Origin of the sequence: Dyella halodurans (assembly GCF_026283925.1) — a bacterium.
Taxonomy (GTDB): Bacteria; Pseudomonadota; Gammaproteobacteria; order Xanthomonadales; family Rhodanobacteraceae; genus Dyella; species Dyella halodurans.
The window spans coordinates 628616-743958 of the sequence record NZ_JAPDPF010000001.1 but is presented as its reverse complement, the minus strand read 5'-3'; the positions used below and the strand labels follow the sequence as shown (position 1 = coordinate 743958).

Annotated in this window: 91 protein-coding genes, 1 pseudogene and 1 riboswitch (1 of these 93 cut by a window edge); of the genes and pseudogenes, 60 read left to right on the top strand and 32 right to left on the bottom strand. The window is 64.8% G+C overall.

Going from position 1 to position 115343, the window contains the following annotated elements; genetic code table 11:
* Nucleotides 1-531: 531 nt before the first annotated feature.
* Nucleotides 532-963, top strand: a complete 432-nt coding sequence (locus tag OUZ49_RS03290; RefSeq protein ID WP_266148509.1) for an NlpC/P60 family protein — start codon at nucleotides 532-534, stop codon at nucleotides 961-963.
* Nucleotides 964-1049: 86 nt separating this feature from the next.
* Here OUZ49_RS03290 and OUZ49_RS03285 read toward each other — a convergent pair whose 3' ends face one another.
* From OUZ49_RS03285 to OUZ49_RS03275, 3 genes are all read right to left on the bottom strand, one after another.
* On the bottom strand, nucleotides 1050-1784 hold the full coding sequence (locus OUZ49_RS03285; protein ID WP_266148508.1) for a Crp/Fnr family transcriptional regulator: 735 nt from the start codon (nucleotides 1782-1784) through the stop codon (nucleotides 1050-1052).
* A 303-nt stretch (nucleotides 1785-2087) separates the two neighbouring features.
* On the bottom strand, nucleotides 2088-2471 hold the full coding sequence (locus tag OUZ49_RS03280; RefSeq protein WP_266148507.1) for a DoxX family protein: 384 nt from the start codon (nucleotides 2469-2471) through the stop codon (nucleotides 2088-2090).
* A gap of 90 nt (nucleotides 2472-2561) precedes the next feature.
* Nucleotides 2562-3434 (bottom strand): NmrA family NAD(P)-binding protein, encoded by an 873-nt coding sequence (locus OUZ49_RS03275; RefSeq protein ID WP_266148506.1) that lies wholly within the window; start codon nucleotides 3432-3434, stop codon nucleotides 2562-2564.
* Nucleotides 3435-3521: 87 nt separating this feature from the next.
* On the opposite strand from OUZ49_RS03275, the gene OUZ49_RS03270 reads away from it, so the two are divergent.
* A complete protein-coding gene (locus tag OUZ49_RS03270; RefSeq protein ID WP_266148505.1) occupies nucleotides 3522-4475 on the top strand; it encodes a LysR family transcriptional regulator in 954 nt (317 codons plus the stop codon).
* A gap of 57 nt (nucleotides 4476-4532) precedes the next feature.
* On the opposite strand, the gene OUZ49_RS03265 is transcribed toward OUZ49_RS03270, so the two are convergent.
* Nucleotides 4533-5021, bottom strand: a complete 489-nt coding sequence (locus tag OUZ49_RS03265) for a MarR family winged helix-turn-helix transcriptional regulator (RefSeq protein WP_266148504.1) — start codon at nucleotides 5019-5021, stop codon at nucleotides 4533-4535.
* Between the two features lie 302 nt (nucleotides 5022-5323).
* Between OUZ49_RS03265 and OUZ49_RS03260 the strand changes: the two genes are divergently transcribed.
* The 11 genes from OUZ49_RS03260 (at nucleotide 5324) to OUZ49_RS03210 (ending at nucleotide 16769) form a co-directional block, all read left to right on the top strand.
* Nucleotides 5324-5770, top strand: coding sequence for an Ohr family peroxiredoxin (locus OUZ49_RS03260; RefSeq protein ID WP_266148503.1), 447 nt, complete (start codon nucleotides 5324-5326; stop codon nucleotides 5768-5770).
* A gap of 379 nt (nucleotides 5771-6149) precedes the next feature.
* Nucleotides 6150-6599 (top strand): Ohr family peroxiredoxin, encoded by a 450-nt coding sequence (locus OUZ49_RS03255; protein WP_266148502.1) that lies wholly within the window; start codon nucleotides 6150-6152, stop codon nucleotides 6597-6599.
* 228 nt (nucleotides 6600-6827) lie between these two features.
* Nucleotides 6828-7079 (top strand): hypothetical protein, encoded by a 252-nt coding sequence (locus tag OUZ49_RS03250; RefSeq protein WP_266148501.1) that lies wholly within the window; start codon nucleotides 6828-6830, stop codon nucleotides 7077-7079.
* Between the two features lie 559 nt (nucleotides 7080-7638).
* Entirely contained in the window at nucleotides 7639-7986 is a 348-nt protein-coding gene (locus OUZ49_RS03245) for a hypothetical protein (protein ID WP_266148500.1), read from the top strand.
* 247 nt (nucleotides 7987-8233) lie between these two features.
* Entirely contained in the window at nucleotides 8234-8911 is a 678-nt protein-coding gene (locus tag OUZ49_RS03240) for a VOC family protein (RefSeq protein ID WP_266148499.1), read from the top strand.
* Nucleotides 8912-9056: 145 nt separating this feature from the next.
* A complete protein-coding gene (locus OUZ49_RS03235; protein WP_266148498.1) occupies nucleotides 9057-9899 on the top strand; it encodes an enoyl-CoA hydratase/isomerase family protein in 843 nt (280 codons plus the stop codon).
* 536 nt (nucleotides 9900-10435) lie between these two features.
* Nucleotides 10436-10882 carry an Ohr family peroxiredoxin gene (locus tag OUZ49_RS03230; RefSeq protein ID WP_266148497.1) on the top strand — a complete coding sequence of 149 codons (447 nt, stop codon included), beginning with the start codon at nucleotides 10436-10438 and terminating at the stop codon, nucleotides 10880-10882.
* 577 nt (nucleotides 10883-11459) lie between these two features.
* A complete protein-coding gene (locus tag OUZ49_RS03225) occupies nucleotides 11460-12164 on the top strand; it encodes an SDR family oxidoreductase (RefSeq protein WP_266148496.1) in 705 nt (234 codons plus the stop codon).
* 76 nt (nucleotides 12165-12240) lie between these two features.
* A complete protein-coding gene (locus OUZ49_RS03220) occupies nucleotides 12241-13329 on the top strand; it encodes an alkene reductase (RefSeq protein ID WP_266148495.1) in 1089 nt (362 codons plus the stop codon).
* A gap of 198 nt (nucleotides 13330-13527) precedes the next feature.
* On the top strand, nucleotides 13528-15237 hold the full coding sequence (locus OUZ49_RS03215; protein WP_266148494.1) for a thiamine pyrophosphate-dependent enzyme: 1710 nt from the start codon (nucleotides 13528-13530) through the stop codon (nucleotides 15235-15237).
* Nucleotides 15238-15380: 143 nt separating this feature from the next.
* Nucleotides 15381-16769, top strand: coding sequence for an Hsp70 family protein (locus OUZ49_RS03210; protein WP_266148493.1), 1389 nt, complete (start codon nucleotides 15381-15383; stop codon nucleotides 16767-16769).
* A 16-nt stretch (nucleotides 16770-16785) separates the two neighbouring features.
* Here the strand turns inward: OUZ49_RS03210 and OUZ49_RS03205 are convergent, their stop codons facing one another.
* The 7 genes from OUZ49_RS03205 to OUZ49_RS03175 form a co-directional block, all read right to left on the bottom strand.
* On the bottom strand, nucleotides 16786-17550 hold the full coding sequence (locus tag OUZ49_RS03205) for a YybH family protein (protein WP_266148492.1): 765 nt from the start codon (nucleotides 17548-17550) through the stop codon (nucleotides 16786-16788).
* Between the two features lie 58 nt (nucleotides 17551-17608).
* The gene (locus OUZ49_RS03200; RefSeq protein ID WP_266148491.1) at nucleotides 17609-18247 is read right to left on the bottom strand and encodes a hypothetical protein; all 639 of its coding nucleotides are present in this window, start codon (nucleotides 18245-18247) and stop codon (nucleotides 17609-17611) included.
* 247 nt (nucleotides 18248-18494) lie between these two features.
* Nucleotides 18495-22802 carry a serine/threonine-protein kinase gene (locus tag OUZ49_RS03195; protein ID WP_266148490.1) on the bottom strand — a complete coding sequence of 1436 codons (4308 nt, stop codon included), beginning with the start codon at nucleotides 22800-22802 and terminating at the stop codon, nucleotides 18495-18497.
* A gap of 12 nt (nucleotides 22803-22814) precedes the next feature.
* A complete protein-coding gene (locus OUZ49_RS03190) occupies nucleotides 22815-23549 on the bottom strand; it encodes a hypothetical protein (RefSeq protein ID WP_266148489.1) in 735 nt (244 codons plus the stop codon).
* 156 nt (nucleotides 23550-23705) lie between these two features.
* The gene (locus OUZ49_RS03185; RefSeq protein WP_266148488.1) at nucleotides 23706-24434 is read right to left on the bottom strand and encodes an RNA polymerase sigma factor; all 729 of its coding nucleotides are present in this window, start codon (nucleotides 24432-24434) and stop codon (nucleotides 23706-23708) included.
* Nucleotides 24435-24737: 303 nt separating this feature from the next.
* Entirely contained in the window at nucleotides 24738-25850 is a 1113-nt protein-coding gene (locus OUZ49_RS03180; RefSeq protein ID WP_266148487.1) for a glycosyltransferase family 4 protein, read from the bottom strand.
* Nucleotides 25847-26554: a polysaccharide deacetylase family protein gene (locus OUZ49_RS03175; RefSeq protein WP_266148645.1), complete on the bottom strand. Its 708-nt coding sequence runs from the start codon at nucleotides 26552-26554 to the stop codon at nucleotides 25847-25849. Before OUZ49_RS03175 ends, OUZ49_RS03180 begins: the two co-directional genes overlap by 4 nt.
* 55 nt (nucleotides 26555-26609) lie before the next feature.
* Between OUZ49_RS03175 and OUZ49_RS03170 the strand changes: the two genes are divergently transcribed.
* Nucleotides 26610-26822: a hypothetical protein gene (locus tag OUZ49_RS03170; protein ID WP_266148486.1), complete on the top strand. Its 213-nt coding sequence runs from the start codon at nucleotides 26610-26612 to the stop codon at nucleotides 26820-26822.
* 92 nt (nucleotides 26823-26914) lie between these two features.
* Nucleotides 26915-27502 (top strand): hypothetical protein, encoded by a 588-nt coding sequence (locus OUZ49_RS03165; protein WP_266148485.1) that lies wholly within the window; start codon nucleotides 26915-26917, stop codon nucleotides 27500-27502.
* Nucleotides 27503-27643: 141 nt separating this feature from the next.
* Here the strand turns inward: OUZ49_RS03165 and OUZ49_RS03160 are convergent, their stop codons facing one another.
* Nucleotides 27644-27799 (bottom strand): hypothetical protein, encoded by a 156-nt coding sequence (locus OUZ49_RS03160; protein ID WP_266148484.1) that lies wholly within the window; start codon nucleotides 27797-27799, stop codon nucleotides 27644-27646.
* Nucleotides 27800-28154: 355 nt separating this feature from the next.
* On the opposite strand from OUZ49_RS03160, the gene OUZ49_RS03155 reads away from it, so the two are divergent.
* Nucleotides 28155-28829 carry a methyltransferase family protein gene (locus OUZ49_RS03155; protein ID WP_266148483.1) on the top strand — a complete coding sequence of 225 codons (675 nt, stop codon included), beginning with the start codon at nucleotides 28155-28157 and terminating at the stop codon, nucleotides 28827-28829.
* Between the two features lie 120 nt (nucleotides 28830-28949).
* Here the strand turns inward: OUZ49_RS03155 and OUZ49_RS03150 are convergent, their stop codons facing one another.
* The gene (locus OUZ49_RS03150; protein WP_266148482.1) at nucleotides 28950-29606 is read right to left on the bottom strand and encodes a Vgb family protein; all 657 of its coding nucleotides are present in this window, start codon (nucleotides 29604-29606) and stop codon (nucleotides 28950-28952) included.
* 9 nt (nucleotides 29607-29615) lie between these two features.
* Entirely contained in the window at nucleotides 29616-30836 is a 1221-nt protein-coding gene (locus OUZ49_RS03145) for a helix-turn-helix domain-containing protein (RefSeq protein ID WP_266148481.1), read from the bottom strand.
* 128 nt (nucleotides 30837-30964) lie between these two features.
* Between OUZ49_RS03145 and OUZ49_RS03140 the strand changes: the two genes are divergently transcribed.
* The 8 genes from OUZ49_RS03140 (at nucleotide 30965) to OUZ49_RS03105 (ending at nucleotide 38028) form a co-directional block, all read left to right on the top strand.
* On the top strand, nucleotides 30965-31780 hold the full coding sequence (locus tag OUZ49_RS03140; protein WP_266148480.1) for a DUF899 domain-containing protein: 816 nt from the start codon (nucleotides 30965-30967) through the stop codon (nucleotides 31778-31780).
* A complete protein-coding gene (locus OUZ49_RS03135) occupies nucleotides 31777-32613 on the top strand; it encodes a DUF2182 domain-containing protein (protein WP_266148479.1) in 837 nt (278 codons plus the stop codon). Before OUZ49_RS03140 ends, OUZ49_RS03135 begins: the two co-directional genes overlap by 4 nt.
* Before the next feature lie 206 nt (nucleotides 32614-32819).
* Nucleotides 32820-32893, top strand: a riboswitch (S-adenosyl-L-homocysteine riboswitch).
* 14 nt (nucleotides 32894-32907) lie between these two features.
* Nucleotides 32908-33780 (top strand): ATP-grasp domain-containing protein, encoded by an 873-nt coding sequence (locus OUZ49_RS03130; RefSeq protein WP_266148478.1) that lies wholly within the window; start codon nucleotides 32908-32910, stop codon nucleotides 33778-33780.
* Between the two features lie 225 nt (nucleotides 33781-34005).
* Nucleotides 34006-34848, top strand: coding sequence for a class I SAM-dependent methyltransferase (locus OUZ49_RS03125; protein ID WP_266148477.1), 843 nt, complete (start codon nucleotides 34006-34008; stop codon nucleotides 34846-34848).
* A 278-nt stretch (nucleotides 34849-35126) separates the two neighbouring features.
* Nucleotides 35127-35552: an RcnB family protein gene (locus OUZ49_RS03120; protein ID WP_266148476.1), complete on the top strand. Its 426-nt coding sequence runs from the start codon at nucleotides 35127-35129 to the stop codon at nucleotides 35550-35552.
* Between the two features lie 241 nt (nucleotides 35553-35793).
* On the top strand, nucleotides 35794-36303 hold the full coding sequence (locus tag OUZ49_RS03115; RefSeq protein WP_266148475.1) for a Spy/CpxP family protein refolding chaperone: 510 nt from the start codon (nucleotides 35794-35796) through the stop codon (nucleotides 36301-36303).
* Nucleotides 36304-36356: 53 nt separating this feature from the next.
* Nucleotides 36357-37043 (top strand): response regulator, encoded by a 687-nt coding sequence (locus tag OUZ49_RS03110; RefSeq protein WP_266148474.1) that lies wholly within the window; start codon nucleotides 36357-36359, stop codon nucleotides 37041-37043.
* A 4-nt stretch (nucleotides 37044-37047) separates the two neighbouring features.
* The gene (locus tag OUZ49_RS03105; RefSeq protein WP_266148473.1) at nucleotides 37048-38028 is read left to right on the top strand and encodes a sensor histidine kinase; all 981 of its coding nucleotides are present in this window, start codon (nucleotides 37048-37050) and stop codon (nucleotides 38026-38028) included.
* Nucleotides 38029-38255: 227 nt separating this feature from the next.
* Here OUZ49_RS03105 and OUZ49_RS03100 read toward each other — a convergent pair whose 3' ends face one another.
* From OUZ49_RS03100 to OUZ49_RS03090, 3 genes are all read right to left on the bottom strand, one after another.
* Complete coding sequence (locus tag OUZ49_RS03100) at nucleotides 38256-41726, bottom strand: methylmalonyl-CoA mutase family protein (protein ID WP_266148472.1); 3471 nt, start codon at nucleotides 41724-41726, stop codon at nucleotides 38256-38258.
* Between the two features lie 408 nt (nucleotides 41727-42134).
* On the bottom strand, nucleotides 42135-43067 hold the full coding sequence (locus tag OUZ49_RS03095) for an alpha/beta hydrolase (protein WP_266148471.1): 933 nt from the start codon (nucleotides 43065-43067) through the stop codon (nucleotides 42135-42137).
* The gene (locus OUZ49_RS03090; protein ID WP_266148470.1) at nucleotides 43064-43687 is read right to left on the bottom strand and encodes a TetR/AcrR family transcriptional regulator; all 624 of its coding nucleotides are present in this window, start codon (nucleotides 43685-43687) and stop codon (nucleotides 43064-43066) included. Before OUZ49_RS03090 ends, OUZ49_RS03095 begins: the two co-directional genes overlap by 4 nt.
* Before the next feature lie 175 nt (nucleotides 43688-43862).
* On the opposite strand from OUZ49_RS03090, the gene OUZ49_RS03085 reads away from it, so the two are divergent.
* The 10 genes from OUZ49_RS03085 (at nucleotide 43863) to OUZ49_RS03040 (ending at nucleotide 52849) form a co-directional block, all read left to right on the top strand.
* On the top strand, nucleotides 43863-44186 hold the full coding sequence (locus OUZ49_RS03085) for a hypothetical protein (protein WP_266148469.1): 324 nt from the start codon (nucleotides 43863-43865) through the stop codon (nucleotides 44184-44186).
* 257 nt (nucleotides 44187-44443) lie between these two features.
* Complete coding sequence (locus OUZ49_RS03080) at nucleotides 44444-44797, top strand: hypothetical protein (RefSeq protein WP_266148468.1); 354 nt, start codon at nucleotides 44444-44446, stop codon at nucleotides 44795-44797.
* Nucleotides 44798-45048: 251 nt separating this feature from the next.
* On the top strand, nucleotides 45049-46152 hold the full coding sequence (locus OUZ49_RS03075) for a Glu/Leu/Phe/Val dehydrogenase dimerization domain-containing protein (RefSeq protein WP_266148467.1): 1104 nt from the start codon (nucleotides 45049-45051) through the stop codon (nucleotides 46150-46152).
* Between the two features lie 92 nt (nucleotides 46153-46244).
* Nucleotides 46245-48404 carry a YccS family putative transporter gene (gene yccS, locus OUZ49_RS03070; protein ID WP_266148466.1) on the top strand — a complete coding sequence of 720 codons (2160 nt, stop codon included), beginning with the start codon at nucleotides 46245-46247 and terminating at the stop codon, nucleotides 48402-48404.
* Between the two features lie 566 nt (nucleotides 48405-48970).
* Nucleotides 48971-49234 (top strand): phosphopantetheine-binding protein, encoded by a 264-nt coding sequence (locus OUZ49_RS03065; protein WP_266148465.1) that lies wholly within the window; start codon nucleotides 48971-48973, stop codon nucleotides 49232-49234.
* Complete coding sequence (locus OUZ49_RS03060; RefSeq protein WP_266148464.1) at nucleotides 49222-49767, top strand: COG4648 family protein; 546 nt, start codon at nucleotides 49222-49224, stop codon at nucleotides 49765-49767. The genes OUZ49_RS03065 and OUZ49_RS03060 overlap by 13 nt, the downstream gene beginning before the upstream one ends.
* Entirely contained in the window at nucleotides 49764-50507 is a 744-nt protein-coding gene (locus tag OUZ49_RS03055; protein WP_266148463.1) for a hotdog family protein, read from the top strand. Before OUZ49_RS03060 ends, OUZ49_RS03055 begins: the two co-directional genes overlap by 4 nt.
* Nucleotides 50500-51228, top strand: coding sequence for a 3-oxoacyl-ACP reductase FabG (fabG, locus tag OUZ49_RS03050; RefSeq protein ID WP_266148462.1), 729 nt, complete (start codon nucleotides 50500-50502; stop codon nucleotides 51226-51228). The genes OUZ49_RS03055 and fabG overlap by 8 nt, the downstream gene beginning before the upstream one ends.
* A 97-nt stretch (nucleotides 51229-51325) precedes the next feature.
* On the top strand, nucleotides 51326-51472 hold the full coding sequence (locus OUZ49_RS03045; protein WP_266148461.1) for a hypothetical protein: 147 nt from the start codon (nucleotides 51326-51328) through the stop codon (nucleotides 51470-51472).
* Nucleotides 51473-51691: 219 nt separating this feature from the next.
* The gene (locus OUZ49_RS03040) at nucleotides 51692-52849 is read left to right on the top strand and encodes an isovaleryl-CoA dehydrogenase (RefSeq protein ID WP_266148460.1); all 1158 of its coding nucleotides are present in this window, start codon (nucleotides 51692-51694) and stop codon (nucleotides 52847-52849) included.
* Between the two features lie 155 nt (nucleotides 52850-53004).
* Here the strand turns inward: OUZ49_RS03040 and OUZ49_RS03035 are convergent, their stop codons facing one another.
* A complete protein-coding gene (locus tag OUZ49_RS03035; protein ID WP_266148459.1) occupies nucleotides 53005-55809 on the bottom strand; it encodes a S8 family serine peptidase in 2805 nt (934 codons plus the stop codon).
* 233 nt (nucleotides 55810-56042) lie between these two features.
* Between OUZ49_RS03035 and OUZ49_RS03030 the strand changes: the two genes are divergently transcribed.
* The 3 genes and pseudogenes from OUZ49_RS03030 (at nucleotide 56043) to OUZ49_RS03020 (ending at nucleotide 59414) form a co-directional block, all read left to right on the top strand.
* Nucleotides 56043-57227: an acetyl-CoA C-acyltransferase gene (locus tag OUZ49_RS03030; RefSeq protein WP_266148458.1), complete on the top strand. Its 1185-nt coding sequence runs from the start codon at nucleotides 56043-56045 to the stop codon at nucleotides 57225-57227.
* Between the two features lie 157 nt (nucleotides 57228-57384).
* Nucleotides 57385-57660: pseudogene (locus OUZ49_RS03025) on the top strand (hypothetical protein); the annotation flags it as partial.
* 146 nt (nucleotides 57661-57806) lie between these two features.
* A complete protein-coding gene (locus tag OUZ49_RS03020; protein WP_266148457.1) occupies nucleotides 57807-59414 on the top strand; it encodes a carboxyl transferase domain-containing protein in 1608 nt (535 codons plus the stop codon).
* A 23-nt stretch (nucleotides 59415-59437) separates the two neighbouring features.
* On the opposite strand, the gene OUZ49_RS03015 is transcribed toward OUZ49_RS03020, so the two are convergent.
* The gene (locus tag OUZ49_RS03015) at nucleotides 59438-59623 is read right to left on the bottom strand and encodes a hypothetical protein (RefSeq protein WP_266148456.1); all 186 of its coding nucleotides are present in this window, start codon (nucleotides 59621-59623) and stop codon (nucleotides 59438-59440) included.
* Between the two features lie 242 nt (nucleotides 59624-59865).
* Between OUZ49_RS03015 and OUZ49_RS03010 the strand changes: the two genes are divergently transcribed.
* From OUZ49_RS03010 to OUZ49_RS03000, 3 genes are all read left to right on the top strand, one after another.
* The gene (locus OUZ49_RS03010) at nucleotides 59866-60285 is read left to right on the top strand and encodes an SRPBCC family protein (RefSeq protein ID WP_266148455.1); all 420 of its coding nucleotides are present in this window, start codon (nucleotides 59866-59868) and stop codon (nucleotides 60283-60285) included.
* Nucleotides 60286-60448: 163 nt separating this feature from the next.
* Complete coding sequence (locus OUZ49_RS03005) at nucleotides 60449-63157, top strand: glycosyl hydrolase 115 family protein (protein ID WP_380004809.1); 2709 nt, start codon at nucleotides 60449-60451, stop codon at nucleotides 63155-63157.
* 131 nt (nucleotides 63158-63288) lie between these two features.
* Nucleotides 63289-64212, top strand: coding sequence for a tetratricopeptide repeat protein (locus tag OUZ49_RS03000; RefSeq protein ID WP_266148454.1), 924 nt, complete (start codon nucleotides 63289-63291; stop codon nucleotides 64210-64212).
* A gap of 49 nt (nucleotides 64213-64261) precedes the next feature.
* On the opposite strand, the gene OUZ49_RS02995 is transcribed toward OUZ49_RS03000, so the two are convergent.
* The 3 genes from OUZ49_RS02995 to OUZ49_RS02985 are packed head-to-tail and all read right to left on the bottom strand — an operon-like array spanning nucleotide 64262 to nucleotide 66644.
* Nucleotides 64262-64561 (bottom strand): DUF6587 family protein, encoded by a 300-nt coding sequence (locus tag OUZ49_RS02995; RefSeq protein WP_266148453.1) that lies wholly within the window; start codon nucleotides 64559-64561, stop codon nucleotides 64262-64264.
* Nucleotides 64558-66402 (bottom strand): ferrous iron transporter B, encoded by a 1845-nt coding sequence (gene feoB, locus OUZ49_RS02990; protein WP_266148452.1) that lies wholly within the window; start codon nucleotides 66400-66402, stop codon nucleotides 64558-64560. The genes OUZ49_RS02995 and feoB overlap by 4 nt, the downstream gene beginning before the upstream one ends.
* On the bottom strand, nucleotides 66399-66644 hold the full coding sequence (locus tag OUZ49_RS02985; protein WP_266148451.1) for a FeoA family protein: 246 nt from the start codon (nucleotides 66642-66644) through the stop codon (nucleotides 66399-66401). The genes feoB and OUZ49_RS02985 overlap by 4 nt, the downstream gene beginning before the upstream one ends.
* Before the next feature lie 113 nt (nucleotides 66645-66757).
* Between OUZ49_RS02985 and OUZ49_RS02980 the strand changes: the two genes are divergently transcribed.
* The 13 genes from OUZ49_RS02980 to OUZ49_RS02920 all read left to right on the top strand — a co-directional run bounded on the left by OUZ49_RS02980 (nucleotide 66758) and on the right by OUZ49_RS02920 (nucleotide 78609).
* On the top strand, nucleotides 66758-67552 hold the full coding sequence (locus tag OUZ49_RS02980; protein WP_266148450.1) for an enoyl-CoA hydratase-related protein: 795 nt from the start codon (nucleotides 66758-66760) through the stop codon (nucleotides 67550-67552).
* Nucleotides 67553-67605: 53 nt separating this feature from the next.
* Nucleotides 67606-67998, top strand: a complete 393-nt coding sequence (locus OUZ49_RS02975; RefSeq protein ID WP_266148449.1) for a VOC family protein — start codon at nucleotides 67606-67608, stop codon at nucleotides 67996-67998.
* Between the two features lie 80 nt (nucleotides 67999-68078).
* Nucleotides 68079-68597, top strand: coding sequence for a cupin domain-containing protein (locus tag OUZ49_RS02970; protein WP_266148448.1), 519 nt, complete (start codon nucleotides 68079-68081; stop codon nucleotides 68595-68597).
* Nucleotides 68598-69559: 962 nt separating this feature from the next.
* The gene (locus OUZ49_RS02965; protein WP_266148447.1) at nucleotides 69560-71569 is read left to right on the top strand and encodes an acetyl-CoA carboxylase biotin carboxylase subunit; all 2010 of its coding nucleotides are present in this window, start codon (nucleotides 69560-69562) and stop codon (nucleotides 71567-71569) included.
* A gap of 23 nt (nucleotides 71570-71592) precedes the next feature.
* Nucleotides 71593-72504, top strand: a complete 912-nt coding sequence (locus tag OUZ49_RS02960) for a hydroxymethylglutaryl-CoA lyase (protein WP_266148446.1) — start codon at nucleotides 71593-71595, stop codon at nucleotides 72502-72504.
* A gap of 136 nt (nucleotides 72505-72640) precedes the next feature.
* Nucleotides 72641-73909, top strand: a complete 1269-nt coding sequence (locus tag OUZ49_RS02955; RefSeq protein ID WP_266148445.1) for a sensor histidine kinase — start codon at nucleotides 72641-72643, stop codon at nucleotides 73907-73909.
* A complete protein-coding gene (locus OUZ49_RS02950; protein WP_266148443.1) occupies nucleotides 73906-74670 on the top strand; it encodes a LytR/AlgR family response regulator transcription factor in 765 nt (254 codons plus the stop codon). The genes OUZ49_RS02955 and OUZ49_RS02950 overlap by 4 nt, the downstream gene beginning before the upstream one ends.
* Nucleotides 74671-74713: 43 nt before the next feature.
* Nucleotides 74714-75088, top strand: a complete 375-nt coding sequence (locus OUZ49_RS02945) for a hypothetical protein (protein WP_266148442.1) — start codon at nucleotides 74714-74716, stop codon at nucleotides 75086-75088.
* A 116-nt stretch (nucleotides 75089-75204) separates the two neighbouring features.
* Entirely contained in the window at nucleotides 75205-76473 is a 1269-nt protein-coding gene (locus OUZ49_RS02940) for a metal-dependent hydrolase family protein (protein ID WP_266148643.1), read from the top strand.
* Entirely contained in the window at nucleotides 76470-76955 is a 486-nt protein-coding gene (locus OUZ49_RS02935; protein ID WP_266148441.1) for a GNAT family N-acetyltransferase, read from the top strand. Before OUZ49_RS02940 ends, OUZ49_RS02935 begins: the two co-directional genes overlap by 4 nt.
* A 9-nt stretch (nucleotides 76956-76964) precedes the next feature.
* Complete coding sequence (locus OUZ49_RS02930) at nucleotides 76965-77576, top strand: YdeI/OmpD-associated family protein (protein ID WP_266148440.1); 612 nt, start codon at nucleotides 76965-76967, stop codon at nucleotides 77574-77576.
* Nucleotides 77570-78037: a GNAT family N-acetyltransferase gene (locus OUZ49_RS02925; protein ID WP_266148439.1), complete on the top strand. Its 468-nt coding sequence runs from the start codon at nucleotides 77570-77572 to the stop codon at nucleotides 78035-78037. Before OUZ49_RS02930 ends, OUZ49_RS02925 begins: the two co-directional genes overlap by 7 nt.
* Nucleotides 78034-78609, top strand: a complete 576-nt coding sequence (locus tag OUZ49_RS02920) for a GNAT family N-acetyltransferase (protein ID WP_266148438.1) — start codon at nucleotides 78034-78036, stop codon at nucleotides 78607-78609. Before OUZ49_RS02925 ends, OUZ49_RS02920 begins: the two co-directional genes overlap by 4 nt.
* An 88-nt stretch (nucleotides 78610-78697) precedes the next feature.
* Here the strand turns inward: OUZ49_RS02920 and OUZ49_RS02915 are convergent, their stop codons facing one another.
* The 3 genes from OUZ49_RS02915 to OUZ49_RS02905 form a co-directional block, all read right to left on the bottom strand.
* Nucleotides 78698-80353, bottom strand: coding sequence for a ShlB/FhaC/HecB family hemolysin secretion/activation protein (locus OUZ49_RS02915; protein WP_266148437.1), 1656 nt, complete (start codon nucleotides 80351-80353; stop codon nucleotides 78698-78700).
* Nucleotides 80354-80361: 8 nt separating this feature from the next.
* Nucleotides 80362-99687 (bottom strand): hypothetical protein, encoded by a 19326-nt coding sequence (locus OUZ49_RS02910; protein WP_266148436.1) that lies wholly within the window; start codon nucleotides 99685-99687, stop codon nucleotides 80362-80364.
* Between the two features lie 153 nt (nucleotides 99688-99840).
* Nucleotides 99841-100596 carry a SapC family protein gene (locus OUZ49_RS02905; RefSeq protein WP_266148435.1) on the bottom strand — a complete coding sequence of 252 codons (756 nt, stop codon included), beginning with the start codon at nucleotides 100594-100596 and terminating at the stop codon, nucleotides 99841-99843.
* Nucleotides 100597-101273: 677 nt separating this feature from the next.
* Here OUZ49_RS02905 and OUZ49_RS02900 point away from each other — a divergent pair.
* The 4 genes from OUZ49_RS02900 to OUZ49_RS02885 all read left to right on the top strand — a co-directional run bounded on the left by OUZ49_RS02900 (nucleotide 101274) and on the right by OUZ49_RS02885 (nucleotide 105796).
* Nucleotides 101274-102035 carry an SDR family oxidoreductase gene (locus tag OUZ49_RS02900; protein ID WP_266148433.1) on the top strand — a complete coding sequence of 254 codons (762 nt, stop codon included), beginning with the start codon at nucleotides 101274-101276 and terminating at the stop codon, nucleotides 102033-102035.
* Nucleotides 102036-102165: 130 nt separating this feature from the next.
* Nucleotides 102166-102729 carry an elongation factor P-like protein EfpL gene (gene efpL, locus OUZ49_RS02895; protein WP_266148432.1) on the top strand — a complete coding sequence of 188 codons (564 nt, stop codon included), beginning with the start codon at nucleotides 102166-102168 and terminating at the stop codon, nucleotides 102727-102729.
* Nucleotides 102730-102846: 117 nt separating this feature from the next.
* Nucleotides 102847-103629: an N-acetylmuramoyl-L-alanine amidase gene (locus OUZ49_RS02890; protein WP_266148431.1), complete on the top strand. Its 783-nt coding sequence runs from the start codon at nucleotides 102847-102849 to the stop codon at nucleotides 103627-103629.
* An 82-nt stretch (nucleotides 103630-103711) separates the two neighbouring features.
* Complete coding sequence (locus tag OUZ49_RS02885) at nucleotides 103712-105796, top strand: FUSC family protein (protein ID WP_266148430.1); 2085 nt, start codon at nucleotides 103712-103714, stop codon at nucleotides 105794-105796.
* 196 nt (nucleotides 105797-105992) lie between these two features.
* Here the strand turns inward: OUZ49_RS02885 and OUZ49_RS02880 are convergent, their stop codons facing one another.
* Nucleotides 105993-106367 (bottom strand): YciI family protein, encoded by a 375-nt coding sequence (locus OUZ49_RS02880; RefSeq protein WP_266148429.1) that lies wholly within the window; start codon nucleotides 106365-106367, stop codon nucleotides 105993-105995.
* 181 nt (nucleotides 106368-106548) lie between these two features.
* Between OUZ49_RS02880 and OUZ49_RS02875 the strand changes: the two genes are divergently transcribed.
* Genes OUZ49_RS02875 through kynU form a run of 3 tightly spaced genes read left to right on the top strand, consistent with a single transcriptional unit; the run spans nucleotide 106549 to nucleotide 109425 of the window.
* Nucleotides 106549-107580 (top strand): amidohydrolase family protein, encoded by a 1032-nt coding sequence (locus OUZ49_RS02875; protein ID WP_266148428.1) that lies wholly within the window; start codon nucleotides 106549-106551, stop codon nucleotides 107578-107580.
* Nucleotides 107577-108083, top strand: a complete 507-nt coding sequence (locus tag OUZ49_RS02870; RefSeq protein ID WP_266148427.1) for a hypothetical protein — start codon at nucleotides 107577-107579, stop codon at nucleotides 108081-108083. Before OUZ49_RS02875 ends, OUZ49_RS02870 begins: the two co-directional genes overlap by 4 nt.
* Before the next feature lie 58 nt (nucleotides 108084-108141).
* Complete coding sequence (gene kynU, locus OUZ49_RS02865) at nucleotides 108142-109425, top strand: kynureninase (RefSeq protein WP_266148426.1); 1284 nt, start codon at nucleotides 108142-108144, stop codon at nucleotides 109423-109425.
* 135 nt (nucleotides 109426-109560) lie between these two features.
* Here the strand turns inward: kynU and OUZ49_RS02860 are convergent, their stop codons facing one another.
* The 6 genes from OUZ49_RS02860 to argC all read right to left on the bottom strand — a co-directional run.
* Nucleotides 109561-110844, bottom strand: coding sequence for a glutamate-5-semialdehyde dehydrogenase (locus tag OUZ49_RS02860; RefSeq protein WP_266148424.1), 1284 nt, complete (start codon nucleotides 110842-110844; stop codon nucleotides 109561-109563).
* Entirely contained in the window at nucleotides 110841-112016 is a 1176-nt protein-coding gene (proB, locus tag OUZ49_RS02855) for a glutamate 5-kinase (RefSeq protein ID WP_266148423.1), read from the bottom strand. The genes OUZ49_RS02860 and proB overlap by 4 nt, the downstream gene beginning before the upstream one ends.
* Complete coding sequence (locus tag OUZ49_RS02850) at nucleotides 112013-112372, bottom strand: cupin domain-containing protein (protein WP_266148422.1); 360 nt, start codon at nucleotides 112370-112372, stop codon at nucleotides 112013-112015. The genes proB and OUZ49_RS02850 overlap by 4 nt, the downstream gene beginning before the upstream one ends.
* Before the next feature lie 12 nt (nucleotides 112373-112384).
* Nucleotides 112385-113680 (bottom strand): argininosuccinate lyase, encoded by a 1296-nt coding sequence (gene argH / locus OUZ49_RS02845; protein ID WP_266148421.1) that lies wholly within the window; start codon nucleotides 113678-113680, stop codon nucleotides 112385-112387.
* 62 nt (nucleotides 113681-113742) lie between these two features.
* Nucleotides 113743-115080 carry a proline--tRNA ligase gene (gene proS, locus OUZ49_RS02840; RefSeq protein ID WP_266148420.1) on the bottom strand — a complete coding sequence of 446 codons (1338 nt, stop codon included), beginning with the start codon at nucleotides 115078-115080 and terminating at the stop codon, nucleotides 113743-113745.
* A gap of 58 nt (nucleotides 115081-115138) precedes the next feature.
* Nucleotides 115139-115343: the end of an N-acetyl-gamma-glutamyl-phosphate reductase gene (gene argC, locus OUZ49_RS02835; protein ID WP_266148419.1), read on the bottom strand. It continues 752 nt past the right edge of the window; 205 of the gene's 957 nt are visible here — the last part of the coding sequence; its start codon lies beyond the right edge, outside the window; it ends in the stop codon at nucleotides 115139-115141.

Below are 115343 nucleotides of genomic sequence, written 5' to 3'. Positions count from 1 at the left end.
GGCGTTCTGCATGCCCCAACCACGGCGATCTGAAACGGGATAACCACCTGATTTCCTGACCTACGCACAGCCTGTGCTCTCCGATCACGCGGATAGTCCGAGTCGACGGCTCGGCAAACGCAGGAATGATGTGGTCCTAAAAGGTACGGACCTTCAAGTTCTGCCTACTGATGGGCAGATAGGGGGATGGGGATGGGCGGCCCTGGGGCCGTCGACCCGCGCGTTAAGCGCCGTAAGCAGCACAAAAGAGCCCGGTGATCGCCGTGCGCGCCTCAGGTTGAGCGATGGCCGTGCGGCGTGAGCCGCTCTGTTCAGTGCGGGACAGACGTCCTTGGCTCCCTTCCGAATAATGGCGTAGCGCCGTGGACATCCGTGAAACGGAACGTCGCGCCCCAGCACGCCCCTCCGTGTCTTTCTCGTGCTTGGTACTCGGGCCCTTGGCCGTGGTCACGCTCGGTGGCCAGGGACCCCTGTGCGGATGTCCATCACCTACGCCCACGACGCAGCCATCCCCACTTGTCTGTATCGATCATGAAACCATCCAAGACGAAGTTCTGTAAGACACGCGGTTCTCTTGTGCTGGGCCGGCTGCTTGCGTTGCCGCTGGCCATCGGCTGGTCAGCGTCGGGTCATGCCCATGGGCATGCGGCATCGCAGGGCCACGGTAAATGCGCGCTACTTGTCCGACGTGCGGTGGAGGCCGCGGGGATAGCACTTAAGCGCACCCCGATGGCCAAGGACATGGGCGCGGCCTTGCGCGCGGCCGGGTTCCATGTGGTCCAGGACGAGCCCCAACGCGGCGATGTCGTCGTGATCCAGCCTGCGCCCGGCCATCCGCAAGGTCACGCGGCGAGGTACGACGGTCACTACTGGGTATCCGACTTCCGGCAGTTGCACGGCATTTATCCCGGGCCCGACTACCGCGACGCCCTGCCGAGCTACGAGATCTACCGGCACGATTGAGTGCCCACAAGCTTGCCCAATGCGCCCAGAATGGGAGCGCCGGCCGACCTCTATCCATGAGTGGCGCCGAGACCACGGCGCCGTTCCTATCGATCGATCGCAATGGCCATGAGGCGCGCTTCGTCCCGAATGACGATCTTGGAATAGGCGACCTTGATGATCTCTTCCTGTTCCAGTTGCTTCAATTCCTGATTGATTTTCGTGCGCGAGCCGCCCACGTACTCGGCGAGCTGGGTCTGGGACATCTTCGGCAGCAGGTGTATCCCGTCCGCTCGTGGCCGGCCTACCTGGCTACCCAGATGAAGCAGCATCCGCACCAGGCGCTGCCGAAGCGAGAGCAAGGCCGTGTCGGTCAGGGCGTCGTAGGTGTGGCGCGAGCGTTGGCATAACAACAAGGTGATGCCCGCGCTCAGCGCGGGATCCTCGGCCATCAGCGTCGTGACCAGTGGCCGACTGAGCTGCAGGATCAACGTATCGGTCAGGGCCACCGTGTCACGGCCGGCGCCCTGGCCATCCATGAAGGGCACGAGATTGAACAGCTCCCCTTGGACGGCATAACCGGTAATGTGCCGTCGACCGGAGCGCGCGGTGAAACTGACCTCCAGCACGCCATCGATGATCAGCGTGAGTTGCTGGATGCGTTCACCACTGCGGGACAAGCTGTCGCCCCGGCGCAACTGACGGGCGGTCGCGTGATCGAGCAAGGCCGCCAAGGTCTCGGGACGCCCCCCCTCAAACCACGGCGCCTGCTCGATGACCGTGCGAATCTGAAGTTCGCGCGTCGCGCGAATCTCGCCCAGCATGCTCGATGTCGGCTCCATCGTTGCAGCCCCTTGACGGTAGGCGTCAGCGTCGCGGCCCCGGTTTTGCCGGCTCCGACCGACGCGTATTTCCAGCATACACCGGGCTTTGTCGGCCGTCTCCCGGCATGCGTACCAGCGCCGGCGATCCCGGCTCAGTCGCGACGGACGGCGCGGACAACGTGGCGGCTCCCCTTACGCCTCGTCATACCCAGTAAAAAAACTCGCTCACGATCTTCCATTGGCCGTTGAGCCTGATCAGCTGCATGACTTTCCAGCCCGGTTCTTCGTACTGATCTCCGTGAAGCGCAGCCTGAGATGCCATCAAAATGCACTCGGGGCCTTTGCTTTCGCCGCAATCTGTCGAATGCCATCCGCGCTTATCCAGCCGACCACCAGTGACAACGTCGCCGCGACGAGTGGCGCCACAGCGTGGCCGTATTCACCGTGGATGATGACGGTCGCGAGAGCGGCAAGCATGACCGCGCAGCCGAGCAACGCGCCTAACAGGCGCGTCGGCGCCCGAAAAAGCAGGATTGCCGCGGTGAGCTCCAGCGATCCGGTGACGAAATGGAACCAGCGGGGATACCCCCACTGCAGGTATTCCTCGTAGATAGATCCTGAGGCGAAAATGTTGCTGAGTGAACCCACGACGAAGAAAGCCGCGAGAGCGATGGGTACGACGTGGCGCCAGGAGATTTTGGACATGTGACTAACCTTGGATGATGAGTTTGCTGCCAGTGGAATGCGACTTTCGGACTAGATTCCGAAAGTCGCATCGATGGCGGATCCGCAGACCTACGCCGCCATGGCCTTCCGTGCCGCTGCAAAAACATCGCGAGCGGACGTCGCGCCCGAAACGTGCTCGGTACCCTCGACCCCGAGGTCCATGCCGCCGGCGTTGACGGCCTCATACATGACTTCGGCCGGGCCAGACTGGCCCTTCGGAATGCCGAACTGTTCGAATGTATCCGGCCAACCAGCCCGGGGGACGGCAACAGCCTTAACGTCGAGCTTCATCACGTCACCCAACTGCGCCGCGACTTCATCTGCGCTCACCATGGAACCGAGTTCGATGGCCCGATGCCCCAACCAGGCCGGTCCGCTCAGAAGCTTGGCGATCTCGGCGCCGATGTCGCTGGTCGCGACCATGGTCGATTTCCGATGGGTCGGGTTGTAGAAGACCGGCAACGTGCCGCCCTGGGCGACGTGCAAACCGTAAAGGAAGTTTTCGTAAAATCCGCCGGCTCGCACATAGGCGATCGGCAGTTTCAGGTCGCGAAAGCCCTGCTCCAGGAGCGACAGCGCCGTGATCAGCCCCATCCCGCTGGTTTTGTCCGCGCCCATCGACGAAAGCGCGACGACCCGCGGCACCGGCGCCTTGGTAAGCGCCTCGACATAGTTTGCGATGACACCCTTCGCTTCCTTGAAATCCGGCGAGGGGGCCAAGATGGGGGGCAGCATGACAAACGCGCCGTCGACGCCCTTGAGCGCCCGTTCGATGGATGCCGCGTCGTTCCAGTCGCCGTCAACCAAATCGACGCCCCGGTCAGCCCAGCTTGCCGCCTTCGCGCGGTCGCGAACCAGGGCGCGTACCTTCTTGCCTTGTTTCAGCAAATGCGCCGCCGTCGCGCCGCCAACTTTTCCCGTCATTCCCATAACCAAAAACATGAGTGTTCGCCTTCGTTAGTTCGACGGCCCACGGTAGCCCCTGCGCTATTATTTGAATACGAGGCACATTCGGAACGGGCTGTGTAGATGAACTTAACAATCGATCGAACGCATCTGGATGGGCTCGTCATATTTCTGACCGTGGCGGAATGCCGAGGCTTCCGTGCGGCGGCCCGGCAGCTCGGAGTCACGCCGTCCGCGGTCAGCCAGGCGATACGCAGCCTGGAAGAACGGGTTGGCGCGCCCCTCTTCTCCCGTACGACACGAAGCGTGCGGCTGACCGAGGCGGGCGAACGCCTGCTCGCCCATGCGCGCCCGGCAGTCGACATGCTCACGGCAGGCTTGGACGCCGCCAGTGGTTTGGGTGGCGAGATTACTGGCCGACTGCGCATCAATATGCCCAGACCCGTCTTGCCCCTGCTCGTGAATCGCTTGCTGCCCGACTTTCTCGACGCCCACCCAAACCTTGAACTCGAACTGGTGGGCGAGGATCGACCGATCGACATCGTCGAAGAAGGTTTCGATGCGGGGATACGTCTCGGAAACTTCGTCCAGATCGACATGGTCGCGATGTGGCTGACGCCACCGGAACGCTTCGTTGTCGTTGGCGCCCCGGCCTTGTTTCGCAAGCATGGTCGGCCGGCGTCTCCACATGATCTGCAGAACTTCCGTTGCATCCTGCTCCGTCAGTCCGTGCGAGCACTTGATCATTGGCAATTCGTCGTCGATGGTGAGCGCATCACGGTGGGGGTCGATGGACCTCTCGTGATCAACGACATCGAGGCCTGCATTCGCTCCGCACTGCGAGGCGTCGGGCTCTTCCAATTGCCGCATTCGCTCGTGATGTCGCATCTTGAAAGTGGTGATCTGCAGGCCGTGCTCGAACCTTATTGTGACGAGGTTCCGGGTCTTTCCCTTTACTATCCAAGCCGAAGTCAGTCACTGCCAAAACTTCGTGCCTTTGTCGATTTCGCTACCCAGCGCATGCGCAGGGAGTTCAAGCCGGGCGATTACCTGCCGGACCCGGTGCCTCGCAAATAGCCAAGGATTCCGACAGAGCCGGATGTGCGGATCGCGCGGAGATATTCCGAACCACCCTCATGTCTCACGGCCGAGCGATTTGAGGAGGTTGCTCCGCAGCCCCACGATCTCCTTCTGAAGCGTGGCGAACTCCTTGGGGGTAAGGCCGACTGCATCATCCAGGTTGATGCTCAGCGCCTTCTCGCGAAGACGGCGCCCGCTCTTGGTCAGGTGTACGTGGACGACGCGCTCATCTTCCTCATTGCGCAAGCGTTCGACATAACCCATGGCCTCCAGCTTCTTGAGTATGGGAGTCAGCGTGTTCGACTCGAGAAACAACTTCTCGCCAAGCCCGCTTACGGTCAAGCCATCCTCTTCCCAGAGGGCAACGATGGTCACATATTGCGTGTACGTAAGGCCAAGCTCATCGAGGATGGGCCGGTACGCCTTGCCGAACGCCAGGTTTGCCGAGTAGACGGCAAAGCAGAGAAAGTCGGCCAATTTAAGATTCGGTTTCATGATCTTTATCTCGTCCGCACCCCACGGGGCTTCCGGTGGAGTATACATCGCATACGATGCAATCGGTAACGAGTCCTTGCTCCAGGCACCTCCCGTGCCAAAGGGCCGGAATGTGGGGCAAAAAAATATTTGCCAACTTCTATTGACTTACTACGCCTCCTGATAGATCATTTTTACATCGCATGCGATTCAAGCGCCTGCGATGCATGTGTGCGGGGCCTCCAGTCAGCGATCTTGAACTACCTTGAAAGTATTTCCTGGCGCCCCTATCCCCATATACATCGCATACGCTTTATTCGTGTGCGATTCGTTATCAAGCCAACCCAAAGACTTCCTGTGAGGAATTTGTTATGACCAAGATTCAAAAAATCCAGTACACCGGCCTGACCCACACCAAGATTAACCGTGACCCTGCCCTCCAGCGAGGCGAGCACGGCGTCGTCGACATGAAGCTGTCGACCCCAGGTGGAAAGAGCTATGAGTTCATCGCTGCCGAACTACACCCCACCGCCGAGCAGCTGTTCGCAGGCGCCTGGTCAGCTTGCTGGATCGCCGCCCTGGGTATTGCAGCCTCGCTGAAGAAAGTGACCCTGCCGGAAGACACCACGGTGAACATCCGGGTCAACATTGGCGAGACCGGTCCGGCGTGGTTCCTTGGCGCCAAGTTCAATGTCCGCATTCCCGGCGTGGACCAGGCCGTTGCGGAGGCTCTTGCCCATTCGGCTCACCAGATTTGCCCTTACTCCAAGGCGGTGGACGGCAATATCGAAGTCGACATGGAAGTGACCACGGTGTGAAGCATGGCCGAGCCGACTCGTCGAGCCATCAGCGGCGAATCGGCTCGCGGCCAACTTCGGTCGACGACGGATCTGCCTCGATAAAGCGACCTCCAAGAGTCGCCGTATGCAACATAGTGCCCGGGGCTTGTCCGCAGCATGGGCAGCAAACTCCCAGAGAGGACTGACGACATGAGTCGGATGGTCGTTGCCCCAAGTCGCTCCATGTCCTCTCACCAATGGACGGTTCTCTCATGAACATGCGGCCTGGCGTCAAGTTCTTGAGCGTTCTTGCCTCCGCATCCATCCGCCCACCCCATCAATGAGCAACTCTCCTCGATTGGGACCGGACGAACCGATTTATGTAATCCCCCCAAAAATCCCCTGTGAGAAATGAGTCATGATCAAGATTGAAAAAGTCCACTACACCGGCCAGACCTATACCAAGGTCAACCGTGACCCCGCTCTTCAGCGCGGCGAGCACGGTGTTCTCGACATTCAGCTGTCCGCTACCAAGGGTGGGGAGAGCTACGAGTTCATCGCCGCCGAAACTCACCCCACTGCAGAGCAGTTGTTCGCCGGCGCCTGGTCGGCCTGCTGGATTACGGTCCTGGGCATCGTGGCCCAGATGAAGAAGGTCGCACTGCCGGAAGACACGTCGGTGGATCTCCAGATCGACATTGGCGAGACCGGCCCGGCCTGGTTCCTTGGCGCCAAGTTCACTCTCAACATTCCGGGTATGGACCAGGCCATTGCGGAGGATCTCGCCCATTCGGCCCATCAGTTCTGCCCTTACTCCCAGGCAACGAAGGGCAATATTGAGGTCGTGACGGAAGTGATCACGGCGTGAGGCGCGGCCAGACCGGCTCGTCGCGCCATTAGCGACGAGCCGGTTCACGTCCGATCTGGAAGGCACTAATGCTCCTTCCTCTCCAGTCACCCAATGAAATCGAGGCCGTGGTCAACGAAGTCCCATGGCCCGTGCCGGAGCGACAACGTTCAAGCGCAGTGAAAGCATCAACGTCGAAGCCAAGGTCAAGGCCAACGCTAAGACAATCCTTCTTCTACAGGCCATGTCATGGACATCCATCCTTCCACCTACGCCCCCATCTCGTGCGAATTTCATGATCGCCTGGAGGGCATAGCAACTGCGCGCAAGCTTGCGCGGATCAGCTTTCTTGATGCCCAGGGTGTCGTGACCCATCGCATGACAACGATTGCGGATGTGTATGCACGCGGCGGAGCTGAGTATCTCGCGACGGGGTCAGGCGAAACCTTCCGTCTTGACCGCATTCTTGAAGTCGACGGCGTACGCCTACCCCGTGCTTGAGAAGATTCAGATGAAAACCCTCCCCTACGTGAATGCCGCCGTGCTCGCCATCGCCAGCGTCCTACTTCCCCAGCTGGACGCTCTGCCAGATGCCTATCGGTGGACACAAGCGAACCTCAGTTCCTGGTTGTGTTCGAAGAGGCTGGTTACAAAGGCCTGTCGGAACGTCTGATCCGAGTCCCCGTTGGGACGGCGTGGCGATGGTCCATATCAATCCAGCGAAAAGCTTTTGACCGTGCCGGAGGAACCGCCGGCCAGCCAAGTTAGCCCGACCGTTTTCGCAGTGAGCGCGCATGACGGCGCATACGTACAACGCCCTCCTCTCAGGCTCACTGATTTTTCGGTCTGACGCCGGCTCAATAAGCCACCCACCCCCAGGTCACTTCCCACTATTTACCTGACGGACAGGGCCAGCGTCGTGTGCGATGGTCGGCCGGTCGCTGTGGCTTTGGTTCGATGCCTCGTCACTAGCGACAGCACGGGAATGAAATAGCGCGGGCCGCATGAGCCACTAACTCACACGACCCGCTAACCACAACCAACTTCTAAGGAGTTGATCATGGCTACGCCAGATCATACGGAAAACGCGCAGGCTTCCCAGCCCTCGGACGCACGTCCCAGCAACCCACTTGGTCGTCCCTATTGGACGTTGACCCTCGCCGAGAACGCCAAGCAACGCCGGGCGGCGCGCCTTGGCGGCATCTGCCTTGGCATCCACGCCGTCTCGCGGATACTCGCCAACAGTGATGCGTTTCGTGAGTTGCAGACCACCTGCCAATCCACCGAGCCGGGGCATTGGCCGCTGCAGGGGGACATCACCGAGGGTCTGTTTGCCGCGTTGTATTTCCTGGGCGAAGAGGCCGAAGCGCTGACTCAGCCTTTGCCTGACCATCCCGCCTTTGAGTAGTAACACGCCGGAGAGAGGGGCGGCGGGAGCGCCGCCCCTTGCGTCGTCGCCGAAGTTCGCGTGCACCTTTCGTCTGAAGTCACTCGGATGCCATTAGCGAACACCGATTTCGCTGTGTGACGACGACCGCGTCATCTCGCTCACGCTACCCTCCGCCCGTTTAGGTTCACCACCAGGCGCCATGCACCCAGCCTGTTTGTGGTCAATCTCAATGGCCGCGATGCGGCCCAAGCCGTCGGAGGTTCACATGAGCAGCGCTGCCGTCGAGACCCCGCATGCGCGGGGCTTGGACATGAAACTCGAGATCGTGGTCATTCCTGTTTCGGACGTCGATCGCGCCAAGCGCTTTTACGGCGGCCTGGGATGGCGGCTGGATGCTGACTTCGCCTCGGACGATGGCTACTTTCGCGTTATCCAGTTCACGCCGCCCGCTTCCGGCTGCTCGGTCATCTTCGGCAAGAACGTCACCCCGGCCACGCCTGGTTCCGCGCAGGGCCTGTACCTGGTCGTCTCCGACGTCGAGGCTGCCCGCAAGGAACTGGTCGATCGCGGCGTGGCGATCAGCGACGTGTTCCACGACGGCGGTGGTGCGTATGCGGGCCCGGACCAGCCCTATCTGTTCGGGCGCGCCCGGGTTGGCGGGCTGGACCCCGAGCGTCGAAGCTATCGCTCGTTCGCCTCGTTCAACGATCCGGACGGCAATGGCTGGCTGTTTCAGGAGATCACCCATCGCCTGCCCGGACGCGTTGATACCGACGTCACCACGTTCACCTCGTCGAAGGAGCTCGCGGCGGCGCTGCGTCGGGCGGAGGCAGCGCACGGCGAGCACGAGAAGCGCACCGGCGGCCAACGCGATGAGAACTGGCCGGACTGGTATGCCGAGTTCCTCATACGCGAGCAGGCGGGACTAGACCTGCCCTTGTGATCCTCGTGTTGGATGCCTACGCCGACGCCATCCTGGGCACGGGTGGCGACGCAGCCCTCCTTGGCGTGCCCGACACCATGGCGGCCGGCTCCCGCGATCGTCTTGAACGCGAACCTGGCCCCAGCATCGTCATAGGTAATACGCCATGTCTGACCTTTCGCAATTCACTATTGACCGCACCTATTCAGGTCGCTGGACGATCACCTTCAGCAACCCGCCAATCAACATGTTTGTTCCCGCAACGATCGACGAATTGGGGACGCTGATGAGCGAGCTGGAGGCGGACTCCGCCGTGAAGGCCGTGGTGTTCCAGTCAGCAAATCCCGATTTTTTCATTGCCCATCTCGACGTGGCCAAGGCCGCGGAACGGCCGGCGGTGCTGGGCCAATGGCGCGACTTTGTGCTACGCCTTGCGTCGGCACCCGTGGTGAGTATCGCCAAGATTCGCGGACGCACGCGCGGCATCGGCAACGAGTTCGTGCTGGCCTGCGACATGCGCTTCGCCAGCCGGCAAAACGCCCTGTTCGGCAATCCCGAAGTGGGCGTCGGCCTGGTCCCTGGCGGCGGCGCGATGGAGTGGCTCCCGCGCGTGGTCGGCCGCTCGCGTGCACTCGAGATCGTGCTCAGCGGCGACGATTTCCACGCGGATATTGCCGAACGCTATGGCTGGGTGAACCGCGCGCTCGACGATGACGACCTCGACGCGTTTGTCGATGCGCTCGTCCAGCGCGTGGCCTCGTTCGACCGTGAAACGCTGGCCGCGGCAAAGGCGCAGATCAATCGTTTCGGAACGCCGACCGCTGCCGAACTACAGTCGAGCACCGACTTGTTCTTCACCACCCTCGCCTCACCGAGCGCACAGGCGCGACGCGTCAAAGTCCGCGGCATGGCTTACGGTGTCCTGAGCGACTTCGAATTGAATTTCGGCCGGTATCTCCCGGTGTTCGGACGGGCAGACGACGAAGGCCCGGATACGCCGTCCCACTGACTTGCGGCGTGGATTTGCGCACGCGGCGCTGATGTCGTTGAAGGTGACCTGACGGCCATCAGGTGGCCTCGCGCGTCGAATTGTTCTGACCTTCACTGCGGCGCGCGGTATTCACGGACAGCCGTTCGCTCGATTTCCTCGATGTCTTCCATGATCTGCCGGCATGAGGCGATGCAAGCGCGCCCTGCATCGGTTCGGACCAGTTTTCGCCCTCCCCGCCACACCACGCGGACCTTGAGTTGCTTTCCATTCCGACACGCGTCCATCGACGGTCGCCGGGAGCTAACGCAACGGCCGGCTGGCGGCGGAATGGCCGTCCGCGTCTCCCGCCGTCAGCAGCACCGCCATGGCTTCGAGTCGGCCCATGCCTCTCACCAGTGAGAGGCTCCCTCCCGAATTTGCCGTCTAGTGCCTTGAATTGAAAGGCTCTAGCCTCTCCATCCATCCGGTTACCCGATGACAGAGCAACTCCCCTCCGTTGCGACCGGCCACCACTTCACGCATCCCCCCAAGAAATCCCCTGTGAGGAATGAGTCATGAACAAGATCGAAAAGATTCGCTACTCCGGCCTGACCCACACCAAGGTCAATCGTGACCCCGCCCTTCAGCGTGGCGAGCACGGCGTGGTCGACATCAAGTTGTCGGCCGCGGGTGGCAAGAGCTATGAGTTCATCGCCGCCGAGCTGCATCCCACCGCCGAACAGCTGTTCGCCGGCGCCTGGTCGGCCTGCTGGATCACCGTCCTGGGTCACGCCGCTTCGATGAAGAAGGTCACGCTGCCGGAAGACACGACGGTCGACGTGCAGGTCAACATCGGTGAGAACGGCCCGGCCTGGTTCCTTGGCGCCAAGTTCACCGTGCGCATGCCGGGCCTGGACCAGGCGGTTGCGGAAGCTCTCGCCCGTTCGGCTCACCAGATGTGCCCGTACTCCCAGGCGGTGAAGGGCAATATCGAAGTTGCCATGGACATCATTACCGCCTGAAGCAAGGCTGCGCCGGTTCGTCGTGCTCTCAGCGACGAACCGGCGCACGGCCGACCTCGGCTAATCGAACCTGGTTGTCGTCTATCTCAAAACCGACGCCATCTTGAGGGTCTGCGATCCTGAGCGCGAGCGGCGACTAGGACATCCACCGCGCACTCGACATCATGGCGATCGGCGGTAATGGCGCCCTGCTGCGGCGAGCGATGAACATGCAGTCGACCGTGTCCAAGCCGGTGTTGACCATGGTCTACGAGCTTCAGTTCGTTGCTCTGGACAGCTGATTTGCGCGGCGGATGTCGCCACGGTGCATGCCGCCGCCGACAGAAATGCCGTGGCTTCAAGTCCAGCCGCACCCTTTCATCGGTGGAAGGGTGCCTCCCGAAATTGCTGTCTAGTGGATGGGCCTGGAAGGGTCTACTTTTCCCATCCATCCCGAATGCCCATGCAAGCACCGTTTCATTCGGCAACACACAACGCATCGAGGCGGGGCCCCGGCTCATCTGGCAGCCGGCAGCGCGAAAGGCCAAGCCGTCGTCAAGATCAAGTGAAGCAGTCTTTCCCACTCCTGGAGTCTCTTATGAAAATCAAGAACGCCACCGTCCTTGTCACTGGAGCCAATCGCGGGCTCGGCCTGGCATTCACCCGCGAGCTGCTCGCCCGCGGCGCCCGCAAGGTCTACGCCGGCGCACGCGACCCCGCAACCATCACGCTCCCGGGCGTCCAGCCCCTGCAACTCGACGTTACCAACCCGGCCGACGTGGCGGCCGCCGCGGCACTGGCCTCGGATGTCACCCTGGTGATCAACAACGCCGGCATCACCCAGCTCGGTGGCTTTCTTGCCGCGGACAGCGAAGACGTCACGCGACGCATCTTCGAAACCAACTTTTTCTCGATGTTGCGCATGAGCAAGGATTTTGCGCCGGTGCTCAAGGCCAACGGCGGCGGCGCCCTGCTCAATGTGTTGTCGGTCGTCTCATGGATCAACAGCGGCTCGATGGCCGCCTATGCGGCGAGCAAGTCGGCCGCGTGGTCGCTCACCAATGCCTTGCGCATCGAACTGGCGGCGCAGAAGACGCAAGTGACGGCGCTGCACATGGGCTTTGTCGATACCGATCTTGCGAGTGCGTTCGATGCGCCCAAGTCCAGCGCCGAGGAGATCGTCAAGCGTGCGCTCGATGGACTCGAAGCAGGCCTGGATGAAGTGCTGGCCGATGAACGCACGGTGCAAGTAAAGCAAGGCATGGCGGCAGCCAGAGCCAGCTATCTGCCGCAAACCTCCTGAAGCCGGCACCCGATGGCCGGGGCCGCCCCGGCCAACCACAGGTTTTAGAACATTCAGCACTGGCTGAGGAGCCGTCATGCTTTTCGAATCTCTCACGACCACCTCATTTGAGCTCGCCAATCGCGTGGTCATGGCGCCGATGACGCGCAGTCGCGCCGACGTTGCCAACACGCCTGGCGCGTTGATGGCCGAATACTATGGTCAGCGTGCCTCGGCGGGCCTGATCGTCACCGAGGGCACGTCACCATCGCCGAACGGCCTGGGCTACGCACGCATTCCCGGCCTCTTCAATGAGGCGCAGGTGCGTGGGTGGAAAGCCGTCACGGAGGCGGTCCACGCCAAAGGCGGCAAGATCTTCGTGCAGCTGATGCACACCGGCCGCGTGTCCCATGTGGCGAACCTGCCTACCGGTGCGGAAGTGCTCGGCCCGATGGCCGCGGCCAGCCCCGGACAGATGCACACGGACTCGCTGGGCATGCAACCGCGCAGCGCGCCGCGCGCCATGAGCGCGAGCGACATCGCCCATGCCGTCGATGAATACGCGCAGTCCGCTCGACTCGCCATCGAGGCGGGATTCGATGGTGTCGAGCTGCATGCCGCCAACGGCTATCTGGTCGAGCAGTTCCTGAACGCCAATGTGAATCAGCGCAGCGACGCCTACGGTGGCAGCATCGACGCTCGCAATCGCTTCGCCCTCGAGGTCGCCCGCGCCACCGTCGCCGCGATTGGTGCCCATCGCGTCGGCATCCGGCTATCGCCTTACGGCGTGTTCAACAGCACGGGCGCGTTCCCGGAAGTCGAGGCCCAATACCTGACGCTCACCCGGGAACTGTCGACACTGGGCTTGCTCTACCTCCATGTGTTGGACCATTCGGCCATGGATAACTACATGGGCGCGCCGCCCGTGCCTGCCGCGTTCAAGTTGCAGTTGCGCGCTGCGTTCCAGGGCTTGTTCATTCTTGCAGGCGGCTTCGACCGTGCCAGCGCTGAAGAGGCGCTCGCGGCTGGCCACGCCGATCTCATTGCTTTCGCACGTCCGTTCCTCGCCAATCCGGATCTGGTCGAGCGCATGCGGACGAATGCGACGCTGAATATCGCCGACATGGCAACGCTCTACACCCCCGGGCCGAAGGGTTACACCGACTATCCGGCACGCGCGGCCTGATGGGCTGCCTCGGCGCAGGCGTTCCGCTCAGCGCCATCTCGGGACAGAGCTCACTGTCCACCTAATGACGACGCCGGCACGAGTAGCGTCTCCGCGGCAGCGCAACGGGGCCTGGCCATGAGGCCAGGCCCCGTCTCGCCTTGAGCCCGCCGGCACCTCCTCGGGACTACTCCAACACGTCATTGCGCGGAGCAAACCATGAGCAAGAAAGTCGCCGAAATCATCGTTGAAGTCCTCGAGCAAGCCGGTGTCAAACGTTGCTACGGCATCGTCGGCGACACCTTGAATCTGATCGCCGAATATCTCAACAAGAGCTCGATCGAATGGGTGCATGTCCGTCATGAGGAAGCCGGCGCCATCGCCGCCGGCACCGAGGCACTTTTCACCGGTGAATTGACTGCCTGCGCGGGAAGCTGCGGTCCCGGGAGCTTGCACTTCATCAATGGGCTGTATGAGTCCAATCGCAATCGCTCACCCATGGTCTTGATCGCCAGCCAGGTCTTGATGGGCGAGATGGGTTTCGAGTTCATCCAGGAGGTGGATTTCCAGTCCGTATTCAAGGAGTGCTCGGTCTTCTGCGAGATGATTCTTACCCCGGAGCAGGCCCGCAAGAAGGCCGTCATGGCGTGCCAGGCCGCCATCACCAGGCGCGGTGTCGCCGTGCTGATCGTTCCCGTCGACATTTCGCACGGTGAAGTTCATGAAGACTTTCCGTATCGCGTCCACTCCCCGCGTCCGACCATTCGCCCCAACGACAATGAACTCGCGGGTATCGCCAAGATCCTCAATGCCGGCGAAAAGATCGCCATCTATGGCGGGTCCGGTTGCGAAGACGCCTTGAGCGAGATCCTCGCCGTCGCGGAACGGCTCAAGGCACCCATCGCCCATACCTCGCGAGCGAAGAGCTTTCTTGAGCACGACAACCCCTACAACATCGGCATGACCGGCATTCTCGGCAATGAGGCTGGCTACAAGGCCGTCCTGGAATGTGACACCCTGCTCCTGCTGGGAGCCGACTTCGCCTGGCGCCAGTTCTACCCCGACAAGGCCGACATTGTTCAAATCGACATCGATCCCACCCATCTCGGTCGGCGTCATCCTGTGGCATTAGGTGCCGTCGGCGATATCAAACCCACCCTGCTCTCCCTGCTGCCTCTTTTGCATCAAAAGACCGATGACACCTTCCAGAAAACCTATGTGCATCGCTACCACGAACTCATGGCGGCCTGGAAAAAACAGGTGGGGCCGGGTCGTAACGACACCATCGCCGGGTCGTACCTCACCACCCTGGTCAGCGAGCGCGCGGCGGACGACGCGCTGTTTACCGGCGACGATGGCACGCCGATTTTCTGGGCGACGCGCTGCATCGACACCAGGGGCAAGCGCCGCGTATTTGGCAGCCTCCTGCACGGCACCATGGCAACTGCACTGGCCGGCTCGCTTGGACTGAAGAAGGCGGCGCCGCAGCGCCAGGTCATCGCGCTCTGCGGCGACGGTGGTTTGTCGATGCTGTTTGGTGAATTGCTGACGACGATCCAGGAAGAGATCCCGGTCAAGATTTGCGTCTACGACAACAGCAAGCTGGGCTTTGTCGAAATCGAACAGATGTCGGAAGGCATGCTCGACACGTTTACGCGCATGAAGAATCCCGACTTCGGCAAAGTCGCCCAGGCCATCGGCCTTTGGGGCAAGACGGTCAGCAAGGCTTCGGAACTGGAAGCGGCCATCGACGAGTGGCTCGCCCAGCCCGGGCCGGCCCTGCTCAACGTCGTGGTCAATCCGCTCGAGTTGTTCAAGCCGCCGTTCATCGAGCCCAAGGCAGTCATGGGCATGGCCTTGTATTCCACGCGCGCCATTCTTCAAGGACGCGGCGCGGACGTCGTGGAAATGATTCGCGAGAACCTCTGAGATCGTCGCAAGCACGTGCCGCGGGGCCCTGGGTGCACACCCGGGCCCCATGGCGGCGAAGACGGGCCGAATCCGCTCGGTTTGGGCAAATACCCGCGCAGCCGTCATAATGTCAGGTTGCCACCCCGCAACCTCGTGACCTCATGTATATCGGTATCGACTTCGGCACCAGCTATTCGGCCGCCGCGGCCATCATCAACGGCAAGTTGTGCATGGTCCGCTTTGGCGAGGCCGAGCAGTTCCGCACGGCCGTGTTCTTTCCCGAATTGGTGCCGGATCCCAATGACTTCGCGCTGACGCCAGAGCTGGAAGCCCAGCTTGAGGCCCAGCTGCGCCTGGCCCGTACCCAGCAGCGCCAGCAGGCCGCTGCGGCAGCGGCACGAGGACAGGCGCCGGTGTCGCGCAGCGAGGACGAGCTGCGCCACGAGGCCCTGCGCGTGGTGCGCCGGCAGTGGATGGAGGACCAGACGCGCGAGGCCACGGCCTCGGTCGCCAGCTTCCAGCATGCGCTGTTTGGCGAGGATGCGGTGGAAGGTTATCTCGACAGCGGTGGCGGCAACCTGATCGAGTCACCCAAGTCGATGTTCGGCTATCGCCTGGACCCGCAAGTACGCAAGGTGATCGTGCATATCGCCACGCATATCCTGGAACACATCCGCCTGACCGCCAGCAAGCAGTTTGGCGTGCCGGTGCGCGGCGCCGTGATCGGGCGACCAGTGGAGTTTCGCAGCTCGATGGGGGCGCAAGGCTCGGAGCAGGCAATCGAGATCCTGCGCGAGGCGGCCGCGGTGGCCGGCTTCGACCATGTGATCTTCCTGGAAGAGCCCGCCGCCGCAGCCATGCATTACCACAAGAGCCTCGAGGCGCGGCAGCATGCGCTGATCGTGGATATCGGCGGTGGCACCACCGACGTGGCGCATGCGGAGCTCGGCGGCGGCGTGGCACCGAATATCGCGCGCAGCTGGGGCCTGCCCAAGGGCGGTACCGACCTGGACGTGAGCGTCAGCCTGCACAGTTTCATGCCGCTGCTGGGCAAGGACACCATACGCGTGCCGCAGCACCAGTTCGTGGAAGCGGCCAGCGTGCACAACCTGCCCAAGCAGCGCGAGTTCCGCAAACAGAACTATCGCCTGGTGCCCGCGCCCTATGGCGCACGCCTGCGCGCCTTGCAGGAACTTGGCGCCACCACCCGCCTCAACCAGGTGGCCGAGCGCACCAAGATCACCCTGAGCGGCTCGCCGCATTACCGCGCCGAGCTGGACTTCATCGAGCCGGGCCTGGCGGTGGAAGCGAGCAGCGAGGATTTCAACACCGCCATCGAGTCCTTCCTCAACCAGCTCGAGCGCACACTGGCGACCGTACGCGGCGATCTGGACGCCCTGCCTGCCAGCGTCTTCCTCACCGGCGGCACCTCCCGCTCACCGCAGATCAAGGCGCGCGTGGAAGCATCCTTTCCCGAGATACCGCTGGTCCAGGGCGACCCCTCGCTGGGCGTGGTGTCGGGCCTGGCGGTGGCGGCGAGCGAAATCTAGTCCGCCCTGCCACCCATCATGGCCGCGCGACGGGCGGCAACGGCATCGGCGGTCCATCGATCCAGCGACTGATCTTCCAGCTCTGATCGGGTTGACGACGCCAGACTTCATAACTGCGAAAGGTGTCGACCTTGTCCGGACCACGCGCTGACGTTGTCGTCTCGGTCCAGGTGTCGCGAACGACGGCGAGCGAACCGTCGACGATGACTTCGTTGATGGTCAGCCCAAACGTCGTCTTCGGCGGTTGCGGCGGCCGCTTGGCGAACTCGGCTTCGCGCTGATAGGTGTCGTCGGGACCGCTTGCTGGCCAACCGATCACATCGGGCGCCCAAACCACCAGCGCCGCTTTCCAGTCGCCGCGATTGGCGGCCTCGGTCCAGTGTGCCAGGGCGGTGCGAATGTCTTGTTCGGCAGCCGCGTTGACGGCCGCTGCGTCGTCCGCTGCCTCAACGCTGCCAGATGCAACGAAGGTCAGACCCACCGCTAACAACATCGCCGCTCGCATGGCACACCTTCCAAGCATCGCTAGGCCATTAGCGTAGGACTTGCATGGCCGAACGGCGACACTGCCAGAAGGTGTATGACATGCCATGGCGCCGTCGAAGAGCCGCTCGGTCCTGTCCCTGCGGCAGACATTCGATGGCGCAATCGGAACACGAACCATCGCCAGGCAAACAATGCATGCGGCGGCTTGCTCGTACGCGTCCCTCAGCCACTCCCGCGTACCCGTGGACGGTACGCGGAAGTGCAAAACATCAGGGATGAAAGTCACCTCGGGCATGCACGGGGATAACCAGCGCGGTTCATGGGCTTGCGCGAGACGTCCCAAGCCGGCCGTGTCAGTTCACATTGATGCGGGTAGCGCTTACCGTGCCGCCGAGATGCATTTGTATCGTGGTACCGGTGGCATCGTACTGATCAATCGTCACCGTGCCGCTCAGCTTGTTGCCGGTGTAGTCGACCTGCACCTGCTCACGGATGTTGGCGGGTCCCACGAAGGTCTGGCCGGTGGGGTCCCACGACAATGCGTAGTGATTGAGTTTGTAGCCGGTCTTGTAGCTGTAGTTCCATGTGCCCATGCAGAAACTGCTGGTGATCGGCGGTTTCCCCGAATTCATGATTTCGGTGCCGTCGCTGTGCCAGGACTGGAAGCCGGCATCGAGCTGCGCGCCATCAGGAATCTTGTAGGCGCTATTGCCCAGGGACAGGAAGGTGAATTTCCACAGTCCCACGACCGCCTGCCCCGGCAGGACACTGGCCTGGCTGGTCTGGGCCAGGCTTTGCAGCCGATCGGTCAGCTGCAGTGCCGCGGCCACATCGGCCATGCCGCTGGCCTTGGATGAAACCACCGCAAGCGCGGATCCATTGCTGAAATCCATCTCGGGGACACCGCAGCTCGCGCTCGCAGGCGCTGCGATCAGACATCCGAACATGCCCATGGCCACCGTCGCCAGCATCACCGTCTTTTGAGTGTTCATCGATCTTCTCCATTGCGTCATTTCTTTGGAAAGGTCCCGATGGTCCGCAGGGCCAGGACGCCCTGGGGAGAAGGCTTGCTGCACTGTCTCGGGATGGCAGTCGCATCGACGGCTACCAGGGAAAACCAAAAGGGTGTCGTACTGCCTTCACCTCTTGAATAACGGCTTTCGAGCGCGCGATTACAGGGCAAGGCAGGAAGAGGCAAGGAGAGTGGTGACCTGCCACGGAACGACCCGCTCGCCAGACTCAGCGCTGCATGGCTTGGTGAGCGGCGGGACGCTCAATGGTGATGGCGTAGAACAGCGGCACGCTCCAGGCGACCTCAGTGCTTTCCACGCTGATACTGGCCAGATCCTTGTCGGGTCGCGGGTTGACCAGGCGCACCTCGTCAACCGGGTGGACGTCTTCCAGCAAGTACTCCCCTGGAAAGACCGCAGGAAACCATGCCAGCAAGGGCGATTTCCACGGCGCGTCGGGAAATAGATGAAAGCCCACGGCCTGGTTGACGTCGCGAAACTCGAGGATATCGAGCGCGATGCTGCTGTGGTCCTTGAAATGGAGTCGAAGCCGAGCCAGCGGCTCCGGCTTGCGCGAAGACGCTCGCGAGAGCATGGTCATGAGCAGATGAAACGTGGTGACGCGCCCATTGAGCGGAATGTCCACGGCGCAAGCCGTCGCATTGGCGACAAACGCACCGTGCGAGCACGGCCGGTTGGGCGCAATGATGCCGCGAACGTCGTAGTCGACGCCCAGGTAGCGCTGCGCGCCCAGCGGCATCTCGGTGAAGTCCACGCTCTCGTAGTGGCGGCCCATGCCGAACAGATTGATGAAGTTGGCGTTGTAGGTCGCCGACAGATCCAGTAGCTCCGGGCCCAGCGTGGGATCGCGGGCCACGCCCCCGATCTGCTCATATTCCTTGGCCATCAGCGGCAGCGGCGCGGCGATAGGCGCCGACGTGGGCTTGTCGTTCAGACGCAGTGCGGCGCGCATGCTGGTCACATCCGCAGCGGCCGCCTGCGCATTGCCGAGCATGAAAGCAGCTTCGCGCCGGATATCCGGCACCGGCCTGCCATCGCTGGGCAGATCAAAGACCAGCCAGTGACCATAACGCGTGGCCGCCAGAACGCGCGCGCCATCCGGGCTGAACGCGATATCGCCGATGCCATCGTTAGTGACCAGCGGCACCCGCATGGGTGGTGTCATGGCCTGACCGGTACGCCCATCGACCACGATCACCCCATCACGCAAGGCGATGGCCAGACGCGCACCACCGGCATCGAAGACCGCATTCATGGATCGCAGTCCTGGCAAGCCTGGCAAGGGCTTGCGCGAACCATCCGGCAGGATCAGCTCGGGCGCGCTGCCGACGACGGCGACGGTGCCATCGGGTGCCACTGCGATGGGCACGTTCCTGCCGCTGGTCGACTGCCGCCGGATAAAGCCGCCGGTGGCCACCTCCCAGGTAAACACGGTGCGGACGCCAGCGCCGCCGTTGCCGGGATCGTCGAAGCAGACCAGGTGAAGAAATCGGCCATCGCCTGACGGGAACAGGCGCTCGATATCGCCATCGCCCGCGCTCTGCTCGCGGCACGGCGATTTGACGATCGTGCTCAGTGGCCGCCACGAGACCGCATCCAGGGTGAGGACACCAGAACGCTGCCAGGCCATCAGCTTCGATCCATCCAGCGACAGATGCCAACCGAACGACACGTTTGGCAATGCCCTGGCCGGAGCGATCGGCGTGCCGCTGTGCAGATTCCACAAGCGCACCACTTCGCGAGATGCGCCTGCTCCGTCTTCCAGGTAACTCACGGCGACGCGGGCATCGTCGCCACTGATGGCCAAGCGCAATGGCGTCGCCGCAAGCTCAAGCGCCCGGTAACGCTGACGCCCGGCAGCGAGGTCCCATACAAACAGTCGATGACCGGACACCGTCACCAGCGTCCGACCGTCGTGGGTGAGCGTGGTAAAGCTCACCGGCCCCGGATGGAGCAGTGCTGGCGATGTGGGCTGTCCGGTGTCCACGTCGACCACGCGCGCCGTCGCCCCCTCGATGCTGACCAGGTGGCGACCATCAAAGCGCAGCGCATCGACTCGGTTCGGCGGGCCGCGGGCCGCGCGCAGGGCGCCCGCGGGCAAGCGCCACAACATCAAGCGCCCGTCTTCACCGCCGACCGCCAACAGGCGGGCAGCCACCGCCACCTGCGCGTCATAAGGCCCACCACCACCATGCAACACCATCCAGGGGCTTAGCGCGACGGGTGATAGCTGGTCATCCGCAGGCACCTGCCAAAGTCGTTCCCGATGCCCCCAGTCCGTACCCACGGAAGTCAGCAGGACGCGCGACCGTGGATCGGCGGCCAGCCGCATGATGGATTCGCTTTCATGCAGGCCCGCGCTCTGCGCCTCCAGCGTGTCCATCCGCCAGAGTCGAGCGTCGCCCCGGGTGCTTCCCGCCACCAGCCACTGATCATCTTCAGTGAAGGCAAGCCAGCCGATTTCACCTTCGCTGTTCGGCTTGAGCGTATGCAGGAGAACGCCACTGCCGGCATCGATCAGATAGACGTCGCCCTGGGTGTCGCCCAGCGCGAGCAGGCGCCCATCCGCACTGAACTGCCAGGCGAGAAAACCGCGGTCTTCGGGGAGGCGATAGGTATGCAGTACCGCCAGGCTCGCCGGGTCCCGCAACTCAACCCGCTTCATATCGCCTGTGCTCGCCAGCCGCGTGCCATCCGCGGCAGCGAGCCACGCGGGATTGACATGGGCGAACGGTACCAGCGGCCCCAGCGGCGTCCAGTCGCTGACGCGCCAGGCTTGCGCCTGGAAGCTCGTGTTGCGCAGCACGGCATAGGAGCCGTCACGGCTGAAGGTGGCATCGCGAAAATCAGCGAACGCCGCCGGCGGTGTCACCGCCCGGCCATGCTCCACGTCGATCAGGAAGCTGTTCATGCCGGCAGGATGCGCCACGGGATCTGGCCACCCTGGCCACGGCGGCATGCCGGTCAGATAGCGGCCATCGGCACTGAATTGCAGCAGGAAAACCTTGCGCAAGACCTGTCCGGGCGTATTCAACCAATGGTGCAAGGGGCTGGTGTCCAGGCTCCACAACTGGCGACCCGTACTGGTATCGAACAGGGCGACGTGCCCATCCGCCGTACCCGCGGCGACGCGCGAGCCGTCCCGGCTGAGGGCCACGGACTCGACCGGCGCGCCCAGCGGTATCGCATCGATCAGGCGCGGCGAAGACGCCAGCAAGGCACCCAGGCGCTGCCGCGTCACGCCCGCCTGGACCTTCGCGCCGCTGGCCTCCTGTTCCTGAAGGTTCGCCAGCAGCAAGGGCATGGCCTCGAACCCGTCGCCGGACTCGTAGTGCCGCCATACGCCCTCGACACGTTCGTGCCAAAGGTTGTTGCGCGCCACCGACGCGTTGCGTTCAGCGCGCCGCCATTCGAGCGCGCTCACCAACAAGCCCGCCAGCAGGACGAGTACGGCGGCCGCAATGGCCATGGCCAGGGGAAGTTCGCGCCTGGCCAGCCGCCACCAGCGGACCGGCGCAGGCAAGGGTCGCGCCCGCACCGGCCGATGCGCCAGGAACCGGCCCAGATCGTCGGCGAGGTCCCTGGCCGAGGCATAGCGATGCTCAGGCCGTTTGGCGAGGCACTTTAGACAGATCGCCTCAAGATCACGCGGGACCTCGGCGCGAAGACTGCGCGGAGGCACGGGTGACTCGGCCTTGACCCTGCGCAACGAATCGTTGGCATCGCAACCGACGAACGGCGGCTGTCCTGTGAGGCCTTCGTACAGGACGGCGCCCAGCGCATGGATATCCGTGGCGACACCAAGCTCCTGCTGCGCTCCCTGGGCCTGCTCGGGTGCCATGTAGCTCGGCGTGCCGCGCACTTCATCCGTGTTCTCGGCGACGCTTTGGTCGAGACGCCGCGCCAGGCCGAAGTCCGCGATCTTCGGCGAGCCAAGATCGTCCAGCAGGATATTGTCCGGCTTGAGGTCCAGGTGCAGTACGCCCAGCTGATGGGCGTAGTGGACGGCGTCCGCCACCGTGCGCAGCAGCGCCGCGACCTCGGCCATCGGCATGGGATGCGGACTCGCCAGGCGCTGGGCCAGGCTTGGACCGTTGACCAGCTCCATCGAGTAGTAGGCGATTTCCTCGTGCACGCCAATGTCGTGAATGGTGACGATGTCGGGATGCTGCATGCGGGCGGCGCTTTGTGCCTCGATGCGAAAGCGCGCGACGAAATCCGGATGCGCCCAGACGCCCGCCGCCAGCAATTTCAAGGCGACCTCGCGTTCGAGGCTGCGCTGGCGGGCGCGATAGACGATACCCATGCCGCCCTCGCCGATCTTTTCCAGCAATTCGAAGTCGCCGAAGACGCGCTGCTCCGGATCAGTGAGATCGAACTCCAGCGATGAGGCTGGCGCCCAGGCGAGATGCCGCGTGATCCCCGCCTCGCGGGTGCCAAACGCCAGCTCGGCCAGCGCGATGTACTCGAGCGCGCTTGACGCTTCGCTACGGGATCGATCGACCGGCGTTGGCATGCGTGATCGTCCTCAAGGCCGCCGCGACAACAGCATCAGCAGGGTGCGTCGCTCGACCGCCAGTTCATCCGCATCCGCCACCGTCTCGGCGATCTCGGTGTCTACCAGCTCCCTGAAGCGCTGGCGTAGACGTTCGAGCGCGAGCGAAATAAGCAGTGGCCTCATGCCATGGGCGAAGGCCAGCATTTCGAGCCTGGCATGGGGCGGTTCCTTCGCCAGGTAGGGCTCAAGCGCCGAGAACAGGCGCTCGCGCCGGGTCTGGGCGGCTTCATCGGCCAGACGGTGATGGGCGCGGAGTATCAGCTCCCCGGCATAGGCGCGGCCAAAAGCATCGAGCGTACCGAGCTCCGCCTGCACCTCAGCGACAAAGCGCGCCTCGATGGCGACCACCTCTTCTTCCGCGTGATGCCCGTCGGGCAAGCCGGCGATGCCTGGGCCATGGGCGAGCGCATCGGCCAGAAAGGGGCGGAAGTTTCTTGGCGCCTGGTGAGTCGCTTCCTTCGCGGCAGCTCGCGCCAGGTCGCGTAGCAGGCTGTGCGCGGCCTGATAGGCTCGAGCCGGCTCCAAGCCCTCGCAACGCATCCATACGTAGGCAGGAAACATGCTGCGACCGCACAGCATGGGTACATCGATGCTGGACGTCGCCGCATCGGGCAGCTCTCCGCCGAGGATGAGCGACCATCGCGTGGTTGCCGTGTTTCTGGCGGCGACGTCTTGCTTGGTCGGTCCATCCGTCGGCTTGATCATTGGTCCAACACCCCACCCGCCGCGGCTGAAGCACCACTGCGCGCCACCGTGCGGAGGCATCGCATGGCGCCTGGACAAGAACGCATCGCACCACACCCCTGGCTCTCTCGGCGATGTGGCGCCTTACCTAGATGTAGGAGATTCCAGGGCAAGGGATTACACCCCGATGCTGGCGTGAGCTGGCGCACCCAGCGCCGCCTTCAGGTGCGCCATTTCAGCATCGGCGCAGGCGGGATCATCCACCGTTTCGTTCAGCACCATGCCGACCTGGGCGCGCAGCCGTCGTCGCAGGCGATGCACGGCGACAGCAATGGTGTTGGGGCGCATGCCCAGGCGTTCGGCAAGGTGCGCATAGTCGTCGCCTTGCGGATCCTCCACCAGAAACACTTTCAGTTCGCGGAACAGGCCGACCTTCCCCGCCCGTTGCGTCTCGCGCTCCAGGCGATCGATGGCCTGGTCGAGCACGGTGACCGCCCATACCCGATCAAATACCTCGTCCGGCGATTCACCATCGTCCGTGACATCGATGTGGCCATCGGCATCATCAAGCCCCAGTGACAAGTGGCTAGCCTGCCCTCCCCGCTTGAGTGCGTCGTCATGGGCGCGGGAGCTCGCCACGAAATGACGCAAGGCGGTCAGCAGATAGGCGCGGAAGCGACCGCGCGCGGGATCGGCCCGCGCATGAAAGTCCCGACCAAGGATGTCCGCATAGAACGACTGCGCCAGGTCTTCCGCATCGGCCGGTGCATAGCCGTGCCGACGGACATAGGCGACGACCGCCGGGCGATAGATGCGGCACAAGGACTCCAGCGCGTCGCGCGCCTCGGGACCACCGAAGCGCGTCTGCAGGATAAGGCTCCATCGCGTGGTGCGAAATGCGCTCATATGGCGAACACCTGGGTGCCCTGACACGACGCCCCGACTCGATGGCTATGCGCCCCTCGTCGGTGATTGCGAAGCTCGGAAACTCCCCTGGCGGGCCGCACCACCCGTCCGCTCCCTGGCGGCAGGGCTGCGACCCTTGCGCACACATACATCTGAAACGGTGAATGCGACGTCTATATCGGCCGCAAACCAAGGCGCGTCCAGCAAGCAAGGCCGCCCATCCTCACCCGGCTCGCAAGTGACCAAGGATGGGGCATTCGCCAAGGCCTCGTTGGCGTCGCGGCAGGCCGGCGCTGGATGGGCTCAGGCGTGGGCGTGATGACCGTGCGGTCGCGAGTGGTGCGGACGATTCAGCAAGGCCTCAAAGTCCCTCGCCACCGCAGCGTTGCCGAAATGCTCAATCGCAAACGCGCGCGCTGCCTGACCCATCGCATCGCGACGCGCCGGATCGCACAGACTGATGATCGCGTCGCGCCACGCGGCGACGTTGCCGGGCTCGATAAGAAAGCCGGTTACCTTGTCCTGCAAGGTTTCGGGAATGCCACCGATATTGCTGCCAAGCACCGGCGCCGCGCATGCCTGGGCCTCGATGGCAACGCGTCCGAAGGTCTCCGGCTCGACCGACGGAAACGCCAGGAACGACATCGTGTTGCAGTACCTCTCGGTATCCGCTACCCAACCGGTGAAGTGGTGACGTTGCGCATACCCGCTGCTCGCCGCCATCTCGTGCAGCATGTTCTCTTCGATGCCATTGCCAACCCACAGCACATGCAGCTTGTCGTTGACGGCCATGGCCTCGTTCGCCGCGCGCATCAGCGTGGTCACGCCCTTGCCGCCATGCATGCGGCCGACATAACCCAGCACGATGGCGTCATCGGCGATGCCCAGTTCACGACGCACGAGAGCGCGCAACTCGGGATCAGGCCGAAACTGCGCGGTGTCGACCGGGTTGTACGAGATGGACACCAGCTCGGGTGGCACGCCCCACGCGAGATAGGCATTGCGCGCATAGTTGGACACCGCGATGAAGCGCTGCGCCATGCGCGGAATCCCGTACTCGGAAAGCTTGCTCATGCGCGGCGTGCGGTGCCGGAACAAGGCGACCGGCGTGTGCGTAAGGCGCCCGCAGGCGATCAGCGGCCAATACTCCTTGCCGAAGTTGCCGACCAGCCAATCCGGCTTGAAGGCACGCACTCGCCTGAGCACGGTGGTATAGCCGCGCACGTCGTAGACGTTGCGAAACGCGCTGTAGTGAATGGGAATATGCGCGGCCTCAAAACCCTCGCCGATCAGGCCGCGCCGCGACACGACTCCCTCAACCGCGTGCCCTGCCTCCGACATGGCCTTGGCCAGCGTGACGAAATGGGTGGCGGCGCCGGTGTTCTCGGGGTTGGTGCCTACAAAAAGAAGTTTCATGCGCGTCGGTCTTCGTAACGAGTCAACATCCTGGCGGCCACCTGCGGAAGCAGATGGTGCCGGGCCACCTGAATGCGTGGCAGGCGCCAGAGATCGACGTCACTCCCGGAACTGGCGCGACCGCGATCGGTGGTGGTGGCAGCAACGAATCCGGACTGCCGGGCCACGGCGACGGCACGCTCGTCGTAGTCGCCGTAGGGATAGCAAAACTGCGTCACGGGCGCGCCAAGCTGCTGTTCGAGCTCCGTCCTGCAACCCTCGATTTCGTCGCGCTGCTGCTGGTCGTTGCACTGGCTGAGTCGCACGTGAGTGCGCGTGTGTGCACCCACCTCCATGCCCGCGGCATGCCATGCGCGCAGTTGTTGCGCCGTCATGATCGGCTTGCGTATGCCCAGCTTCTCGTCATCCCAGGAGTTGTAGTGGCCTAGCGCTCCGCTGACGACGTAGCAGGTGGCCGTGAAGTCATAGCGCTGCAGGATCGACGCAGCCGATTCGAGATTGTCCACATAGCCGTCGTCCAGCGTGATGACGAAGACGCGGCCTTCGCGTTCGCCTTGCAGGTAGGGCATCGCATCGGCCATCGACAGTCCGCGATAGCCCAGGCCTTTCAACATGCCCATTTGCCGCGCAAACGATGCCGGCGACACGTAAAGGCTGCGGTACACCCGCAAGCCTTCCGGCACCTGGGCGATGTTGTGATACATCAAAATGGGTATTTTCACGATCGGTCTTGATGACGACAGGTAACTGGGAGATCGGATGCCGCACTTGGCGCGCTGGGCACCGATGATCCGCTCATCTGCGATTAGCTTGCGCGAAGCTTGCGCGAAGCTGTCGGCAGTGAACGTATCGCGTGGAAAACGCGTCATTCACGCGGCAGTAACCATTGCAGCCAGTGACAAACAAAGCTCACCCAAGCTGTCCTTGGATAGCTGGGAAGTGAGTGATGATGACAAGTCCGTCTTTCATTGAGCTGACGAATTGGGCTTCCTGCCCAAAGGCCCTGGTGCCGGGAGCTGGGGCGGCGCGACCATAGGCGGACTCCTCCGCAGAAGGACCGTCCCATGAAAGGCTTTCGCGTTGTGTTTATGGCCGCGCTGGCGGCAAGCGTCATCGCATCGGCAAGCCTGCTCCACGCCTCGCAGGACACGCCCAAGACCGTGGTCGGCAAGCCCAACCTCGCCGGCCTGCACGACTTCGACTTCCTGGTCGGCAACTGGCGCGGCCACCATCGCAAGCTGAAGGAAAAGCTGGCCAACAGCCACGACTGGGAAGAGTTCGACGGCAGCCTCAGCATGCGCAAGCTGATGGATGGCTACGCCAATGTCGACGACAACGTGTTCAACACGCCCGAGGGCACCTACCGAGGCGTGGGCCTGCGCTCGTACGACACGAAGACCGGACAGTGGGCGATCTGGTGGCTGGATGGACGCGACCCGTTCGGCGAACTCGATCCGCCGGTGAAGGGGCACTTCGAGCACGGCATCGGCACGTTCTATTCCACCGACACGCTGCGCGGAAAACCCATCCGTGTCCGCTTTGTGTGGTCGAACATAACGCCCACGACCGCGCACTGGGAACAGGCCTACTCGGCTGACGACGGCAAGACCTGGGAGGTCAACTGGACCATGGACTTCACGCGGGAGCAGTAACCCGCTAGTACCGGCACTGTTTTTCCAGCAGCGGAGCTGGCCTTCCGAGCTGGCCATCCAAACCGGGCCGCCATCTGAAGGTGGACCGGTTTGGATGGCCAAACAGCAACTTCAACATACGTCCTTGCGGGAGGGGGCAGCTCAACCTTGCGCATTCGCTGCGACGGCAACAGCAACCTGGGTGGCCACGGCGCCCGGCGCATTCGCCTGCGACGTGATCATCGAACCAATCGTCAGCACGCAAACCAGCAGGCTGGCGGCAAACAGGCTTTTCAGCATCAGGGTCTCGAATTTCATGGCCGTTCTCCGTGATCGGGTTGGGAAGCTCTCACCAGGTATATGGCAAGGCCCGTGCCAAGCACCGGCAGCCTCGGAAAGCCGCATAACCAAGCCATTTCGCGCGTATCAGCCAACATCAGCGGATTGTCCGCGGACAAAGCAGGGGTTGTCCGGACAGCGCCCGGACAGCGGTTCAGGTGTCCGCCATGGATTGCCTGCAGACCTCGCCTTCAAGGCGACGACGGACTCGTGCGATGCGCTGTTGCACTCCACGGCTGCAAGTGGACGACGGACGCCGTATAGGCCCTGCGCACGGCGCTCGCCACGCACGTTTGGCACTAGACTCCGCCTGAGCTAGCCGGGAGTCCGCTTCATGGCCCAGAAGCTTTTCGGTCAGACCTTTCGCCTGCTCCTGCTGTGGAGCTTGCTGTTCCTTCCAGCCGGAACATGGGCGTGGCCCCAGGCGTGGATTTTTCTCGGAATTTTCGGCGGCTGCGGTTTCGCCATCGGCGTGTGGCTGCTGAAGACGAATCCCGATCTGCTGGCCGAAAGAATGAAATCGCCGCTCAGCCACGATCAGGCCCCGCGGGATCGGGCCGTGATCATCGCCATGGTGCTGTGTTTTTTCGCCTGGTTCGTGTTCATGGGGCTGGATGCACGGCGATTCGGCTGGTCGCATACGCCCATGTGGGCGCAGGTGCTCGGCGCGTTGCTCATCATCGGCGCCTTCTGCGGCTGGGCCCAGGTCCTGCGGACGAATCATTTCGCCTCGGTCATGATTCGCCTGCAAAAGGAACGCGCGCAGACTGTGATCTCCAACGGCCCGTACGCCGTAGTGCGCCATCCGATGTACAGCTACGCGCTGCTGTTGATGGTGGGCGCACCGCTGCTGCTGGGTTCGCTGTGGGGCCTGTTGTGGCTGGCCGTGTTCGTGCCGCTGCTGGCGCTGCGCATCTTCGGCGAAGAGGCGATGCTGATGGACGGCCTGGCCGGCTATCGCGACTACGCCGCCCAGGTCCGCTTTCGCCTGGTGCCTGGCGTGTGGTGACGAGCCGCACCGGTAACGCGTCCGCCTCCGTCGACGAGACTTCGTCCTGCTGCCGTCATCCTCACGGCTCTCAATAGCCGAAGGATGACTTGCAGTCACTCGTTCAAATCTTCCGCGGGGTTACTTGCGCCCTGCCGCGGACATCCGTTTGGGTCGGCGCACAGCCCTCAACTTCCCGCTCGCGCCCCCGCCGCAGAAGAACTGATCGCCGCCGTCGGACTCGAGCCCCGACACGCCGACGCCAGGTGGCATGGCGACTTTTTCCAGCACTTCTCCCGTATCAGGATCGATGCGCCTCAATTCACTCTCGTCACCTTCCCAAGTGCCGTGCCAAAGCTCGCCATCGACCCAGGTGACGCCGGTGACGAAACGGTTGGACTCGATCGTGCGCAGCGTCGCTCCGGTCTGGGGATCGATCTGATGGATCTTGCGCGCCCGGTACTGACCTACCCATAGCGATCCTTCGGCCCAGGCAAGCCCCGAGTCCGCGCCGCCACCGGGCGCCGGGATGGTGGCGAGGACACGGCCGGTGTTCGGGTCGATCTTCTGGATGCGATCCTCGGCGAGCTGGAACAGGTGCTCGCCATCGAAGGCCGTTCCGGCATGTGCCGCGACATCGATGGTACGCACCGTGCTCCCGCTGGCGGGGTCGATGGCGTTCAATTTGCCGCCCGACGCAAACCAGACGTGCTGGCCGTCAAACGACACACCATGGACGAAGTCGACACCCGGAAAGGGACCGTATTCACGAATGATGTCAGCGGCTGATTTGTTCATGCGTCCATCCTAGTCGCCCGGTAGCGGTGCGGGGAGTAACAAGATCGTCGTGAATCCCGGCACGGGCGGGGTCATCCAGCGACGCGCACGGCCCCGACCAAACGACTGCACCTTGCCAGCCACTGCCAGCGCATCGAGGATGCGCTGCACCGTACGCTGACTGATGCCCAGTGCAAGCGCCAGCGCCGAGCTCGACCACGACTCACCGTCGGCAAGAGACGCGAGCACCGCCGCATGCTGCTCTTCGACGAGCCAGGTCAGCACCACCACCTCGCGCGCGTGGCGTGGAGCGAGCGCATAGCCTCGCTGCGTGGCGCTGACATCGGCCTGCGCGTGCAGCAGCGTGCGCAGCCGGCCGATCTCAACGCGCAAGCGCGCACGGTGCGATTCATCGGGTCGCCTGGCCCTGAACGCCAGCGCGATGAGCGTGTCGCGCGGCACGTCGGCAGGCCACGCCTCGCCCAGCGCGCGCGCCAGCGCGAACAACACCGGGCGCCGCGCCAGCGAGACCACGGTGCCGGCGTCGCGCACAAGATAACGGCAGGCATCCACGACCAGCGCCTTCGACGCCCGCAACGCCTCTACCTCGTCGAGCAGGAGCTGGCGTTGCTCGCCGCCCGCCAGCAGGCGTGCCGCTGGCGTACTCAATAGCAGGGACGCGCTTTCGACTTCCGCCACGAGCGCGGGAATACCTGCATTGCGTGCCGCATGCGCAGCCTGGACCAGGGCGGCATGCGCGGTCTTCGTGTGCAGCCGCCGCATGGCGATCCCGGCGACAACCAATTCGTGGGCGGCTCTCAAGGCGGGCGGGAGCAAGCTCGGGTCGAACTCGGCGAGCGTGCGTTCGGCCTCGTCGAGACGCCCGATCAACAACAGGCGCCTGACGCCGAGATAGCGCGCATGCGCCGCGTTCACCCGATCGCCATGCGCTTCGAGCGTCGCCCGCGCCGCATCGAGCGCCTTGGCAGGCCAGCCGAGATCGCGCGAGACGAGTGCGATCTCGGCCTCGGCGACCACACATCGCGCGCGGGCCACGGCTTCCCTGGCACCGAAGGCGCGCGCTGCTCGTCGCACCAGCGCCTTGGCCCGCACGAAGTCGCCGAGCTGTGCCATCGCGATACCGCGCAGCGCAAGCGCAGCCGCATCGTCGCGCAAGGCGACCAGGTTCAGCGCGCCCAGCGGGTCACCCGCCGCGAGTGAACGCGCTGCCGCCGTGATCAGAGAGTCCATCGGAATCCCGCCACACTTGTCACTCCCACCCTCCGATACCCGCGCCTAATCTACCTCACGAGCACCCATCAGCACGTCGTAACGACGCGCTTGCGTGCGACCAGGCACACCTGACGGAGGACACGACGATGACCATGCACAAGACGGGAACACGTGAAGAATGGCTGGCGGCGCGACTCGACTTGCTCGAGGCGGAGAAAGCGCTGACGCGGCACAGCGACGAGCTGGCGCAGCGACGCCAGGAGCTGCCCTGGGTCCGGGTCGACAAGGCGTATCGCTTCGATACCGATAAAGGCATCGCCTCCCTGACCGACCTGTTCCAGGGACGCTCGCAGCTGCTCGTCTATCACTTCATGTTCGGACCGGACTACACCGCGGGATGCCCGTCCTGCTCGTCGATCGCGGACGGCTTCGACGGCTTCGCCGTGCACCTGGCGAACCACGACGTCACCCTGGCGGCCGTGTCGCGGGCATCGCTGGCCAAGCTCCAGGCCTACAAGCGCCGGATGGGTTGGACCTTCCCGTGGGCGTCCACGCGCGGTGGCGACTTCAACTTCGATTTCAACGTCGGCTTCACCGAGGAGCAACAGCAGAAGACCGGCATCGAATACAACTACCGTCGCGAAGCGGTGGCGCCGACTCAGGAGCCGCTCGCAGGGAAGACCGTACAAGAGTGGCAATTGCGCGGCGAGGAAGGACCCGTCGCCCAGATGGCGGCCATGACCGGCACCGACGTGGCCACCTATACGCGCGACCGGCCAGGCGTGAGCGCCTTCGTGCTCGACGATGGCGTCGTCTACCACACCTATTCCACCTATGCGCGCGGACTGGATGGCCTGTGGGGCATGTACCAGTGGCTTGACCGCGCACCGCTGGGGCGCAACGAGCAAGGTGTGTGGTGGCGCCGGCATGACGAATACGGCGAGCATCGAGCCGCGTCATGAACGCCGTCGACGTCAGCAGGGAACGACAAGCCTCGCGCGGCATCGCCTGCGCGCGAGCCTCCCAGCGCAATTTCATCGGCGGCTCAGCCCTGCTCTTTGCCGCCAGCGCCGTGCTGACCATCGGCCGCTGCCGATCCATGTCAGCGATGGGCGAGATGCCCATGCCTGGCGGCTGGAACCTGTCGATGACGTGGATGCGCATGCCTGGGCAGACCTGGCCAGGCGTCGCGGCGTCGTTCCTCGGCATGTGGATCATGATGATGGTGGCGATGATGCTGCCGTCCCTGGTGCCAGTGATTTGGTATTACCGCCAGGCGCTGGCCAGGCTGGGCCACGCGCGGTTGGGACGGCTAAGCGTCCTGCTGGGCACGGGATACTTTGTCGCATGGAGCGTGGTCGGCCTGGTCGCCTTTGCGCTGGGCGTCGCCTTGGCCGCCATCGCGATGCAGTGGCCAGTACTGGCGCGCGGCGCACCGATGGCGGCCAGCGTCGTGGTCCTGATCGCCGGCGCGCTGCAGTTCACGGCGTGGAAGGCGCATCACCTTGCTCACTGCCGGACGACGAAGGCATGCGGCGATTCGCTGGCGGCCGATGCGGCGACGGCCTGGCGGCATGGCCTGCATCTCGGCCTCCACTGCATCATCTGTTGTGCGGGCCTGACAGTGATCCTGCTGGTGGTCGGCGTGATGGACTGGCGTGCGATGGCGCTGGTGACGGCAATGATTACCGCCGAACGGCTGACACCCGACGGTAGGCGCGTGGCGCGAGTCATCGGAGCGGTTGTCGTCGCCGCCGGCCTGTTCCTGTTGACGCGCGCGGTCGGGCTCGCATGACGACTCGGCATGCGAGCCTGAGTGGTTCTGCGCAGCGTAGGCAACGGCCATGCCGGGCGTCACCCAAGGCGATATCTCGCTGGCTATCGTGCGCCTGCTGGAGACACGAGTCGTTCAAGATTGACGGGTAGCAACCGCTCGGACAGACTATCCATGCATTGATATCTGATGCTTCCGACTGCGCGCACGCTGGTCGTCGCGCGGCCCATGCCGAGGGGTGCTGCGACGGAGTCAATCCGCCACGCTCGGCTGGGATCTCTGACAAGGGCGCCCTCCACGACAGGAGGTTTCGCCATGTCCGCTTCCCCCATCCATCGACTCGCCATTGCCACGTCCGTGATCATTCCGGACATACATCCCGACGACGCTCATCTCGCGGCAACGCTCCAAAGCCTGGGCATCGAACCGACCGCCTGCGTCTGGAACGACCCCGAGGTGGACTGGTCGCCATTCGACGCGGTGCTGATCCGTACGACCTGGGACTACTTCAAGCACTACCCAGCCTTCAGGCGATGGCTGGATCAGCTGCCGGTGCCGACCATCAACAACAAGGCACTGCTGCGCTGGAACAGCGACAAGCGCTATCTGCTGGAACTGGCGACGCAGGGCGTCGAGATCATTCCCACCCAGATGGTGCCGGCCAGCCAGTTGCTGCCAACGCTGGCAGCCATGCCGGCGCGGCAAGTCGTGGTCAAGCCGACCGTCAGTGGCACGGCCCGCCACACCGCTCGCGGCAACAGCGATGACGCAATGGTCAGGCAGATTGTCGCCCAGCTCCCGGCGGAGTTCGATTACCTGGTGCAGCCGTTCGTGCCCGAGGTCGTAAGCGATGGGGAGTGGTCGCTGCTGTTCTTCGATGGCGAATTCAGCCACGCGGTGATCAAGCGGCCGGCCACGGGCGACTACCGCGTGCAGAGCGAATTCGGCGGCACCACGCAGGCGATCGAGCCCGATGCAGCGCTGGTCGCCAGCGCCAAGCGAGTCCTGGCAGCAGCGGCAGCGCTAGGCCATGCCGATGCCGCCTATGCACGCGTGGACGGCGTGATCGTGCAGGGCCGTTTCCTGCTGATGGAGCTGGAAATGATCGAACCTTGCCTACATTTCGAGGGTCGCCAGGAAGCGGCCGAGCGCTTTGCGCAAAACCTGCGCAAGCGCCTGGCGGCCTGACCTCGTCGCACGGCGCCGGCACTACCCGCCACCTCGGTGGCGGGGACGCTGCCCGTCGAAGCTGGTCTTTGCGCCCTTGCGGGCGCACCGATATCCTTCGACGGTGCGCGTTCGCCCAATACGTGCCACTCGCGCCAGCCCATTCGCGGGGCAATGCCCGCCGAGCCCGTTTCGATCCCGCTGACACGGATAGCGGCGCACGCTCACTCCAGGAGATTACCCGTCTTGTCGCATTATTCCGGCCCCCTGCTCACGCGCCCCATCGGCGAGACCCTGCTCGCTGCGCGCGACGCCAGCGCGGGCGTATGGACCGGCTCGCTGGACCTGGGCCGCTCACAAGGCAGCGCGGTCTTGCAGACGGATGCGTGGGAATGGAAAGGCCAGCGCTACACCTATCCGCACAAGCTGAAAGACCGCACGATTTATTACTGGGACGGCGACGAGTTTGCGCCGGTATCGCGATTTTCCGGCTCGCTTATCAAGCTGGTGCCCACCGAATGGGGCGCACCCACCTTCGAGATCGACGGCATCAAGATGCTGCCCACGTCGAAGGAATCGCCGTTCGAGGACGCGCGCCGCAAGGTGGCCTTGGTCGAGCCGCGCGGCAAGGTGCTGCTGGATACCTGTGGCGGCCTGGGCTACTTCGCGGCCTGCTGTCTGGAAGCCGGCGTGGCGAGTATCCAGTCGTTCGAGAAGAACCCTGACGTGTTGTGGCTGCGCACGCTCAACCCGTGGTCACCGGATCCGGACGAGCCTGCCCATGGTGGCCGCCTGCGGCTCGCCCACGCCGACGTATCGCAGGCGATCACGCAAGTAGCCAACGGCTCGGTGGACGCCCTGCTACACGATCCACCGCGCTTCGGCATTGCCGGCGAGCTCTACTCACAGGTGTTCTACGACCAGCTCGCGCGCGTGCTCCGCCGCGGCGGACGCCTGTTCCACTACACCGGCAGCCCCAACAAGCTCACCAGCGACCGCGATGTCCCGCGCGAAGTGGCGAAGCGCCTGGAGAAAGCGGGCTTCAAGGCGCAGCTGGCACTGGATGGGGTGCTGGCGCAACGGCGCTGAGGTCTGCGCTTTTGTGCGCTCCATCGCAAAATCGACCCGGCTTGCTCGAACCCGGCTTCCGGCGGGAAATCGCTGGCTGAACGGGTCCATTACTATTTACGAGCCAGGCGCGAGTTTGTGCTGTTGCGGGCTGCCAGTTGTGCCATCGTTGCCACATTCGCAGCACCCGACCGGACCTTGCCCTCGAGCTTGGCGCGTCGTCTTTGTAGGGTGGCAGTGTTTTTCTTGAGATGGCGGATGCGTTCATCCGCCTTGGTCACTTTGACTCTGGAGGATTGATGAAGCGCTTGTTTATCTACGTCGTGACGGCCGCCCTGCTTGCTGGCAGTGCAGCTACGTATGCGTCCCCGCAGGACGATGGTCGCTACCATGACCAACACCACGATGATGATCGCGATCATCACGACCGCGACGATCGCGACGATCATGGCCATGATCGCGACGATCACGGCCACGACCGCGACTACCGGGACGAGGGGCACCACGACAACGGTGAACACAAGGGTTGGGAAAAGCAGGCCTATCGACGTGGCGAGCGCATGCCCGATCGTTATTACTCGCACGAGTATTACGTCACCGATTACGAGCGTTATCACGTCCGCCGCCCCGATCCGGGCTATCGCTGGGTGCGTAGCGACGATGGCCAGCTCGTGCTGACGGCGATCGCCACCGGCCTCATTGTCGATATTGCCCTGACGCATTAATTCCAGCGCGTCCTGAAGCTGAGGCCGGATCATACGGCCGGGATCGCGGCTCTCGACAGACGAAGCCCGCCTCTCACCGAGGCGGGCTTTGTCGTTTGGACGACTGCTGTGACTCCATGGGAAGCGCGGCGCCTCCGTCGCCCAGCCTTCTTCATAAAACTTTACAAAGCCGAAAAACGCCATTTACCAGCGCGCAGCACATTGCATCCGGAGCATGTGCTTCGTCGACAGAAGATTCACCATGAACACTCTTATTCCGGAAAGTGCACGCCGTTCGAATGGCGCTGCCGCTAAATCGTGGGCACTCGCGTTGCTGGCAGCGGCCGCCCTCAGCCTGGGCATCAGCGCCCTTGGCCAGACATCGCCGGCAGGCACCACGCCACCCGACCACCCGCACGCCGGCATGGCGCCAGGCCACTCCGCCGAGGCCATGAGCCAGCACCTGTACAGCACGCTCAACGTCACGGATGCGCAAAAAGCCAAGCTCGACCCGCTGATGAAGCAGACCGCCACCGATTTCGGTGACTTCCACGCGCAACTGGGCGCCGGGCACGACGAAATCATGACCCTGCTCACCGCGAACACCGTCGATCGCTCGGCACTCGAGCGCATGCGCGCCGCCAAAATCCGCGAGATGGACGTGGTCTCCAAGCGGCTCGTCGACCACCTGGCCGATGTAGCCGAGGCCCTGACGCCGGCGCAGCGCAAGCAGGCGCGCGATGCCATGGCCCAGCATCACGCCGAGCATTGAGCCGGTGAGCGGCCTCGCGTTTGCGCCCGGGAGCTCCTACAGTGCCAGGCCATATGGCTGAGCACTTGCTGCTGGTGGAAGACGACGCCCGTCTGGCGGAGATGCTCCAGGACTACCTGGGCCAGGCGGGCTTTCGCGTGACGGCAGCGGCCTCGGGCGCCGATGCGTTGCAGCGCCTGGCCACGGCACACTATCAGGCCATGGTGCTGGACCTGATGCTGCCCGACATGGACGGGCTCGATGTGTGTCGCCGCGTGCGCAGCCGCTCCGACCTGCCCGTGCTGATGCTGACCGCACGCGGCGAACCGATGGATCGCATCGTGGGTCTGGAGCTAGGGGCCGACGACTACCTGCCCAAGCCGTTCGAGCCCAGGGAACTGCTGGCCCGGCTCCGCTCGATCATGCGGCGGCGCGGCGGCGCGGCGCCGGAGCAGCTGCTGCGCTTCGGGCGCCTGGAAATCGATCGCGATGCGCGTGCCCTCTATGTCGACGGTGAGCTGCGCAGCCTCACCTCGTATCAGTTCGCCCTGCTGGTGGCGCTGGCCACGCACAGTGGGCGCGTGCTGTCGCGCGACAGCTTGATGGACCTGCTGAAGGGCGAGCACATCGAAGCGTTCGACCGTTCCATCGACGTGCATATCTCGCGTATTCGCGCGCTGATCGAGGATGACCCCAAGCGGCCTCGACGCATCATCACCGTGCGCGGCGCGGGTTATGTCTTTGCCCGGGCGCAGGACTGACGGCGTGCGCCTGTATATCCGCTTCTATCTCGCCCTGCTCGGCAGCCTGGTGGCCTTCGCACTGATTGCGGGCGCGGCATGGCACCTCAGTATCGCCGCAGGCATGCGCATGCCTGCGGGCCATTCTATGCTCGCCGTCATGCTGGTCTTCCTCATGCTCGCGCTCGCGATAGGCGCTGGCGCCTTTCCCATCGTGCGGCGCCTTTCGCGCCGGCTGGAACGACTGCAGCAGGGGGTCGAAGCGCTCGGAGCAGGTGATTTATCGGTCCGCGTGGCGGTGGAAGGCGAGGACGAGGTGGCCAGGCTCGCACTCAGCTTCAATCAGGCCAGCGAACGCATCGAGAAACTGGTCAGCGCACACAAGACCCTGCTCGCCAACGCGTCGCACGAACTGCGCACGCCACTGGCGCGTATCCGCATGGCCGCCGAACTGATGAAGGGCACCATCGACCCTCAGCGGCGCGCCGGACTGGATCAGGACATCGACGAACTGGATGCGCTGATCGACGAGATCCTGCTCGCCAGTCGACTCGATGCGATTTCGGATGGGCAGGTGAGCGAAGAGATCGACGTGCTGGCCCTGGCCGCAGAAGAAGCAGCCCGCTTCGACGACGTCGTGCTTTCCGGCGACCCGGTGGGCGTGCGCGGCGATCCGCGCCTGTTACGCCGGCTGATCCGCAACCTGCTGGAGAACGCGCAGCGACACGGCAAGCCGCCGATCGAGCTGCGGGTGTCCGAAGCCCAGCGCCTGGCGACCATCGAAGTGCGCGACGCCGGCGAACTACTTGAAGGCGGCGACGTCGATCGCTTGTTCGAGCCGTTCTATCGCCGCCCGGGAACCACCTATGGCGTAGGCGCCGGTTTGGGCTTGTCCCTGGTTCGCCAGATTGCGGAGCACCATGGCGGCACGGCGCGTTGCGTTTCGACCCGTGAGGCCGGCAATTGCTTTGTGGTGGCCTTGCCGCTGTCGCGCCCGGCGGCTTGAGGGCGAATCGGGGCGAATTGCTCTCTACCTCCCCTCACCGTCATCCCAGCGAAAGCTGGGATCCAGCGACTTGGACTTGGTGACCGTGGAGCGGAGCCTTAAAGGCACTGGATCCCCGCCTTCGCGGGGATGACGGGTAGGAGTGGACATGGCAAGTACCTGCCGGTCGCGGAGGCTTTGAGCCGGATCCCAGTGAGGCGCCATCCATGGATGGCGCCTCACGGCCATCACATATTGCGACGGTACTCACCACCCACGTCGTACAGCGCGTGGCTGATCTGGCCGAGCGAGTTGTACTTCACCGCTTCCATCAGCTGCTCGAACACGTTCTTCCGGTCGCGTGCGGTGTTCTGCAGGATCTTCAGGCTGTCCGGCGCCATGCCGTTGCGGGCCTTGCCGAAGGCCAGCACGTTGTCGATCTGCTGGCCTTTCTCGCCTTCGGTCGAACGGATCAGTTCGATCTCGGTGGCGATCTCGCCGCCGTGGTCCTTGGGCAGGAAGGTGTTCACGCCGATCAGCGGCAGGCTGCCGTCGTGCTTCTTGTGCTCATAGAACATCGACTCTTCCTGGATCTTGCCGCGCTGGTACATGGTGTCCATCGCGCCAAGCACGCCACCGCGCTCGCTGATCGCGTCGAACTCCTTGTACACGGCTTCCTCGACGATGTCGGTGAGCGCATCAACGATGTAGCTGCCCTGCCAGGGATTCTCGTTGAAGTTGAGGCCCAGTTCCTTGTTGATGATCATCTGGATCGCCACGGCGCGGCGCACGCTTTCCTCGGTCGGCGTGGTGATGGCTTCGTCGTACGCATTCGTGTGCAGGCTGTTGCAGTTGTCGAACAGCGCGTACAAGGCCTGCAAGGTGGTACGGATGTCGTTGAACTGGATCTCCTGCGCGTGCAACGAACGGCCGGAAGTCTGGATGTGGTACTTCATCATCTGGCTGCGTGCGCTGGCGCCGTAGCGCTCACGCATGGCGCGCGCCCAGATGCGGCGGGCCACGCGGCCAATCACGGTGTATTCCGGGTCCATGCCGTTGGAGAAGAAGAACGACAGGTTCGGCGCGAAGTCGTCGATGTTCATCCCGCGCGCGAGGTAGTACTCGACGATGGTGAAGCCGTTGCTCAAGGTAAAGGCGAGCTGGCTGATCGGGTTCGCGCCGGCTTCGGCGATGTGATAGCCAGAGATGGAGACCGAGTAGAAATTGCGTACCTTGTGGTCGACGAAGTACTGCTGGATGTCGCCCATCATGCGCAGTGCGAATTCCGTCGAGAAGATGCAGGTGTTCTGCGCCTGGTCTTCCTTCAGGATGTCCGCCTGCACGGTGCCGCGCACGCTCTGCAGGGTCTCCTGCTTGATGCGCGCATAGGTCTCGGCATCCACCAGCTGGTTGCCGGTGACGCCAAGCAGGCCGAGGCCGAGGCCGTCATTGCCCTTGGGCAGCTCGCCGGAATACGCCGGACGCTGGCCGTGAGGGTACAGCTCGGTGATGTGCTTCTCGGCCGCAGCCCAACGGGTGGGATCGGCCTTGAGGTATTTCTCCACGTTCTGGTCGATCGCGGTGTTCATGAACATCGCCAGGATGATCGGCGCCGGACCGTTGATGGTCATCGACACCGAACTGGTTGGCGCGCTGAGATCGAAGCCGGAGTACAGCTTCTTCATATCGTCGAGCGAGGCGATGTTGACGCCGGAGTTGCCGATCTTGCCGTAGATGTCCGGACGCGGTGCCGGGTCTTCGCCATACAGCGTGACCGAGTCGAACGCGGTGGACAGGCGCGTGGCCGCACCGCCCTGGCTCAGGTAATGGAAGCGGCGATTGGTGCGCTCGGGCGTGCCCTCGCCTGCGAACATGCGGGTGGGATCTTCGCCGGTACGCCGGTACGGATACACGCCACCGGTGTACGGGTAGTGGCCGGGCAGGTTCTCGCGCATCAGGAAGCGCAACAGGTCGCCCCAGTCCTTGGTCCTGGGCGGCGATACCTTCGGCACCTTCTGGTAGCTGAGCGATACGCGGTAATTCTCCACCCGGATCACCTTGTCGCGCACCTTGTACTCGTTGACCTCGTCGGTCACCGACTTGTAGCGCGCGGGCCACTCGTGCAGCAGGTGGATGGCTTCGTGGCTGAGTTCCTTCAGCGCCTCGTTATAGCGTTGGCGCAAGGTCAGCAGGGTGCGGTCGGCGCCCTCCTCGTGCAGCACGGCGGACTCGTAGCGAGCCAGGGCGCGTGGCAGCTTGTCGTCGCCCAGATCCTTCAGCGACTCGTAGTAATGCTGCGCCTTGCTGGCGAACTCGGCTTCGTGCTCGATTTCCTTGTTGATGCCACGGCCCTGCTCGGCGATCTCGGCGAGATAGCGCACGCGGCTGCCGGGAATCAGCACGGTGGCGCGCGGCTCCTTCAAGGTGGTGTCGAGCTTCGGCGTCCACTTCTCGGCCGGCAGGCTGAGCTTCTCGCGCAGCAGGCGGCACAGGTTGGAGAACATCCAGGTGACGCCCGGATCGTTGAACTGGCTGGCGATGGTCGGGAAGACCGGCACCTGCTCGTCGGTGAGCTTGAACGCAGTGCGGTTGCGCTTCCACTGCTTGCGCACGTCGCGCAAGGCGTCTTCAGCGCCGCGCTTGTCGAACTTGTTGAGCACCACCAGCTCGGCGAAGTCGAGCATGTCGATCTTCTCGAGCTGGCTGGCCGCGCCGTAGTCGCTGGTCATCACATAGGTGGGGAAATCCACCAGGTCGACGATTTCCGAATCGCTCTGGCCGATGCCCGCGGTTTCCACGATGATCAGGTCGTACGGCTGCGCCTTGAGGAAATCGATGCAGTCGTGCAGCACCGCGCTGGTGGCGGCATGCTGGCGGCGCGTGGCCATGGAGCGCATGTAGACGCGATGGCTGCGCAGCGAATTCATGCGAATGCGATCGCCCAGCAAGGCGCCGCCGCTGCGGCGACGCGTGGGGTCCACTGCGAGCACGGCGATGCGCATATGCGGGAACGCGTGCAGGAAGCGCAGCAGCAGTTCGTCCACCACCGACGACTTGCCCGCGCCACCGGTACCGGTCACGCCGAGCACCGGCGTCTGCTTGCCGGCCATCTTCCACTGCTTGCGCAGGTGCTCCAGCTCCGCTTCCGGCAACTCACTTTCCTCGATCGCGGAGAGCATGTGGCCGATGGAAATCTCGTCGTCGATGTCGACCAGCGGCACCACCGTGGTGGCCTGCTCCAGCTTGGCACGCTGGGTCGCCGCCGCACGCGTGCGCTGCATGACGTCTTCGATCATCTCGGTGAGACCGAGCTTCATGCCGTCGTTCGGGTGGTAGATGCGCTCCACGCCATAGGCCTGCAGCTCGCGGATCTCCTCCGGCGTAATGGTGCCGCCACCGCCGCCAAACACGCGGATATGCGCGGCGCCGTGCTCCTTCAGCATGTCGACCATGTACTTGAAGTACTCGACATGGCCGCCCTGGTAGGACGACAGCGCGATGGCGTCGGCGTCTTCCTGCAGTGCGGCGCGCACCACGTCTTCCACCGAGCGGTTATGCCCGAGATGGATCACCTCGGCGCCTTGCGACTGGATGATGCGACGCATGATGTTGATGGCCGCGTCGTGGCCGTCGAACAGGCTGGCTGCCGTGACGAAGCGCAGTGGGCGGGTCTCCGCCTGGGCGGCGCTGACGGGAACGTGCTGGGCGGGGGAACTCATGGGGACTCCGGGACTGCAGTGCGACGTATCCGCCGATTTTAGTAGATGGTTACGTTCGGAACATGTTGCGGCGCGGGGTGTTGCCCCCTTCTTTCCGCGGAGACCCTGATTTTCAACGGTTTTGAGCTGCGTTGCAGCGCGCAAAGGGGGGGGCCATCCGCGAGGGTATCGATGTCGAGGGTGTCTGGACTTTCCCACCGTCATCCCCGCGAAAGCGGGGATCCAGTGCCTTTGCCGTCAATCGAATCTAAAAGCTTAAAGACGCTGGATCCCCGCTTTCGCGGGGATGACGGCGAGGTGAGGGGGTGACGGCGAGGTGAGCGGATGACGGTGAGGTGGCGGGGTGACGGTGAGGCGACGGGATGACGATCGCTCGGCGACGCAAGAGCGGGCGTCGAGCCAAACGGCTCAGCTATCACCAAACGGCAAATTCGGCGACGACACCACGCGCTCACCCACCACTTCGCCACGCAAGAACGCCAGCGAGGCCTCGATCACTTCCGGCGCGTCAAGCACGTCGCGGTGGCCCAGCCCCTGCGTGGTGAGCAGGCGCGCGCCGCGCCAGTAGCGTGCGTAGCGCTCGCCTTCGGCCCAGGGCACGTCGTGGTCATCCATGTCGTGCACGATCAAGGCCGGCTGGCCCAGCGCAGGCAAATGACGATGCACCTGCAGGTCATGGATGTTGACGCCGGACATCATCTCCAGGCGATCGTGCAGGCGCCCATTGAGATGCCCGCCGAGATGAACAAAGCGGGTGAAGCGGCGCGTGGCATCCACCGGATCCGCCGCGGGCGCGATCAGGATGAGCTTCTGCGCATGCCATGCCTCGCCTTGCGCCAGCGTGGCCGCGGTGCCACCCAGCGAATGGGCGATGGTCAGCGCGGCGTCGCCAAAGTGCTTGCCGACCTCGCGCACGGTGTCGATGAAATCCGGTAGCGAGCAATAGCGCCCGCTGCTCTTGCCATGGCCTGGCTGGTCGAACGCCACCACGGCATAACCCAGTGCCCGCAACGACTTCACCCACGGCAAATAGCGCAAGCCGAAACTGGACCACCCGTGCACCAGCAAGGCATACGGCTGGCGCCTGGGATCGCCCCAGACATAGGTGGCAATGCGCTGGCCGACGATATCCAGCTCAACATAAGCCATGTCCGCATCGGGCTGCGCATGCTGTGCGCGCGTCCGACTGCTGCTGAACGGCGTGACGAAAAGCTGCGCCGCGCGCTTCACCGCACGCGCAGGTGCGAGCCGGCTGCCAAGGGCGAAGCCGGCGCGCACGGCCTTGAGCTTGAGCGCGTCGGCGCCGTGATGACGTTTGGCGGCGGTAGTGGTACGAGTCATGGCGCGGCCCTCCGGTCAGGGGCAGGACGGTAACTGACAAGCAAACGCTCGAAGCCAGCCTGCGTGTGCTGTCGGGCTTGTTCAAATCCGAACAGGCCCGCGTCGTGATGCAGGCCCAGGATGAGTGCGTAGATTTCGAAGGCGAGTTGGGCCGGGTCGGTGTCCTCGCTCAACTCGCCATTCTCCTTGGCATGGTTGATCGCGCGGCACATTTCCTGGCGCCAGCCGGATTGCTGGCGAGTGACGGCGTCGTGCAGCGGACCTTCGCGACCGTCGTATTCGCTGACCGCCGTGAGCAGGACACAACCACTCGCGTACTCGCACGACCAATCGATCCAGTGGGACACGATCGCGCGCAAGCGTGGCAGGCCTCGCGGCAACTTCAGCGCGGGCCACTTCACCCGCTGCAGGAAGCGCAACTGCCCTGCTTCCAGCACGGCCAGCTGCAAATCTTCGCGTGAGCCGAAATGGGCGAACACGCCGCTCTTGGACATGCCCACGCCTTGGGCCAACGAGCCGATGGACAGGCCTTCCAGCCCCTCTCGACGGGCCAGCTCATAGGCATGCTCAAGAATCAGTTCGCGGGTGGCGGCACGCTTGGTGGTCGGGATAGCGCTCATAGCGCGAATAAATAGCACGACCGTTCGTTCTTTTTCAAGCGAAGTTTCATGAACAGCCGCCGACATTCAGCCTGCGCGAACCTGAACAAGGCAGCTAAATCCGGTCAACACGGAGTGAATGCGCTCGTTTTCCGCCCTAAAGCCGCGCGGTGCGGCGACCACAAGGAGACCGTCCATGCTGCGCACTACCCGCCAACTCGCCCTGCTCGCTGCCCTGGGTATCGCCAGCGCGGCTGCGGCCTACGCTCCGACGGCAGCGGCGGGTGTCGCCGTGGACATCGGGATCAACGTGGCTCCCCCGGCGCCGCAATACGAAGTGATTCCGCCGCCGCGCGCGGGCTTTGTCTGGGCTCCCGGCTATTGGCGCTGGGAAGGTCAGCGTCATGTGTGGATCGGCGGCAACTGGATGCCGGTCCGCCCGGGCTACGTCTATCACCAGGCCCGCTGGGAACGTCATCACGACGGCTGGCATCTGCACCAGGGTTACTGGGGACGCTGAGCAAGCAATAAGTTGCGAATCAGGAGGCCGTGCAGCCGCTCTCTCGCTGCCCACCGCGTGGTCGCCAACCACATCAACGAGATAGCCGTGCCAGTCGCGCACTGGCACGGGGAGGCCGGAGGAAAAGAAACGCAAGTCCTTGCCGGCTAAGAAAATAGCGCGTGAGAAATAGTTGGTTTGAGAAAGGTAAGCCTAAGCTAGTGACGTCATTGTTCCACCACAACACTCACTTTTCCTTCACATAAGGCCTCTCAACTATGTCGATTCGTCTAGTCGCCCTCACGGCGTTGACCCTGCTGGCCAGTGGCTGTGTCGTCGAGCAGCCCGCCCGTCCGCGCCCGGTCGTGGTGGAACGCGAGCCGGTGGTGCAGCGCGAGTACGTCGAGGTGATCGCCCCGCAGCCGCCACCGGTGGAAGTGGTCGAAGCCGAGCCGGCGCCGCGTCATGGTTACGTCTGGGCCCGCGGCTATTGGCACTGGGATGGCCATCAGTACATTGCCCATCGCGGCCATTGGGAAGCCGAGCGCCCGGGTTACCACTACGTGCATCCGCACTATGAGCGTCGCAACGACGGCTGGCACCTCAACGTCGGCGTATGGGTCGCCGGCTGATCATCCGGCTGGTCGTGGCGACCTAAGACCAGCGGTTGCCGCGCAACGGGGCCATACGCAAGCGCTTTGATGCGCCGCGGCACCAGCCCTGCCACGCCCCGTACTACAATTGGGATCTAACCTCATCGCCTCAGCTCTGCTGGGGCGATTGAGTTTCAGGCGTTTTCTGCCTTGGCGGGTCCGTGCTGCATCGTTCCCGCCGCCATTCCAGCGTGCCATCCCCGGGCACTCAACTTGGAGTCACCGTTCCAATGATTTTCGAAACCATCGCCAACACGGGTCACGAAGAAGTCGTCTTCTGCCATAACAAGGACGCCGGCCTGAAGGCCATCATTGCGATCCACAACACGGTGCTGGGCCCGGCGCTCGGCGGCCTGCGCATGTGGCCGTACAAGAGCGAGCAGGACGCGGTGAACGACGTGCTGCGCCTGTCGCGCGGCATGACTTACAAGAACGCCGTGGCCGGCCTGAACCTGGGCGGTGGCAAGGCCGTGATCATCGGCGACCCGAGCAAGGACAAGTCCGAGGCGCTGTTCCGCGCGTTCGGCCGCTTCGTCAACTCGCTCAACGGCCGCTACATCACCGCCGAAGACGTCGGCATCGACGTCAACGACATGGAATACGTGTTCCGTGAAACCGAATACGTGACCGGCGTGCACCAGGTGCATGGCGGTTCGGGCGACCCGTCGCCGTTCACCGCGTTCGGCACGCTGCAGGGCCTGATGGCCGCGCTGCAGGTCAAGCACGGCAACGAAGACGTGGGCAAGTACAGCTACGCCGTGCAGGGCTGCGGCCACGTCGGCAGCGAGTTCATCAAGCTGCTGCGCGAACAGGGCGCCAAGGTGTTCGTCACTGACATCAACAAGGATGCGGTGCAGCGCTGCGTCGACGAGCTGGGCTGCGAAGCCGTGGGCCTGGACGAGATCTACGACGTCGACGCCGACGTGTACTCGCCGTGCGCCCTGGGCGGCACGCTCAATGAGCAGACCATCGACCGCATCAAGGCCAAGATCATCTGCGGCGCGGCCAACAACCAGCTGGCCACCGACGCCATCGGTGACGAACTGCAGCGTCGCGGCGTGCTGTACGCGCCGGACTATGCGGTCAACGCCGGCGGCGTGATGAACGTGTCGCTGGAAATCGACGGCTACAACCGCGAGCGTGCGATGCGCATGATGCGCACGATCTACTACAACCTGGGCCGCATCTTCGAGATCTCCAAGAGCGAAGGCGTGCCGACCTACAAGGCCGCCGATCGCCTGGCAGAAGAGCGCATCACGGCCATCGGCAAGATCAAGCTGCCGAACATGGGCGACCATGGTCCGCGTTTCGCCGGTCGCATGCGCGGCCAGTAAGCAGCGCTAGCGCTACCCGAAAACGCCGGCCCCGTGGCCGGCGTTTTCATTTGGCCAGCGGCGGCTGTGGTCTGCGTCGTATGCTGGCGCCCATGCCTGCTGCCACCCTCGCCCATCGCTGGCGCCGCCTGCGCGGTTCCGATCGCTTTGCCGAATGCCTGCGCGTCCTGTTCGCGCTGGGCGGTGCGGTGGGCTGGTGTTTTGCCACCAGCCGTCTCGACGCGGTGAGCCCGGCCCTGCTCGGCGTGATTGCCTGCGCCCTGGCCGAGACCGAGGACCATTGGCGCAACCGCCTGACTACCCTGCTGGTGACCCTGGCTTGCTTCGCCTTGTCGTCGTTCGCGGTGCAGTGGCTGTTCCCCTACCCCGTGCTGTTCGCGCTAGGCCTGCCGCTGGCCACCTTCGTGCTGGTGATGCTGGGCGCCATCAGCGAGCGCTACGCCACCGTGGCAGGCGCCACCTTGCTGCTGGCGGTGTACACGATGATCGGGGCCGACCAGGCCGGCGTCGCCATGCACCCATGGCACCAGCCACTGATCCTGCTGCTGGGCGCGGCCTGGTACGGCTTGCTCTCGCTAGGGTGGAGCGTGCTGGCGCCGCAACAGGCCGTGCGGCACTCGCTGGCGCGCTTGTTCGACGCCCTGGCCGATTTCCTCACCGGCAAGGCGGCCCTGTTCACGCCCGTCCATGGGGTGGATCGCGAAGCCTTGCAGCTTGCGCTGGCGATGAAGAACGAACGCGTGGTGGAAGCGCTCAATGACACGCGACTGGTCCTGATCGACCGCATGGGCGCGCGGCGTCCGCGCGGCGCCACCGCCGAACGCCTGCGCCTGTACTTCATGGCGCAGGACATCCATGAGCGCATCAGCTCCGCTCATTACCCGTATGACGCCCTGGCCGAAGCGCTGTTCCACAGCGATGTGCTGTTTCGCTGCGAGCACCTGCTGCAGCTGGAAGCGCGCAACTGCAGCCAGCACGCGGAAGCGTTGCGCTTGCGCACGCAGGCGCCCGTGGCGACCGACACCCGCGCCTCGGCACGGGATCTGCAAAGCGCCGTCGTGGCGCTGCGCGCGCAAGTCGATCCGCCCGCCGAGCACTTGCTGCGCTCGCTCGATGCGCTGGTGCGCAACCTGCTGGCGATCCAGGCGCAACTGCAAGGCGAAACACCGGTCGAGCTGCCCGCGGCCGGGGCCGACAGCGCCTTGCAGAATCCCAGCCCGCAAACCCCCGGCGAAGCCTGGACGCGCATCCGCCTGCAGTTGACCAGGCAATCGTTCCGCTTTCGCCATGCGCTACGACTCGCTGTCGCGCTGCTGGTGGGCTATGCGGTGCTGCATGCCGTGCATCCACGGCACGGCTACTGGATCCTGCTGACCACCTTGCTGGTGTGCCAGCCCAGTTATGGCGCGACGCGCATCCGGCTGGTGCAGCGCGTGTCAGGCACCCTCATCGGACTCGTGCTCGGTTGGGCCACGCTGCGCCTGCTGCCCTTCGGGCCCTGGCAGATGCCACTGATCGTGGCGTCGGGCGTGATGTTCTTTGCCGCCCGCTTGCGCCGCTACACCACCGCCACCGCAGCGATCACGCTGTTCGTGGTGCTCTGCTTCAACCAGGTGGGTAACGGTTACGAAGTGATGTGGCCGCGCCTGCTCGACACCTTGATCGGCGCCGCCATTGCCGCGCTGGCGATGCACTTCATCCTGCCGGACTGGCAGGGCCGCCGGTTCGACGACGTGCTGGCCGACACGGTGCGTAGCGACGCGCGCTATCTCGCCCAGATCATGGCCCAATACGCCAGCGGTCGCCGCGACGACCTGGACTATCGCGTGGCCCGTCGTGAGGCACACAACGCCAACGCCACGCTCAGCAATGCGCTGGCCAAGATGCTGCGCGAGCCAGGAAGGCACCGTGGCGGCAGCGAGACGCTGCTGCGCTTCCTGGCCACCTCCCACGTCTTGCTGGGCCAACTCTCGGCGCTGGGCGCGAACCGCCAGGCGATGCTGGAGGGGCCCGCGCGCGAGACTGTTATCCAGGTGGGCGGGATCACCGTGAAAGCGCTGGAGCAGCTGGCGCAATCCCTCGCCAACCGCAGCGCCATGACCAGGGACGAGCATGAACAGGTCTCGACCGACGTCCCTTGTCTCGAGGGCGCCGATGACGAAACGGCCAGACTGGTGATTGGACAGCTCACCCATGTGCTCTCCCAGCGCGACCGCCTCGCCGCCTTATCGAGAGACCTTGCGACCGAATAGGCGACTGGAGCCGGCCCCGGCCATCCGCTGGTCGCAAGAGCTCGGCTAGAATCGTGCAGCAAACGTTGAAATTTACGGCCCTGCCTACGCTCGCAAATCACATCAACGGGGGACCGGTTACGCAGGTGTCCATTTAGCAGGCTTTCCATCACAACAGCGCCCCAGGGACACTCATGTGCGCATTGCCCAATAGCGCGCCTGGCTGGCCTGGGCCCAAGAACCATGAATTTCGTTGGATCAATGCGAACCGTCCGACTGCGCGTATCTGCCGGCCATCCGACGCCGGCGCTTGAGCCCGATGGCGCGCATGCCGCTGCAGGTCGTAAGGCCGCATTGCGCTGCGCGGTGCGTGGGTGATCACACCGGTATTGATCACGGTGCAGCCGACCACGTTGACCAAGGCCGAGCCCTGCTACGGCATTCCCGACCGTCGCTTCCTTGTGCGCCTGCGCGTGGGCGCGGACTTAAGATCCAGCCAGGTTCAGTGCCCATGCGCCGCTGCCGATAGCCTCCCGCCGACGCAACGACCACCTACACGACCTTTATTTCAAGGAGCCAGCCTCGCCATGAATGCCTTGCAACAGGACATTGCGCAGCTGATCATCGACAGCTTCTACATCGAGCACCTGCAAGCAACGAGCATCTCGCCGGAACAGCCGATGTTCGGCCTAGGCATGGACTCGGTGGATGCGCTGGAGCTGGCATTGGCGCTGCAAAATCGCTACAACCTCCAGATCGCCTCCGATTCCCGCGATGCACGCCAGCACTTCGCCACGGTGGCGAGCCTGGCCACCTTCACTGAGGCGCAACAGGCCGCATGCGCAAGCTGACTACCCTCCTGTTGCCGGTTATCGCGCTGCTGTACCCGTTCCTGGTCTATTTCGGCATGGAGCATGTGTCGACGCCGCTCTTTGCGCTCGTGCTGGGCGCTATCTGGCTGATCCGTGCGCCGAGCCTGCTGAAACAGCCAGGTGGCCGCTGGATGATTGCTGCTGCGCTGGCCTATTGCGCGCTGCTCGCCATCAGCGGTGATACAGCCATGCTGCGTTGGTACCCCACCTTGATCAGCGCCTTGCTGCTATTCGTCTTCGGCATCAGCCTGAAATACGGCCCGCCGATGGTGGAGCGCATTGCGCGCGTGGGCGAGCCCGAGCTTCCGCCGGAAGCGATTCCGTACACCCGCAAGGTCACCTGGGTGTGGGTCGGCTTTTTCATGTTCAATGGCCTGGTATCTGCCGTACTCACGCTCTGGGCGCCTCTGGGTTGGTGGACGCTCTACAACGGCCTGATCGCCTACTTCATCATGGGCACGCTGTTTGGCGGCGAGTGGGTGCTGCGGCGACGCCTGCGAGCCACGCCATGAACATGGCGCAAGGCACCGCGACCGTGTTGGCCCCGCATCCCTGGGTGGTGGCGCGGGTCGCCATCGGACGTAGCGCTGTAGTGCTGTCGCTGAATGCCGACGGCGTGGCCTCGCTACGTCGACAGGGGCGACTGGCCTGCATTGACGCCCCGCAACGACGACTCGCAGAACGAGCCATCGAAGCACCGTCATCCTGGCGTCTGTGCGACGACTGGCCCGATGCGCAGAATCCGGTGGGCGCGCAACAAGCCATGCGCGACGCCCTGCGGGACGCCGGCCCGCATGCAAGCCAGATCGACGACTTCAACCTGCATGGCACGGCGACCGAGCATAACGAAGGCATGATCCTTCTTGATCACGTCGGGGCAGTCGAAGCCGAGCGGATTGTCTGCACCCGCCGCGTCCGTGCCGGCGAATCTTTCGTCGCCGACGACGGCAGCCTGCCCGCCTGGGCGGGGCTCGAGCTGATGGCCCAGGCCATCGCCGCCTGGGCCGGCTGTCATGCATTGACCGCCAGCGAACCCATCCGCCTCGGTTTCCTGCTCGGCACACGGCACTACCATGCGACAACCGACGCGTTTCCCGCCGGCAGCGAGCTGCGCGTCGAAGCCGTGCGTCACTTTCATGATGAAGCCGGCACGGGCGTATTCGCTTGCCGTATCGATGCGCCGGGCATGAGCGCCAAGGCGCGGCCCACCGTTTTCAGTCCACCGGATGCAGAGGAACTCCACCATGTCTGAGACCATCCTGGTCACTGGCTCCAGCCGCGGCATCGGCCGCGCCATTGCCTTGCGCATGGCTGCGGCTGGCTACGATCTGGTGCTGCATTGCCGCTCTCGCCGCGACGAGGCGGAAGCCGTGCAGGACAGCATCCAGGCGCTGGGTCGACAGGCGCGCGTGCTGCAGTTCGACATCGCCGACCGCGCCGCTTGCGCTGCCGCGCTGGAACTGGATGTCGCCGAGCATGGCGCCTACTACGGCGTGGTCTGCAATGCCGGCCTCACGCGTGACGGCGCGTTTCCCGCCTTGAGCGGTGATGATTGGGACCAGGTGCTGCGCACCAATCTGGACGGTTTCTACAACGTGCTGCATCCCCTGATCATGCCAATGATCCGGCGTCGCGCAGCGGGCCGCATCGTCTGCATCACCTCGGTATCCGGCCTGATCGGCAACCGTGGCCAGGTGAACTACAGCGCATCCAAGGCTGGCGTGATCGGTGCGGCCAAGGCACTAGCGATCGAGCTGGCCAAGCGCAGGATCACCGTAAATTGCGTCGCGCCCGGCCTGATCGACACCGACATGCTCGACGCGGAGCTACCACTGGATGAAATCCTTGCGATGATCCCGATGCAGCGCGTGGGCACGCCCGACGACATCGCTGCCGCCGTGCAGTTCCTGCTGAGCGCGGAAGCCGGCTACATCACGCGCCAGGTGCTGGCGGTGAACGGCGGGCTGTGCTGAAGCTGCTGCACGGTATGGATCGCATGCGAGTCATGACCATCGCCCGCTGCTCTTCACGATCTACTCGCTGGCCCACGCCAACCAGGAGATCCACCGCATGAAAGCAAAACACCTGGGCATGTGCGCCCTGTTGCTGATGGCCATGCCCGTCGCGGGCATGGCGGCCGACCCCGTGGTGCACCTGCCGTTCGAGCAGGCGCTCGCCGCAGGACTGAAGAGAAGCAAGCTCGCCAACGTGGAATAAGGGTACAGCGGCCGATGGGAACGCAGCCTGCTATCGCCCGTGGGTGTTTTCGTCCGCGCCGGGGAAGTAGCCCGCAGCCTCGTTCCCGAAGGGTTCGTGCCGCCACCGGCAAGTCCGCGTCGATCGCGCCACGCCAACCCGTGATGCGCTGCGCCAAAGCTCCAAGCGCTTACTGCGCTACCATTTCGTTCCCACCCCACCTCCAGGCCGGAGTTTGCGATGCGCCCGTTTCCGCTCGGTGAAGATATCGATCTGCTACGCGAAAGCGTGCATGCCTTCGCGGAGAAGGAGATTGCCCCGCGTGCCGATCACATCGACCGCGAGAACCTGTTTCCGGCCGACCTGTGGCGCAAGTTCGGTGAGATGGGCCTGCTTGGCGTCACCATTCCCGAAGCGTACGGCGGCTCCGACATGGGCTTCCTGGCGCACCTGGTGGCGATGGAGGAAATCTCGCGTGCGTCCGGTTCGGTAGGTCTTTCCTACGGCGCGCACTCCAATCTGTGCGTGCAGAACATCTTCCACAACGGCAACGAAGCGCAGCGTCGCAAGTACATCCCCAAGCTGTGTTCGGGCGAGTACGTGGGTGCGCTGGCGATGAGCGAACCCGGTGCCGGTTCCGACGTGGTCGGCTCGATGAGCTGCAAGGCCGAGAAGAAAGGCGATGTCTGGGTCGCCAACGGTTCCAAGATGTGGATCACCAACGGTCCCGACGCCGACGTGCTGCTGGTGTACATGCGCACCGCACCGCGCCCGGCCGGCAGCCGCTGCATGACGGCCTTCATCATCGAAAAAGGCATGAAGGGCTTCAGCACCGCGCAGAAGCTGGACAAGCTGGGCATGCGCGGCTCGAACACCTGCGAGCTGGTGTTCGAAGACTGCGAGATTCCGGCCGAAAACATCGTCGGTGAAGTCAACGAAGGCGTGCGCGTGCTGATGAGCGGCCTGGATACCGAGCGCCTGGTGCTCTCGGGTGGACCGATCGGCCTGATGCAGGCGGCGATGGACATCACCCTACCCTACGTGCGCGAGCGCAAGCAGTTCAATGCGCCGATCGGTACGTTTGGCCTGATGCAGGGCAAGGTGGCGGACATGTACACCGCGCTGCAGTCGTCGCGTGGCTTTGCCTACATGGTCGCGCAACAGTTCGACAGCAACGTGAAGTCGCGCATCGATCCCGCCGCCTGCCTGCTGAACGCCTCGCAAAATGCGGTGAAGGTGGCGCTGGAAGCGATCCAGGCGCTGGGCGGCAATGGTTATATCAACGAGTTCCCCGCCGGTCGCCTGCTGCGCGACGCCAAGCTCTACGAGATCGGCGCCGGCACCAACGAGATCCGCCGCATGCTGATCGGCCGCGAGCTGTTTCACGGCAAGGCATGACGCCACCTTCCTCCTCTCCCCTCCGGGGAGAGGACTGAGGTGAGGGGTGGGTGCTCGCGGTAAGGCTTCTACAAGCCTGCCTGTTTGAGCGTGATCGCTAGATTGCCCCCTCACCCTACCCTCTCCCCAAAGGGGAGAGGGAAACGTCGCGCACCTCAGAAATTCAGGCGATAGTTCAGCGTGCTCATCTTGCCGCGATCATGCTGGGCCACGTACTGGTCGATGCCGAACGACAGCGCGGAGCGCGCCGACATGGCCCAATTCAGGCTCAATCCGGCATCGCCGCCATAGCGCGACAAACCGATGCCGCCCACGGGTGCCCATTGGTTGAGCACGGAGAAACTCGCATCGAGCACGTCGCCACGCATGCTGAAGGCACGCTGCCACAGCATGTGCGCCTGCAGGCTCAGGTGACCGCCACCGGCCAGTGACCAGTCGTCGCCGGCACGCAGGCCGGCGCCGGCTTGCCAGCGCTGTACGGTTTGCGCATTGGCCTTGAGGCCGAAGCCATCGCCACCGACCTCATTGAAGCCGTCGGTTTCGATATCCGCGTACTGCAGATTGACGTACGGCGTAACGTGGACGCCACCCAGCGACAGGCGATAGCCGCTTTCGCCGTAAGCGATGCTGTAACGACCGTTACTGTCGCTGGCCACGCTCTCCACATCGCTGCCCAGTTCCACGTGTCGACGCATGTCTTCGCGGTAACTGCCCACGCCCAGGCGTCCCATCGCGTACCACTGGTTTTGGGCGATGCCGCCATAGAGCATGCCTTCGACGGCGCGGCTCTGCCCCTGGTCGGCAAATTCGTCGAGCCTGCCGAGATCCTGGCTCTGGCTGACCGCAAAACCAAACACGCCATTGCTGCCGAAGTGGCGATCCTGTCCCACCATCCAGCCATTCAGGTCATAGCCCACGTTGCCGTACCCGCTGCGGCTCATGCTGCCGTAGTCATTCAACGATTGTGCCCAACCGCCCACCGAGGTGGCATAGGCGAGCTGGTCGAAACGGTTGGACAGCGCATGCGTGCCGGCATCGATGGCATCGAACGTCATCGCCGCACTGGCCGCGTGCAACTGGCCGGAAAGACTCGACAGCGATTGCTGCAGTGCGCTGGTCGTCGCCGTCTGCTGCAGGCTCGCGGCGCCATTGATGAAGCTTGTCGGTATCGCCCCGCCGCCGGTCGCGCTGCCCTGCCCCACCTGCGTGTTGATCTGGGTGAAGGCGCCGTCTACCCGCTGGGCCGCACCGAACGAGGCCGGCGTATAAGCCATGCCCTGCACTGCGCTGGCCTGCACCTGACTTACGTTCAACCAGGCATCGGTGGCGCTGTAGTTGAGCGTGGCCGTGAGCAGTACACCCGAGGCCTCGTTCAGCGCCGAGAACGTGCCGTTGAGGCCACCGGCAGCCGTCAACACGTCGGTATGCAGGTTGGCGGAATAACCCTGTTTGATGCCGAGGACAAACAGGTCACCACCGGAAAGCGTCGCCGTGCCGGTGACGCGCAGGGCGGATCCCAGCGCCACGGCGAGCCGACCTGCACCCTGCTGGGTGTAGTTGCCTCCCACCATGGTGTCGCTGGTGGTCACCGCCAGCACACCGGCATTGGTCACCGAACCGCCAATCGTCGGTGTCGTGCTCAGCACGCCTTGTGCCCCGATGCTGACGTTGGCTGCCAGCGAGTTGGCCACCAACATGCCGCCCTGTACCTGGGTCAGTCCGGTAAAGGTCGAGGGCTGGGTCAGGGTCAGCGTTCCGGTGCCCTGCTTGATCAGCCCGCCGGCGCCCGAGATGGGGTTGTTCCAGCTGGAGTTGCCGCTGAAGCTGACCGTGACGTCGCCCCAGTTGAACTGTTCCGGCCCATTCACGGCCTTGCCAACGTCCAGTCCGCCATAACCGAAGGTCGTGTTGGGCTGTGAGCCACCCAGCGGGTCGGCGGTGCCTAGCAGGGTTTGTCGCACCAGGTCGTTGCTGAAATACGGGTAGGCCTGCCAAACAAGCGCAGCGGCGCCCGAAACCTGCGGCGCCGACAGCGAAGTGCCTTCGGCAATCCAGTAGGAGACGCTCGTAGCGGTGTCGTTCTTGCCGGTGACGATGACATTGCCTGGCGCCGCCAGACAGTAGTTCATCGCGATACCGCACTTGTTGGAATAGCTGGCCAACTGCGTGGGAGTGTTGCTGTCCAACGCGACGACGGCCAGCCAGCCCTTCTCCAGGTCTGGAGCCAGGCTGGGCAACGACGCGATGGTACTGGGATTGGCTTGCGCATCATTACCGGCGGCAAACACCACCAGCCCACCCCATGAATTGATGAAAGTGTTGTAGGCATCGTGGAAGCTTTGCGTGGTCGCCGTGTCGGTAGAGCTCCAGCTGACGCCACCCCACGAGTTGTTCATCACCTTCACGCCATTGGCGATCAGGTCGGCGCTGACCTGGCCCAGTGGAATGGCATCCGACGAACTCGCCGGGGGCGGCGTGGTCGAGCCGTTATCATCGGGCGCGTTGTCGTCAATGATGCGTGCCGAGACAATATCGGCGCCCGGCGCGATGCCGCCCGGGAACTGCGCGAACGCCGCACCGGCGGCGATCTGCGCTACGAAAGTGCCGTGGCCGTTGACGTCATTGACATTGACGTTATTGGTGTTCGGATCGACATAGATCAGCTCCTTCACCACGCGTCCAGCCAGGGCCGGGTGGGTCGCCATGACGCCGGTGTCGACGATGCCGATGGTCACACCGGTGCCGGTGTAGCCCGCGGCGTGCGCGGCATAGGTGTTGGTAAGGCCTAGCTGGGCATCGACGGGCGGCTGTATCGCGGTAGACGGTGGCGTCGACGGTGGTGTCGACACCATCTTCACCGGACTGTTGCCGCCACCTCCACCACAGGCACCCAGCCCAAGGGCCATCGCCACCAGCACGGCCATGCGGCGCGGCCGCAAACCCAGCTTAGTCGTCGTCATAGCAACCCCCATCAGCCTGCCATGCGTCTCTGCGATCCCGTAAGAGCGTGCCCCCGCACGTGCCTTACGCGCCACGAAGGACATATTGGCACAACGGAAACGCAACTAAATGTCGGTCAGGCCGCGCCGCTATCGCAAGTAAGCGTGGTTTGCCCCGCTTGGCTGGGGACTGCGATAATCCGCAGGCTATTTACCGGGCACCCCTGCCCCATCAAGTACTTGCGGAGATCCCCATGTCGGACGTCAGTGTTGTCATCGCCGGTGCCAAGCGCACAGCCATTGGCTCTTTCCTCGGCCAGTTCACCGGCGTGCCTACCCCTACGTTGGGGGCAACGGCTATTCGCGCAGCGCTGGAGCAGTCAGGCGTCGCGGCCGCGGATGTCAGCGAAGTCATCATGGGCTGCGTGCTGCCCGCCAACCTCGGTCAGGCTCCGGCGCGCCAGGCGTCACTGGGTGCCGGCCTGCCGGTCGGCGTGGGTTGCACGACCGTCAACAAGGTCTGCGGTTCGGGCATGAAGGCAATCATGCTGGGTCATGACCTGATCAAGGCCGGCTCGGCCGCCATCGTCGTCGCCGGCGGCATGGAATCGATGACCAATGCGCCGCACATGGTCAACGCGCGCACCGGCATCCGCTACGGCGACGGCCAGCTGGTCGACCATATGGCCTGGGACGGCCTGACCAATCCGTACGACGGCAAGGCCATGGGCGTGTTCGGCGAAGTGTGTGCCGACAAGTACCACTTCACCCGCGAGGAACAGGACGCCTTCTCGACGACCTCGGTGGAACGCGCCAAGGCCGCGCAGCAGGCGGGGGCCTTCGCCGGCGAGATCGCGCCGGTCACCGTCGCCAGCCGCAAAGGCGAAGTGAAGGTCGACATCGACGAGCAGCCCGGCCGCTCCGATGTCAGCAAGATCCCCACGCTGAAGCCGGCATTCCGCAAGGAAAACGGCACGATCACCGCTGCCAGCTCCTCGAGCATCTCCGACGGCGCCGCCGCCGTGGTGCTGCTGACGGCCGAGAATGCCAAGGCCCGTGGCCTGCAGCCGCTGGCACGCATCGTCGCGCACACGACCCATTCCCAGGAGCCGGAGTGGTTCACCACCGCGCCGGTGACGGCGATCCACAAGGTGCTGGAGAAGGCCGGCTGGAAGGTCAGCGACGTCGACCTGTTCGAGGTTAACGAGGCCTTTGCCGTGGTCGCCATGGCGGCCATGCGCGAGCTCGACATCCCGCACGACAAGCTCAACGTCAACGGCGGCGCCTGTGCGCTTGGCCACCCGATCGGCGCCAGCGGCGCCCGCCTGGTGGTCACCCTGCTCAACGCGCTGAAGACGCGCGGCCTCAAGCGCGGCGTTGCCTCGCTGTGCATTGGCGGCGGCGAAGCCACCGCCATCGCCATCGAATGCATCGACTGACCCGACTGACCCGACCCAGGGGCGGCCGTACAAACGGCCGCCGCTGAAAGGCGGTTAACCGTTTTTTGGGTGCTTTACCTAAAGTTGTGGCGCATTTTCCACGAAAGCGTTATTAATACGCCCGCCAAACGGCATTCCACGGCAAAGGAGATTCACCATGAAGTTCACGCGTACCCTACTCGCCTCCGCGCTCGTCGCGCTGCTGGCGGCTTGCAGCAACGGCGCGCAGGATTCCGCGCAGGACGCTCAGAAGTCGGCTGACCAGGCTCAGCAGGCTGCTGACCAGGCTCAGAAGGCTGCTGCTGCTCCGACCGAGCAGGCTGCTCCGGCTGCTGCTCCGGCTTCGACCGCTGCTGCTCCGGCCGCCGCTCCGGCTTCGACCGCTGCTGCTCCGGCTTCGACCGCTGCTGCTCCGGCCGCTGCTTCGACCGCTGGTCACTAAGCTTTACATGTTCTTCCGAAAACCGGCCGCCTTGTGCGGCCGGTTTTTTTTTGCCCCTGGCTAGTGTGGGTCACGGGTACAGCTGCCGAGCCCGGGCCGTTATCATCGGGGGTTCAACCCGAAGGCAGTCCTAGCCCATGAGCGTCATCGTCTCGCAGATCGACCCGCGGTCATCCGAATTCCAGGCCAGCAGCGCACAACTGAGCGCCCTGGTGGACGACCTGCAGCGCGAGCTGACGCGTAGCGCCGAAGGCGGCGGAACCAAGGCCCGCGAAAAGCACACGGCCCGCGGCAAGCTGCTGCCACGCGAGCGCATCCGCGCCCTGCTCGACCCGGGTTCGCCCTTCCTGGAACTGTCGCCACTGGCGGCCCACGGCATGTATGACGACGCGGCGCCTGCCGCAGGCATCATCACCGGCGTCGGCCGGGTCAACGGCCTCGAAGTCGTGGTGGTCGCGAACGACGCCACGGTGAAAGGTGGCACCTACTTCCCCATCACCGTAAAGAAACACCTGCGCGCGCAAGAAGTCGCGCTGGAGAACCGCCTGCCCTGCATCTACCTGGTGGATTCCGGCGGCGCCTTCCTGCCGCTGCAGGACGAGGTGTTTCCCGACAAGGAACACTTCGGCCGCATCTTCTTCAACCAGGCGCGCATGTCCGGACTGGGCATCCCGCAGATCGCGGTGGTGATGGGCTCGTGCACGGCCGGTGGCGCCTATGTGCCGGCCATGAGCGACGAAACGATCATCGTGCGCGACCAGGGCACCATCTTTCTCGGTGGCCCGCCGCTGGTGAAGGCCGCCACGGGCGAAGTGGTGGATGCCGAGGCGCTCGGCGGCGCAGACGTCCATACGTCCGTCTCCGGCGTGGCCGACCACTACGCGGAGAACGACGCACATGCGCTGTCGATCGCCCGCGATATCGTCGCCAGCCTGAACCGCAAGAAGCCCATGCCGCTGGCGCTGCGCGCGCCGGCGGAGCCACGCTATGCCGCGGAGGAGCTCTATGGCGTGATTCCCCAGGACACGCGCCGCCCGTTCGATATCCGCGAAGTGATCGCGCGCATCGTCGACGGCTCCGAGTTTCACGAGTTCAAGGCACGCTATGGCAAGACCCTGGTGTGCGGCTTCGCGCATATCCATGGCTACCCCGTCGGCATCATCGCCAACAATGGCATCCTGTTCTCGGAGTCGGCGCTGAAGGGCGCCCACTTCATCGAGTTGTGCAACCAGCGCAACGTACCGCTGGTGTTCCTGCAGAACATCACGGGTTTCATGGTCGGCAAGAAGTACGAGAACGCCGGCATCGCCAAGGACGGGGCGAAGATGGTCACGGCCGTGGCCTGCTCCCATGTACCGAAGTTCACCGTGGTGATTGGCGGCAGCTTCGGCGCAGGCAACTACGCCATGTGCGGCCGCGCCTACGGCGCCCGCTTCCTGTGGATGTGGCCGAACGCACGCATCAGCGTGATGGGCGGCGAGCAGGCAGCCTCCGTGCTGGCCACGGTGCGCCGCGACGGCATCGAGGCGGCGGGTAAAAGCTGGAGCGCCGAGGAAGAGGAGGCCTTCAAGGCCCCGATCCGCGACCAGTACGAACGCCAGGGTCATCCCTACTACGCCAGTGCCCGCCTGTGGGACGACGGCATCATCGATCCCGCCGATACGCGCCGCGTACTCGGCCTGGCCATCTCTGCCTCGCTCAACGCGCCGATCGAGGCTCAGCGTTACGGCGTGTTCCGCATGTAAGCAGGGAGGGCTTGCGTCGCCGCTTAGCGCGGCGGTCGCAAGGCCGAATCGCGCAGTGCCGCCTCGTGTTGCACTTCGTCGTGACCGGCGACATCGAGTGCGTCCAACAAGCCATGGCCGGGCGGATGCCGCTGGATGGTCGGCGGCACGGTGATGTCGGTGTCATCACCGTCGGGCAACGGCTGGTCGGTGGGCGGCGTGGTATGCATGGCCAGTTCCTTGAGAATCCGGAAATTCTAACCAGCCGGCAAACCTCCCCGCGAGTGCCGCCAGCATGGCGGAACGTGAGGCGGCGAACACCCCGTGTGTACACTGCGAGCAGGTGTAGTGGCTGCCGGCCGTCGGCCACCCTGCTACACGCCATCGTGGAAGCAAGACTCGATGCATTCGACCCTGTGATCGTTGCCGGGGATTGCACCAAGCGTAAGCCCCGCCCTTTAGGTAGACCGCCATGACCATGACGACACTTAGCGTCACGCGACGTTTCGACACCCAGGCCGAACGCGTCTTCGATGCCTGGCTCGACCCCGCCACCGCGGGGCGCTGGCTGTTCAGCACGCCGGGCGGAACCATGGTGAAAGTGGAGATCGATGCGCGCGTGGGTGGTCGCTTCCTCTTCGTCGATCGCCGTGGCGGCGAGGATGTCGAGCATGTTGGCGAATACCTCGAGATCGATCGTCCCCGCCGATTGGTGTTCACCTTCGCCGTGCCGGCCTATTCCAGCCTCTACACGCAGCTGACGATCGAGCTGGAGCCCGCTGGCACCGCTTGCCTGCTCACGCTCACCCACGCCGGCGTGCTGCCCGAATGGGCCGATCGCACCAGGGAAGGCTGGAGCGGCATCCTGGATCATCTCGCCGCTACGCTATAGCGCGTGGCGGCCGGCGATCCACGCCATGGCCCGCAGCGCGAACTTCCGGCCATGGCGCCAAATCGCAAACCGGACAAAGCACCCCATGCACGCTTGTCGCACGCGGGCATGACCTGCTAATAAGTAATGTTAGCGCTACCTTCAAGCAGGGAAAGACATGCGAATGCACTGGCCGGCCATTGCCAGGATCGTGATCCGCCTAGCTCGACAGCCGGCTCCCCGCCTGGGGATCGGGCGCGTGCGGCCCCTGGGCATGCTGGCGCTGCTCGCTGGAATCGCCTGCACCCCCGTGGCTCAAGCTTGCACGGCGCCGGTGTCCGTCTGTGCGCATGACGGACAAGGCAGCTTTGCGCTGATCCGCCAAGGGCGGCCGGCGACGATACTGATCGATGCCTCGGCCGACCCCGCGGTGCAACACGTGGCGGACAGCTTCGCCGGCGATCTGCAACGGGTGAGCGGACAGGCTCCGCGCCGCCTTCAGCAAGTACAGGCCGCCGACGGCGACCTCGTCATCATCGGCGTGCTCGGCCACAGCCCGGTCATCGACGGACTGGTCCGGGCGGGGAAAATCGAGGCGAACGACCTCGCCGGACAGTGGGAGGCGTTTCGCCAGATCGTCGTCGACCATCCCTACCCCCACGTGGCGCGGGCACTGGTGATCGTGGGCGCCGATCGACGCGGCGCCGTCTACGGCGCCTATGACATCTCGGAAAAGATCGGCGTCTCGCCCTGGTACTGGTTCGCCGACGTGCCGGTGCGGCTGCAGGCCGACGTCTTCATCACCACCGGATCGCGCCGCGACCAGCCCAGGGTGAAATATCGCGGCTTCTTCATCAACGACGAGGACCCGAGCTTCACCGGCTGGGCGAAGAAGCATTTTGGCGGCATCAACCATCAGATGTATGCGCACGTCTTCGAGCTCGAGCTGCGCTTGAAGGGCAACTTCCTGTGGCCGGCGATGTGGGCGCCCAAGGCGTTCAATGACGACGACCCGCAGAACATGGTGCTGGCTGACGCCATGGGCATCGTGATGGGCACCTCGCATCACGAGGCCATGATGCGCGCGCAGGACGAATGGCACCGCCACACCGACCAGGGCGTCACCGGCGGCGCCTGGAACTATGCGACGAATGGCGCGAACCTGCGCAAGTTCTGGCGCGGCGGCATCGAACGGATGATGTCCAAGGGTGACGGCCAGGGTTACGAAAGTGTGGTGACCGTCGGCATGCGCGGTGACGGCGACGAGCCGATGACCGAGGGCACTGCCACCCAGTTGCTGCAGACCATCGTGGCGGACCAGCGCAAGATCATCGCCGACGTCACCGGCAAGCCTGCGGAGCAGACACCGCAAGCCTGGGCCCTCTACAAGGAAGTGCTGGACTACTACGACCACGGCATGAAGGTCCCGGACGATGTCACGCTCTTGTTCGCGGACGACAACTGGGGACAGATCCGGCGACTGCCTGCCGCGAACAGCGAACGCAAGGGCGGCTACGGCGTCTATTACCACTTCGACTACGTCGGCGGTCCGCGCAACTACAAGTGGATCAATACCAACCAGATCGAAAAGGTCTGGCAACAGATGGACCTGGCCTATGCGCGCGGCGCCCGCACCCTGTGGATCGTCAATGTCGGCGATCTCAAGCCGATGGAGTTTCCGCTCAGCTTCTTCCTGAAGCAGGCCTGGAACCCCGAGGCGATGACGGCGGATGCGCTGGCGCAATATCCCGAAGCCTGGGCCAGCGCCACCTTCGGGCCCGCACAGGCCGGCGCGATCGCCCAGCTGATCACCCGCTACAGCCAGCTTGCGGCGCGACGCAAGCCCGAGCTGATCGACGCCGACAGCTTCCGGCTCGGCGCCGATGCCGGAGACCAACTCGACGGTGGCGAGTTCGGCGCGATGATCGCCGAGTGGCAGGCGCTCGAGCAGGACATGCACAAGGTCAAGGCCACGCTACCGGCGGATCAGCAAGACGCTTATTTCCAGCTGGTGGAGCATCCCATCCTCGCGCTGTCCAACTTCTACCAGCTCTATTACGCCGTGGCCTGGAACCGGCGACTGGCAGCTGTCGGCGACCCGCGCGCCAACGTCTTTGCCGACCAGGCCGAAGCCGCCTTCCGGCGCGACCAGGCAATTACCGATGCCTATCATGCGGTGAATGGCGGCAAGTGGGACGGCATGATGGCGCAGACGCACATCGGCTACAGCGGCTGGCAGCAGCCCGAGCAGCAAGTGATGCCCGAAGTACATCGGGTGGCGACCCAGCGAACCGCGAAGCCGATTGTGTTCGCGCCCCCGTCGATCGCTTCGGCAACGACCGCCAAGGACGATGTCATCAGCATCGAAGCGCCGCACTACAGCCGCGCCGTCGACGGCAAGGGCCTGAGCTGGCGCGCCATCCCGCATCTCGGCCGCACGCTCGGCGCCGTAGTCGCCTTGCCGCAAGGCCGTGCGCCGACCACCGCACAGGATGGCGTGCGTCTTGAGTACGACGTGGACTTGCCGAAGTCGGGCGACCTCAGCTTGCAGCTCTACATGGTACCCACGCTGGACACGACGGCCCGCGGTGGCGTCAGGACCGGCGTGTCCGTCGACGACGGGGCCATGCAGATACTGACCGACCGCATGACGCCCGCAGCAAACGGGACGACCACCCAGGAGCAACGCGACTGGGACCAGGCCGTTGAGGACAATGCGCGTGTTCTGCGGGCGACGTTCCCGGGCATGGCGGCAGGCAAACACGTCATCAAGGTGTGGCGCCTCGACGACAACGCCGTGCTGCAGAAGCTGGTACTGAGCACGGGACCGGTTCCGCCGTCCTATCTCGGTCCAACGGAGCGTGCGGGATATGGTCCGGCCGCGAATCCCTAGCGCTCGCCCTCGGAGCGCCGTAGGCGGCTTCGAGGGTGACGGCCCGTACAGACGTCCAACCCGGCGTTGCCCCTTTGCAGCAACCGGAGTAGCGTGAGCCTGTCCCCTCGCAGACCATCATAGGCACCGCCATGACTGCGCAAAGGTTCACCAAATCAGCCTCGATTTTCCTCCCCGTCCTGCTCTGCCTGGCCCTCGCACCAGCTCAAGCAAACAGCAGCGACGCGTCGCTGCCGACCATTCCAATCGACGCCCAGACGCCGCCCCCGAAAGTCGTCAGCTTCCACGCCACGCCGGACGTGCCCACCAGCCGTACCGACGCATTCAATACACCTCAGGATGACGGCCGTCCCGGCGAGTATTTCTTCTATCTCGGCGCACTGGCCAATCAGCGGCACGACTATTCGCACGCGATCGCCATGTACGAGATCTCGGCCTCCTGGGCGTACAAGCCGGCCCAGTACAACCTGGGCGTGCTCTATCTCAACGGCCATGGTTCAGAAGTGGATCTGCCGCGCGCGATGGCATGGTTCGCGCTGGCGGCGGAGCGCGGCGAGACCCAGTATGTCTATGCCAAGCAGCTGCTCTACGCCCATCTGACACCCGCGCAGTTTGAACAGGCCAACGAGATCTGGCGCGAGCTGCTGCCCCGGTTTGGCGACGCCACCGCGCTGGCGCGGGCCAAGGCGCGCTGGCGCGAAGTGCTGATGTCGGCTACCGGATCGCGCGTCGGTTCGGCGGCGCCGCACATGTTGACCGGCGGCATGGTGGGCCTGGCCGGCCATCAGCAACCCGCCAACTATGACGTCGGCAACGGCGGCATCATTGCCACCACGCCAGGCGAAGTCACCGGCGTGCACAACACCGATGGCGCCATCGCCTACGAACAGCTGCGTGCCAGCCGCAATCCCTACGACCCGAAGTTCGAAACCGATCTGCTGTCAGGCACGGTCACCGTCGGCATCCTCACGCCGATCACCAAGCAGGACTTCGAAACGCCGTACAAGGACGGCAGGAAACCGTCTTCGGATACGCAGAATCCCGACCACCAGTGAACAAGGGCAAGGCATCGCGTTTCGAGGCGATACCTTGTGACAGTGGGGCTTATTTCGCGCGCGGCCGGAATTCCAGCGGCTGCACCTTGGCCTGCGCCGCCGGCGGCTTGGGGCCGCAGGCGCCACACGTGCTGCAACCGTCGCTGCAATTGCCGCTGGCCTGCTTCGGCTGCAGCTGCCGGCCAAGCGCGCGTTGCCAGGCGGCATGGCCGGGCTGGTCGAAACGCAGCGCGGCAGCGGCGAGCCAGCGATTGGTGAGCTGCGGTGCCAGTTTGCGGAACGTCACCAGGGCGCTGACCAGTACGATCGCGCCGATCACGATGTATTGCAGCAACAGCCCGGCACTCATGTCAGCAGGCTCGTGATCTGGTATGTCAGCAGCGAGGCGATGAAGGCCACCACGAACATGTAGCCGAACGAGATCGCCACGTTGCGCCACGAATTCGTCTCGCGGCGGATCACCGCCAGCGTGGACATGCACTGCGGCGCAAATGCGAACCACACCAGCAGCGACAGCGCGCTGGCCAGTGAGAAATTCGCCGCCAGGGCCTGGCCCAGACCGGCGCCGTTCGCGGCATCGCCACCCACGGCATAGACCGTGGCCAGCGCGGCCACGGCGGTTTCGCGCGCGGCAAACGCCGGGATCAGCGACACGCTGATCTGCCAGTTGAAGCCCAGCGGCGCGAAGATGTACTGCAAGCCACGACCGATATAGCCGGCGAAGCTATAGTCGATGGCCGGACCAGTGGCCCCCACGGGCGCCGCCGGGAAGGTGGAGAGGAACCACATCAGCACGGTCAGCCCCAGGATCACGCCGGTCAGGCGCTTGAGGAAGATCATGCCACGCTCCCACAGGCCGATCGCCACGTCGCGCACCTTGGGCAGGCGGTAGGACGGCAGCTCCATGAGCAAGGCGTGTTCGCTGCGATCGCGCCGCAGCTTCTTCATCACCCAACCCACGCCCATCGCGCCAAGTACGCCGGCGGCATACAGCGCGAACAACACCAGGCCCTGCATGTTGAACACGCCAAACACGCGTCGCGTGGGAATGAAGGCGCCGATCAGCAAGGCATACACCGGCAGGCGCGCCGAACAGGTCATCAAGGGCGCCACCAGGATGGTGGCGAGCCGGTCGCGCGGATCGGTGATGCTGCGCGTACCCATGATGCCCGGGATCGCACAGGCGAAGCTGGAGAGCAGCGGAATGAACGAGCGCCCGGTCAGGCCCACCGACACCATCAGGCGATCGAGCAGGAACGCCGCGCGTGGCAGGTAACCGGATTCCTCCAGCACCAGGATGAAGAAGAACAGCACCAGGATCACCGGCAGGAAGCCGAGCACGGTACCCAGGCCGCCGAAGATGCCGTCGACGATGAGGCTCTGCAACGGCCCGGCCGGCATCCACGCGGTGGCATGCGCGCCCAGCCAGCTGAAGCCATCGCCGATCAGGTCGGTCACCGGCTTGCCCGCCGCATACACGGCCTGGAATACCAGGAACATCACCACCGACAGGATCGCCAGCCCGAACACCGGATGCAGGGCCCAGCGGTCCAGCGCGTCGTCGAGTTCGGCGGTGGCGCGCGGCATGCTCACCGTCGCCGCCAGCAACGCGCGCACCTGCGCATGCAGGTCGGCGCGACTGTCGGCATCGTCGGGTTGTGCGGGGGCCGCCTGCGGAATCTCACCGTCCACCTGGGCGATCAGCGCCTTCACGCCATCGCGTCGCACGGCGACGGTTTCCACCACGGGCAGGCCGAGTCGGCGCTGCAGTTCCGGCACATCGATCACGACGCCGCGGCGACGCGCCGCATCCATCATGTTCAGTGCAAGCACCACCGGTCGACCCAGGCGCTTCACTTCCAGCACGAAGCGCAGGTGCAGGCGCAAGTTGGTGGCATCGGCGACGCAGACGATCAGGTCCGGCGCCGCTTCGCCCGGATAGACGCCCTCGCAGACATCACGGGTGATCTGCTCGTCCGGGCTGTTCGCGTCGAAGCTGTAGGTACCGGGCAAGTCGAGCACGTACAGCACGCGACCGGACGGCGCGCTGAAGCGCCCTTCCTTGCGCTCGACCGTGACGCCGGCGTAGTTGGCCACCTTCTGGCGGCCACCGGTGAGCTGGTTGAACAGTGCTGTCTTGCCGCAGTTGGGATTGCCGACCAGGGCGATACGCAGCGTACTGGCGCTCATGCCGCCACCTGCGCGCTCACCATCACCCGGGCCGCCTCGCTGCGCCGAAGCGCAAAGCGGGTGGAGCCAATCTGGATCAACAACGGGTCGGCGCCGAGCGGGCCAATGGCCACCACGCGGACCGGCTCACCCTCCACGAACCCGAGGTCGCGCAAACGCTGCGCAATCGGGTCGGAAGCATGAGCATCATCCACTCGGTCCACCACGGCAGGAGACCCTTTCGGCAGGTCGGACAGGCGCACTGGCTACCACTCAAATAAGAATGGTTCGCATTGTACGGCATTCCGCTGCTTCATGCAGTGCAGCCGGACCGCCAGCCCCCTGTTTATGATGTCGTCTTTTCCGGGAGTCCCGCATGACCGCCAGCATCCAGATTGCCGACCAGGCCGGCGTCCGTCGCATCACGCTGAACCGCCCGCAGGTTCACAACGCATTCGACGACGGGCTGATTGCCGAGCTCGCCGCCGCCCTGGCCTCGGCCGGTGAGGATCCCGCGGTGCGCGCCGTCGTATTGAGCGGCGCCGGCGCAAGTTTTTCCGCCGGCGCGGACCTGAACTGGATGCGTGGCATGGCCAGCGCCAGCGAAGCGCAAAACCGCGACGATTCGCTGCGACTCGCACGCCTGATGCGCACCCTGCAGTACCTGCCGAAGCCAACCATCGCCCGCGTCAACGGTGCGGCCTACGGCGGCGGCGTCGGCCTGGTTGCCTGCTGCGATATCGCCATTGGCGTGGACGGCGCGCGCTTCGGTCTTACCGAAGTGAAGCTTGGCCTGGTACCGGCCGTGATCTCGCCCTACGTCATCCAGGCGATCGGCCTGCGCCATGCGCGTCGCTGGTTTCTTACCGGTGAACTGTTTGATGCGGCCACCGCGCTGCAGATTGGCCTGCTGCATCAGTGCGTGCCGGCCGAGAAGCTGGATGAAACCGTCGACGCCACGCTGGCCTCGCTGTCCAAGGCGGGCGCGCTGGCCCAGGCCGAGGCCAAGCAGCTTGCCTTGCGTGTCGCGGGTGCCAGCGAGCTTGAAGCGGAGCGTCTCGACCAGCAGAACGCCGCACTGATCGCACGCCTGCGCGTATCGCCCGAGGGACAGGAAGGGCTCACTGCTTTCCTCGGTAAGCGCCCACCCGCCTGGTGCACCAAGGACTAACGTCTCGCCCGGAGCTCGCAGCTAGTCTCGCCGTTTACCCTAGGGATACCACCATGATCGATCACATCGGTTTACAGGTCTCCGGCTATGAACGCAGCCGCGAGTTCTATCGCAAGGTGCTGGCGCCCCTCGGCGGCGTGCTGGTGATGGAGGTGACGGCAGCGCAGACAGGCGATGGCGACCATGCCGGTTTCGGCGTGCAAGGCGTGCCCAACTTCTGGATCGGCACCTCCTCCAACGGCATGGCGACTGGACCCGTCCACATCGCTTTCGTCGCGCCCAATCGCGCGGCCGTGGATGATTTTTTCCTGATCGCGCTGGCGGCCGGCGCCAAGGACAACGGTCCGCCAGGGCTGCGTCCGCACTATCACGAGCATTACTACGGCGCCTTCGTGCTCGATCCGGACGGCCACAATATCGAAGCGGTGTGCCACCGGCCGGAATGACCGCAAGCCCGGGCCTTCCTGCGCCGCCAACGTGAAACCCAAGGGCGATATCCCCGCAACCCTCCATCGGAGGCCACGTCATGACGCATCCCATCATCAATATCGCCAACGTCGAACTGCAACCGTTCCCTCCGGGCATGGGCCCCTCCGGCGACGTCGCCGAGCGCTTCGAGGCACGCATGGGCCGCTTCTCGGCCCAGATCGGCGCGCAGAAGCTCGGCTACAACATCACCGCCGTGCCACCGGGCAAGCGCGCATTTCCCTTCCACTGCCATCGTTTCAACGAGGAAATGTTCTTCGTGCTCGAAGGCACCGGCGAGGTGCGCATCGGCAGCGAACGACACCCCATCCGCGCAGGTGACGTCATCGCCTGCCCGCCGGGTGGTCCGGAGCGCGCCCACCAGATCATCAACACCGGCACCGTCGAGTTGCGCTATCTCGCCGTCAGCACCAAGCAGACGCCGGAGGTGTGTGAATACCCGGATACCGGCAAGTACGGCGTGATCGCGGAGTACGGCCCGGCTGCGGATGGTTCGCCGCAGGTGTTTCGGGTCGTGAATGTGCCGGGGGCTTCGGTGGATTATTGGGAGGGGGAATGAGGTTGGCGCGTAGCGCCTGCTTGGGCGTTTGCTCGTCGTTCGTGCGGCTCCCTTCTGATCTGGCGGCTCTGACCCAGCGGTGCCGCGACCGGGCTCGCCTGCGGCGGGCTTCCGAGCCGCTGCCGCGGCCCGGGTTACTTCTCTTTGCGTGGCCACGCGCGTGCAGGAGCACGCGTGAACGGCGAAGCCGGCCCGAAGGGCGGAGGGCAGGATGCCCGGAGTAAAGAGAAGTAACCAAGAGAAAGGCCACCCCGATGGCGCGCCTTCCGGGCTACGCCCTCCAGGTGCGCGGGTGGGTTACGGAGGTTTGTCGACAGGGCTCCTGCCCTGACGACAAACTGGCTCGCATCCCTGCGAGCCACCCTGCGGGCTTTTCCTTCACCCACCCGCCGCGCCATAGGGGACCCGGAGAGCGGCAGAGCAACCCCCAAGGCCAAAGCCAAGGGCAAAGGCACAGCGAAAGCCAAGCAAGTGCGATGAGCAGCGCACCGCGCTGCTCGAGCTTGGTGCTTTTGACGTGTGGGGCCCCTGTGCGGCGGTGAGGGGCGGACGATCAGGCCCCGCAGGGGGCATCGGCAGGGATGCCGATGCCTTTTCGTCAGGGCAGGAGCCCTGTCGAAAAGCCCGGCCGACCCTCACGGACTTGCCGAGCTTCAGCTCGGCAAGCGCCAAGCGGGGTGCCCTTCTCTTTGGTTACTTTCTCTTGGGCACGCAAGAGAAAGTGACCCGGCCTCCGGCAGGAGGACGGAAGCCCGCCGCAGGCGAGCCAGGTCGCCGTCACATCGCAACAGAGCGAAAGGCACTGGATGACTCGCTGCGCTCGCCCCTTCGGGGCCGCCCTAGGGGCGTGCTGCGCGCATCGCGACGATGACACGCGAACATCGCCCGAATGCTGCGCCGCGCATCGGCTCCGTCACGCCGATCTGCTACGTTTAGGCACTTCGCACAACCCCGGAAGCCGCATGTTCGAGCGCGTACTGATTGCCAATCGCGGCGAAATCGCCTGTCGTGTGATCCGCACCTGCCGACGCCTGGGCATTCGCACCATCGCCGTGTATTCGGAAGCGGATGCCAACGCGCAGCATGTGCGGCTGGCCGATGAGTCGTGGCCTATTGGTGGTCCCCGTCCGACGGATTCGTATCTGCGCGGCGACGTGATCCTCGACGTGGCGCGCAAGTCGGGGGCGCAGGCGATCCACCCGGGTTATGGCTTTCTCTCCGAAAACACGGCGTTTGCCCGCGCCTGTACCGATGCGGGCATCGCCTTTATCGGTCCTCGGCCGGAAAGCATCGATGCGATGGGTTCCAAGGCAGCTGCCAAGGCCTTGATGGAACAGCACGAGGTGCCGCTGGTTCCCGGCTATCACGGTGCCGACCAGTCGGCCGAGGTGTTGGCCGAACAGGCACGTCGCACCGGTTTCCCGTTGATGATCAAGGCGGCCTCCGGTGGCGGCGGCAAGGGCATGCGCATCGTGCGCAGCGAGGCGGAGTTCGCCGACGCGCTGGCGTCCGCGCAGCGCGAAGCCGCCAGTGCATTCGGCGATACGCGGGTAATCCTCGAGCGCTATGTGGACCATCCGCGGCATATTGAATTCCAGGTGTTCGGCGATATCCACGGCAACGTGATCCACCTCAACGAGCGTGAATGCTCGGCGCAGCGGCGCTACCAGAAAGTCCTGGAAGAAACCCCCTCGCCTTTTCTCGATGACGCGCGCCGCAGCGCAATGGGCGCCGCCGCCGTGGCCGCCGCCAAGGCGGTGAACTACGTAGGCGCCGGCACGGTGGAATTCATCGTCGGCCAGGATGGCGAGTTCTTCTTCATGGAGATGAATACCCGCCTGCAGGTCGAACATCCGGTGACCGAGGAGACCCTGGGGCTGGATCTGGTCGAGTGGCAGCTACGCGTTGCGTTTGGCGAGCCCCTGCCGCTGTTGCAGGAGCAGGTCCACGCGCACGGCCACGCTATTGAAGTGCGCCTGTACGCGGAAGATCCCGACCAGAACTTCCTGCCAGGCTCCGGCAAGCTGCAGACGCTGCGCCTGCCCGCGCCTTCGCGGCATGTGCGCATTGACGGTGGCGTGGTCGAAGGCGACACGGTCACCATCTTCTACGACCCGATGATCGCCAAGCTCATCGTCTGGGACAAGGATCGCCCACAGGCTTTGCAGCGTCTTCGCGACGCATTGATGGGCGGCGAAATCGTGGGACCAAAGTCCAATATCGCCTTTCTCGAACGACTGGCACGCCACCCCGCCGTGGTTGAAGGCCGTATCGATACCGGCTATCTCGATCGGCATCTCGGCGAATTCCTCGCGGGTGACGCGGCATCGGACCCTCACGCGCTATTCGCCGCAGCGGTTGCGGCGCTGCTGGACGACGAGGGCGTCGTGATGGTGAACGCGCGCGATGGCAGCGATCCCTATTCGCCCTGGTCACGTGCCGACGCGTGGCGCGTGGGCCACGCCGGCAAGCGCATCGTCGCACTGTCGTTGCACGGCCATCGTTACGAAATCGAGGCGCACGGCCACGATGGCAACTACCAGCTGCATCACGGCGATGCGAACGTCGATGTGCGAGGCGCACGGTACGATGGCGAGTACCTCAGTGCACGCTTTGACGACGAAGCACTGCGCCTGCCGGTGCGCGCCGACGGCGCCCGTGTCACGGTGCACGACGGTGCCGGCAACCGCCACAGTTTCGAACGCGCGCCCGCTTTTGCCTGGCAGACCAAGGAAGGCGGTGGCGGCAACCAGATCGCCGCGCCGATGCCGGGTCGTATCGTGCTGGTCAAGTCCCAGCCCGGCGATAGCGTGGTCGAAGGCCAGGAACTGCTGGTGATGGAGGCGATGAAGATGGAGCTGGCATTGAAAGCGCCACGCGCCGGCACCATCGAAAGCATCAGCGCCGCCCAAGGCGACTTCGTGGAAGCCGATGCGGTGCTGGTCCGGTTTGTTGCGGACGCTCATCCCTGATCGCCAGGATCCAGAGACACGCCATGAATACGTCATCCACTCAAGCCGACCACGTCCGCATCGTCGAAGTCGGTGCGCGTGATGGCCTGCAGAACGAAAAGACCTTGCTGCCGACCGACGTCAAGATCGCGCTGATCGATCGCCTATCCAGCACCGGTCTGAAAACGATCGAGGCCACCAGCTTCGTCAGCCCCAAATGGGTGCCGCAGATGGCCGACGCCGCCGAGGTCTACCAGGGCATCCGCAAGCTGCCCGGCGTGGGTTACCCGGTGCTGGTGCCCAATGAACAGGGTTATGAGCGGGCCCGCGCGGTCGGCGTCAGCGAGATCGCCGTGTTCACCGCGGCATCGGAAGCGTTCAACCGCACGAACATCAACGCCTCGATCGATGAATCGATCGAACGCTTCACGCCGGTGCTCGCACGCGCCAAGGCGGATGGCGTGAAAGTGCGCGGCTATGTGTCCACCGTGCTCGGCTGCCCGTATCAGGGCGAGGTGGCCGTCAGCGACGTGGTGCGCGTGGCGCGCCGCCTGCATGAGCTGGGCTGCTACGAGATTTCGCTGGGCGACACCATTGGCGTGGGCACGCCGGCCAAGGCACGCGCCATGCTGCAAGCGGTGGCGCAAGAGGTGCCGATGGCCGCCTTGGCCGTGCATTTCCACGACACCTACGGCCAGGCGCTGGCCAATATCCTCAGTTGCCTGGAGGAAGGCGTAAGAGTCGTCGACAGTGCCGTCTCCGGCACCGGCGGCTGCCCCTATGCCAAGGGCGCCACCGGCAATGTCGCCAGCGAGGACGTGGTCTACATGCTGCATGGCATGGGCCTGCACACCGGCATCGACCTGGACATCCTGGTGGCCACCGGCGCCTGGCTGGCCGCCCAGCTGCACAAGGAAACCGCCAGCCGGGTGACGCGGGCGCGCACCGCCAGCTGAGCGACGCCGGGCGGCAATTTCACGCCCGCTCAAGGCGGCTTCGTCGCGGCCATCCCGGTTTCGTCGAAAAGGGCCCCCGGGCCGGAACCAGGCTGAGTATGCTCTCGGCCATTCCACCGATGCCCAAGGTTCCGCCGTGATCAAGAGTCTGCTCTTTGTTGCCCGCCTGGTCCTGGCATGGTTCCTTGCCCTGCTGTTCGCCGCCCTGATGATTTCCAACAGCGCCCCCTTCCGTTACCGGGATACGGGCGGTGCGTTCGTGCTGCTGATTGCCATCGCCCTGCTGATGGTGGTCACCGGCGCCGTGTCGCACCTACGCCGCGTGCGACTAATCGCCGGCCATATCGATGAAGACACCCTGGGCAACCGGCAGCGGCGGCGCGTGGAAATTCCATTCGAAGCGGACGAGGCATTCGACCTGCTCGATGCGGCCATCCGCGAGCTGCCGCGCACCGAGGACATCGAGAGCGCCCGCGACAGCCTGCAAATCCGCGCCAAGGTCCAGCGCCCCCTGCCCTACGGCAGCAGCGTGTTCGGCCGGCTGGACCCGTCCACCTGGTTTGGCCATCTGCGCAACCAGATCTTTGCCACCATCACGCCCGGCGATGGCACCGGCAGCGTCACCCTGATCTGCGAGCCCGAGGCCGGCGCCTGGAGCGACTGGTTCCGCGTGGACGACGGCACCAACCTCGAGAATGCCGAAGCGATCACCCGCGCCATCACCCGCCGCATGTCCGAAAAGCGCCGCCACGAGAAAATGCGCGCCGCGCAATCGGAAAGCGAAAAGGAACGCACGGTGGCGCGCCTCAACCTGCTGCACGCCCAGGTCGAACCGCACTTCCTGTACAACACGCTGGCCAGCGCGCAGTACCTCACGCGCAGCGACCCGGCCCAGGCCGACCAGATGCTCGGCCACCTGATTCATTACCTGCGCCATTCCCTGCCCACCACCGAGGACGCGCTGTCCACCCTGGGCGATGAGCTGGAGCGCACCCGCGCGTATCTGGAAATCATGCGGCTGCGCATGGGCCCGCGCCTGTCGCTGCAGATCGACGTACCCGATGCGCTGCGCGCCGTCTCGCTGCCGCCGATGATGTTGCAGACCCTGGTGGAGAACGCGATCAAGCATGGCCTGGAACCCAAGCCCGGCGGCGGCACGATCTGGATACGGGCGCGCCTGGATGGCGATGTCGTCAGCATCACCATCGCCGATGACGGCCGCGGCTTCAGCGCTGCCAGCGGCGGTACCGGCATCGGCCTGAAGAACGTGCGCGAACGCCTGCGCCTGATCTATGGCGCCGCCGCTTCACTGTCCGTCGTCAGCAATGCACCGGAAGGTGTGGCCAGCACCATCACCGTGCCGCGCAAGATCGCGGCGGCGGGCGAGCAGGAGGCTGCGACGTGACCACCGCCATCCTTGCCGAAGATGAGGCACTGCTGCGCTCCGCCTTGCGCGATCTGTTGGCCCAGGTATGGCCCGAGCTGGACGTGCTGGCCGAGTGCGAGGACGGCGCCGGCGCGCTCGAGGCGATCGACGCGCACCACCCCGACGTCGCCTTTCTCGACATCCGCATGCCCGGCCTGAGCGGACTGGAAGTGGCCGCCGCCGCGGCCGAGGCCAGCCCGGCCACGCAAGTCGTGTTCACCACGGCCTACGACCAATACGCCATCGATGCGTTCGAGCGCGGCGCGGTGGACTACCTGCTCAAGCCGATCACCGCGGACCGCCTGACCGCCACGGTGCAGCGACTCAAGACCCGCGCGAGCGGCCGCCCCGCCGACACCGCGGCGCTGACCGAGCTGCTGCGCGAACTGTCGATCGGCAACACCGCGGGAACGCCACCGTTGACCTGGATCACCGCCAGCAACGGGCGTGAGACGCGCCTGATCATGGTGGACGACGTCGCCTACTTCCGCGCCGACAACAAGTACACCGTGGCCATGACCGCCGAAGGCGAAGCGCTGCTGCGCAAGCCGATCCGTGAGCTGGCCGCCATGCTCGACCCCAGCCTGTTCAAGCAGATCCATCGCTCGACCATCGTCAATCTCAGGGCGATCGCGTCGATTGTTCGTGACGACACCGGCAAGGGCACCCTGCGTCTCAAGCAGCGCCCGGAAACGCTGGTGGTGAGCCAACCCTTCATGGCGCTGTTCCGCAACATGTGAGCTTCCTGGCGAAGCCACGCAGCGCCCGGTCCAAGAGGTCCCCATGAACAAGTTCATCGCATTGCTTCCCCTGCTGCTGTTGCTCGCCGGCTGCGAACAAGGACGCACGGTCGTGGTTCATTCGATCGCCAATGGCCATGACGTGGTCTATAGCAAGGTCAACGTCACCGGCCCGCTCGCCAGCTTTCGCTGCCTACGCAGTGAGAGTGGCGAGTGCCACTACACCGTCGTGGCGAACGAATGCGCGCCCGCCAGCACCGCCTGCCCGTCAGCGCCGCTGCACTTCGCCGTGCGCGAAGGCGATATGCGCGTCAATACCAGCCTGCCTGCCGGCTTTCAAAGTTGCGTCACCGCTACGCCGGCGCCCGACGAGGATTGCAAGCAGCTGATGGCGGATGCCGGCCGCACGTCACGCTGAGCATCGGCTCGCCGCCGGACGCCACACCTCGCTAGAATCGGGCTTTGGTCCGGTAGGAACTGGCGATGCGGTGGAATCAAGGCAAGGCTTGGACTGGCGCTCTCCTGGCCACGCTGATGCTTGGCGTCGCGACCGCGATGGCTGCCCCGCCCCACGCCGATATCCTGTTGCTGCCTGAGCGCGTCTGGACGGCCGACGGCGATAACGCGCACAGGGGCTGGGCTGTGCTGGTCCACAACGGCGCCATCGCGGCGGTGGGGCCGCTCGACACCATCAAGAGTCCCGCCGACGCGCAACGCATCGTCCTGCCCGGCACCACCTTGACGCCCGGCCTGATCGACCTGCACTCCCACGTGTTCCTGCATCCGTACAACGAAACCCTGTGGAACGACCAGGTGCTCAAGGAGCCGCAGGACTACCGCACGCTGGAAGCCGCCACGCATGCGCGCGCCACGCTGTTGGCCGGCTTCACTACCTTGCGCGATCTCGGCACCGAAGGCGCCGGCTTTGCCGATGTCTCGCTCAAGCGTGCGATCGACGAGGGCATGATTCCCGGACCGCGGCTGTTCGTGGCAACCCGTGCCATTGTTGCCACTGCCAGCTATGGGCCCGGCCCTCGCGGCTTCCGGCCGGATATGGATCTACCCGGCGGCGCGCAGGAGATCAGCGGTGTCGACGAAGCCATCCGCGCGACGCGCGAACAGGCCGGGCGCGGCGCGGACTGGATCAAGCTGTACGCCGACTACCGCGTCGGCGCGGACGGCAGTACGCAACCCACGCTGTCGCTGGCCGAGATGAAGGCCATCGTCGATACCGCGCATCTCTCGGGCCGCCCGGTGGCCGCGCATGCATCCAGCGATGCCGGCGTGCGCCTGGCGGTGGATGCCGGCGTGGACAGCATCGAACATGGTTACGGCGCCAGCGAAGCCACGTTCCGGCTGCTGAAGCAGCACAACGTGGCTTACGAGCCGACGTTGACGGCAGTCGAATCGACGGCGCAGTACTTCGAACACTACGTGCCCGGACAAAGCGAGCCCACGCCGCGCATGCGCGAGTCCGAACGCGCCTTCCGCACCGCGCTGAAGCTCGGCGTGACCATCGGCAATGGCAGCGATGTGGGCGTGTTTACCCATGGCGAGAACTGGCGCGAGCCCGCCGCGATGGTGCGCGACGGCATGACGCCACCCCAGGCACTACATGCGGCCACCGATGTGGCGGCACGCATACTCCGCCAGCAGGACCGCTTCGGCCGCATCGCCCCCGGTCTGCGCGCCGACCTCGTCGCCTTCAATGGCGACCCGAGCACGCATATCGATGACCTCCAACACCCCGTCTTCGTGATGAAGGACGGCACCATCTACCGCACACCACCAACGACGCCATGACCGACTTTCTTATCCGTCCCATCGAAGCCTGCGACAACCCCGCCGTGGCGAACATCATCCGCACCGTGATGCCCGAGTTCGGCGCCGACGGCCCGGGTTTTGCCATTCATGACGCTGAAGTGGATGGCATGCACGAAGCATACGCGCGACCGCGCAGCGCGTATTTCGTGGTTGAACGCGACGGCGTGGTGATCGGCGGCGGTGGCATCGCCCCCTTGGAGGGCGGCGAAGCGGACGTATGCGAATTGCGCAAGATGTACTTCCTGCCCGAGGCACGAGGCATCGGCGCAGGCAGCGCCATGATGCTGCTCTGCCTCGATACGGCGCGTTCGCATGGCTTCCAGCGCTGTTACCTGGAGACCCTGAGCGGCATGGATGCCGCGCAGACGCTTTATCGTCGTCATGGTTTCACCAGGCTGGACGCGCCGATGGGCGGCACCGGCCACTTCAGCTGCGACAAATTCTTTATCCGCGAACTGTGAGGCCTCGCCATGGGCAGCCACGATCCACGCGTCGATAGCTACATCGCCAAGTCGGCAGCCTTCGCCCAGCCGATCCTCGAGCACCTGCGTGCACAGGTACACGCCAGCTGCCCCGAGGTAGAAGAAGACATCAAGTGGAGCATGCCATTCTTCATCTACCGCGGATCGCCGATGTGCCAGATGGCGGCGTTCAAGCAGCACTGCGCGTTCGGTTTCTGGAAACACAAGGATGTAGTCGGCGAGCAAGCAGGGGCGGGCGACGACGGCATGGGTCAATTTGGCAAGATCGCGACCCTGAAAGACCTGCCGCCAAAAAAGGCGTTCTCGGCATCGATCAAGAAGGCGATGGCGGTGATTGAAACCGGCGCCAGGCCAAAGCGCGCCAAGAGCGCGCCCAAGCCGCCGCCCTCCATGCCCGATGACCTCGCCGCCCTGCTTGCCCTGAAGAAGCATGCAGCGGCACGCAAGGCTTATGACGCCTTCCCGCCCAGCGCCCAACGCGAATACGTCGATTGGATCAGCGAGGCCAAAACTGAGGCCACGCGGCAGAAGCGCATCGCCACGACGCTGGAATGGCTGGCTGAAGGCAAGCGGCGCAACTGGAAGTACGAGTCATGCTGAAAGCACCCGCGCTCCGCTTCGACATCGACGACCCGGCCGCGCCGGATGTCGCCCCATTGCTCCACGAACTGGACGGCTATCTGGCCGAGCTGTATCCCACCGGCAATATCCAGCCGGTATCGGTGCAAGCGCTCAAGCAACCCAATGTCACCTTCCTCGCCGCCCGCGTCGATGGCAGACCCGTCGCCTGTGGTGCCTGCGTCTGGCACGAGGACTACGTCGAGGTGAAGCGCATGTACGTGTTGCCCGCCTGTCGCGGACTGGGCCTGGGCAAGCAGCTGCTGGAAGCGCTGGAGCGAGAGGTCGCGCGCGCCGGCGGCAAGCTGATTCGGCTGGAGACCGGCACGGCCCAGGCCGAGGCGCTGGAACTCTACGGACGCGCCGGCTACCGCCGCTGCGCGCCGTTCGGCGAGCATCGCGCCAACCCACTCAGCATCTGCATGGAGAAGTCCCTCGCATGATTCGTATCGCTCACGCCGACGATGCAGCCGCCGTCCACGACATCTATACGCCATCGGTGCTCGACGGCGTGGCCACCTTCGAAACCGACTTGCCCGGCGTGGACGCCATGCGCGAACGCATCCTGGGCCGGCTCAAGCAGTACCCGTGGCTGGTGTGGGAAGAACACGGCCGCGTGCTCGCCTATGCCTACGCCAGCCGCTTCCGTGAGCGCGCCGCCTACGACTGGATTGCCGAGACCTCGATCTACGTGCATGCCGACGCGCGCCGGCGCGGCATCGCCCGTCGGCTCTATGGCGTGCTGCTCGACGCGATGCGACTGCAAGGACTGAACCAGGCGGTCGGTGTCATCACGCTACCCGGCGAAGGCAGCGTCACCATGCACGAGGCGATGGGCTTCACCCCGGCCGGCGTGTGGCGTAGCTCGGGCCATAAGCTCGGCCAGTGGTGGGACGTAGGCGTCTGGCAAAAGGAGCTGCAGTCGCCCGTCACGCCGCCCATGCCGGTGGTTCCGTTTGCGCAACTACGGGAAACCTCGGCCTGGGCCGAGCTTATGCACCGCACCAACATTTGAAATAACGCCAGGAGCACATGCTGCGCGCGACTGCTCGGGCCGCGCGCAGCATGGTTCCATCAGGCGCATCGCTTGCGCTTACGCAGCATCAGTCGAAATGCGCCGTGATGCGAAAGTCGAAGCGCACACTGTCCTGGTCGGGTATCACCGTGTTGAACGGCTTGGCCACGTCGGCCGAGGCCGTCAGCCAGCGATAGTTATAGCTTGCACCCACGCCCGCACCGGTGATGTCCTGACTGCTCGGATAAGCCGCGAACACTTCGCCATGATCGACGAAGCCGAAGACGTCCAGGCGCTCGCCAATGGAACGGTGCAGTTCCAGGGCGGCGTAATAGCCCCTGGCACCGGACAGCACGCCTCGCTCGTATCCACGCACGCTGCCGGGCCCGCCGATCTGGAACAGGTTGGCGGAAGGCACGTTATAGCCCGTGCTGAACTGCCATCCCAGGTCAGCGCGTAGCGCCCAACGCGATTGCCACAGCCGCTGAATGAAGTACGCGCTGCCCGGCGCAATGGTGAAGTCGGTCTTGCCGAGCAGGGGCTCGTCCGAATGGATGCGGGTAGCCAGTTGGGTGGCACCCCAGCGCTGACCGTCGGACTGATGCGACAGGCTAGCGCCCAGCGTCCAGGAAGTAGTGCGCGTGTCGGCAATGCTCTGGCCGCTGATGTGCGTGCTCGAATCGGTGATCGAGTACGAGCCAATACCGCTGAACAGCCAGTCCAGCGTGGCGATAAGCGGCTGGTTGTAGTTCAGTGCGGTGACCGACGAAGTGCCCTGGATATTGATGTTGCGGAACGCCTCGTTGATCACGTTGATCTGGCTGTGCGCGTAGCTGACACCGAGCCGGCCGTTGTTGGGGAACAACGGTACCGAATAGGAAACGGAGCCGTCGTTGCCTCCGCTGGAGTGCGCAACGTTGCCATCGAGCATGTCATCGATGCCGAGCAGGCCGTAGAGATGCCCCTGCAAGCCGATGCGATTGCGGCCCGTATTGTCCACGCCACCGTTGTCGACGAAGGCATCCAGCGCAAAACGGCTAGGCTCCTGCACCTCCAGCTGGACGTCGGTAAGCCCACGCGCGGCGCCGGGCTCCAGCAGGGCGCGAGCCTGCAAATCGGTGGTGCGATTCAAGGTGACCAGGTTCTCCCGCAGCTGGTCGGAGTCGACGACTTCGCCTTGCTGCAGGCCGAGGCGCTTGGTCAGGTAGTGGTCGCTCACGTGGCGCTTGCCGCTGATCGCGACCTTGCCCAAGCGTCCTTCCACCAGCTCCACGTGCACCACGCCGTCGACGATGGGTTGGTTCTTCAGCAAGGCGCGAGCGGTGGTGATCTTGCGTGCTCGATACAGGCCATTGACCGCATCGATCATCTGCGCCAGCTCGGCACCATCGACCTCCCTACCCTCGAACGGCTTCACCGTAGCCTGCAGCAGCTCGGGCCTTAGCAAGGCCGAAGGGGTGAACTCCACGCGCTTGAGCATAAAACGTGCGGTCGCATGCGCCTTCGGACTGGCCGACGGCGGCGCGGGCTGTTGCAGCGGATTGGTGGGCGCCGTGGGCGGCGGCGTCTGTAGCTGCTCGTAGTAGCGCTGCTGTCGTTGCGCGTCGTTTTGCAAGGTACTCGGCGGTGTCAGCGTCTGCGCCTGCGCCGGCGACAACGCCAGCACGCCACTGCCACAACCTGCTGCCAAGGCCGCACTCATCACCACGCGGCGCCACGGCGCCGTTTCCCTGTTTGCCTGCATGTATTGCCTCACTCCGGAGCATTGATATTGACGGCCGTGCTGTGCTCATCCGCCGGCTGCACCAACTGGCTGTTGTCAGTGCCGATCCACGCCGGCACGGCGTGCTTGGTCACCTGGTCGTCGCCGCGGTCATCGGTCTGGTCAGTGAGCATGCGGCCGTTGAAACGCAGGGCGCTCTCGCCCAGGTAGTCCGGCGCCAGCCAGTCGTGGACGGCAACGTAGTTGGGCGTCTGGGTGTCGTCGCCGAAGCTGTAGCGGATGATGAAGGCATCGGTGAGCGTATGTACGCCGTCCTGGTGGAACTGGAAGTCGTAGGTCGGCTGCATCAGCTGCACGGTGGCCGGTAGCAGGATCGCGCTGTGCTGATTCATCCACACGTAGGCATCGGGCATCTTGACCGACATGGTCTGTTCGATGTGGGCCGAGGCCATGTCCACGTTCGGTGCGGTGGTGGCCAGTGCCGCGTTCACGGCGGCCAGGCGGTCGATCATCCAGTCCTGCGGCGCGTCGGCGGTGACCACGATCCGGCCTGCCACGCCGCCCTGATAACCGGACAACACCGAATACAACGGCTGGCCGGTGCTGGTCTGGATGACCTGCGCGGTGATGTCGCTGGCTTCGAGGTTAATCCGGTCGCCGATGTAACCGGCATCCAGCTCAATGTCGCCGCTGGCCAGCGCGTAGGCGTCCCGGGTGCGCAGCGAGGTTGCGATGATGTTGCCATCGCGTGCCAGCAGGTAGATGGAGTTGGGCGCCTGCACATTATTGAACGTCATCTGCTGTGCCGACAGCGAGACGGCATCGCCGGCCGTTGCATCGTTAATGGTCAGCACGCCACCGGAATTCACCGTCATGTCGTGGCCAGCCGTGGAGTCATACATGCTGACATCGCTGCCGGCGTTGACGTTGATGTCATGGCCTGCCTGCACTTGGGAGGTCTGCACCGTACTGCCGGCCTGAAGGCCCACGTCCTCCGAAGCGGCAATACTTGTGGCAGCCAGACTGGTACCCGCATTCAAGGTCGCACTGCCGTTCTGCGCGTCGATCTGCTGCGCAAAGAGGGTGCTGCCCGCCGTGCTTCGCAGCGAGCCGCCCGTAAGCGTCACGGCCCCCAGCGTGGTCGCACCACCCGACTGCGTCGTCAGACCGTTGCCGCCCTGGAAGCTGCCGACGTTTACATCGCTGCCCGCATCCAGTTGACTGCTGCCACCCACAACGGCTTGCGCCAGTGTCACCGTGCCGTTGGTGCTATCGATGGCCAGATTGCCGCCGATGTTGGCATTGGCCACATTGGCATCCAGCGCGGATTGCAGCGTGGCGGTGCCGGCCGTGGTCAGCGCGTTGGTGATTTGCAGCGTGCCTGCGGTCGCGGTGAGCGTGGCGTTACCGCCACTGTTCAAGCTGCCAGCAGTCAGGTTCGTACCCGCCATGGCGTTGAGACCGCCACCGCTAGTCACGCTGCCCAAGGTCATCGCCTGGGCCGCATCAAGCGTGGTCGCACTGCCGGCCTTCAGCGTCGTTGCCTGCAGGTTGGCACCGGCGCTGGCCGTGAGGTCCGCACCCGCGCTGACATTCGCCAGCGTCATGTCACCGCCAGAGCTCAGCGTGGCGCTACCGTTCTGCACGTTCACCTGTTGCGCCGCAAGGGTGCTGCCCGCCGTGCTCTGCAGCGAGCCGCCCGTAAGCGTCACGGCCCCCAGCGTGGTCGCACCACCCGACTGCGTCGTCAGACCGTTGCCGCCCTGGAAGCTGCCGACGTTTACATCGCTGCCCGCATCCAGTTGGCTGCTGCCACCCACCACGGCTTGTGCCAGTGTCACCGTGCCGTTGGTGCTATCGATGGCCAGATTGCCGCCGACGTTGGCATTGGCCACATTGGCATCCAGCGCGGATTGCAGCGTGGCGTTGCCGGCAGTGGTCAGCGCGTTGGTGATTTGCAGCGTGCCTGCGGTCGCGGTGAGCGTGGCGTTGCCGCCACTGTTCAAGCTGCCAGCAGTCAGGTTCGTACCCGCCATGGCGTTGAGACCGCCACCGCTAGTCACGCTGCCCAAGGTCATCGCCTGGGCCGCATCAAGCGTGGTCGCACTGCCGGCCTTCAGCGTCGTTGCCTGCAGGTTGGCACCGGCGCTGGCCGTGAGGTCCGCACCCGCGCTGACATTCGCCAGCGTCATGTCACCGCCAGAGCTCAGCGTGGCGCTACCGTTCTGCACGTTCACCTGTTGCGCCGCAAGGGTGCTGCCCGCCGTGCTCTGCAGCGAGCCGCCCGTAAGCGTCACGGCCCCCAGCGTGGTCGCACCGCCCGACTGCGTCGTCAGACCGTTGCCGCCCTGGAAGCTGCCGACGTTTACATCGCTGCCCGCATCCAGTTGGCTGCTCCCACCCACCACGGCTTGTGCCAGTGTCACCGTGCCGTTGGTGCTATCGATGGCCAGATTGCCGCCGATGTTGGCATTGGCCACATTGGCATCCAGCGCGGATTGCAGCGTGGCGTTGCCGGCCGTGGTCAGCGCGTTGGTGATTTGCAGCGTGCCTGCGGTCGCGGTGAGCGTGGCGTTACCGCCACTGTTCAAGCTGCCAGCGGTCAGGTTGGTGCCAGCCGCGGCAGTTAGATCGCCGCCGCTCGTGACCGTACCCAGCGTCGTCGCGCCCGTACTGTTGGTTTGCACGGTGCCGCCGGCGGTCAGGTTACTGCCGGCGATGGTTGCCGCCGAGAGCGTGGCGTTGCCGCCCGCAGTGATCTGAGTGAAGTCCAGCGCGTCGGCGACGGCGAGATCGACGTTGCCGTTGGCGCGAACGCTCTGCGCGTCGAGGTTGCCGAGCGCATCTATGTAGATACTTCCTTGCGTGCTGGTGGCATCGAGCGTGCCCGGACTCATGTTCACGATCAGCGGATTCGGTGCACCGCCGATGTCGTTGACCGATTGCAACGACACGCTGCCGCCCGCGAGTTCTTCGACATTCAGCGGACCGCCATTGCCCCGGATGCCGCCGGCGGCGGTAATGCTGATGGACGGGGTATCGCTGGCATCGGTGCTTTGCACCAAGCCGAGTACGACATTGCCGCCAGAAGTAATCGTTGCGATACCGGTCGCCGCGATGCTGCTGCCGCTGTCCATTTGCACGGCATCGCCGGTTTGCGCGGCACTCACGTCGACGTTGCCTCCGGTCGCGCTCAGCGCAGCGCCTTGGCCGAATTCCAGCGTACCGGTGCCCGTGAGATTGGTCAGCGTGGCATTGATATTGCCGTTGCCGGTGGAGACATCGCCGCCAATCGTCACGCCCGTGGAACCGTTGAGGTCCACGTCGTCGTTGGCATTGCTGCTGCCAATGGTTTGCTTGCCACTGCTGGCGATGGTGCCGGTGGTGGTCAGCGCACCGGTGGTGGCATTGAGCACCACGCCGCCTGCCGCCTGCACGTTGTCGAACCTGGCATCCAGATAGCCGGTGGCGTTGACGCCGGCATCGTTGGAGGTCAACTGCTGCGCGGTGAGGCTGCCCACCGTGGAAAGCAGCGTGATCTGGCCGGCGCTTTGGATCGTGCCCACGGTGAGATCACCGGTGTCCGTGGCGATGTCCACGATGCCGTAGGTCGCCGTGGCCTTGAGCAGCGGGTTGCCGCCTGTCTCTTGCACCCACATCGCGCCCAGCGTGGGCGTGGTGGTGGTCGACGTGCTGTTGTAGGCGACATTGTCCAGGGCGTCGAACGTGATCTGATTGCCCGCGACGCTGGTGACGTTGTTGATCGCGTAGATGCTGCCTTTGCGCGATTGCAGCAGCACGTCGTCGTTGGCAACGGCCTGGTTCACCAGCAGGTCGCCGGTGGTTTGTTCCAGCGCAAGGTTGCCGCCGGCCGAGCCCTTGTTGAGCGTGCCCGCGATGGCGACCGGCAGTGCATCCAAACCGTAACTGTCGAAGCCGACATTGTTGTTGGCCGCGATGGTCAGGTTGCCGCCGACACTCAGCAACGCCGGGGCGTTGAGTGAGTATGTGGTGTCCGGATCGGCCTGGATGCCGCCGGTGGCGGTGAGGTTCATGTCCAGGCCGGAGGTCAGGCCCGTCAGCTGGAAGGTCTGGTCGCCCTGTCGCTGTGTGGCCAGTGCCAGGTTGCCCTGTGCCTGGATGTAAACCGCGCCATTGGCCTTGCCAGCCAGATCGCCGGTCACCTGAACGAACAGCGGATCGATCTGCGTGATCACGATCGAACCGATGGTGGTGCCGCCGGCCGTGGCACCCACGCTGGACAAGGTGGCGTTGGCCGCCAACTGCGCCAGTTGCTGGCCGTTGATCACGTTGTGGTTGGTGTCGTACACCGTGATGTCGCCGGGCGTGTTGGCGCTGGCCAATGCCTGCAACACGCCCGGATTGTTGCTGTTGTCGAGCGTGTTGACGAGCGTACCCGTGCTGTAGAGCGTGGCCAGGTCGCTTTCGTCAATGGTGATGGGCGTACCCAGCTGGCCCAGGCCACTGTTCTTGCCATTGGCCAGCAGCGTCACGTTCACACCGCTGATGTTGGGCGTAAAGTTGGTGCCGACCGTGGTGGTGGTGAGGCCCGAACCCGCGCCGCTGGTGCTGGGTGCGGCGAGCATGCCGGCGCTGCTCAGGCTGTACAGCAAGGCATTTTCACTCCACGCCTGCGAAGCCAGCGACTGTTGCTGCGCCGAAGTGAGCGCAAACACATAGCCACCGCCGGGGTTGGTGAATTCGCTCTGCGTGTTCCAGCTCGCGCTGGAAGTGCTGACCCACTGACCGAACACCGCGATGTCGCTGGTGATGCGGCTGGCCAGATAGTTCTGCACGTCGGTCTGGTCCGGCGTGGCCGAAGCGCTGATCGTGCCGTTGCTGGCTTGCACCACCAGCGCCCAGTACGACTGCAACAAGCCCATCGTCGGCGTCTTGTTGAAGGTGAAGCTGCCGTTGCTGTAGCTGCCTTCGGCCATGAGGCCGATGTATTCGCTGTAAGCCGCGTTCACCTGGCTGGTGATCGCCTGATCCACCGCGGTAGGCGCGTTGATGGCGTTGCCGTTGGTATCCACCGACACCAGACCGAAGCGCTGCCAGAGCGCTTCTTCCTGCGTGGGGTTGAGCGTGGCCGAAGCGGACAGCGAGCTGGCGTCGTAGATGCCGCCCTTCTCGGCATCCATGATCACATTGCCATGCTGGGAAACCACGCTGCCTACTTCGTAGTCGCCGGCATCGTTGGCGACATCAATGTCGCCAGCGGCGTTGAGATTGAGCACGTCGACCGAGCCGGCCGAGAAGTGCGTCTGCACCATCAGTGCCCGGTCGCTGGTCTGGCTGCCGTTGATGGTCTGCGAGCCCACAATGCTGCCCAACTGGCTGGTGAGGCTCACCGCGTCGCCGACGATATCCTCCGGCCCGCCGATCGCGCCCTGCACCGTCGCATCCGCGGTGCAGGCGCCACCGCTGGCCATATCGGCCGGCAGGCAGCCCAGGTAAGCCATGCCCGGAATCATCACGCCCGGGCCGCGGGTACTCACGAGCGAACCCGTGCTGGTGATGTCGACGTTGCCAAAAACCTGCGTGCCCTTGCCGCCGGCAACTGCCAGGATCGGCTGGTTGCTGCTGCCGGAATTGATATTGAGGTGGATGCTGCCGTCGTTACCGTCGCCCGATGTTGCGCTGGTTTTGGTGTAACCGTCGGTCACGGCCACGACTGTGGTTTCGTTGCCGGTATCGACCACGCCGCTGTTGCCGGTATCGGTGTTGCCGTAACCGGTGATCTGCACGTTGATCGGTCGGAACGACGTGCCGATGCTGCCACCGCCCTCGGCGATCATGGCCAGGTCATGCGTCCAGATCAGTTGCTGCTGCGGGTTGGTGTTGAGAATGTTGCCGCCGTTGGTGGCCACCAGCAGCGTATCCGGCGTAGCCGACACGCCTGCGGCGGTGTTGCCGTTTTGCACCGGGTTGTTGGTGTTGGAGATGACGCCGTTGAGCAGGATGTTGGCGTTGGAGTCGATCTCCACGCGGTTGGTGGTGGAGGTGGCGAACTGCACCGCGATCGGCAGCGAGGCTGATTGGGTGACGTTGATGCTGAGCTGGCCGTAATCGGGATACAGGAAATTCCAGGCCGAACCGTAGCCACCCGGGTTCTTGGAGGAGTACCAGGTCGTATCGTCGTCATACACGGTGGCCTTGGTGCCGTAGTTGCAATCTGACGTCAGGCCACCGCTGCATCCATGAAAGACCGCCCACCCGCCTACGGAGGTCGACTGCACGGGATTGCCCGTGCTGCCGGAAATACCCACGGCCCATTGCGCGCCACCGCTCAGTGTCACATTGGCCGAGTTGGAGAACCACGAATACGGCGTCCACGCCTGATCGCCATTTTCGGCCTGGCCGGTCTGGGCGTTGTAGAACGACCAGTCCGTGCTGGTGCTCGAGCCGGTGTATGCGGCGGGCAATCCCGAGGTCGGACGGAACACCGTGGCGGACATGCTGTAGTTGTAATACTGGCCTTGAGCCGGGGCATAACTGGTCAGCGCCGCGCCACTCTCCGTCAACGCATAGATGGCATCGCCGCTGGTGTTGGATGCCTGCACGATGCTCGGCACGCCCGATGCCGCTTCCAGCGTCGATATCACGCCGCTCTGCGCACTGTTGTAGGCGTTCGGGTTGTTGGTGAAGGTTTGCGTCGCACCGCCGTCCACGCTGACGTACCAGGTGGTGGTAGGCACATTCGAACTGCCGATCAACTGCGAATAGTCTTCGATGGTGACCATGCCCGGCGATGCCTTGCCGGTGTCGATGTTGTTCACCTGCAGCGGCAGGCCGGTGGTGTTGTCCACCAACACTTCGCCATAGCCGCTGTTGACGGTGATGCTGCCGCCGCCCGTGCTCACCACATGGCCGATCAACGTGGCCTGGCCACCGCCGGTGGCCTCGACGCTGTTGAGGTCGACCTGCTTCTGGTTGATGTTGTAACTGGCGCCGATGAGCCGACTGGAGCCGGCCGACTGCACCAGGCCCAGCAAGGGCTCATACGAACTGTTGCTGCTGTTGTAGTAGTACAGCGTGTTGCCGGTGCCATCAGTCAGCGCCAGCGTGCCATTGCTCACCGACTCCTGGTACGCCGCGTAGCTGCTGTTGCCCGCATTGAAGGCATAGAGCGGCGTGCCCTTGTTGCTGGCATAGGCACTGAGGAAATCGGTGAGGCCCGTTTGCGTCTGCACCGTCCATACACCGGACTGCCCCACCGTGTAGGACGAATCGAAATCGATGTAGCCATTGGCACCGGCATTCACGGTCAGTGTTTGCGACTGCGACGAGGGCATCTTCTGGCCGGTTCCCCAGCTGCTGGAGACACCCTGCACATTGGTGCCCGACGCGCTAAGCGCGATCCACGGCACCATCGGCGTGTAGTCATTGCCGCTAGGCCCCTCACTGATCACGCCATAACCGATGCCGGCAGTGCCGGAGCCGTTGCAGGTGCTGCCGCCGTATGAGAATCCGGCACAGTTGCCGATCGTGATGATCGGTGTGGCCTGGTATGTCCCCTGGAAGTTCGAATAGGGCACCACCGTGCCGCCGCCGTACGTCATCAGTGCGGCATTGAGCGTTGCCGTATTGGTCGAGCCGGGCGCGTACACCGACTCCATGATCGCCGCCGCCACCTTGTCCGCATCCCAGGAGCCGGTCGTGGCACTGCCGGTGTTGAAGAAATCGGGCCCGAGGATGTTGGTGAAAAGCCAGCTTGTCGAACTGTCCAGTGCGCCAGCCGGATCGCCGCCGGTGAACGCCGGGTTGGCATTGAAGGTCACGTCGCCGCGCGGCGCATAGATCGACACGTCATTGGCATAGATGCCATTCGTCGTGATCGAGCCTTCGCTGGTGCTCAGGCTCACGTTGCCGCCGAAATCCTGGATGGGGCCGTTGACCATGATGTCCGGCGTGTTCTGCCCCGGCGACAACGTGTTGTTGTAGGAGTTGTCGATGGTGATGTTGGGTTGCGCGTCGCTGGGCGCCTGCGTGATGTGGACGCCGCCGATGCTGGTCGTGCCGCTGGTGCTGGCGTTGTTCTCATACACCGTGCCGCTGAGGCCGAAGCTGACGTCGATGCCCGACAGCGCCAGCGTGTCGGTGCTGGCATTGTCGATGGTGATGGATGGCGCGGGGTTGGCCGTGACCGAGCCGCTGCCGCTGATGCCGCCCATGTTGGAGCTGGTGCCGTTGCCACCGAACAGATAGACGTTGCCGCCGCGCACGCTGAGCGGTACGCCCAGGATGTCGCTCGCCGAACCGCCGAACTCCCACGCCGTCACGCTACCCGCCGAGCCCGGATCCGTTTCGTTGTAGTTGTTGACCCATTGCGCGGCGAACGTGACGGCGCTCGGCGTGCCGCCAATCGTACCGCTGGCGGTGGTGAAACCGCTGCCGGTATCCACGGCATAGGCGATGGCATTGCTGGTGAGATTGCCGTTGGCGTCGATGTTGATCAGCAAGTCGCCACCGGTGCCTGCCACCACGCTGCCGTTGATGACGGTGCTGGCGCTGCCGCTGACGCTGGTGCTGTTGTTGCTGTTGGTTACCGGAATGAAGCCAAGCTCGTAGCCGTGGCCCTCGCTGTCGGGGTGGGCAGTGAGCGTGCCGTCGATGCTGCCGATATTCACGTCGCCATCGCTGGTGACCGAACTGCCCGCACCCAGTGTCAGCGTAGCATTGCTCAAGACATTGGCCGTGGCCGAAGCCACGGGAATGGCGATGAGCCCGCGCACGTAAGCCTGTGCCACCGGCTGAGCATTCAGTTCCGTGGCCAGACTGCCGTTGCCGAAATCCTCGCCAGCCAGCACGTAGCTGTCGTCCATGCTGGCAATGGACACGGTGCCATTGCCGTCGGTACCGACGTTGACCGACTGATTGGCGGTGAGGTTGGTGGTGGACTTGGCCGAGGCAACGCCATCAAGTCCGTACGAATTGCCGATCGCCGTGTTCATCGCCCCAAGCATGGCGTAGGTGCCGATGTTGACGACGTAGCTGGTCAAGGTGCTGTTGCCATCGATATCGATGGCGTTGCCTACCGTGCCCGTAAAGTAAGTGCTGGGGTTGGCAACCGGCACCGCGCCACCGATGGTGATGCTGGCCTGATCCTGCACGTTTTGGATGGTGCTGTCGGCAATCACGTTGATGCTGCTCAACGTGCTGGGCGTGTCGTAACCGTAGGTGGCGAGGTAATCGCCGTTGCCGATGTGCGCGGCGTTGTTGGCGAGGAACGTGTTGTCCACCTCGGCGGCCGTGCCCACGAACAAGCCGCCCGCACCGCTGGTGGCGCCGCCGTTGCTTGCGTCGGCGCTCATCCCGGTGTCGGCAAGCACGTTGAGGTTGCCGCCTGACACCACCGCTGTGTTGATGCCAATGCTCGCCGCAGCCGTGGTGCCCGTGGTGCCGGCGACGTTGCTGGCATAGGCGCCGCTACCGCCGATCACCGCACCGTTGCTCGAATCGGCGGTGACGCCGTAAATGTATTGCGTGTTGGCGACAAGGTTGAATTCGCCGCCCATCGTCAGGTACTGGTCCGCGCCCAGCGTCGCGCTGGAGGTGGACAGCGCGGTCGTCGTGGCCGTGGCAGCCACGCCGCCAACCAACTCGCCGCTGCCCGATTCGACATAGGCGTTGTTGGTGTCGGTGCTTTCGGCAACGATGCCAAGGCTGGTCAGCTCGGTGGCACCCGCATAGGTCACGCCAGTGGTGGCGTTCCTGATGCTCTCGCTCACATTGGCCTGGCTGCCATCCAGCGACGCAGTGGTGGTTTCGTCGGAACTGGCGTTGGCGTTGAAACCGCCGCCGATGAAACCGCCGGCGACGACGCCGTTGGCATTGGCCGAGGCCACCGGCGTGCTTTCGGCCAGTATCGACACGCTGCCGAGCAGCGGCAGCATGACACCGCTGCCGATTTCGGCACGGTTGGTGCCGCTGCTGCTGGCGGTGGCGTCGGAGGCTTCGGCGGCAACGATGCCGCCGCTGTTGCCGGTGGAAGAGGCAGAGAGCGTCGGCGCGAAATCGCTCGTCACGTTGAGCGCGCTGCCGGTCGGCGCGTTGGTGAACTGCACATCGGAGCTGGACGAACCCACCACGGCGCTGCTGGTGAGTGCCGCGCTGGCATTGACGGTGTTCACGCCAATCGAAACGCCCACGCCGATGGTGGTGGTCTGGGCGCTGGCCGACAAGGTCGGTGCGGCATTGGCGGTAACGCTGGTAACGCCCACGTCCGACAGCGTGGTAACTGGCCCCGCACTGTTGGCCAGCGTGTACACGCCGATGCTGCCGCTGGCGGTGCCGATGTCGCGGGCGGTGATGTCCGCGCCGTCGCCGGACAGGATGCCGGCGGTATCCGCCACGCCCTGCGCGGTCACGCTGCCGGTATCGGAGGCGCTGATCGTCACCGCACTGAAGTTGCGCGTGGTGGAGCCAGCGCCCAGCAACGCGCTGATACTGCTATCGCGCGTCGCCGTATCCACCATCGTGCCGGCGGCGAGCGCCAGGCCCACGGTGACGTTGGGATTGTTGTTGCCGGCCGAGGCCGTGCTGCTGTCGCCCGCCTGGATGGTGAGCGTGCCCTGTTGCTGGAGTCCGCTGATCTGGCCCGCGCTGCCGGCCAACACGTTGTCGTTGATGCTGCTTTCGGCCACGGCCACGTTGACGCCCAGCGCGCCGACCGTCACGTTGCCGGCCGACGAGCCGGTGGACACCGCCGTGGATGCCGCGGTGAGCGTGTTGCCACTGGCGTCCTTGGCGTTGCCCACGCCGGCCTGGATGGTGACGTTGCGGGCCTGGGTGATCGCACTCTGGCTGTCGAGCACGGCACTCACCTGGCTGTCCAGCGAGGTGGACGCCACCGACACGCCCACCGCCGCCACGCCGCCCGCCCCTACACCGGCCGTGTTCGAGGTAGCGGCGTTGGCCGCCGCGGCAATGTTGACGTTGCTGCTGCTGGCCACCGTGCTGCCGCCGGTGATGCCCGCCGAAATGCCATCCGTGGTGCCGGCCGCCAGCGCCGTGCTCCAGCTGCTGCCATAGCTCGCCCCGCTGTTGATCTGGCTGACGCCGCCGGCACCGAGGTTGCCGTACGTACTGCCCGCGTCGAGCACGCCGCTGCTGCCCGATTGACCGATGTCGTACAGGTCCGCCTGACGATCACCACTGCTGTTGCTGGAGCTGTTGCCGAGCATGCTGGTATTGCTGCCCGTGGCGATGCCGCTGCCGCTGCCGGCCACCAGCACGCCTACCGAGACGCCTATGCCGGCAATGCCGCCGGCACCGCTGCCGGTGGCATTGTCGACGTTGCGCGTGGAGCTCGCGCCCACATTCACGCCTCCGGCGGAGTAGCCGGTATTGGTGATGCCGCTGTCGTTGATGTCTGCGCCGACCTGGGTTTGCAGCAAGGTGACGTTGACGCCGCCAGCCAGGCCCACCGCGCCGACACCCACGCCGCCGATCACGTCGTTGACCGTCTGTGCATCCGCCGCCGTCACGTTGAGCGTGCCACCCACGATCATGCTGCTGCCGGCGACCGAGGCGTTCGTGCTGTTGCCGAGCACGTTGACCGCCACCGTGCCCACCAGGCCAGCATCCGTACCCGCCGCGAGCTGGGCAGCCAACGCCTGCGACACGTCGCTGGAGGTGGCCTGCACGGTGGCGTCGCCGGCGTCGTTGATCGAGGCACCGCCCAGTACGCGCGCCGAGGTTTCGGCATTGTCGATGTTGACCAGCGCCATGCCGCTGCCGGCGGCGCTTTCCTCGTTGATGGCCACGGCCAGCGCACCGCCGACCTGCGCGCTCTGGATGGCCGAGTTGGCCAGCACGCTGAAATTGTTGGCGGTGATGCTGCCGCCACTGACGTAGGCGTCGGTACTCGCCTTGAACAGCGACACCGCGCCTGACAGGCTGGCAGCCACTCCCGTGCTGACGTCGGCACTACCGACATCGTTGAGCGACCATTGGTAGCTGTTCGCCGCGACCTGCGTGCCCAGGCTGGAGGCGTTGGAGCCGACGATGGAGTCGGCGATGTACGCCTGCGTGGCACCGTCAAAGGTGTTGACCGGCGTGGCGGCACTGATGGCCACCGCACCTGATGTCCCCGCGCCGGTGGCCAGGTAGTTGGCCGCGTACTGCGCACTGTACGCGCCGACATTGACCTGCTGCGTGCTGCTGACCGACTGGTCCGACGACTCCGTACTGCCGGCCTGGGTGGAGCTGGAACCATTCGTCGTGACCGCGGTGGGCGCGACCTGGTTGATCAGCGAATCATTGCCGATGTAGGCACCGGTGCTACCACCGATTTCATTGACGCCCACTTCGGCCGTACCGGCCACGCCCTCGCCAGCGGCAAGGCCAAGACTGAGCGTGACGACATGCTGCTGGTTGCTCGCGTTGACCGCCACGCCGGTGATCGTCGTGGTGCTGCTGTGCAGGTCGGGTGCACCGGCCCCACTGTTGCTGGCGACGCTGGTGGCGCCGCCCTTGAACACCGTGAAGATGTCGCTGGTGGAACCGGTGACGTCCATCCCGGCATTGAGGCTGCCCAGGTTGGCCGGCGTGCCGTCAGTGACGGACAGGCCCGTGCCGTTCGCATACGCCGTGACGTCACTGTTGTCGATGTAGGCCTGGGTGTTGCTGCCGAGCGTATTGACGACCACGCCCGCACCGGCGGCGATGGAGCCGCTCAGCGAAGCGGAACCGGCAAACACATTGATGCCCTGGCTGCTGCTGGCCAGCACTCCGATGCTGTCGTTGGCAACGACGCCTGCGTTCTGGTCGATATAAGCCTTGGTGCCACCGGTGATCTGGTTGACCGCCACCGAGCCTGACAGCGCCACTCCGCTGGCGAGCGCGCCCGCCACCGCAATGGTCTGGATATTGGCGTCATTGCTGTCCGACTGGGTCAGGCTGCCGGGCAGGCCGCTCGCCGTGCCCGGATCGACAGCGCCGGCCTGCACTGTCAGCGATCCGACCTGGTACCAGGAGGACGGGCTGGCGTTGGCACCGCTGGTACCGCCACCGCTGCCATCGAACGCCGCCGTGGTCTGCGTGGCGATGTCGTTGACGGCCACCGCAGCGCCCGCCGCCACGTCGCCACCGGCCACCGCACCGGCCAGCGAGCTGATCTGTGCCCCGTTCAAGGCCGTGATGGTGGTGGCGTTCTGGCTGGCGAACGTGGACGGGTCGGTGGTGGCGCCGGTCGACACGTTGGTCATGCCGGCGTTGACGCTGTTGTCGATCAGGTTGGTCGAACTGGAACCGGCCAGCGAAACCGTGCCGCTGACCGCGGCGCCCACCGCCAGCGATTCGATCTGTGCAGCGGAGGTAGCTTGGACTTGGGTGCTATTGCCCACGTCCAGTTGGGTCAGCGTCGTGTTGGCCGTGCCTATCGTTGCCGAGGTGGCCGTGCCGATGTCGCTGACGGCCACCGACGCGCCAATGCCGAGGTCACCACCACCGGCCGCACCTACGGCCAGCGTCTGGATCGTGCTGCTGTCGGTTGCACTGACTGTCAGCGCGTTGCTGATGACCGCTGGCCCGCCGCTACCGTTGCCGATACCGCTGACGGAGGCCATGGTTCCGGCCACCGCGCTGCCGTTGGGTACGCTGCTGTCCTGGCAGTTGCCGCTGGCCAGACCGTTGCCGATGCAGTTGTAGGCCACCGATCCGGTGCCGGCGCCATCGCCGCCCGCCGCCACGCCCAGCGCGATCGACTGTTCCTTCGCCGTGGTGGCGGCATTGACGGTCACGTTGCCGATGGCGATGGACGCATCCTGCAGCGATGCCTGTGTGCTATCGCCGATCTCCTGCACACTGACGGCCGCCGTCGCCGCGGCGCTGCTGCTGAAGCCCACCGCGCCGGACAAGGCCTGGATGGTGGCACTGTCTGTCGCGGCGATATCGAGCAAGCCGGCATAACTGCCGGCGGACGTACCTGCCGGCCCCGTCACCGAACCACCGGTCAGGCTGGCGGTAGTGTCGTTGCCGGTCTGGTTCCAGCCAAACGACACCGCTACTCCGGCGTCGCCCGTGCTGACGCCGGCGGCCACTGCACCGGCCATGATGGAAGCCTTGTTCTGCGCCTGCAGGCTGACGCCCTGCGTGCTGCCGCTGGCATTGAGAGTGAAGGCGACGTCTGTCGCCGTGGCCTGCAACGTGTTGCCGATGTTGTTGTAAGCCACGGCAGCACCCACGGCGGCCGTACCGGTGCTGATGGCCGCGGCCCCGGCAAGGGTGTAGATGGCGGACTGGTCCTGAGCCGTGGCGCCAATGTTCTGCGCGGTAAGCGCCGTCTGGTTGCCCACCGCACCCAGCACGACGCTGTCCGTGTTGGCGATGCTGTTGTAGGCGACGCTGCCCATCCCGGCGAACTGTCCCGTGGCCACGCCCAGGCCGGCGGCCACGCCGATGATGCGCGTGTTGTCCTGCGCGTTGAGGCTGATCGCACCGTTGTCCACATTCAGCGTGGCGTTGTCGATATCAACCTGATGCACGTTGGCGATCTGGCTGTATTCGAACGACACCCCGACGTTGTTTCCGCTGACACCGAGGTCGCCGGCTGCGGCAATGATCGAGCTTCCCCACCCCGCCGAGTTGCCACTGCCTGTGCTGCTACTGCTGCTTGTGCTGCTCGAGCCGGCATCGCTGTTCGCCGTGCTGCTGGCATTGGCGCCCGCATTGCTCGCATTGCTGATGACGGGCGTCAGCTGACCACCGCTGAAATCGTAATAGCTGCTGGCCGACTCGCCGAACGCCGCGGGCAGACCCAGCGAGGTCAACGAGGAGGCGTCGGGTGAGAGAGCCTGCGCGTTCACCGAAAGGCCGCCGGCCACGCCGACCGTGGAACCACCATTGATAGTCGCCGTGGTGCTGTCGGCGATCTTGTTGACGATGATCGCGCCGGTCAGGCTATTGCTGTTCTCGCTCGTACTGACGCTACCGGTGGCTGCAGCCGCGACGATCATCGAACCGTTCAGCGCGTTCAGCGAAAAGCTGTTGTAACCGCTGATCGACGCCCCGGACACCGATGCGCTGGTGTCGTTACCGATACTTGCGTAAGTCAGGCTCAGCGCACCGTTGACGCTGTCGCCACTGCTGGTGTTGAGTCCGAACCCACCCGCACCAATGCCGATCAGCGAAGCGTCGTAGGCGGTGACCTGGACCGCATCGGTCGAGCCGCTGTCGCCGGTGACGCTGCTTTCACTGATCTGCGCCGTGGTCTGGTTCTGCGACGAGGCGATCGACACCGAACCGGCCACGGTGGTGGTGGAACCACTGCCGCCGATCTGCGCCGCAACGCCGACGCCGGCATCGATTTGTTGGCTGTTATCCAGCGCTTGCACCACGACGCTGCCTGCACTGACGTGGGTGGCCACGCTGGTGCCCGTGTCGCCGAGCGTCGCCAGCGTGGTGTCACCCACGCTGGAATAGGCCACGGCGCCAGCGAGGTCACCGCCGCCCGAACTGTTGCTGGTTCGGCTGAGCGCCGCACCGCCAGCCACGCTGTAGAGCTGGGCATTGTTGAGCGCAACGAGGTTCACCGTGTTCTCGCTGGCATCGCCCGAGAAGTTGGTGACGGTTACGCCATCCAGCACAGCCGTCGTGCCCAGCTGGGCCAGGTTGACGCCGGCCGCACCGGAGATGCCGATGCCGAAGGAGGCGCTGCTGGAGCTGGAACTTGAGCCTGAGCTCGAGCTGCTGCCGGAGCTGCTGCCGAGCGAAGACAGCTTGCCGGCGATGGTCTGCAAGCCGGTAGCGCCGCTGGTGGCTGCGCTCAAAGCGCTGCTGGCCTTGTCGAGCAACGAGCCGGCGCTGCTTGCCGCGTTGCCCACGCTGCCGCTGTCACTGACCGTCCCGCCAGTCAGTTCGTCGACCTTGGCCAACGCGGCCTGGAACTTGTCGGTGCCGCCGCGCAGCGTGTCCGCCAGCGAGCTGACACTCTTCAGCATCGAGATCAGGCCAGCACCTGGCGCCGCGCCCGAGCCGGAGCCCGACGCGTTCTGCGCGGCCGAGTCGCCAGAACCGCTGCCCGTGTCCTTGTTGGGTGCGTCCGATATGTTGGAGCCGGCGACGCTGAGCGCGCCCGCCTCGCCACTGGTGGTGGCCTGCAGGCCAAGACTGCCCACGCTGATGGTGCCGCCGGCTTCAACCGGCGCGCTGCCAGACGCTGGCGTTTCGTCCTTGCTGTTGTTGCCGATGATCGCCAGCGTGTTGGTGCTGACGTCGTTGATACCCACGCTGATGCCGATGCCGGCACCGCTGGACATCGCCAGTGCGCCCGACAGCGACCACACCATCAGCGGATTGACGGCATCGACGTTCAGTGCCGCCGCATTGACGTCGTCGCTTCCGCTCACGCTCGCGTGCGTCTGGTCGCTGACGTCGGTCAGCGCAACCATGCCCTGGATGCTGGCCGAGCCGCCCTTGCCGGAAATCGGGCTGAGCGCGAACAACGTATCGGCGCCGGTGGCATCCACTGCCACCGCGTTCTTGCTGGTCACCGTGACGCCGGTATCGAGACCCGCGGTGGTGGTATCGGCATAGCCGCCGTAGTTGAACGCGCCACCGATGGCAGCGCTGCTGCCCGAGGTGGTCGGGGACCAGGGCGTCAAGTCGCCCACCAGGTTGAACGCCGCCACGTCGGTGCCGGCGAGCACGCTGATCGATTGGCTCCAGGTCACGGTGCTGCTGCCAGCGTCGCCAGGCGAAGCTGCCGTTGAACTGGCAGGCGCGCTGCTGACGGAAAGATTGTTGCCGCTGATGGCGCCGGTCAGCCAACCCAGCGAACTGGTCCAGCTGCTGCTACCGGGCGATGCCGTCGATGTCAGCGTGCTGCCATTGCCCACCCAGGCGCGGCTGTTGTTGGTCATGCCGAAGTAGTTGACCGAGCCGCCGATCGCGACGCTGGAACCATCGCCGAAGGCGCCGGCGTAACCACTGACGCCATCCATGATCTCATCGGGCGCGGCTTTGGCAGCCTGGACCAGGCTCTTCAGTTCCTCGGCACCTTTCTTGAAATCATCCAGGCTTTGCCCCATCTGGGTCAGGGCACTCAGGCTCGACGAGCTCAGCGCAGACTGCCCGAAGGTCCAGTCGAACGGCACCACGACCTGCGCATTGACGCCGATGTTCTGCGCCGTGATCACGTCGCCGCTGCCAATCTCCGCATCGGCCGAGTTCTGGTAGTTGGCATAGGCCACGGCGGCCGAGACATTGACCGAGGTACCACTGCCGCTGCTGCCGCTTTCCGCACCGGAGTCTTCGGCGGACGAGGTCTCGCTGGTCGCGCCGTTGTGGATGCCCGCATTGCTCACGATGGCCTGGATGGCCACGTTGCCGACGGAGTTGATGGTCAGGCCCGGCGCGGTGGTCGCGGTGGCACCATTGCTGCTGGACGTCCAGGCAACGGCCGAGCCGATCTTGAACGGCAGGGAGCCGCCCAGACCATGGCCCGATCCCGAACCATCCGCATCACCGGTGACGTTGCCCATGGTGGAAGTCAGGTCGGCGTTGTCATCGGAATTATCCGCCGCGTTCGCATTGGAATTGCCGGTGGCCTGGGTCGTGCCGGTCTTGGCGACGGAGCGGTTCTGCGTGGTGTCCGTCTCCGCGACGATGGTCAGGTCGCCAAAGTTGCTTCCCGCGGGCCCGGGCCCGGAAGGCGCACTGCCCAGGTAGGCGTTGGCAGTGATGGTCTGTTCGCTGACGGCACCCGCCAGACCGATAGAGCCCGACCCGCTGCTGTTGTTCGTTTCCGCGCTGGCACTGGTGGAAAAGCTGTTGGTGTTTTGCGCCCCGATGTTCAGTGCGTTGGCGCTGACGCTGCCGTTGACCTGGGCCTGTGCATTCACCGCTGCCTGCGACCAGGCCACCGTGGCTCCCACCACGCTGTTGCCACCGGCGGCAACGGTGTTGGCTGCCACATCCAGCGTGTTGTTGGTGTTGGACAGCACGGTCACGTCGCCCAACTTGCTGGTGACGCTGGCACCGCTGTCCACCAACGTCGAGGCCTTGCTGTACACCGCGCCATACATGCCGGTCACCATCACCGGAATGGAGCCATCCGACTGGGTGGACGTCGCGGATGTCGTCGCGCTGGTGGTCGTGCCCGACTGCATCAGCACATCGCCGTAGGCGCTGATGCTTGCGCCCTTCTGCAGCTCGACGTTGGCTGTACTGAATGCACGGGCGTACGCAAGCTGGCCAAGATCGGCCTTGGTCGTGGCCAGGTTGGCGTCGGTGAGGAGCGTGCCCGAATTGTTCTCGATCGCCTCAGGCGTCGACTGGTTGAAGGTGGCCTGATCGAGCAACAGCTCACCCGTGCTGCGCACGGCGACCTTGTTGGTCGGGTCCGAGTAGGCCGAGGCGGCGCTGGCCGAGGCGGTAAGCGCTACCGCACCCCAGCTACTCTGGTTGCTGGTGATCGCGGTGTTTGCACTGGCGTATCCAACGGCGCCAGTGGCAAGCGCACCGCTCACTGTGACCGCGCTGTTGGCGAGCACGTCGCCGCCGGTCGTGCTCGCGTTGCCACCGTCTTCGGCAATCAACCTGATGGTGTTGCCATCGACCACGGGAGTTGCCGTCGAATCGCCGCCAAGATTGACCGCCGTGGCGAGCGTGTCGGTTCCGGTACCGGAGACACTGATGTTGCCGCTGACGTCGATGGTGGTGGCATGGATACGCACGGCGTTGTTGGCATTGATGGTGCCGTCCACGCAGATCATGGCGCTGTTGCCGTCGGCACAGGCATTGCCAACACCGGCATTGGTCGGCTCCTGGCCCTGCAGCAAGGTGGTGACGTTGGCATCCACCGGGTTGCCGCTGCTGTCCAGCAACGACTCCATGAATGCTTGCGTCGGCGCGCTGAGCGACAGTGCGCCGACGTTGAGCACCGCACCCTTGCCGACAACGATGCCGTTAGGATCAGCGAAGTAAACGCTTCCGCTGATTTTGGAACTTTGTCCGTTGGCGTAACTGTTGACCGTACCGTAGATCTGCGCCGCCTGGCCGCTAGTCGCGCTCCATACCAAATTAACCAGACTGGTCGCCTTCGTCGGCATGTAGAGGTTGACTACATCGTTGACGACCGTACTGCCGCTCGTGTGGTTGCCCACATTGAATGTGTCAAACGAATTGAAGGCTACCGTGCCACTACTGCTGGTGGTTTTCGCCTGGACATTTACCGTGGTGACGCCGCCAGAGGTGGTACTAGTGATCAGGGAAGGGGTCGACAGCGGATGCTGATTGCTATTCGTGACATTGGTGGCCACCCCCGCCATGACCTGGGGTGCGATGCCAACGCCCAGCACGCCGTATACCGCGGCGGCCAGCGCCTTCATCGAAAACGTTTCCTGCTTGTTTCCCAAACGCTGTTGACGCGCGCGCGAAATGAAGGAAGCGCCCATGACATGTCCCCTGAAGCAGTCGTTGTTTCAGATAAATAAAAGACCAGCGGATGGCGCACGTCGCGCCACCTGCGTGATATCGCCGGATTAGTGTTTCAGTGCTGCCGAACGTGTATCGAACCGGGCCGAGAGCAGGCTGACATTGCCTAGCGACATCAGGTGCGCATAGATCAAGCCGAGTGCACCCGTACGCGAAAGCTTTTCCAGCGCCTTGCCGCCCAACTTCTGCAGTTTCTCTTCATCCACGATGCTGAATCCGTTCAGCGTGTGGGGTTCGGTACCCGCACGCTCGACCCGGATGGTCTTGGTCACCAACAGTTTGCTGTCGCGCAATTGCTGCATGAAGGCCTGGGTACGCTCTGCGGCACGCTGGTACTCCGCGAGAAAGCCAAGCGCATGCTCCAGCGCCGGTGCGTTTTCACCGGAATCCTCGAACAGCTTGATGCCGTCGTCGCTCTGGGTGACCACCGGCATATCCACGCAAACAGTGAAGGCGGCGGCAGCGGCTTCACCGGTGGTTTCCTGGTTGGCCACCACAAACGGGTAGCGCCGCAGGAAGGCCGGCACATAGGCCTGTGCGGCCCACTGGCTATCGTCCTCGACAAACAGGTTGTCGTCGCGCAACAGACCAAGCAGCACGGCTGGCATGCTGGCTTTATCTGCATCGCCCGTAAATACGATGGGATAGTTGCGCGCCGCCGGAGCGAATTCCGTAGTGGTCAGGGGCACTGAATTGAGCCCACGCGCAAATGCGTAATTCGTGGGTACCGGCTTGATGCGAAGGTGACGGTGCGTCAAACGATTGAGCGCCAACGGCTGCTCGTAGATCAGCAACTGCTTCATAAAGCTTCCCCTGATTGACTTCGCCCTGACCACAGCTCAGAAATCTGTGACTGCTCGCACACGATCAACGATCTTGGTATGCCTTCGCGCCCCGTGCGCCCAGTCCCCTGTCGTACGAATACTGCTCAGCCTTACCTAGGTCCTGCAGAGCGCTGTGCGCCGCGTGCTTTGTCACCGTGGGCGACGTGATTGGACGCCCCGATATGGATAAATGCGCAAAACCGGAGCAAAACCGGTCACCCTGAAACGCACTTCCGTTACATAACTGCTGAAGCCTTGCAGCGGCTGTCGATCAGCCGCCTGGATGCCGGGCCAAGGGGCCAGACTCTGCCAGCCGCTGGCGGCGACGCAGCGCCAGGTTGCCGGCGCGCGAGGACGCAACGCACGGCCAAACCCAGGCGAATGCCCGTCGACCTGCTATGGCTTGAACCCCCTTCCCCTATCGTCCCGGTCAGCACCGGCCGTTTGCGAACTGCCGCAAATGTGCCATGGCGCACAGCACGATCGGCGGCATCATGACATGAGGCGCACGCGACACCAATAGGGGAAAATTTCGCAATATCATGCGATTAGTGACATCATTCGGATTCCCCGCCGGGACGCAACGAGGCCCGCGTTTCGATGCCCGGCGCCCCCGGCTAGAATGAACGCTTTGCCCTTTGGCACCGGAGACTTTCATGCAGCTCAATCAGGTCAAGGCGATCATCACCGGCGGCGCCTCCGGACTCGGCCACGCGGTCGCGCAGCATCTGGTCGCCCATGGCGGCAAGGTTGCTCTGTTCGACGTCAACGAAGAAAAGGGCCAGGAAGCCGCCAAGGCGCTGGGCGCCACGTTCTTTCGTACTGACGTCACCTCCGAGGAGGGCGTCACCGCCAACGTCGCCGCCGCGCGCGACGCTCTGGGCGGGCTTAACGTGGTGATGAACTGCGCCGGCATCCTCGGCGCCGGCCGCATGCTGGGCAAGGAAGGCCCGATGCCGCTGAATACCTTCGCCACCACCGTGATGGTCAACCTGGTGGGCAGCTTCAACGTGGCCAAGGCCGCCGCCGCCCTGATGCAGGGCAACGAGGCCGGCGAAGACGGCGAGCGCGGCGTGATCATCAACACCGCCTCCGTGGCCGCCTACGAAGGCCAGATCGGCCAGGCCGCCTATTCCGCCTCCAAGGGCGGCGTGGTCGCCATGACCTTGCCGATGGCGCGCGAGCTGTCGCGCTTCGGCATCCGCGTGGCCACCATTGCCCCGGGCATCTTCTGGACGCCGATGGTCGATGGCATGCCGCCGCAGGTGCAGGAGTCGCTGTCCGCGTCGATTCCGTTCCCGTCGCGCCTGGGCAAGCCGGAGGAATTCGCCGACACCGTCGCGTTCATCCTTGGCAACCGCTATATCAACGGCGAGACCATCCGCCTCGATGGCGCCGTGCGTTTGCAGCCGAAGTAAAGCGAGGGATGAAGGGCGGGTAGCGAGGGCGCCAGCCTGTTGCTCGTCTTTCACCTCCGGTCTCGCCGTGCGCGCACGAAGGCGCGCCCTCACTACTCACCTCTCACTTACTCAGCCCTGAGCTCTTCCCATGAAAGCTTCCGACGTCAAGAAAGGCAATGTGGTCGAACACGAAGGTACCGTGTACCAGGTGCGCGACATCGAGCGCAGCTCGCCGACGGCGCGTGGCGGCAACGTCACGTTCCGCTTCACCATGTATTCCATCCCGGGCGGTCGCAAGTTCGACCTGAGCCTGCGCGCCGACGACGATCTGAAGGAAATGGATCTGGTGCGCCGTGAGGTGAATTTCTCGTACATGGATGGGGATGCGTTCGTCTTCATGGACAACGAAGATTTCACGCAGTACATGCTCGCGCCAGAACTGGTAGGCGACAACGCCGGCTACATCGTGGAAGGTGTGGAAGGCTATTACGTGCAGGTGATCGACGATGCGCCGGTGGGCTTGCAGGTACCGACCAGCGTGACGCTCACCGTGGTCGACACCGCCCCGGAAATGAAGGGCGCCAGCGCCACCAAGCGCACCAAGCCGGCCAAGCTCAACACCGGCATCGAAATCCAGGTGCCCGAGTACATCAGCAACGAGGAAAAGGTGTGGGTGAACACGCTGACGGGCGAGTTCGCCGGTCGCGCCTAAGCCTAGCCTGAAAAACCAACGCGACGGCGTCCGGGCAACCGGGCGCCGTTTGCATTTCGGCTTGACGTTCCTCGGTGGCTGCGGCACGTTCCGCCTACCCCACCCACCGTGACTGCCATGCCTTTCGTCCGCCCCAGGTATGCGCGCCTGCTCCCCATCAGCCGCACCCTGCTGTTGCTGATGCTGCTGGCCTTGCTCGCCGCCTGCGCGACCGCCCCGGCGCGCAACCCGATGGCGCAGTGGGTACCCTCGCCCAACTTCGACCAGCGCCGGCCGGTACTGATCGTGCTGCATTTCACCGGCGGCCATTCGGCCCAGCAGAGCCTGCAGACGCTGCGCACGTCCAACGACAGCGGCCCGGTAAGCGCGCATTACCTGATTGGCCGCGATGGACATGTTTACCAGCTGGTGGCCGACGAGCTGCGCGCCTGGCATGCCGGCGCCGGACGCTGGGGCACCATCACCGACGTCAACTCCGCCTCCATCGGCATCGAGCTCGACAACGACGGACAGTCGCCGTTTGCGCCGGCACAGATCGACAGCCTGCTGGGCCTGCTGACCGACCTCACGACCCGGCTGCGTATTCCGCGCACCCAGATCATCGGCCACGAAGATCTCGCGCCGGGACGCAAGGAAGATCCCGGCCCGCTGTTCCCGTGGAAACAGCTCGCCGACGCCGGTTTCGGATGGTGGCCGCAGGGCACCCTGGTGGACCCGCCAGCGGACTTCGACCCATGGATGGCGCTGGGCATGGTCGGATACTCGCTCGACAACCGCGCCGCGACGGTGCGCTCGTTCCATCATCATTTCCGCGGCATGGAGGGCGACACGCTGGACGCGCAAGACCTGCGCATCCTGTATGCGCTGACGCGCCAGCCAAGCGTTCCGGCGGCGCCGTAGCCCATGACGATGCTGCCCGTCGCGCCAGCTTCAGGCGGCATCGTGCAAAATCGGCCCATCGTTTAGGAGCGAACGAAGCCACATGTCTTCCAGCGGTTACTCGCTACGCGCCACCGTCGTCGACAGCCTGCTCACCGCCAAGCGACCGGACGTGCCGCCCCGCGTGGTGCTGCGCAATACGGCAGCGGTGATTCTGCCGTTGGCCATCGGCATCGCCACGGGTCACCCGGGCGTCGGCCTGGGCATTGGCGCGGGCGCGCTGGATACCATGTTCTCCGACCAGCCAGGGCCGTATCGCCAGCGCATGGCACGCCTGCTGCTGGCCTCGCTGGCAGCGGGACTGGCCTCGCTGATCGGCTTCCTGCTTGGCGACCAGCTGATCCCCATCCTGATCGCTACCGCGGCGTTTGGCTTCTGCGGTGGATTGCTGGTGGTGTTCGGCACCGACATGACCCGGGTCGGCATGACCAGCATGATCCTGCTGGTGGTCACCGCGGCCTCGCCGCGGCCGTTGGGCGAAGCGCTGGGTGCATCGACCCTGATCTTTGCCGGCGGCCTGTTGCTTACCGTGTTTTCCGTTGCTGCGTGGCCGCTGCAGCGCTACCGGCCGGAACGCCACGCGCTGGCGGCGGTGTATCGGGGATTGGCCACGCTGGCGCGACAGCAGGCGCATGACGACGCCGACGTGCCCGCACTCACCGATGCCATGACCACGCTGCAGCACACCTTGCTCGGCCGCCATCACGCGCGCGGTCGCGCCATGGAAGCCTTCGGCGTGCTGCTGGAGCTGGCCGAACGCATCCGCCTGGAACTCACCGCCATGGCGGAGCTGCGCGCCAACGCCACCATCCACGCCATGTTCCGTGGCGATGCGGCGCGCGTGCTCGCCGCGGTCGCCGATGCCTTGGAGGCTGGCGACTCCCCCCGGCAGGCCGAACATGCCCTGCAAACCCTGCAAGCCAGCGAAAACGCGCTGCTTGGCAACGGCGGTCACGCCGACGGCCTGGCCACCCATATTCACGCGCTCTCCGGCCAGCTTGCCGCTGCCGTACGCAATGCCAACTGGGCCGGCAGTCGCGGCGAACTGCGTGCCGCCGCGGCTGAGACACCGTTGCCAGCGGCACTGCGCAGCAGTTCGGCGCGCGCCACCCTACGCGCCAATCTCACCCCGCATTCGGTGGCTTTCCGCCACGCCGTGCGTAGCGCCGTCACGCTGACCGTCACGCTGTTCGTCGCGCGCCAGCTTCAGTTGCCCCATGGTTACTGGCTGCCGATGACCGCCGCCATCGTGCTGCGCCCCGACTTCGCGGCGACCTTCAACTTCGGCCTGCTGCGCGTGGTGGGTACGGTACTGGGCCTGGTGCTTACCACCGCCCTGCTGCACGTCACGCCGCACGAGGCCTGGGCGCATCTCGCCCTGATGGCGGTGCTGTGCATGGCGTTCCGTTACCTCGCCACGGCGCACTACGGCGTGGCGGTGGCGGCGCTTACCGGCACCGTGGTCATCCTGCTGTCGTTCGAAGGCGTCAATTCCAGCGACGCGGTGATGGATCGCGTGATCAATACCGCCCTGGGCAGCGGCATCGCGTTGATCGCCTATGTGCTTTGGCCTACCTGGGAGCGCGGGCGCGCCCGCGCCGCGCTGTCGGACATGCTGGACGCGTATGCGAACTACATGCAGGCCCTGGCCAATCCGGAACGACGTGACGGCCGCCGCGAGGCCCGCACGGCTGCACGCACGGCACGCAGCAATGCGCAGGCTTCGCTGGATCGCATGCGTGCCGAACCGGCGACGCCGCCCGCCCTGCTCGAACTGGCCAATGCGCTGTTCGCCAACGGCAATCGATTTGCGCGCACCGCGATGGCGCTGGAAGCGCTGATCGACGATCACCCCAACCTGCCCGAGCAGGTGGAGATGTGTGCGTTCGTCAATCACGTCTCCATCGCGCTGCACGAGATTGGCGCGGCCTTGCGTGCGCAACGCGCACCGGAGCGCCTGCCCGACCTGCGCAGCCTGCAACGCACCTACGCGGCGCTGCTCAATATGACCGAGGACCGACAGGCCGCCGGGCTGCTCACGCGCATCAGCGACCGCCTGGTCGACAACGTGAATACGTTGGCGCATATCACGGGTCGCAGTCGCAGCAAATCGGCAGCGACGGTGTGATCGCCCTGCTCCCTCTCCCCTCCGGGGAGAGGGTTGGGGTGAGGGGTCAATCTTGCGACAACGCAGGACCCGAAGCCGGCTCTGTAGCAACGCCACCGCGAGCACCCGCCCTTCACCCCCATTTCGGGGCTCGCCTCAGTCCTCTCTCCCACCGGGACGACCTTCGGGTCGCCCAGAGGGGAGAGGAAGCCGGAGCTCACACCCCTACGCGCTTCCGCACGGCGTCCGTATCCCTCACCGGGCGAATCTCAATCCGCCCCGTCCGCGACCATGGGAACGCCATGGCGATTTTCACCGCCTCATCCATGTCCGCCGCCTCGATCAGGTTGAAGCCGCCGAGGTATTCCTTGGCCTCGGCAAACGGCCCGTCCAGCACGCTCATCTTGCTGTCACGCATGCGCAGCGATTTCGCCTGCGCCGGCGGCTCCAGCTGCATCGTATCGAGCAGGCAGCCTTCGGCGCGCAGCTCATCGGCGTGGATGAAACAACCGCGCATCATGCGGTCGAATTCGCCCGCCGGCAGCGCGTTCAGCAAGCTATCGTCGTTGTAGATCATCATCAGGAATTTCATGGTGCCCCCAGCAGCTGGCGTGATCACCCTGCCGATGATGCCGGCAAATCGGTGGCAAATGCACGCCGAAGGCCGCCGGAAACGCCCTGATCCCGCGTTTGGCCGGGTAACGCGGCTGCGCTGGATGGCCCCATAGCCCCCCCCCGCGACGCCCACCCATCCAGGACTTACACTGGGACCCATGCTCAAGATCGATACCCACGCTCACATCCTGCCCCGCGACTGGCCGAATCTGGCGGCCAAATACGGGGACGAACGCTTTCCGGTGATGATCCACAACGATGGGCGCCACCGTATCTACAAGGACGGCAAGTTCTTCCGCGAGGTGTGGGATTCGGCCTTCGATCCCCAGCACCGGATCGACGATTACGCGCGTTTTGGCGTCGGCGTACAGGTCATCTCGACCGTGCCGGTGCTGTTCTCCTATTGGGCACCGGGCTACCAGGCGCTGGAGCTGCATCGGCACCTGAACGACGAGACCGCCCGCTTGTGCAACGACTATCCGCGTCACTACGCCGGCATCGGCACGGTGCCGCTGCAGTCGCCCGAGCTGGCCATTCGTGAGCTGGAGCGCTGCATCGACGAACTGGGCCTGCAAGGCGTGCAGATCGGCTCGCATTGCAACGACTGGAACCTGGACGCGCCGGAGCTGTTTCCGTTCTTCGAGGCGGCCGCCGATCTCGGCGCCGCCGTCCTGGTCCATCCCTGGGACATGATGGGTGCAGCCAGCATGCCCAAGTACTGGCTGCCCTGGCTGGTCGGCATGCCGGCGGAACAATCGCGCGCGGGCTGCTGCCTGGTGTTCGGTGGCGTGCTCGAGCGGCTGCCGAAGCTGCGCGTGATGCTGGCCCATGGCGGCGGCAGCTTTCCGTGGAGCATCGGCCGTATCGAGCATGGCTTCCGCATGCGCCCGGACCTGGTGGCGACCGACAACCCGCGCAATCCGCGCGAATACCTCCAGCGCCTGTATTTCGACTCCTGCGTGCACGACCCGCATGCCTTGCGCTATCTCCTGGATGTGACCGGCGTCGACCGCGTCATGCTGGGTACCGACTATCCTTTCCCGCTGGGGGAGCAACATCCGGGTAGCGGCATCGAGGCCTTGGGTCTCGACGACGCCGACCGTGCCCGACTATTCCACGGCACCGCACTGGAATGGTTGGGGCTATCACTCCACCGTTTCGAACCCACCGCCTCACAGGAGCAGGCATGAGCTTTTTCCGCCAGATGGTTCTCGCCAGCGCCCTCGTGCTGGCCAGCGCAGCCCACGCCACGGACGTCACCATGGCCGACGGCAGCGTCAGCTTCAGCACGCCGGACGCATGGGTGAGCATCATGGAAACGCAGGGCGATCCGGAAGTGCGCGTCTTCCAGGTGCCGGATCCCTCGCCCACGGCCGCCAGCAGCCTTGCCCGGGTGACCGTCACGGTGAAGCAGGTGGCCGATACCAACGCCTTCCAGCAGTACGTGAGCGGCGCCATGAGCAAGGCGAAGGCGCTGACCGGCTTCCAGACCAGCGCCTCGCAGGCCGCCGACAACTTCGTCTATACCGCACAGGAAAACGGCGCGCAGTTCAGCTACACCGAGCGCTACTGGCTCAAGGGCAACCACGCCATCCAGTTGCGCTGCGTGCGCCCCAGCCAGAGCCAGGCGGGCCCCGCCTGGAAGGCTGCCTTCGACAAGGGTTGCGACGCCATTGCGGCGCGCCTGAAGTAAACCGGTTCACCGCATCGCGCCCTTCACCGGGCGCCATGCGCACTGCACGAGAATGCCGATGTCCGCACCGTACGAAGCCACCCTTGCCTGGGCGCAGGCCCAGGATGCCGCCGACCCGCTGCGCCACTTCCGCGACGAGTTCCATATTCCGCCGCATGAGGGCCGCGACAGCCACTACTTCTGCGGCAATTCGCTGGGTCTGCAACCGCGGGCCGTGCGCCCCGCGCTGAACAGCGAACTGGACTACTGGGGCGAGCTGGGCGTGGAAGGCCATTTCAAGGGCCGCCTGCCGTGGATGGACTACCACGAGTTCGTGCGCGACGACCTCGCGACGGTGGTGGGCGCCCAGCCTGCCGAAGTCGTGGCGATGAACACGCTGGGCGTGAACCTGCACTTGATGATGGTGAGCTTCTATCGCCCGACGCCGGAGCGGCACGCCATCCTGATCGAAGCGGGCGCCTTCCCTACCGATCGCTACGCGGTGGAATCGCAGGTCCGCTTCCACGGTTTCGACCCCGCCACCGCGCTGATCGAACTGCAAAGCGATGAACCGAACGGCACCACCTCGATGGCTGCCATCGAACGGGTGCTGGCCGAGCACGGTTCGCGTATTGCTCTGGTGATGCTGCCCGGCATCCAGTACCGCACCGGTCAGGCGTTCGATCTGGCCGCCATCACGCGGCTCGCCAACCGCCATGGCTGCATAGTCGGTTTCGATCTCGCGCATGCCGTGGGCAACCTCCCGCTGCAACTGCACGACAGCGGCGCCGACTTCGCCATCTGGTGCAGCTACAAATACCTCAATAGCGGCCCTGGCGCGGTCGGTGGTGCCTTCGTGCACGAACGCCACGCGCGTACCGCCTTGCCGCGCTTCGCTGGCTGGTGGGGCCACGACAAGACCACCCGCTTCCAGATGGGTCCGCAGTTTGTGCCCACCTATGGCGCCGACGGCTGGCAGCTTTCCAATCCACCGATCCTCGCGCTGGCTCCCTTGCGCGTATCCCTGGAGATCTTCCGCCGCGCAGGCATGCCGCGATTGCGCGAGAAATCACTGCGACTCACCGGTTATCTTGAATGGCTGGTGCACACGCAGTTGAGTCATGTGCTCGAGGTGGTGACGCCTGCCGATCCGGAACGCCGTGGTGCGCAGCTGTCGATCCGCGTGCTGGGTGGTCGCGAGCGGGGTCGCGCGTTGTTCGAGTATCTGATGGAGCACGGCATCATCGGTGACTGGCGCGAGCCGGATGTGATTCGGATTTCGCCGGCGCCTTTGTACAACCGGTTTGCGGATTGCTGGGCGTTTGTGGAAGCGGTCAAGGCCTGGGCTACGCCCGCCGCCTGAATCGACAACGACTCGCGACGGCGGGGTGGCCGGTCGCGTCACAGGAGACCGTTGTAGGAGCGCACCCAGTGCGCGAAAAGCCTACGCAGCGGCGACGCCGTGATCGCGCACTGGGTGCGCTCCTACAGTGCGAAATCAGGGGCCCTGGCCGGGATCCTCGATGCGGCTCTGTGGATGCCGCAGCTGCCCTTCACCGCGCACCACGAAGCGCTCGATCGTCAACGACTCCGCCCCCATCGGTCCGTAAGCATGCAGGCGCGTGGTCGAGATGCCGATCTCCGCACCCAGGCCTAGCTCGCCGCCGTCGGAGAAACGCGAGGACGCGTTGACCATGACCACCGCGGAGCGCAATGCCTGCACGAAGCGTTGCGCGGCCGCCTCGTCACGCGTGGCGATCACTTCGGTATGGTCGGAACTGTAGCGCCGGATATGGGCGATTGCCTGGTCGAGATCCTCCACCACGCGCACCGCCAGGATCAGATCGAGAAACTCCGCGGCGTAGTCGTCCTCCGTCGCCGCTTTCGTATCTGGCACCAGGCGGCAGGTGGCCGGATCACCGCGCAGCTCCACGCCACGCTCGCGCAACACGTGCGCGGCGCGGGGCAGGAAGGCCCCAGCCACATCCTTGTGTACCAGCAAGGTCTCCAGCGCATTGCATACGCCTGGACGTGAGGTCTTGCCATCGACGAGCAGGTTCAGGGCCAGCGCAACATCGGCAGCGCTGTCCACGAAGAGATGGCAAACGCCCTTGTAGTGCTTGATCACCGGAACGCGCGCGTGCTCGGCGACGAAGCGGATCAGGCCTTCGCCACCACGTGGAATCGCGAGATCGACGATATCGGTCAACTGCAGCAGTTCCACCATCGCTTCGCGACGCAGATCCTGCAGCAAGGTGATGGCGGCTTCGGGCAAGCCATGGGCGCGCAACGCGTCGTGCAGCGCTGCCGCGATAGCCAGATTTGAATGCAGTGCCTCCGACCCGCCGCGCAGGATCACCGCGTTGCCTGCCTTGAGGCACAGCGCTGCCGCATCCGCCGTCACATTGGGGCGCGCCTCGTAGATCATCGCCACCACGCCCAGCGGAATGCGTACCCGCTCCACCGCGATACCGTTAGGCCGCGTCTCGCGACGAGTGACTACGCCAACCGGGTCGGGCAGCCCGGCCACCTCGCGCAAGGCCTGGGCGATTGCTGCGATGCGCGTGGCATCCAGGCGCAGCCGGTCCAGCATGGCGCCGTGCAAGCCCTTGTCGAGCGCTTGCTGCATGTCGCGCGCATTCGCGGCCAGGATCGCGTCGCCGTGTTGCTCCAGCGACGACGCCATGTCATGCAGCAGTGCCATCTTGGCTGCCGTGTCCAGCGCCGCCATCAGCGGCGCCGCATCGCGACAGGCCAGTGCGAGTGAACGGATATCGCTCATGCCGTGCGTTCCCCGGTCATTTCGGCGTGGGCCAGGCTGGCCAGGTCGTCGCGATGCACGACCTCGGCGCCATAGCTATAGCCCAATACCTGTTCGATCTCGCGGCTATGCCGACCCGCCAGGCGCCGGGCTTCTGTCGCCCCGTACTGGCACAGGCCACGCGCCACGGGCTGGTCGGCCTCGTCGACAATTTCCACCAGGTCGCCACGCTGAAAGTCCCCCTCGACCCCGAGCACACCGCCCGGCAGCAAGGAAGCGCGACCGCCCGCGAGCGCACGTGCGGCGCCTGCGTCCACGCGGATACGTCCGGGTGCGGCCGGCGCATGGCGAAGCCAGTACTTGCGCGCCTGCATGCGCGTCCCCCAGGCGGCAATCAGGGTGCCGCGCAGAAAACCGCGCGCCAGCGCGCTGACCGTCGCCTCGTCGCGACCGCTGAACAGCGCGGTGGCGATGCCAGCCCCGGCCGCCTTGGTGGCCGCCTCCAATTTGGTGCGCATGCCACCGGTGCCGACGCTGCTGCCGCTGCCACCGGCCATGGCCAGCAGCTCGGGAGTGAGCGCATCCACCCGGGTGATCGGCACGGCGGCAGGATCGCGGCGCGGGTCCGCGCTGTAGAGCGCATCGACGTCGGAGGCGATCAACAAGAGGTCGGCATCGACCAGGGCCGCGACGATGGCAGCTAGATTGTCGTTGTCGCCGAGCTTCAGCTCGTCCACCGCCACGGTGTCGTTCTCGTTGACCACGGGCAGGACGTCGAGCGCCAGCAACTCGCGCAAGGTGGCTCGCGCATTGAGGTAACGGCGGCGGTTACGCAAGTCATCGTGCGTCAGCAGCACCTGCGCCACCGGCCGCGTGCCGAGCGACTGCCATAAGGCGATCATCGGGGCTTGGCCCAGCGCCGCCAGCGCCTGCCGGGCGGCCAGGTCGCCGCCGGACGGCACGTGTTGGCGCAGCAAGGCCCGCCCTGCCGCCACGGCGCCGGAAGAGACCAGGATCACCTCCCGGCCCTGCTCGCGACTGGCGCTGATAAAGCCCGCCAAGGCCTCCGCGTAGCGGGCATTCAGCCCGCCCCCGTCGGCCGCCAGCAGGCTGCTGCCAACTTTCAACACGGCGCGTCGCCAGGCCGGCAACGGCTGCTCAGGTAAGGCTGGCCGTGCCGACGCGATGCTCATGCCTCGGCCTCCCGGGGCGCCGCGATGCGATCACCATGGCTTCGGGGCGCGGAGACCACCAGGAAGCGCGCATCGGCACGACCGTCGTTACGGGCCTGATGGGCTGCTCCTGCAGGCACGTGCAGGCCCTGTCCCTGCTGCAGCTGGTGAACCTCGCCCTCCAGCTCCAGGGTCAGCGTGCCCTCGAGGGCATAGAAAAACTGCCGTGAGCGCGCATGCCGGTGGCGCACTTCGGCGGCACCGGGCGGCATGCGCTCCTCGATCACGCTCAGGTCGTCGCCGGCCAGCAGGTGCCAGCCGTCGCAGCCCTGCCCCCAGCGATAATGTTCGGCATTCCCCGTACTGACGGTCCCCATGCCATTCACCGTTTAGCCGTCCAGATGGCCGAGTCTAGCGCGCAATTCGTCCAGGCGGAGGTCGTTGCCCGAACCCGGTGACACGCGCGCCGCCAGGCTGCCCTCCGGCGTCCGGCCTGCGCCGGCTGAAGCCGCCGCATCGGCCGCCGCGCGGTAGGCGTCGCGGAACGGCACGCCCGCCGCCGCCTGCTCGATCGCCACGTCGGTGGCGTACATGGCCGGCTCGATCGCGGCGCGCATGGCCGGTTCATTCCAGGTCATGCGGGCCAACAGGTCCGGCATCAGCTCCAGCGCGGCCAGGCCATGGCGACAGCCATGGAACAGCGAGCCCTTGGAGAACTGCAGGTCGCGCTGGTAGCCCGAAGGAAGCGACAGCAGCTGCTCGATCTCGGTGCGCGCCGCGGCCACGCTGGCGTAGCTGGCGCGCAGCAGCTCGACCACGTCCGGGTTGCGCTTGTTCGGCATGATCGAGCTGCCCGTGGTGTATTCGGACGGCAGCTTCACGAAATCGAATTCCGCCGTGGTGAACAGCGACAAATCCCAGGCCAGGCGACGCACGTCCAGCAGCGCGCCGGCGATGGCTTCGAGCACGGCCATTTCGAACTTGCCACGGGACAACTGGGCATAGATCGGCGAGATCTGCATGCGTGCAAAGCCCAATGCCGCCGTCGTGTGCTCGCGGTCAAGCTTCATATTCACGCCATAGCCGGCGGCGGTGCCCAGCGGATTGGCGTCGATCAGGGCCGCGGTCTGGCGCGCACGCAGCGCATTGTCGATAAAGCCCTCGGCAAAGCCCGCAAACCACATGCCGGTGGACGACACCACCGCGCGCTGCAGGTGGGTATAGCCCGGCAGCGGCAGCGCCGGCTGGGCCGCACGGTCCAGGCAGACGGCGGCGATGGCGCGGCAGTGCTGCTCCAGCGTGGCCAGCTGGTCCTTCAGCCATAGCCGCGTGGCCACCAGGATCTGGTCATTGCGGCTGCGGCCGGTATGCACGCGGCGGCCGGCATCGCCGAGGCGCTCGGTGAGACGTGCTTCGATCGCGGAGTGGCAGTCTTCATAGCGATCGTCGAGCACGAAGCTGCCGGCGCGAAAGTCCTCGGCGAGTACATCCAGCTCACGCTTGAGTGCGGTGGCCTCGTCCGCGCTGACCACGCCGATATTCGCCAGTCCTTCCACATGCGCCTTGCTGGCGGTGACGTCGTAGAGGAAGAACTCGCGATCCAGCAGGACGTCGTCACCGGCCAGGAACTTCATGATGCGGGCGTCGATCTTGATATTGGATTTTTGCCAGAGCGGCTGAGTCATGTTGGTGTCCTGCTGTATCGATGGATGAGAGCGCAGTCGCTGCGCCTAAGCAAAAACGGAATTCAATCGCGTCGCGGGCGCGCATCGAGCAGGGCCGCCATCGCGTCGTCGAGGGTGAGCACGCTGCGCTCGTCGGTGGCGCGTCGCTTCAATTCAACCTGTCCATGCTTCAGCTCGCGCGGCCCGACCGCCAGCTGCCACGGCAAGCCGATCAGATCCATAGTGGCGAACTTGCCGCCGGCCCGCGCACCGGTGTCGTCGTACAACACCTCGATGCCGGCTTGCGTGAGTCGAGCGTAGAGGGTCTCGCAGGCGGCATCCGTATCCAGGTTGCCCTGCTGCAGGTTGATCAGGCCGACCTGGAACGGAGCCACCGCGTCGGGCCAGACGATACCGCGCTCGTCGTGACAGGCCTCGATGATGGCCCCGACCAGTCGCGAAACACCCACGCCATAGGAGCCACCATGGATCGGCCGCTCCACGCCGTCCGGGCCGGTGATCAACGCCTTCATCGGCTCGGCGTACTTGGTGCCGAAGTAGAAGATCTGCCCGACTTCGATGCCTCGCGTATGCAGTCGGCGCTCCGCCGCCACCTCGCGCTCGAAGCGCTCGGCGTCATGTACATCCTCGGTGGCGGCATAGGGCTGTGTCCAAGGCGCAATCAGCGCGGCGAGGTCGCCCTCGTAGTCCACCTGGTCATCCGGTACCGGCAGCTCGAGCAACTGGCGATCGCAATAGACGTCCGACTCGCCGGTATCGGCCAGCACGATGAACTCGTGCGAGAGGTCGCCGCCGATCGGCCCGGTTTCCGCGCGCATGGGGATCGCCGTCAGTCCCATGCGGGAGAACATGCGCAGGTAGGCGACGAACATGCGCTGGTAGGAGCGACGGGCGGCCGCCTCGTCGAGATCGAACGAATAGGCATCCTTCATCAGGAATTCGCGCCCGCGCAACACCCCAAAGCGCGGCCGCTGCTCGTCGCGGAACTTCCACTGCACGTGATAGAGATTCATCGGCAGGTCGCGGTAGGAACGCACGTTTGCGCGAAAGATCTCGGTGACCATCTCCTCGTTGGTCGGCCCGTACAGCAGCTCGCGTTCGTTGCGGTCGCGGATACGCAGCATCTCCGGACCATAGGCATCGTAGCGACCGCTCTCGCGCCACAGGTCGGCGAGTTGCAGCGTCGGCATCAGCAACTCGAGCGCACCGGCGCGCTGCATTTCCTCGCGCACGATGCGCTCGATCTTGCGCAGTACCTGCAGGCCCAGCGGCAACCAGGCATAAATCCCGGCGGCCTCCTGGCGGATCATGCCCGCACGCAGCATCAGCCGGTGCGAGACGATCTGCGCCTCGGCGGGCGTTTCCTTCAAGGTGGGCAACAGATAACGGGACAGACGCATGACGATGACCCCGGACGAATGGTTGTTGGCTTTCCCTACGACGACGCGCGCGTGAGCGTCACGGTCGCGGGATCGCCGTGTATTCGTCCACGCCAAGCGCGCGATTGATGTTCTGCATTGCCTGGGTGGCGGCGCCCTTGAGCAGGTTGTCCAGCGTCGCCACCACCACCACGCGCTTGCCGTCGGCGGACACCGCGAAGCCACCGATCTCCACATGATGCTGGTGGGCGATCTGGCTGACCCACGGCGCCTCGTCCAGCACG

Bases quoted from the DNA above. Each gene is read 5' to 3' on its own strand.
- OUZ49_RS03290 (WP_266148509.1), top strand. From the start codon at position 532: ATGAAACCATCCAAGACGAAGTTCTGTAAGACACGCGGTTCTCTTGTG.
- OUZ49_RS03285 (WP_266148508.1), bottom strand. From the start codon at position 1,784: ATGGAGCCGACATCGAGCATGCTGGGCGAGATTCGCGCGACGCGCGAA.
- OUZ49_RS03280 (WP_266148507.1), bottom strand. From the start codon at position 2,471: ATGTCCAAAATCTCCTGGCGCCACGTCGTACCCATCGCTCTCGCGGCT.
- OUZ49_RS03275 (WP_266148506.1), bottom strand. From the start codon at position 3,434: ATGTTTTTGGTTATGGGAATGACGGGAAAAGTTGGCGGCGCGACGGCG.
- OUZ49_RS03270 (WP_266148505.1), top strand. From the start codon at position 3,522: ATGAACTTAACAATCGATCGAACGCATCTGGATGGGCTCGTCATATTT.
- OUZ49_RS03265 (WP_266148504.1), bottom strand. From the start codon at position 5,021: ATGTATACTCCACCGGAAGCCCCGTGGGGTGCGGACGAGATAAAGATC.
- OUZ49_RS03260 (WP_266148503.1), top strand. From the start codon at position 5,324: ATGACCAAGATTCAAAAAATCCAGTACACCGGCCTGACCCACACCAAG.
- OUZ49_RS03255 (WP_266148502.1), top strand. From the start codon at position 6,150: ATGATCAAGATTGAAAAAGTCCACTACACCGGCCAGACCTATACCAAG.
- OUZ49_RS03250 (WP_266148501.1), top strand. From the start codon at position 6,828: ATGGACATCCATCCTTCCACCTACGCCCCCATCTCGTGCGAATTTCAT.
- OUZ49_RS03245 (WP_266148500.1), top strand. From the start codon at position 7,639: ATGGCTACGCCAGATCATACGGAAAACGCGCAGGCTTCCCAGCCCTCG.
- OUZ49_RS03240 (WP_266148499.1), top strand. From the start codon at position 8,234: ATGAGCAGCGCTGCCGTCGAGACCCCGCATGCGCGGGGCTTGGACATG.
- OUZ49_RS03235 (WP_266148498.1), top strand. From the start codon at position 9,057: ATGTCTGACCTTTCGCAATTCACTATTGACCGCACCTATTCAGGTCGC.
- OUZ49_RS03230 (WP_266148497.1), top strand. From the start codon at position 10,436: ATGAACAAGATCGAAAAGATTCGCTACTCCGGCCTGACCCACACCAAG.
- OUZ49_RS03225 (WP_266148496.1), top strand. From the start codon at position 11,460: ATGAAAATCAAGAACGCCACCGTCCTTGTCACTGGAGCCAATCGCGGG.
- OUZ49_RS03220 (WP_266148495.1), top strand. From the start codon at position 12,241: ATGCTTTTCGAATCTCTCACGACCACCTCATTTGAGCTCGCCAATCGC.
- OUZ49_RS03215 (WP_266148494.1), top strand. From the start codon at position 13,528: ATGAGCAAGAAAGTCGCCGAAATCATCGTTGAAGTCCTCGAGCAAGCC.
- OUZ49_RS03210 (WP_266148493.1), top strand. From the start codon at position 15,381: ATGTATATCGGTATCGACTTCGGCACCAGCTATTCGGCCGCCGCGGCC.
- OUZ49_RS03205 (WP_266148492.1), bottom strand. From the start codon at position 17,550: ATGCCCGAGGTGACTTTCATCCCTGATGTTTTGCACTTCCGCGTACCG.
- OUZ49_RS03200 (WP_266148491.1), bottom strand. From the start codon at position 18,247: ATGAACACTCAAAAGACGGTGATGCTGGCGACGGTGGCCATGGGCATG.
- OUZ49_RS03195 (WP_266148490.1), bottom strand. From the start codon at position 22,802: ATGCCAACGCCGGTCGATCGATCCCGTAGCGAAGCGTCAAGCGCGCTC.
- OUZ49_RS03190 (WP_266148489.1), bottom strand. From the start codon at position 23,549: ATGATCAAGCCGACGGATGGACCGACCAAGCAAGACGTCGCCGCCAGA.
- OUZ49_RS03185 (WP_266148488.1), bottom strand. From the start codon at position 24,434: ATGAGCGCATTTCGCACCACGCGATGGAGCCTTATCCTGCAGACGCGC.
- OUZ49_RS03180 (WP_266148487.1), bottom strand. From the start codon at position 25,850: ATGAAACTTCTTTTTGTAGGCACCAACCCCGAGAACACCGGCGCCGCC.
- OUZ49_RS03175 (WP_266148645.1), bottom strand. From the start codon at position 26,554: ATGTATCACAACATCGCCCAGGTGCCGGAAGGCTTGCGGGTGTACCGC.
- OUZ49_RS03170 (WP_266148486.1), top strand. From the start codon at position 26,610: ATGCCGCACTTGGCGCGCTGGGCACCGATGATCCGCTCATCTGCGATT.
- OUZ49_RS03165 (WP_266148485.1), top strand. From the start codon at position 26,915: ATGAAAGGCTTTCGCGTTGTGTTTATGGCCGCGCTGGCGGCAAGCGTC.
- OUZ49_RS03160 (WP_266148484.1), bottom strand. From the start codon at position 27,799: ATGAAATTCGAGACCCTGATGCTGAAAAGCCTGTTTGCCGCCAGCCTG.
- OUZ49_RS03155 (WP_266148483.1), top strand. From the start codon at position 28,155: ATGGCCCAGAAGCTTTTCGGTCAGACCTTTCGCCTGCTCCTGCTGTGG.
- OUZ49_RS03150 (WP_266148482.1), bottom strand. From the start codon at position 29,606: ATGAACAAATCAGCCGCTGACATCATTCGTGAATACGGTCCCTTTCCG.
- OUZ49_RS03145 (WP_266148481.1), bottom strand. From the start codon at position 30,836: ATGGACTCTCTGATCACGGCGGCAGCGCGTTCACTCGCGGCGGGTGAC.
- OUZ49_RS03140 (WP_266148480.1), top strand. From the start codon at position 30,965: ATGACCATGCACAAGACGGGAACACGTGAAGAATGGCTGGCGGCGCGA.
- OUZ49_RS03135 (WP_266148479.1), top strand. From the start codon at position 31,777: ATGAACGCCGTCGACGTCAGCAGGGAACGACAAGCCTCGCGCGGCATC.
- OUZ49_RS03130 (WP_266148478.1), top strand. From the start codon at position 32,908: ATGTCCGCTTCCCCCATCCATCGACTCGCCATTGCCACGTCCGTGATC.
- OUZ49_RS03120 (WP_266148476.1), top strand. From the start codon at position 35,127: ATGAAGCGCTTGTTTATCTACGTCGTGACGGCCGCCCTGCTTGCTGGC.
- OUZ49_RS03115 (WP_266148475.1), top strand. From the start codon at position 35,794: ATGAACACTCTTATTCCGGAAAGTGCACGCCGTTCGAATGGCGCTGCC.
- OUZ49_RS03110 (WP_266148474.1), top strand. From the start codon at position 36,357: ATGGCTGAGCACTTGCTGCTGGTGGAAGACGACGCCCGTCTGGCGGAG.
- OUZ49_RS03100 (WP_266148472.1), bottom strand. From the start codon at position 41,726: ATGAGTTCCCCCGCCCAGCACGTTCCCGTCAGCGCCGCCCAGGCGGAG.
- OUZ49_RS03095 (WP_266148471.1), bottom strand. From the start codon at position 43,067: ATGACTCGTACCACTACCGCCGCCAAACGTCATCACGGCGCCGACGCG.
- OUZ49_RS03090 (WP_266148470.1), bottom strand. From the start codon at position 43,687: ATGAGCGCTATCCCGACCACCAAGCGTGCCGCCACCCGCGAACTGATT.
- OUZ49_RS03085 (WP_266148469.1), top strand. From the start codon at position 43,863: ATGCTGCGCACTACCCGCCAACTCGCCCTGCTCGCTGCCCTGGGTATC.
- OUZ49_RS03080 (WP_266148468.1), top strand. From the start codon at position 44,444: ATGTCGATTCGTCTAGTCGCCCTCACGGCGTTGACCCTGCTGGCCAGT.
- OUZ49_RS03075 (WP_266148467.1), top strand. From the start codon at position 45,049: ATGATTTTCGAAACCATCGCCAACACGGGTCACGAAGAAGTCGTCTTC.
- yccS (WP_266148466.1), top strand. From the start codon at position 46,245: ATGCCTGCTGCCACCCTCGCCCATCGCTGGCGCCGCCTGCGCGGTTCC.
- OUZ49_RS03065 (WP_266148465.1), top strand. From the start codon at position 48,971: ATGAATGCCTTGCAACAGGACATTGCGCAGCTGATCATCGACAGCTTC.
- OUZ49_RS03060 (WP_266148464.1), top strand. From the start codon at position 49,222: ATGCGCAAGCTGACTACCCTCCTGTTGCCGGTTATCGCGCTGCTGTAC.
- OUZ49_RS03055 (WP_266148463.1), top strand. From the start codon at position 49,764: ATGAACATGGCGCAAGGCACCGCGACCGTGTTGGCCCCGCATCCCTGG.
- fabG (WP_266148462.1), top strand. From the start codon at position 50,500: ATGTCTGAGACCATCCTGGTCACTGGCTCCAGCCGCGGCATCGGCCGC.
- OUZ49_RS03045 (WP_266148461.1), top strand. From the start codon at position 51,326: ATGAAAGCAAAACACCTGGGCATGTGCGCCCTGTTGCTGATGGCCATG.
- OUZ49_RS03040 (WP_266148460.1), top strand. From the start codon at position 51,692: ATGCGCCCGTTTCCGCTCGGTGAAGATATCGATCTGCTACGCGAAAGC.
- OUZ49_RS03035 (WP_266148459.1), bottom strand. From the start codon at position 55,809: ATGACGACGACTAAGCTGGGTTTGCGGCCGCGCCGCATGGCCGTGCTG.
- OUZ49_RS03030 (WP_266148458.1), top strand. From the start codon at position 56,043: ATGTCGGACGTCAGTGTTGTCATCGCCGGTGCCAAGCGCACAGCCATT.
- OUZ49_RS03020 (WP_266148457.1), top strand. From the start codon at position 57,807: ATGAGCGTCATCGTCTCGCAGATCGACCCGCGGTCATCCGAATTCCAG.
- OUZ49_RS03015 (WP_266148456.1), bottom strand. From the start codon at position 59,623: ATGCATACCACGCCGCCCACCGACCAGCCGTTGCCCGACGGTGATGAC.
- OUZ49_RS03010 (WP_266148455.1), top strand. From the start codon at position 59,866: ATGACCATGACGACACTTAGCGTCACGCGACGTTTCGACACCCAGGCC.
- OUZ49_RS03005 (WP_380004809.1), top strand. From the start codon at position 60,449: ATGCACTGGCCGGCCATTGCCAGGATCGTGATCCGCCTAGCTCGACAG.
- OUZ49_RS03000 (WP_266148454.1), top strand. From the start codon at position 63,289: ATGACTGCGCAAAGGTTCACCAAATCAGCCTCGATTTTCCTCCCCGTC.
- OUZ49_RS02995 (WP_266148453.1), bottom strand. From the start codon at position 64,561: ATGAGTGCCGGGCTGTTGCTGCAATACATCGTGATCGGCGCGATCGTA.
- feoB (WP_266148452.1), bottom strand. From the start codon at position 66,402: ATGAGCGCCAGTACGCTGCGTATCGCCCTGGTCGGCAATCCCAACTGC.
- OUZ49_RS02980 (WP_266148450.1), top strand. From the start codon at position 66,758: ATGACCGCCAGCATCCAGATTGCCGACCAGGCCGGCGTCCGTCGCATC.
- OUZ49_RS02975 (WP_266148449.1), top strand. From the start codon at position 67,606: ATGATCGATCACATCGGTTTACAGGTCTCCGGCTATGAACGCAGCCGC.
- OUZ49_RS02970 (WP_266148448.1), top strand. From the start codon at position 68,079: ATGACGCATCCCATCATCAATATCGCCAACGTCGAACTGCAACCGTTC.
- OUZ49_RS02965 (WP_266148447.1), top strand. From the start codon at position 69,560: ATGTTCGAGCGCGTACTGATTGCCAATCGCGGCGAAATCGCCTGTCGT.
- OUZ49_RS02960 (WP_266148446.1), top strand. From the start codon at position 71,593: ATGAATACGTCATCCACTCAAGCCGACCACGTCCGCATCGTCGAAGTC.
- OUZ49_RS02945 (WP_266148442.1), top strand. From the start codon at position 74,714: ATGAACAAGTTCATCGCATTGCTTCCCCTGCTGCTGTTGCTCGCCGGC.
- OUZ49_RS02940 (WP_266148643.1), top strand. From the start codon at position 75,205: ATGCTTGGCGTCGCGACCGCGATGGCTGCCCCGCCCCACGCCGATATC.
- OUZ49_RS02935 (WP_266148441.1), top strand. From the start codon at position 76,470: ATGACCGACTTTCTTATCCGTCCCATCGAAGCCTGCGACAACCCCGCC.
- OUZ49_RS02930 (WP_266148440.1), top strand. From the start codon at position 76,965: ATGGGCAGCCACGATCCACGCGTCGATAGCTACATCGCCAAGTCGGCA.
- OUZ49_RS02925 (WP_266148439.1), top strand. From the start codon at position 77,570: ATGCTGAAAGCACCCGCGCTCCGCTTCGACATCGACGACCCGGCCGCG.
- OUZ49_RS02920 (WP_266148438.1), top strand. From the start codon at position 78,034: ATGATTCGTATCGCTCACGCCGACGATGCAGCCGCCGTCCACGACATC.
- OUZ49_RS02915 (WP_266148437.1), bottom strand. From the start codon at position 80,353: ATGCAGGCAAACAGGGAAACGGCGCCGTGGCGCCGCGTGGTGATGAGT.
- OUZ49_RS02910 (WP_266148436.1), bottom strand. From the start codon at position 99,687: ATGAAGGCGCTGGCCGCCGCGGTATACGGCGTGCTGGGCGTTGGCATC.
- OUZ49_RS02905 (WP_266148435.1), bottom strand. From the start codon at position 100,596: ATGAAGCAGTTGCTGATCTACGAGCAGCCGTTGGCGCTCAATCGTTTG.
- OUZ49_RS02900 (WP_266148433.1), top strand. From the start codon at position 101,274: ATGCAGCTCAATCAGGTCAAGGCGATCATCACCGGCGGCGCCTCCGGA.
- efpL (WP_266148432.1), top strand. From the start codon at position 102,166: ATGAAAGCTTCCGACGTCAAGAAAGGCAATGTGGTCGAACACGAAGGT.
- OUZ49_RS02890 (WP_266148431.1), top strand. From the start codon at position 102,847: ATGCCTTTCGTCCGCCCCAGGTATGCGCGCCTGCTCCCCATCAGCCGC.
- OUZ49_RS02885 (WP_266148430.1), top strand. From the start codon at position 103,712: ATGTCTTCCAGCGGTTACTCGCTACGCGCCACCGTCGTCGACAGCCTG.
- OUZ49_RS02880 (WP_266148429.1), bottom strand. From the start codon at position 106,367: ATGAAATTCCTGATGATGATCTACAACGACGATAGCTTGCTGAACGCG.
- OUZ49_RS02875 (WP_266148428.1), top strand. From the start codon at position 106,549: ATGCTCAAGATCGATACCCACGCTCACATCCTGCCCCGCGACTGGCCG.
- OUZ49_RS02870 (WP_266148427.1), top strand. From the start codon at position 107,577: ATGAGCTTTTTCCGCCAGATGGTTCTCGCCAGCGCCCTCGTGCTGGCC.
- kynU (WP_266148426.1), top strand. From the start codon at position 108,142: ATGTCCGCACCGTACGAAGCCACCCTTGCCTGGGCGCAGGCCCAGGAT.
- OUZ49_RS02860 (WP_266148424.1), bottom strand. From the start codon at position 110,844: ATGAGCGATATCCGTTCACTCGCACTGGCCTGTCGCGATGCGGCGCCG.
- proB (WP_266148423.1), bottom strand. From the start codon at position 112,016: ATGAGCATCGCGTCGGCACGGCCAGCCTTACCTGAGCAGCCGTTGCCG.
- OUZ49_RS02850 (WP_266148422.1), bottom strand. From the start codon at position 112,372: ATGGGGACCGTCAGTACGGGGAATGCCGAACATTATCGCTGGGGGCAG.
- argH (WP_266148421.1), bottom strand. From the start codon at position 113,680: ATGACTCAGCCGCTCTGGCAAAAATCCAATATCAAGATCGACGCCCGC.
- proS (WP_266148420.1), bottom strand. From the start codon at position 115,080: ATGCGTCTGTCCCGTTATCTGTTGCCCACCTTGAAGGAAACGCCCGCC.